Source organism: Bacillus shivajii, from assembly GCF_020519665.1.
Lineage (GTDB): Bacteria > Bacillota > Bacilli > Bacillales > Salisediminibacteriaceae > Bacillus_CA > Bacillus_CA shivajii.
In genome coordinates this window covers 4,210,026-4,325,368 of record NZ_CP084703.1, presented here as the reverse complement: position 1 = coordinate 4,325,368, position 115,343 = coordinate 4,210,026, and the positions used below count along the sequence as shown (strand labels likewise).

Annotated in this window: 109 protein-coding genes, 1 pseudogene and 2 riboswitches (1 of these 112 only partly in view); of the genes and pseudogenes, 67 read left to right on the top strand and 43 right to left on the bottom strand. The window is 38.6% G+C overall.

The window, feature by feature from the left end; all coding sequences use genetic code 11:
* Positions 1–219 precede the first annotated feature (219 nt).
* The gene (gene cudC / locus LGQ02_RS20715; protein ID WP_226516166.1) at positions 220–774 is read right to left on the bottom strand and encodes a choline uptake/conversion transcriptional regulator CudC; all 555 of its coding nucleotides are present in this window, start codon (positions 772–774) and stop codon (positions 220–222) included.
* Between the two features lie 301 nt (positions 775–1,075).
* Between cudC and LGQ02_RS20710 the strand changes: the two are divergent.
* Positions 1,076–1,431 (top strand): annotated as a pseudogene (locus LGQ02_RS20710) (aldehyde dehydrogenase family protein); the annotation flags it as partial.
* A gap of 386 nt (positions 1,432–1,817) precedes the next feature.
* Here LGQ02_RS20710 and LGQ02_RS20705 read toward each other — a convergent pair.
* Positions 1,818–2,192, bottom strand: a complete 375-nt coding sequence (locus tag LGQ02_RS20705; RefSeq protein ID WP_226516165.1) for a hypothetical protein — start codon at positions 2,190–2,192, stop codon at positions 1,818–1,820.
* 104 nt (positions 2,193–2,296) lie between these two features.
* Between LGQ02_RS20705 and LGQ02_RS21565 the strand changes: the two genes are divergently transcribed.
* Positions 2,297–2,473, top strand: a complete 177-nt coding sequence (locus LGQ02_RS21565; RefSeq protein WP_404802371.1) for a Spo0E family sporulation regulatory protein-aspartic acid phosphatase — start codon at positions 2,297–2,299, stop codon at positions 2,471–2,473.
* Positions 2,474–2,647: 174 nt separating this feature from the next.
* Here the strand turns inward: LGQ02_RS21565 and LGQ02_RS20695 are convergent, their stop codons facing one another.
* Both LGQ02_RS20695 and LGQ02_RS20690 read right to left on the bottom strand, forming a co-directional pair.
* Entirely contained in the window at positions 2,648–3,178 is a 531-nt protein-coding gene (locus tag LGQ02_RS20695) for a tubby C-terminal domain-like protein (RefSeq protein WP_226516164.1), read from the bottom strand.
* A gap of 802 nt (positions 3,179–3,980) precedes the next feature.
* The gene (locus tag LGQ02_RS20690; protein ID WP_226516163.1) at positions 3,981–4,199 is read right to left on the bottom strand and encodes a hypothetical protein; all 219 of its coding nucleotides are present in this window, start codon (positions 4,197–4,199) and stop codon (positions 3,981–3,983) included.
* A gap of 943 nt (positions 4,200–5,142) precedes the next feature.
* Here LGQ02_RS20690 and LGQ02_RS20685 point away from each other — a divergent pair.
* Genes LGQ02_RS20685 through LGQ02_RS20675 form a run of 3 tightly spaced genes read left to right on the top strand, consistent with a single transcriptional unit; the run spans position 5,143 to position 7,325 of the window.
* Entirely contained in the window at positions 5,143–5,916 is a 774-nt protein-coding gene (locus tag LGQ02_RS20685; RefSeq protein ID WP_226516162.1) for a transporter substrate-binding domain-containing protein, read from the top strand.
* Positions 5,917–5,950: 34 nt separating this feature from the next.
* Complete coding sequence (locus LGQ02_RS20680; protein WP_226516161.1) at positions 5,951–6,610, top strand: amino acid ABC transporter permease; 660 nt, start codon at positions 5,951–5,953, stop codon at positions 6,608–6,610.
* The gene (locus tag LGQ02_RS20675; RefSeq protein WP_226516160.1) at positions 6,603–7,325 is read left to right on the top strand and encodes an amino acid ABC transporter ATP-binding protein; all 723 of its coding nucleotides are present in this window, start codon (positions 6,603–6,605) and stop codon (positions 7,323–7,325) included. The genes LGQ02_RS20680 and LGQ02_RS20675 overlap by 8 nt, the downstream gene beginning before the upstream one ends.
* A 375-nt stretch (positions 7,326–7,700) precedes the next feature.
* Here the strand turns inward: LGQ02_RS20675 and hmpA are convergent, their stop codons facing one another.
* Positions 7,701–8,933 carry an NO-inducible flavohemoprotein gene (gene hmpA, locus LGQ02_RS20670; RefSeq protein ID WP_226516159.1) on the bottom strand — a complete coding sequence of 411 codons (1,233 nt, stop codon included), beginning with the start codon at positions 8,931–8,933 and terminating at the stop codon, positions 7,701–7,703.
* Positions 8,934–9,159: 226 nt separating this feature from the next.
* Between hmpA and LGQ02_RS20665 the strand changes: the two genes are divergently transcribed.
* From LGQ02_RS20665 to aceA, 4 genes are all read left to right on the top strand, one after another.
* Positions 9,160–9,594 carry an Rrf2 family transcriptional regulator gene (locus LGQ02_RS20665; RefSeq protein ID WP_226516158.1) on the top strand — a complete coding sequence of 145 codons (435 nt, stop codon included), beginning with the start codon at positions 9,160–9,162 and terminating at the stop codon, positions 9,592–9,594.
* Positions 9,595–9,791: 197 nt separating this feature from the next.
* A complete protein-coding gene (locus tag LGQ02_RS20660) occupies positions 9,792–11,981 on the top strand; it encodes a malate synthase G (protein ID WP_226516157.1) in 2,190 nt (729 codons plus the stop codon).
* A gap of 19 nt (positions 11,982–12,000) precedes the next feature.
* A complete protein-coding gene (locus LGQ02_RS20655; RefSeq protein WP_226516156.1) occupies positions 12,001–12,297 on the top strand; it encodes a hypothetical protein in 297 nt (98 codons plus the stop codon).
* A gap of 70 nt (positions 12,298–12,367) precedes the next feature.
* On the top strand, positions 12,368–13,654 hold the full coding sequence (gene aceA, locus LGQ02_RS20650; protein WP_226516155.1) for an isocitrate lyase: 1,287 nt from the start codon (positions 12,368–12,370) through the stop codon (positions 13,652–13,654).
* A gap of 47 nt (positions 13,655–13,701) precedes the next feature.
* Here aceA and LGQ02_RS20645 read toward each other — a convergent pair whose 3' ends face one another.
* Positions 13,702–14,910 carry a class I SAM-dependent rRNA methyltransferase gene (locus tag LGQ02_RS20645; protein WP_226516154.1) on the bottom strand — a complete coding sequence of 403 codons (1,209 nt, stop codon included), beginning with the start codon at positions 14,908–14,910 and terminating at the stop codon, positions 13,702–13,704.
* A gap of 792 nt (positions 14,911–15,702) precedes the next feature.
* On the bottom strand, positions 15,703–16,428 hold the full coding sequence (locus tag LGQ02_RS20640; RefSeq protein ID WP_226516153.1) for a DUF421 domain-containing protein: 726 nt from the start codon (positions 16,426–16,428) through the stop codon (positions 15,703–15,705).
* Positions 16,429–16,870: 442 nt separating this feature from the next.
* A riboswitch (cyclic di-GMP riboswitch) is annotated at positions 16,871–16,957 on the top strand.
* Between the two features lie 158 nt (positions 16,958–17,115).
* Here LGQ02_RS20640 and LGQ02_RS20635 point away from each other — a divergent pair.
* The 13 genes from LGQ02_RS20635 to LGQ02_RS20575 are packed head-to-tail and all read left to right on the top strand — an operon-like array spanning position 17,116 to position 25,122.
* Positions 17,116–17,460: a DUF192 domain-containing protein gene (locus tag LGQ02_RS20635; RefSeq protein ID WP_226516152.1), complete on the top strand. Its 345-nt coding sequence runs from the start codon at positions 17,116–17,118 to the stop codon at positions 17,458–17,460.
* Between the two features lie 22 nt (positions 17,461–17,482).
* Positions 17,483–17,665: a Flp family type IVb pilin gene (locus tag LGQ02_RS20630; protein ID WP_226516151.1), complete on the top strand. Its 183-nt coding sequence runs from the start codon at positions 17,483–17,485 to the stop codon at positions 17,663–17,665.
* 32 nt (positions 17,666–17,697) lie between these two features.
* A complete protein-coding gene (locus tag LGQ02_RS20625) occupies positions 17,698–17,880 on the top strand; it encodes a Flp family type IVb pilin (protein ID WP_226516151.1) in 183 nt (60 codons plus the stop codon).
* A gap of 32 nt (positions 17,881–17,912) precedes the next feature.
* Positions 17,913–18,095, top strand: a complete 183-nt coding sequence (locus LGQ02_RS20620; protein ID WP_226516151.1) for a Flp family type IVb pilin — start codon at positions 17,913–17,915, stop codon at positions 18,093–18,095.
* Positions 18,096–18,127: 32 nt separating this feature from the next.
* On the top strand, positions 18,128–18,310 hold the full coding sequence (locus LGQ02_RS20615) for a Flp family type IVb pilin (protein WP_226516151.1): 183 nt from the start codon (positions 18,128–18,130) through the stop codon (positions 18,308–18,310).
* Between the two features lie 32 nt (positions 18,311–18,342).
* Positions 18,343–18,858, top strand: a complete 516-nt coding sequence (locus LGQ02_RS20610; protein WP_226516150.1) for an A24 family peptidase — start codon at positions 18,343–18,345, stop codon at positions 18,856–18,858.
* Positions 18,858–19,241 (top strand): TadE/TadG family type IV pilus assembly protein, encoded by a 384-nt coding sequence (locus LGQ02_RS20605; RefSeq protein WP_226516149.1) that lies wholly within the window; start codon positions 18,858–18,860, stop codon positions 19,239–19,241. Before LGQ02_RS20610 ends, LGQ02_RS20605 begins: the two co-directional genes overlap by 1 nt.
* Positions 19,242–19,251: 10 nt before the next feature.
* On the top strand, positions 19,252–20,172 hold the full coding sequence (locus tag LGQ02_RS20600; RefSeq protein ID WP_226516148.1) for a pilus assembly protein TadG-related protein: 921 nt from the start codon (positions 19,252–19,254) through the stop codon (positions 20,170–20,172).
* 9 nt (positions 20,173–20,181) lie between these two features.
* On the top strand, positions 20,182–20,898 hold the full coding sequence (gene cpaB / locus LGQ02_RS20595; RefSeq protein WP_226516147.1) for a Flp pilus assembly protein CpaB: 717 nt from the start codon (positions 20,182–20,184) through the stop codon (positions 20,896–20,898).
* Between the two features lie 28 nt (positions 20,899–20,926).
* A complete protein-coding gene (locus LGQ02_RS20590; RefSeq protein ID WP_226516146.1) occupies positions 20,927–21,745 on the top strand; it encodes a CpaE/TadZ family protein in 819 nt (272 codons plus the stop codon).
* A 15-nt stretch (positions 21,746–21,760) separates the two neighbouring features.
* Entirely contained in the window at positions 21,761–23,218 is a 1,458-nt protein-coding gene (locus tag LGQ02_RS20585; RefSeq protein ID WP_226516145.1) for a TadA family conjugal transfer-associated ATPase, read from the top strand.
* 5 nt (positions 23,219–23,223) lie between these two features.
* Positions 23,224–24,192: a type II secretion system F family protein gene (locus LGQ02_RS20580; RefSeq protein ID WP_226516144.1), complete on the top strand. Its 969-nt coding sequence runs from the start codon at positions 23,224–23,226 to the stop codon at positions 24,190–24,192.
* A 3-nt stretch (positions 24,193–24,195) separates the two neighbouring features.
* Positions 24,196–25,122, top strand: coding sequence for a type II secretion system F family protein (locus LGQ02_RS20575; protein WP_226516143.1), 927 nt, complete (start codon positions 24,196–24,198; stop codon positions 25,120–25,122).
* Positions 25,123–25,157: 35 nt separating this feature from the next.
* On the opposite strand, the gene LGQ02_RS20570 is transcribed toward LGQ02_RS20575, so the two are convergent.
* From LGQ02_RS20570 to LGQ02_RS20535, 8 genes are all read right to left on the bottom strand, one after another.
* Positions 25,158–26,327 carry a quaternary amine ABC transporter ATP-binding protein gene (locus tag LGQ02_RS20570; RefSeq protein ID WP_226516142.1) on the bottom strand — a complete coding sequence of 390 codons (1,170 nt, stop codon included), beginning with the start codon at positions 26,325–26,327 and terminating at the stop codon, positions 25,158–25,160.
* Positions 26,328–26,359: 32 nt separating this feature from the next.
* The gene (locus LGQ02_RS20565; protein WP_226516141.1) at positions 26,360–27,211 is read right to left on the bottom strand and encodes an ABC transporter permease; all 852 of its coding nucleotides are present in this window, start codon (positions 27,209–27,211) and stop codon (positions 26,360–26,362) included.
* Positions 27,212–27,366: 155 nt separating this feature from the next.
* Positions 27,367–28,395, bottom strand: coding sequence for an ABC transporter substrate-binding protein (locus tag LGQ02_RS20560; RefSeq protein ID WP_226516140.1), 1,029 nt, complete (start codon positions 28,393–28,395; stop codon positions 27,367–27,369).
* A gap of 163 nt (positions 28,396–28,558) precedes the next feature.
* A complete protein-coding gene (locus LGQ02_RS20555; protein ID WP_226516139.1) occupies positions 28,559–29,299 on the bottom strand; it encodes a class II aldolase/adducin family protein in 741 nt (246 codons plus the stop codon).
* Positions 29,300–29,317: 18 nt separating this feature from the next.
* Positions 29,318–30,268, bottom strand: coding sequence for a D-2-hydroxyacid dehydrogenase (locus tag LGQ02_RS20550; RefSeq protein ID WP_226516138.1), 951 nt, complete (start codon positions 30,266–30,268; stop codon positions 29,318–29,320).
* 264 nt (positions 30,269–30,532) lie between these two features.
* The gene (gene queF, locus LGQ02_RS20545) at positions 30,533–31,021 is read right to left on the bottom strand and encodes a preQ(1) synthase (RefSeq protein ID WP_226516137.1); all 489 of its coding nucleotides are present in this window, start codon (positions 31,019–31,021) and stop codon (positions 30,533–30,535) included.
* The gene (locus tag LGQ02_RS20540; protein ID WP_226516136.1) at positions 31,011–31,688 is read right to left on the bottom strand and encodes a queuosine precursor transporter; all 678 of its coding nucleotides are present in this window, start codon (positions 31,686–31,688) and stop codon (positions 31,011–31,013) included. Before LGQ02_RS20540 ends, queF begins: the two co-directional genes overlap by 11 nt.
* A gap of 142 nt (positions 31,689–31,830) precedes the next feature.
* Positions 31,831–33,780 carry an electron transport protein gene (locus LGQ02_RS20535; protein WP_226516135.1) on the bottom strand — a complete coding sequence of 650 codons (1,950 nt, stop codon included), beginning with the start codon at positions 33,778–33,780 and terminating at the stop codon, positions 31,831–31,833.
* A gap of 238 nt (positions 33,781–34,018) precedes the next feature.
* Between LGQ02_RS20535 and LGQ02_RS20530 the strand changes: the two genes are divergently transcribed.
* The 6 genes from LGQ02_RS20530 (at position 34,019) to LGQ02_RS20505 (ending at position 39,440) form a co-directional block, all read left to right on the top strand.
* Positions 34,019–34,297: a thiamine-binding protein gene (locus LGQ02_RS20530; protein WP_226516134.1), complete on the top strand. Its 279-nt coding sequence runs from the start codon at positions 34,019–34,021 to the stop codon at positions 34,295–34,297.
* Between the two features lie 218 nt (positions 34,298–34,515).
* Positions 34,516–34,869: a hypothetical protein gene (locus tag LGQ02_RS20525; RefSeq protein ID WP_226516133.1), complete on the top strand. Its 354-nt coding sequence runs from the start codon at positions 34,516–34,518 to the stop codon at positions 34,867–34,869.
* Positions 34,821–35,633 carry a membrane protein insertase YidC gene (gene yidC / locus LGQ02_RS20520; protein WP_226516132.1) on the top strand — a complete coding sequence of 271 codons (813 nt, stop codon included), beginning with the start codon at positions 34,821–34,823 and terminating at the stop codon, positions 35,631–35,633. The genes LGQ02_RS20525 and yidC overlap by 49 nt, the downstream gene beginning before the upstream one ends.
* 213 nt (positions 35,634–35,846) lie before the next feature.
* On the top strand, positions 35,847–38,198 hold the full coding sequence (locus LGQ02_RS20515; protein WP_226516131.1) for an FdhF/YdeP family oxidoreductase: 2,352 nt from the start codon (positions 35,847–35,849) through the stop codon (positions 38,196–38,198).
* 12 nt (positions 38,199–38,210) lie between these two features.
* Positions 38,211–39,002, top strand: a complete 792-nt coding sequence (gene fdhD / locus LGQ02_RS20510; protein WP_226516130.1) for a formate dehydrogenase accessory sulfurtransferase FdhD — start codon at positions 38,211–38,213, stop codon at positions 39,000–39,002.
* 59 nt (positions 39,003–39,061) lie between these two features.
* Positions 39,062–39,172: riboswitch (SAM riboswitch) on the top strand.
* A 127-nt stretch (positions 39,173–39,299) separates the two neighbouring features.
* On the top strand, positions 39,300–39,440 hold the full coding sequence (locus tag LGQ02_RS20505; RefSeq protein WP_226516129.1) for a Fur-regulated basic protein FbpA: 141 nt from the start codon (positions 39,300–39,302) through the stop codon (positions 39,438–39,440).
* Between the two features lie 88 nt (positions 39,441–39,528).
* Here the strand turns inward: LGQ02_RS20505 and LGQ02_RS20500 are convergent, their stop codons facing one another.
* On the bottom strand, positions 39,529–40,329 hold the full coding sequence (locus LGQ02_RS20500) for a DUF2935 domain-containing protein (RefSeq protein ID WP_226516128.1): 801 nt from the start codon (positions 40,327–40,329) through the stop codon (positions 39,529–39,531).
* A gap of 259 nt (positions 40,330–40,588) precedes the next feature.
* Between LGQ02_RS20500 and LGQ02_RS20495 the strand changes: the two genes are divergently transcribed.
* A complete protein-coding gene (locus LGQ02_RS20495) occupies positions 40,589–42,235 on the top strand; it encodes a glutamine--tRNA ligase/YqeY domain fusion protein (RefSeq protein WP_226518395.1) in 1,647 nt (548 codons plus the stop codon).
* A gap of 366 nt (positions 42,236–42,601) precedes the next feature.
* Here the strand turns inward: LGQ02_RS20495 and LGQ02_RS20490 are convergent, their stop codons facing one another.
* The 6 genes from LGQ02_RS20490 to LGQ02_RS20465 form a co-directional block, all read right to left on the bottom strand.
* Positions 42,602–43,264, bottom strand: coding sequence for a type 1 glutamine amidotransferase domain-containing protein (locus tag LGQ02_RS20490; protein ID WP_226516127.1), 663 nt, complete (start codon positions 43,262–43,264; stop codon positions 42,602–42,604).
* A gap of 140 nt (positions 43,265–43,404) precedes the next feature.
* On the bottom strand, positions 43,405–44,529 hold the full coding sequence (locus LGQ02_RS20485; protein ID WP_319003499.1) for an NAD(P)/FAD-dependent oxidoreductase: 1,125 nt from the start codon (positions 44,527–44,529) through the stop codon (positions 43,405–43,407).
* Between the two features lie 117 nt (positions 44,530–44,646).
* On the bottom strand, positions 44,647–45,009 hold the full coding sequence (locus LGQ02_RS20480; RefSeq protein ID WP_226516125.1) for a PilZ domain-containing protein: 363 nt from the start codon (positions 45,007–45,009) through the stop codon (positions 44,647–44,649).
* Complete coding sequence (locus LGQ02_RS20475) at positions 44,999–45,625, bottom strand: hypothetical protein (protein ID WP_226516124.1); 627 nt, start codon at positions 45,623–45,625, stop codon at positions 44,999–45,001. The genes LGQ02_RS20480 and LGQ02_RS20475 overlap by 11 nt, the downstream gene beginning before the upstream one ends.
* A 171-nt stretch (positions 45,626–45,796) precedes the next feature.
* A complete protein-coding gene (locus tag LGQ02_RS20470; RefSeq protein ID WP_226516123.1) occupies positions 45,797–46,969 on the bottom strand; it encodes a M20 family metallopeptidase in 1,173 nt (390 codons plus the stop codon).
* Between the two features lie 112 nt (positions 46,970–47,081).
* Positions 47,082–48,623 (bottom strand): FAD-dependent oxidoreductase, encoded by a 1,542-nt coding sequence (locus LGQ02_RS20465; RefSeq protein ID WP_226518394.1) that lies wholly within the window; start codon positions 48,621–48,623, stop codon positions 47,082–47,084.
* A 159-nt stretch (positions 48,624–48,782) separates the two neighbouring features.
* On the opposite strand from LGQ02_RS20465, the gene mscL reads away from it, so the two are divergent.
* The 5 genes from mscL (at position 48,783) to LGQ02_RS20440 (ending at position 57,574) form a co-directional block, all read left to right on the top strand.
* Positions 48,783–49,271 carry a large conductance mechanosensitive channel protein MscL gene (mscL, locus tag LGQ02_RS20460; protein WP_226516122.1) on the top strand — a complete coding sequence of 163 codons (489 nt, stop codon included), beginning with the start codon at positions 48,783–48,785 and terminating at the stop codon, positions 49,269–49,271.
* A 579-nt stretch (positions 49,272–49,850) separates the two neighbouring features.
* Complete coding sequence (locus LGQ02_RS20455) at positions 49,851–50,873, top strand: permease (RefSeq protein WP_226516121.1); 1,023 nt, start codon at positions 49,851–49,853, stop codon at positions 50,871–50,873.
* Positions 50,874–50,885: 12 nt separating this feature from the next.
* Positions 50,886–51,758 (top strand): TIGR03943 family putative permease subunit, encoded by an 873-nt coding sequence (locus tag LGQ02_RS20450; protein ID WP_226516120.1) that lies wholly within the window; start codon positions 50,886–50,888, stop codon positions 51,756–51,758.
* Positions 51,759–51,790: 32 nt separating this feature from the next.
* Positions 51,791–55,930: a DUF6359 domain-containing protein gene (locus tag LGQ02_RS20445; protein WP_226516119.1), complete on the top strand. Its 4,140-nt coding sequence runs from the start codon at positions 51,791–51,793 to the stop codon at positions 55,928–55,930.
* Positions 55,931–56,425: 495 nt separating this feature from the next.
* Positions 56,426–57,574, top strand: a complete 1,149-nt coding sequence (locus LGQ02_RS20440; protein ID WP_226516118.1) for a thiolase family protein — start codon at positions 56,426–56,428, stop codon at positions 57,572–57,574.
* Positions 57,575–57,843: 269 nt separating this feature from the next.
* Here the strand turns inward: LGQ02_RS20440 and nikC are convergent, their stop codons facing one another.
* From nikC to LGQ02_RS20415, 5 genes are all read right to left on the bottom strand, one after another.
* On the bottom strand, positions 57,844–58,734 hold the full coding sequence (gene nikC / locus LGQ02_RS20435) for a nickel transporter permease (protein ID WP_226518393.1): 891 nt from the start codon (positions 58,732–58,734) through the stop codon (positions 57,844–57,846).
* Between the two features lie 57 nt (positions 58,735–58,791).
* Entirely contained in the window at positions 58,792–59,793 is a 1,002-nt protein-coding gene (locus LGQ02_RS20430) for an ABC transporter permease (protein ID WP_226516117.1), read from the bottom strand.
* Between the two features lie 115 nt (positions 59,794–59,908).
* Positions 59,909–61,609, bottom strand: a complete 1,701-nt coding sequence (locus tag LGQ02_RS20425) for an ABC transporter substrate-binding protein (RefSeq protein WP_226516116.1) — start codon at positions 61,607–61,609, stop codon at positions 59,909–59,911.
* Between the two features lie 48 nt (positions 61,610–61,657).
* Entirely contained in the window at positions 61,658–62,641 is a 984-nt protein-coding gene (locus tag LGQ02_RS20420; RefSeq protein WP_226516115.1) for an ABC transporter ATP-binding protein, read from the bottom strand.
* On the bottom strand, positions 62,634–63,650 hold the full coding sequence (locus tag LGQ02_RS20415) for an ABC transporter ATP-binding protein (RefSeq protein WP_226516114.1): 1,017 nt from the start codon (positions 63,648–63,650) through the stop codon (positions 62,634–62,636). Before LGQ02_RS20415 ends, LGQ02_RS20420 begins: the two co-directional genes overlap by 8 nt.
* A 592-nt stretch (positions 63,651–64,242) precedes the next feature.
* Between LGQ02_RS20415 and LGQ02_RS20410 the strand changes: the two genes are divergently transcribed.
* The 5 genes from LGQ02_RS20410 to LGQ02_RS20390 all read left to right on the top strand — a co-directional run bounded on the left by LGQ02_RS20410 (position 64,243) and on the right by LGQ02_RS20390 (position 68,311).
* Positions 64,243–65,280 (top strand): ArsR/SmtB family transcription factor, encoded by a 1,038-nt coding sequence (locus LGQ02_RS20410; protein ID WP_226516113.1) that lies wholly within the window; start codon positions 64,243–64,245, stop codon positions 65,278–65,280.
* A 177-nt stretch (positions 65,281–65,457) separates the two neighbouring features.
* Positions 65,458–66,195: a 5-oxoprolinase subunit PxpB gene (pxpB, locus tag LGQ02_RS20405; protein WP_226516112.1), complete on the top strand. Its 738-nt coding sequence runs from the start codon at positions 65,458–65,460 to the stop codon at positions 66,193–66,195.
* Entirely contained in the window at positions 66,196–66,963 is a 768-nt protein-coding gene (locus tag LGQ02_RS20400) for a LamB/YcsF family protein (protein ID WP_226516111.1), read from the top strand.
* On the top strand, positions 66,963–67,913 hold the full coding sequence (locus tag LGQ02_RS20395) for a 5-oxoprolinase subunit C family protein (protein ID WP_226516110.1): 951 nt from the start codon (positions 66,963–66,965) through the stop codon (positions 67,911–67,913). The genes LGQ02_RS20400 and LGQ02_RS20395 overlap by 1 nt, the downstream gene beginning before the upstream one ends.
* Before the next feature lie 17 nt (positions 67,914–67,930).
* A complete protein-coding gene (locus tag LGQ02_RS20390) occupies positions 67,931–68,311 on the top strand; it encodes a RidA family protein (protein WP_226516109.1) in 381 nt (126 codons plus the stop codon).
* A gap of 643 nt (positions 68,312–68,954) precedes the next feature.
* On the opposite strand, the gene LGQ02_RS20385 is transcribed toward LGQ02_RS20390, so the two are convergent.
* Positions 68,955–70,313, bottom strand: coding sequence for a YjiH family protein (locus tag LGQ02_RS20385; protein WP_226516108.1), 1,359 nt, complete (start codon positions 70,311–70,313; stop codon positions 68,955–68,957).
* A gap of 275 nt (positions 70,314–70,588) precedes the next feature.
* Positions 70,589–71,821 carry an aminopeptidase gene (locus tag LGQ02_RS20380; RefSeq protein WP_226516107.1) on the bottom strand — a complete coding sequence of 411 codons (1,233 nt, stop codon included), beginning with the start codon at positions 71,819–71,821 and terminating at the stop codon, positions 70,589–70,591.
* 265 nt (positions 71,822–72,086) lie between these two features.
* Here LGQ02_RS20380 and LGQ02_RS20375 point away from each other — a divergent pair, with 265 nt between their 5' ends.
* Together LGQ02_RS20375 and LGQ02_RS20370 are read left to right on the top strand one after the other, a co-directional pair.
* Positions 72,087–73,934 carry an LTA synthase family protein gene (locus tag LGQ02_RS20375; RefSeq protein ID WP_226516106.1) on the top strand — a complete coding sequence of 616 codons (1,848 nt, stop codon included), beginning with the start codon at positions 72,087–72,089 and terminating at the stop codon, positions 73,932–73,934.
* Positions 73,935–74,135: 201 nt separating this feature from the next.
* Complete coding sequence (locus LGQ02_RS20370; RefSeq protein ID WP_226516105.1) at positions 74,136–74,648, top strand: hypothetical protein; 513 nt, start codon at positions 74,136–74,138, stop codon at positions 74,646–74,648.
* A gap of 248 nt (positions 74,649–74,896) precedes the next feature.
* Here the strand turns inward: LGQ02_RS20370 and bshB2 are convergent, their stop codons facing one another.
* The 3 genes from bshB2 to LGQ02_RS20355 form a co-directional block, all read right to left on the bottom strand.
* Complete coding sequence (gene bshB2 / locus LGQ02_RS20365; protein ID WP_226516104.1) at positions 74,897–75,562, bottom strand: bacillithiol biosynthesis deacetylase BshB2; 666 nt, start codon at positions 75,560–75,562, stop codon at positions 74,897–74,899.
* Between the two features lie 440 nt (positions 75,563–76,002).
* The gene (locus LGQ02_RS20360; protein WP_226516103.1) at positions 76,003–76,353 is read right to left on the bottom strand and encodes a YojF family protein; all 351 of its coding nucleotides are present in this window, start codon (positions 76,351–76,353) and stop codon (positions 76,003–76,005) included.
* A gap of 84 nt (positions 76,354–76,437) precedes the next feature.
* A complete protein-coding gene (locus tag LGQ02_RS20355) occupies positions 76,438–77,376 on the bottom strand; it encodes an ATP-grasp domain-containing protein (RefSeq protein WP_226518392.1) in 939 nt (312 codons plus the stop codon).
* A gap of 1,106 nt (positions 77,377–78,482) precedes the next feature.
* Here LGQ02_RS20355 and LGQ02_RS20350 point away from each other — a divergent pair.
* The 10 genes from LGQ02_RS20350 to LGQ02_RS20305 all read left to right on the top strand — a co-directional run bounded on the left by LGQ02_RS20350 (position 78,483) and on the right by LGQ02_RS20305 (position 90,133).
* Entirely contained in the window at positions 78,483–79,436 is a 954-nt protein-coding gene (locus tag LGQ02_RS20350) for a carbohydrate kinase family protein (protein ID WP_226516102.1), read from the top strand.
* Between the two features lie 22 nt (positions 79,437–79,458).
* Positions 79,459–80,919 carry a glycoside hydrolase family 32 protein gene (locus tag LGQ02_RS20345; protein WP_226516101.1) on the top strand — a complete coding sequence of 487 codons (1,461 nt, stop codon included), beginning with the start codon at positions 79,459–79,461 and terminating at the stop codon, positions 80,917–80,919.
* Between the two features lie 112 nt (positions 80,920–81,031).
* A complete protein-coding gene (locus LGQ02_RS20340) occupies positions 81,032–81,721 on the top strand; it encodes a DNA alkylation repair protein (RefSeq protein ID WP_226516100.1) in 690 nt (229 codons plus the stop codon).
* A 119-nt stretch (positions 81,722–81,840) separates the two neighbouring features.
* Entirely contained in the window at positions 81,841–82,551 is a 711-nt protein-coding gene (locus tag LGQ02_RS20335) for a uracil-DNA glycosylase (protein ID WP_226516099.1), read from the top strand.
* A complete protein-coding gene (locus LGQ02_RS20330; protein WP_226516098.1) occupies positions 82,548–83,375 on the top strand; it encodes an aldo/keto reductase in 828 nt (275 codons plus the stop codon). The genes LGQ02_RS20335 and LGQ02_RS20330 overlap by 4 nt, the downstream gene beginning before the upstream one ends.
* 20 nt (positions 83,376–83,395) lie before the next feature.
* Complete coding sequence (locus LGQ02_RS20325; protein WP_226516097.1) at positions 83,396–84,268, top strand: NAD(P)-dependent oxidoreductase; 873 nt, start codon at positions 83,396–83,398, stop codon at positions 84,266–84,268.
* Between the two features lie 266 nt (positions 84,269–84,534).
* Positions 84,535–86,685: a PAS domain-containing sensor histidine kinase gene (locus LGQ02_RS20320; RefSeq protein ID WP_226516096.1), complete on the top strand. Its 2,151-nt coding sequence runs from the start codon at positions 84,535–84,537 to the stop codon at positions 86,683–86,685.
* 628 nt (positions 86,686–87,313) lie between these two features.
* Positions 87,314–87,988 (top strand): NAD(P)H-binding protein, encoded by a 675-nt coding sequence (locus LGQ02_RS20315; RefSeq protein ID WP_226516095.1) that lies wholly within the window; start codon positions 87,314–87,316, stop codon positions 87,986–87,988.
* A 20-nt stretch (positions 87,989–88,008) separates the two neighbouring features.
* A complete protein-coding gene (locus LGQ02_RS20310; protein WP_226516094.1) occupies positions 88,009–89,793 on the top strand; it encodes a M3 family oligoendopeptidase in 1,785 nt (594 codons plus the stop codon).
* Positions 89,794–89,821: 28 nt separating this feature from the next.
* Positions 89,822–90,133, top strand: a complete 312-nt coding sequence (locus tag LGQ02_RS20305; protein ID WP_226516093.1) for a YwdI family protein — start codon at positions 89,822–89,824, stop codon at positions 90,131–90,133.
* Between the two features lie 24 nt (positions 90,134–90,157).
* On the opposite strand, the gene LGQ02_RS20300 is transcribed toward LGQ02_RS20305, so the two are convergent.
* Positions 90,158–90,562 carry a GNAT family N-acetyltransferase gene (locus LGQ02_RS20300; RefSeq protein WP_226516092.1) on the bottom strand — a complete coding sequence of 135 codons (405 nt, stop codon included), beginning with the start codon at positions 90,560–90,562 and terminating at the stop codon, positions 90,158–90,160.
* A complete protein-coding gene (locus tag LGQ02_RS20295; protein WP_226516091.1) occupies positions 90,519–90,779 on the bottom strand; it encodes a hypothetical protein in 261 nt (86 codons plus the stop codon). The genes LGQ02_RS20300 and LGQ02_RS20295 overlap by 44 nt, the downstream gene beginning before the upstream one ends.
* 124 nt (positions 90,780–90,903) lie before the next feature.
* On the opposite strand from LGQ02_RS20295, the gene LGQ02_RS20290 reads away from it, so the two are divergent.
* The 4 genes from LGQ02_RS20290 to gerQ (LGQ02_RS20275) all read left to right on the top strand — a co-directional run bounded on the left by LGQ02_RS20290 (position 90,904) and on the right by gerQ (LGQ02_RS20275) (position 93,589).
* Positions 90,904–91,206: a hypothetical protein gene (locus LGQ02_RS20290; protein WP_226516090.1), complete on the top strand. Its 303-nt coding sequence runs from the start codon at positions 90,904–90,906 to the stop codon at positions 91,204–91,206.
* Between the two features lie 70 nt (positions 91,207–91,276).
* Entirely contained in the window at positions 91,277–91,648 is a 372-nt protein-coding gene (locus tag LGQ02_RS20285) for a DUF423 domain-containing protein (RefSeq protein WP_226516089.1), read from the top strand.
* Positions 91,649–92,483: 835 nt separating this feature from the next.
* Positions 92,484–92,915 (top strand): cell wall hydrolase, encoded by a 432-nt coding sequence (locus LGQ02_RS20280; protein WP_226516088.1) that lies wholly within the window; start codon positions 92,484–92,486, stop codon positions 92,913–92,915.
* 50 nt (positions 92,916–92,965) lie between these two features.
* Complete coding sequence (gene gerQ, locus LGQ02_RS20275) at positions 92,966–93,589, top strand: spore coat protein GerQ (protein WP_226516087.1); 624 nt, start codon at positions 92,966–92,968, stop codon at positions 93,587–93,589.
* 390 nt (positions 93,590–93,979) lie between these two features.
* Here the strand turns inward: gerQ (LGQ02_RS20275) and gerQ (LGQ02_RS20270) are convergent, their stop codons facing one another.
* The 5 genes from gerQ (LGQ02_RS20270) to LGQ02_RS20250 all read right to left on the bottom strand — a co-directional run bounded on the left by gerQ (LGQ02_RS20270) (position 93,980) and on the right by LGQ02_RS20250 (position 98,645).
* Positions 93,980–94,459 (bottom strand): spore coat protein GerQ, encoded by a 480-nt coding sequence (gene gerQ, locus LGQ02_RS20270; RefSeq protein ID WP_226516086.1) that lies wholly within the window; start codon positions 94,457–94,459, stop codon positions 93,980–93,982.
* Between the two features lie 37 nt (positions 94,460–94,496).
* Positions 94,497–94,928: a cell wall hydrolase gene (locus LGQ02_RS20265; RefSeq protein WP_226516085.1), complete on the bottom strand. Its 432-nt coding sequence runs from the start codon at positions 94,926–94,928 to the stop codon at positions 94,497–94,499.
* Between the two features lie 146 nt (positions 94,929–95,074).
* Positions 95,075–95,818: a hydrogen peroxide-dependent heme synthase gene (gene hemQ / locus LGQ02_RS20260; RefSeq protein WP_226516084.1), complete on the bottom strand. Its 744-nt coding sequence runs from the start codon at positions 95,816–95,818 to the stop codon at positions 95,075–95,077.
* A gap of 133 nt (positions 95,819–95,951) precedes the next feature.
* Entirely contained in the window at positions 95,952–96,704 is a 753-nt protein-coding gene (locus tag LGQ02_RS20255; protein ID WP_226516083.1) for an enoyl-CoA hydratase/isomerase family protein, read from the bottom strand.
* 12 nt (positions 96,705–96,716) lie between these two features.
* Positions 96,717–98,645, bottom strand: coding sequence for an oxidoreductase (locus LGQ02_RS20250; RefSeq protein WP_226516082.1), 1,929 nt, complete (start codon positions 98,643–98,645; stop codon positions 96,717–96,719).
* Between the two features lie 337 nt (positions 98,646–98,982).
* On the opposite strand from LGQ02_RS20250, the gene pta reads away from it, so the two are divergent.
* From pta to LGQ02_RS20235, 4 genes are all read left to right on the top strand, one after another.
* Positions 98,983–99,960, top strand: coding sequence for a phosphate acetyltransferase (pta, locus tag LGQ02_RS20245; RefSeq protein ID WP_226516081.1), 978 nt, complete (start codon positions 98,983–98,985; stop codon positions 99,958–99,960).
* A gap of 165 nt (positions 99,961–100,125) precedes the next feature.
* Positions 100,126–100,287, top strand: coding sequence for an RAxF-45 family protein (locus LGQ02_RS21560; protein ID WP_404802370.1), 162 nt, complete (start codon positions 100,126–100,128; stop codon positions 100,285–100,287).
* A gap of 297 nt (positions 100,288–100,584) precedes the next feature.
* Positions 100,585–102,492, top strand: a complete 1,908-nt coding sequence (gene abc-f / locus LGQ02_RS20240; protein ID WP_226516080.1) for a ribosomal protection-like ABC-F family protein — start codon at positions 100,585–100,587, stop codon at positions 102,490–102,492.
* Between the two features lie 20 nt (positions 102,493–102,512).
* A complete protein-coding gene (locus tag LGQ02_RS20235) occupies positions 102,513–103,313 on the top strand; it encodes an AAC(3) family N-acetyltransferase (RefSeq protein ID WP_226516079.1) in 801 nt (266 codons plus the stop codon).
* Positions 103,314–103,360: 47 nt separating this feature from the next.
* Here the strand turns inward: LGQ02_RS20235 and LGQ02_RS20230 are convergent, their stop codons facing one another.
* Positions 103,361–104,197 carry an octanoyl-[GcvH]:protein N-octanoyltransferase gene (locus LGQ02_RS20230; protein WP_226516078.1) on the bottom strand — a complete coding sequence of 279 codons (837 nt, stop codon included), beginning with the start codon at positions 104,195–104,197 and terminating at the stop codon, positions 103,361–103,363.
* 178 nt (positions 104,198–104,375) lie between these two features.
* Here LGQ02_RS20230 and LGQ02_RS20225 point away from each other — a divergent pair, with 178 nt between their 5' ends.
* From LGQ02_RS20225 to LGQ02_RS20215, 3 genes are all read left to right on the top strand, one after another.
* A complete protein-coding gene (locus LGQ02_RS20225; RefSeq protein ID WP_226516077.1) occupies positions 104,376–104,597 on the top strand; it encodes a YuzB family protein in 222 nt (73 codons plus the stop codon).
* Between the two features lie 401 nt (positions 104,598–104,998).
* Positions 104,999–106,303: an HD domain-containing protein gene (locus LGQ02_RS20220; protein ID WP_226516076.1), complete on the top strand. Its 1,305-nt coding sequence runs from the start codon at positions 104,999–105,001 to the stop codon at positions 106,301–106,303.
* Between the two features lie 2 nt (positions 106,304–106,305).
* The gene (locus LGQ02_RS20215) at positions 106,306–106,806 is read left to right on the top strand and encodes a YwgA family protein (protein ID WP_226516075.1); all 501 of its coding nucleotides are present in this window, start codon (positions 106,306–106,308) and stop codon (positions 106,804–106,806) included.
* 398 nt (positions 106,807–107,204) lie between these two features.
* On the opposite strand, the gene LGQ02_RS20210 is transcribed toward LGQ02_RS20215, so the two are convergent.
* Both LGQ02_RS20210 and LGQ02_RS20205 read right to left on the bottom strand, forming a co-directional pair.
* On the bottom strand, positions 107,205–108,608 hold the full coding sequence (locus LGQ02_RS20210; protein ID WP_226515085.1) for an IS110 family RNA-guided transposase: 1,404 nt from the start codon (positions 108,606–108,608) through the stop codon (positions 107,205–107,207).
* 262 nt (positions 108,609–108,870) lie between these two features.
* A complete protein-coding gene (locus tag LGQ02_RS20205; protein ID WP_226516074.1) occupies positions 108,871–109,056 on the bottom strand; it encodes a 2-hydroxymuconate tautomerase in 186 nt (61 codons plus the stop codon).
* Positions 109,057–109,284: 228 nt separating this feature from the next.
* On the opposite strand from LGQ02_RS20205, the gene LGQ02_RS20200 reads away from it, so the two are divergent.
* The gene (locus LGQ02_RS20200) at positions 109,285–109,809 is read left to right on the top strand and encodes a YwhD family protein (protein ID WP_226516073.1); all 525 of its coding nucleotides are present in this window, start codon (positions 109,285–109,287) and stop codon (positions 109,807–109,809) included.
* A gap of 216 nt (positions 109,810–110,025) precedes the next feature.
* On the opposite strand, the gene LGQ02_RS20195 is transcribed toward LGQ02_RS20200, so the two are convergent.
* Entirely contained in the window at positions 110,026–112,110 is a 2,085-nt protein-coding gene (locus LGQ02_RS20195; RefSeq protein WP_226516072.1) for a transglycosylase domain-containing protein, read from the bottom strand.
* A gap of 204 nt (positions 112,111–112,314) precedes the next feature.
* Here LGQ02_RS20195 and speE point away from each other — a divergent pair, with 204 nt between their 5' ends.
* The 4 genes from speE to argS form a co-directional block, all read left to right on the top strand.
* On the top strand, positions 112,315–113,142 hold the full coding sequence (gene speE, locus LGQ02_RS20190; protein WP_226516071.1) for a spermidine synthase: 828 nt from the start codon (positions 112,315–112,317) through the stop codon (positions 113,140–113,142).
* 13 nt (positions 113,143–113,155) lie between these two features.
* Positions 113,156–114,028 (top strand): agmatinase, encoded by an 873-nt coding sequence (speB, locus tag LGQ02_RS20185; protein WP_226516070.1) that lies wholly within the window; start codon positions 113,156–113,158, stop codon positions 114,026–114,028.
* A 445-nt stretch (positions 114,029–114,473) separates the two neighbouring features.
* Positions 114,474–114,923, top strand: a complete 450-nt coding sequence (locus LGQ02_RS20180; RefSeq protein ID WP_226516069.1) for a YwiB family protein — start codon at positions 114,474–114,476, stop codon at positions 114,921–114,923.
* Positions 114,920–115,343, top strand: partial view of an arginine--tRNA ligase gene (argS, locus tag LGQ02_RS20175; RefSeq protein WP_226516068.1) — the beginning only. Its footprint extends 1,247 nt past the window's final position; the window shows 424 of its 1,671 coding nt (coding positions 1–424); the start codon lies at positions 114,920–114,922; its stop codon lies beyond the right edge, outside the window. The genes LGQ02_RS20180 and argS overlap by 4 nt, the downstream gene beginning before the upstream one ends.

Here is a 115,343-nt window from a genome sequence, read left to right as displayed (position 1 = left end):
TATCATTATTTGAAAGGGCTAAAAAATAAACAGCCCTGCAAAAATCGCGATAAAACCAATTACTCTGTACGAATTCCTCTGTGCTTCTGTCATTCATGTCACTCTCAGTATGGTCAGAACATTCCTTATATTCAGTCTTTTATTTCTACAAACACGCCTTTTTAGAACAACATAAAGATTTTATGCTGAACAGTCCAACGTGTTTTTTTAAAATCGTTGTTATTCTTTATCTGTTTCAATTGGAAAGGCTTCAAAAATCTCTCCATTGCGAATCCCATTAACGAGCTTATTTAACCAAAGATAGTAAGGCTTAGAAACTTCCAGTTGCTCATATATTATTTCAGCTTCTTTTCTTAGCTCTTCCGAGGTATCGTCTGATTGCATGACTTCATCGAGTTCCGTTTGAGCGCGTTCAATAGCTTCGAGATTAAGCTTTACTTCACGCTCCCATTTTTTTGTGAAAAATTTATTGAAGAAACGAAAGAAGTCCTTTTCAGCAGCGTATGTATGCTTACGGCTGCCCCTTCTAAAAGTCTTCTTTACAATATCAAACTCCTGAAGCTTTTTGACACCAGTACTCATGCTTGGCTTACTCATTTCAAGCTCTTCACGCATTTCATCTAATGTCATATCTTCTTCAAAGTACATCGTGCCATACAAGTTTCCGACACTTCTTGTTACCCCGTATAAGTCCATGGTTTCGGCAATTGATTCAATAACGAGATCCTTAGCATGATCAATAGATTGTTTCGCTAGATCATCTTTTGGATTCATATAACAACCCCCTTCACGAAGTATTAAATTAGTTAAATATTTTTCATACAATCTTTATGTTAACGGAACTAAAAAAAAAGTCAAAACATAAAATTTATTAAAAAAGCTGTTCGCCTCGTCATACCAATTGATAAAAAATTTTTACTTTTTTTAGTGTGTACATTTTTTTGACAGACAATTTTGACTATGTTATTTTAATAAAATTAACAACGTTAAATAAAAATTTAATGATATTAATAGATAATATTTACAAAGAAGATTCCAAAAAGAGGGAGATCTCTTTGACATTTAAAAATGTATAGATGGTTTTTTCTATGACCGACGATTTTTACAAACTGTACATCTGATTTGAAAATTATTCAGGAAGAAGTATTTGGGCCTGTACTAACGGTAGACATTCCCTACTGCCGATGAGACTGTTGAAAAGGCGAATGATACAATCTATGGCTTTGCTGGAGCGGTATGGTCAAATGATATTGCGAAAGCAGAAGGTGTGTATTTCGATTTCCATTCATACTTTGCACAAGCACCGTGGGGGTGGATTTAAAACAATCTGGAATCGGCCGTGAGTTAGGGAGTATCGGTCTTGAAGAATATACAGAAGTAAAGCAAGTTTTCAGAAATAAAGAGCCAGAGCTAATCGGCTGGTTAAAATAAAGGAATTCAAGTCAATAGCATTTTTTCATAGTTCAAAGTTTACTTACGAGAACTACTAGTACGTAATGTCGGCGATGGGCTTAAGTATTTAAGAGAAGGTCGTAACGCCAAAAATAGTATAGTTATTGAAGATGAAAAGAGCTTACTTTAACTATAACGGGTTCCATTATGAGGTGCAAAACGGAAAATCACATACAAATTCACACGCAATATCACGAAAATTTCACACTAAAATCACAGTATAAATAGAATTGGAAAAAGGACGAAGAATATGCTCTTCGTCCTTTGGGTTAACACGTTCGCTTGTTCAACTAACGCTCTTCGTTTCTTTAAGTACATCACTTCACAAAATTTAACCACTTAGGAGTAATTACCTCGCATCATCTTTAAGTTCTTCCTAAAATTTTTTTTATGAATTGCAAGTCTTCCTCAATTGTGTCAAAAATAATTTTTCCATGTTCATTAAGGTATAAAATGTCTGAGGAGAGTCTTGATAATAAAGTAATTAAGACGGCTTCGTCAGTCGTTAAATCAGCACTAAGACCTTGATCATGTTCGCTATAATATTCATCTAAATCTTGTAAGGGTTCGGTGTCAAGTTCTTCATTATTTTCATAAAAATTAATAATCGAATCGGTTGCTTTGTTGGATATTATCCATGCTTCATCACCGATCGTTTCGGGCTGTTGTGAATTACACGCCATTAATAAAGGAAATATGAATAATACCGTGATGAGAGTAATTTTAATATGTATTTTCACGTTATATCCACACCTCCTCAGAATTAAAATATAGTTAAATATTACCAAAAAATTTAATTAATTTCTATAATATTGAAAATAAAATTGATACACTACGAATTCGTATGATCTCTACAGCTCATACAAAAGGTTTCAATCACCCTGATACTATTAAATACAGTCAAGAACTAGACGAAATTATTTTTAAATACCAAACACATGAAACTAACAGAAAACCAACCCTAATAAAGACCATTAAATCTTTTTTTACGCATAATACGACTACTATGTATTTAAGGTAATGGTGACTTTCTTATTTACTGCTTCGTTCGTCTAATAAAGGATAACTCCTTATCGAAGGAACGCCCCATCAGTTTAACATCATTTTCCAGATTATTGCCACAAAAAATGAGCTGCAACGCTGCAACTCAAAATTTTACTAACGCTCTTCGTTTGTTGAACAAGAGCATCAACAACTACATGACCAAGTAAACGGTATAAAATAAGCAAATAAGTGCCTCATAGTTTAAATTCTCATCTTCAGATAGTTCCAGCGAAGCCTTGCGCGGGACAGAGGCTGACAAGTTCATGACCCCCATCTGATTATCGCTTTTATATAAATGGACATTAGTAACACCCATGTTTCCTGTCATTATGTACTTCACGTCACTAATAATAAATTCGAATTTCCAGTTCGTCCTTATTTTATTAGTTTCTTTCACTTCATACTCTAGCTCATACCTGGAATCAGCAACCTTCCATTTGTACCTTGAAAATATAGATTTAAGCGGCTGATTTTTTGAGGATACTACTACTTGGTTGTTAACCTTAAAAACTGTTCCAACATCGACCTCAGCGATTTTACCTAACATCCATAGAAAATAGTTTTGGTATTTTCTTTGTATTACACCAAATAATAAACCTTCTTCATCAAAAACATCTATTTCTTTACTGGACGTTTTTAAGATTGGAATAGTTAAATCAAAGCGTTTTATATTCGTATCCATTGAAATCCCCTTCTATATGATGATGGTTAGTTTTTAGTTTTAATCAATAAATTTATATTTTCACGCAAAGTATTCATTATTTTCCTAAAGCATACTCCATAATATAAATACAAAGAATAGAAAAATCTGAGGAATGCCCATGAGCATAGTAAATATACTGACTTTTTCATTTTTGGAAATGAAATAAAACTTATCTTGAATCTGCTTTGGAAGTTTTGGAATTGTTTTCCCATAGATGGTTGGACTGGGTACCTTAGAAGTGAGCAAGCTCATTGAAATAATCGGGAGAAATGAGAGAACTCCCGATATTAACATTATGTATATAAAAGCCAGTGTGTTATTTAATATAAAAATAGAAACTAAAATATAGATGATTATTAAAGTACACCCCGTTGCAACTGCTGCAAAGTAAAAGATATTAATCAACCTTTCTAAGCATTTTAGGAAGTATTCGGCATGTTTTTATTATTTCTTATTAAAACAGCCAAATAATAGTACTAATATTAAATATCACTAAGTCTAATGTCATTCGATACTTAGCATTAATATTATTACGCATACTCCCTAAAAGGAGTTCCCTTTTTTGTATACCACCATTTAGTTTGTTGTGATTTTCCAATTTATGGGTGGAAAAGGAGCTGAAAAATGGCAACTCGAAATTTTACTAAGGCTACACGTTGGCGACATAAAGGGCAGTGAGAAATTTTCACTAAAAGTAAGTTTAGTTCTGTAACAAATGTTATAGCGGCTTCAATGCTTCCTCACTGTTAAAATGCAGGACATTTTAGATATAGTGAAATGATTAGTTGTTTTCTTCATCAAGTTCTGTTTTAGTTTTAAAATTCATTGACTTAAAAAGTGATAAATTTATTAAAATAGCTAAACCAACTGGTATAAAAGTAATAGAAGTTAATGTAAATTCACCTTTAGCCAAGTCAATTACTAAACGTGTAAAGCCAGTTATAATAAGGGATGAACCAATTAGAACGTTTATTTTTCCAAATTTAGTTAGAGTACCCATAACTGTCTCCTTTAAATATTTACTAAACTGCCAATAAGCACTAAAACAGAGGAACCTGCCTGTTAACTCTTCCCCGTTTCTTTAAGTACATTACTTCACAAAGTGCATACATTCCTTTCAATAATTTTAACATAAATATCCAAATGCTTTTCATTCCCAGCTATTTTCTCACTATAAATCGCAAAGAAATCACAAAACAGAAATATTTATTATTTACCATATGAATATCAGTGTGAATTACTATGGTTTTTCCCAACCATTTGATGATAGAACATTGATATATCAATAAAAAACGCATGTGATTTCCTGTGTGAAAATCAATGCGTTTTCCTTCGTGATTAAGTTGTTTGCCCCCCTAAACAGAACCCGTTACTTTAACTAGTAGGCTCTTTTACTTTCCGTATCGATATTTCCTTTTAAAATAGTATCCCTTAGAGATCATCTCTTATTAAAGAAGATCTAGTTTCTTCTATATTATAATAGTTAAATGATTTGTTAGTTTTTATAAGGTTATGAACCAATTCCCACGTGTGTAATAAATCCCTCTTTATTGCCCTTATATCTTTTTTAACCTCTCTTTATTTGTTTAAATACATTAAATTAAATCAATCTATCGTTTTAATTCTCATAATATGCACACTTTATACAATTCGAGTGAATGGAATTACAGTTAGTGCATATTGTGTGATGATTCATTTTTATGCATAGGGAAAAGGTTCTGTAAGTCGCGAGATTTATCTTTATCGTTCTGAAAAAAGCGTGATAAAACCTGCTATAAACTAAATATAACTCTATATTGGCAGCGTTTTCTATAAACAGAATATTCAAACATTTAACTAGAGGGTTGAAAAAATATTCATGCATGATAGAATGCTTAATATGAATAAAAATTAATCTTTAATAATAAAAATCCAATAATAAAAAATAGGGAGAGGGAATTAAAATGAAAAAACTTGTATATTTAATGGCATCATTCTTATCTTTTTCACTACTTGCAGCTTGTGGTGGCGAGGCTCAAGGTGATAACAAATTAATCATGGGGACTTCGGCTGATTATCCACCATATGAATTTATAGAAACCGAAGTGAGTGATGAAATTATTGGTTTTGATGTTGATCTAGCAAAAGCGATAACAGAAGAATTAGGTTATGAATTGGAAATTGTTGATATTGATTTTAACGGTCTGATTCCAGCACTGAATGCGGAAAGAATTGATTTCATTCAAGCGGGCATGACACCGACAGAAGAACGTAAAGAAAACGCTGATTTCTCAGATATTTACTATGTAGGTGCACACATGATTGTTACATCAGAAGAAAGTGGAATTGAAACGATGGAAGACCTTGAAGGGAAGACGTTAGGTGTTCAATTAGGTTCCATTCAAGAAGGCCAAGCAGAGAATATTGCTGAGATAGTAAGCGATGTATCAATTGACTCAAGAAATCGAATTCCAGAGCTTATTCAAGAGATCCATACAAACCGATTTGATGCAGCGATCATTGCCGAGACGGTTGCGCTTAATCATATCGCAGAGAATCCAGGGTTAACTGGCTTTGTCCTTGAAGGTGTCACAGAAGAAGATGGTAATGCAATTGCCTTTAGAAAGGGTAGTGGACTTGTAGAAGAATTTAATGAAGTGATTCAAGAAATGAAAGAAAATGGTGAGCTCGAAGAATTAATTTTGAAATGGTTTGATGCTGAGCTTCCACAATCATAATAGAAGTTTATAAAAGAGAGGATGAATTGTGGGCATGGGTTTGAATTTCTCACAAATCGTGCCCTCAATCCCCTATATTTTACAGGGGATATGGGTAACGTTACAAATTGTTGCCGTTTCAGCGGTATTAGGGTTTATTATCGGTATATTTCTTAGTTTATTGAAGATAGGAAAAATAAAAACGTTACGATGGTTAGCAGATGCATATACTTCTGTTTTTCGCGGGACACCACTTGTTTTACAATTAATGATTATTTATTACGGAATGCCCCAAGTACTAGGGATTGATATACCAGCTTTTGCTGCAGCTGTCATCGCATTTGGACTGAACTCCGGAGCCTATGTTTCAGAAATTATTCGTGCCGGAATTGAAGCGATTGATAAAGGGCAAAAAGAAGCTGCGGTTGCACTTGGTGTTCCTTACAGCCAGATGATGAAAGATATTATTCTTCCGCAAGCGATGAAAAACATTTTACCAGCATTAATGAATGAGTTTATTACATTAACAAAAGAATCTGCGATCGTGACAGTCATTGGTGTTATGGATATTATGCGTAGATCATATATCGTTGGTGGTCAAACATATGCCTTCTTTGAACCATTAATTATTGCAGGGATTATTTATTACTTAATGGTGATGGGATTAACTCTTCTAGGGAAAGTGCTGGAGAGGAGATTGAAGCAAAGTGATTAAGGTAGAAAATCTATGTAAATCATTTGGAAATACAGAAGTCTTAAAGGATCTGTCTACGACGGTTCATGATGGGGAAGTCGTGACGATTGTTGGTCCTTCTGGCTCAGGTAAATCTACGTTTCTTCGTTGTTTAAACTTATTAGAAGAGCCAACGAAAGGTCATATTTGGATTTCGGATAAAGAACTAACGAATCCGAAAACAGACATGATGAAAATTCGAGAAGAGATCGGAATGGTTTTTCAACATTTTTATTTGTTTCCTCATATGAGTGTGCTTGATAACTTAACATATGCACCGATGAAGGTAAGAGGAAAATCGAAAAAAGAAGCAGAGGAAAAGGCACTTCAGTTGTTACAGAAGGTAGGCCTTGAAAATAAGGCTTGTGAATATCCAAGCCGCCTTTCAGGGGGGCAAAAGCAGCGTGTAGCGATTGCTCGTGCATTAGCGATGGAACCAAAAGCAATGCTCTTCGACGAACCAACATCTGCTTTAGACCCTGAGATGGTTAAAGAAGTATTGGATGTTATGAAGTCATTAGCTCACTCGGGGATGACGATGATTATTGTGACACATGAAATGGGATTTGCCCGTGAAGTTGCTGACAGACTCCTCTTTTTAGATGAAGGGCGACTTGTTGAAGAAGCAACCCCCCAACAGTTTTTCAGTGAACCGAAGACAGATCGTGCAAAAGACTTTTTAGAAAAAATATTATAAAGAAAACTCGGCTATGCCTAAGTAGTTCCGTTATAGTGGAGAAAATACGAAATAACAAGCAAAACAGAGTGCTAAATCGCAAGGGTTTTAGCACTCTGTTTTTTATTGATATAACAGTGTTCCCTTTGAATTTTGGGTCAATTTAATATAATAAATTGCACTCCAATTCGCACAGTGACAATAACCATTGACCCTATTAATTTTAGTTCTGCTATTTAGCTTCCAATTTATTGAAAAATATTGATAGATCACATCAAACAGCATACCAATTGATATGCTGTTTGATGAGGTCGAGATACATAATTGCTAAATTTTTACAACTTCTTAATGTGTAAAAAAACGAGGTGGGAATGTTCTCACCTCGTTTTTAAATGTTTAGTTTAACTCATCTGCAGGTCCAAAAAATTCAAAATGGATTTTTGCTTCAGGAACGTCCATTTCTTTTAATGCGCTGTTGACTACTTTCATAAATGGCACAGGTCCGCAGAAGTAAAAGTCACCTTTATTTTCACCAACAATGGATTGCAGCCAGTCGACATCTACATATCCTTCTTTATTAAATCGTTTTTCAGAGTGGTCTTCTTCTGTTGGTTTTTCGTAACAAACGTAATAGTCGACATGGTCATTTTTGCTAGATATTTCTTTAACATGATCATGCATTGCGTGCGTCTTGCTGTTAATCGCAGCATGTATAAATGTAACTTTACGTTCGGGCTGTTTTTCGACGATGGTGTTCAGCATACTGATCATTGGAGTTAAGCCCACACCTCCGCTAATTAAGGTGACAGGTTCAGATTGATCCATATTTAACACGAAATCCCCTGCAGGAGCGGTTACTTCGAGAACATCTCCTTCTTTTACGTGATCATGTAGATAATTTGATACAACGCCATCAGGAACCTGCTCATTCTCTTCACGTTTTACACTAATACGGTAGTAGTTTTTGCTAGGAGAGTCAGACAAGCTATATTGGCGGATGTGTGTATATTGTTCCCCCTCTATATGAGCTCTTACACTGATGTATTGTCCTGGTGTGAAGTCAGAAATGGGCTCTCCATCTTTTGCTTTTAAATAGAAAGATGTAATGACATCACTTTCTGGAACTTTTTCCACGACGACAAACTCTCTAAAGTCATTCCAGCCACCTTTTTTTGCAGCTGTTTCTTCATACATTTCGCGTTCGACTTGAATGAAGACATCAGCGATGACGCCGTATGCTTTTCCCCAAGCTTCAATAATATCATCCGTTGCAGCTTCCCCTAGTACATCCTTAATTGCAAGAAGTAAATGCTCGCCAACAATTGGGTAATGCTCTGCCTTGATTTCTAAGCTTCGGTGTTTATGAGCGATTTGTTTTACAACAGGTAAAATCGCTTCTAAATTATCGATATATTGTGCTGCGGCATAAACCGTATTTGCCAATGCTTTCGGCTGTTTTCCTTGTTTTTGATTCGCATGGTTAAAAATATTTAGTAGTTCAGGATGATTTGCAAACATCATTTCATAAAAACGTTTCGTAATTGCCTCACCGTGTTCTGCTAAAACTGGGACCGTTGATTTTACAATATCGATCGTTTGTTGATCTAACTGTGCCGTACTCGTTGTCATTTATATCCCTCTCCTTTAAAACTATTTACACTATGTAAAAGATGTATTTAAAATATATGTTTAATTATAGGGGTGCTCTCGTGAGAAAAGCAATATTTTAAATACATGTTTACAAAATGTTCACATTTATTATTGAGGGCGCAGTGAGGCAAGTTCGTATATTTTTATGTTATAGTGTAAGAAATATTTCACTTTCGTTTTTTAAAAATGAAGGAAGGTGATGATCATGCAGTTAACGATTTATACAGATTATACGTTGCGGGTTCTTATATATTTAGGGATTCAGCCTGAGGACCAGCGATCAAATATTAAAGAAATTGCAAACTTCTATAACATATCTAACAATCACTTAAGCAAAGTTGTTTATGAGCTCGGGAAACTAGGTCTTATAGAAACTGTCAGAGGGCGTAATGGTGGTATTAGGTTGGCTGTAGCTCCTGCTGAAATTAATTTAGGTGAAGTTGTTCGGCATACTGAGCGTCCGATCAACCTTGTCGAGTGTTTTGACCCTGAGAAAAATACTTGTAGAATTAGTCCTGCTTGTAACTTAAAAGGAGTCTTAAATGAAGCACTAAACGCTTATTTAAGCGTACTTGATTCTTATACATTGAAAGACTTACTCATCAATAAAGACGAACTAAAACAGATTCTTAATAAGTAAAAGAGGTTGATTCATGAGTGCTAGGCACTGATAAGTCAACCTCTTTTCTAATGGAAGATTTTTCGACAAGTCCCTGGTACAAAAATAATTTTTCAGAATTTTTTATTAAAGTGGTTGCATTATCCATTTGTTGTTATATAATAAAACGAGATAAAGAAACACTGTTATAAAACAAAGGTTTTTCGAAAGGAGTTTGTATGATGGGATTTGTAAAAATTGGGAGGCTAAAAGTCGATCACGTATTTTGTGATTTTATTGAAAAAGAAGTTCTCCCGGGCACGAATGTTAGCCCAAATGCTTTTTGGGAAGGAGTACAGCAGCTCATATTTGATTTTGCTCCTGAAAATGAACGGCTACTTGAAAAGAGGGAACTGTTACAGTCTAAGTTAAACAAGTGGAACAAAGAAAGAGAAGGAACAGAAGAGTTAGTAGAATACCAACGTTATCTTGAGGAAATTGGTTATTTAGAGGAGAAAGTAGATGACTTTGAGATTCAAACAGATGGCATCGATGACGAGTTGAAGGTGCAAGCTGGGCCACAACTGGTTGTTCCAGTAAACAATGCAAGATATGCACTCAATGCAGCAAATGCTAGGTGGGGGAGCTTATATGATGCTCTTTATGGAACAGATGTCATAGATGAAGATGATGGTGCAATTCGCACTTCTGATAAATATAATCCGATTCGTGGAGAAAAGGTTGTAACAAAGGCGAAAGAATATTTAGATGAATTTGTGCCTTTAAAATCTTCTAGTCATAAGCACGTATTGAAATATGTCATTGAAGGCGAAGACTTAAAAGTGATGTTACGAAATGGTAGAAAAGATGTTTTACGCGACCGACAACAATTCAAAGGTTATCGAGGAATAATGGTAGAGCCAACCAACATTTTGTTTAGTAACCACGGCTTACACATTGAGATTCAAATTGATCGCCACAATCCAGTAGGAGCAGCTGATGGTGCTGGGGTAAAGGACGTTGTTGTTGAAGCAGCATTAACGACTATTATGGACTTTGAAGACTCTGTTGCGGCGGTAGATACGGAAGATAAAGTGCATGTGTATCGAAATTTGCTAGGGCTTATGAAAGGGACGTTGTCTGCTTCATTGCATAAAGGCAAGGAAAAAATCACAAGAACGTTAAACGATAATAAAGAATTTATTTCAAAGGAAGGGGATCTTCTTACTTTACCGGGGCGCTCCTTAATGCTTGTAAGAAATGTTGGGCATTTAATGAAGACAGAAATGGTTTTAGATGAAAATGGATCTCCTGTACCAGAAGGAATCATCGATACTATTGTCACTGGTGTCATTGCAATGCACGATTTGACAGGAAACAGTCTTTACAAAAACTCAAGACAAGGTTCTGTCTACATCGTTAAGCCGAAAATGCACGGCTCAGAAGAGGTCGCGTTTGCTAACAAGTTATTTAATAAAGTTGAGGATTTATTACAGGTACAGCGACACACATTGAAAATCGGGGTGATGGATGAAGAACGACGAACATCCCTTAACTTAAAACAATGTATTCGTGAAGTGCAAGACAGGATTTTCTTTATTAATACAGGTTTTTTAGATCGCACGGGAGATGAAATTCATAGCTCGTTTTACGCAGGTCCGATGATTCGTAAAAAGGATATGAAAAAAGCGACATGGCTTCATGCATATGAGAAATCTAACGTACAAGTCGGATTATCAGTTCGTTTAGATAAACAAGGACAAATTGGAAAAGGCATGTGGCCAATGCCAGATGAAATGCAAGCGATGGTTGAACAGAAAGAGGAACATTTAATTGCAGGAGGGAATACGTCTTGGGTGCCGTCGCCGACTGCAGCAACACTGCACGCACTGCATTATCACAAAATAAAAGTAGATTCGATTCAAGAAAACTTGAGGAAAGGATTTACAAACTTAACAGGAAATCTATTGCGCGTCCCTATACAACATAAAGTTAACTGGTCAAAGATAGAGATTCAAGAAGAGCTAGAAAATAATGCACAAAGTATTCTAGGTTATGTTGTTCGTTGGGTTGAACACGGTGTTGGTTGTTCGAAGGTACCTGATATTCATCACGTCGGACTTATGGAAGATAGGGCCACACTTCGAATATCGAGTCAACATATGTCAAATTGGCTTTATCACGGTATTTGTACAGTGGATGAAGTCATTGAAACAATGAAAAAGATGGCGTGTGTTGTTGATGAGCAAAATGCGGAAGATCCTGCCTATACGCCAATGTCAGATGACTACGATAAATCTGTTGCTTTTCATGCCGCTTTACAGTTAGTTCTTGAGGGCGAAAACCAACCGAATGGTTACACTGAACCGATTCTTCATCGAAAAAGGAAAGAATATAAGGAATCATTAGGGAAGCAAGTTTATCAATAAAAATGAAAGGATGAAATCGATGGAATTAAAGCAAATGAGAAGTGCTGAAAAAATGATTGATCGCTGGGTGGAACAACAACTTCATTTCGGGAAATCTGTTGAAGATTTCAATGAGACGATGTTCGTATTTGGTAATCAAATTTTCCAATTGAGTACTGATGGATATGGAGGATTTCAAACAAATAAGAAGGAAGCAAATAATGTCGTTGTTTTTCGTCTGCCAGAAGAAAAAGAGTTAGGTTATGTTTGTAGATCGTGTGGTTTGGACCATGACGATGAGAAAGCTGTACTAGAATGCTGTGCATTTCTTGATTAATTTTTTTGGCGATTCTGTTATACAACAAATAAAAAATATATGAATTGTATTTTAACAAGGAGGGTGTTTTATGTTAACAAGAAAAGAGCAAGCGAGAGAAGTTGAACAATCTTGGGAGAATGACAGGTGGGATGGTGTGAAAAGACCATATCAAGCAGATGAAGTTGTTAAATTAAGAGGATCAATTGTTATTGAACAAACGTTAGCAAAAATGGGGGCAGAAAGGCTTTGGAATTTAATGCAAGATGATGACTATGTCGCAGCTTTAGGAGCATTAACCGGCAATCAAGCCATGCAACAAGTGAAAGCGGGATTAAAGGCCATTTATTTAAGTGGTTGGCAAGTAGCAGCGGATGCGAACTTAGCTGGCCAGATGTATCCTGACCAAAGTTTATATCCGGCAAACAGTGTACCCCAAGTTGTAAGAAGAATTAATCAAACATTTCAACGAGCAGACCAAATTCAACAAGCGGAAGGTGAAGGAGATACGTATTGGTTTGCGCCAATTGTTGCTGACATGGAAGCAGGGTTTGGTGGACAGTTAAATGTGTTTGAATTAACAAAAGCTATGATTGAAGCTGGTGCAGCCGGTGTTCATTTAGAGGATCAATTGTCATCAGAAAAGAAATGTGGCCACTTAGGAGGGAAAGTGCTATTACCTACTCAAACAGCAGTCAAAAATTTAATAGCAGCACGATTAGCTGCCGATGTAATGGAAGTGTCCACCGTAATTATCGCTCGAACAGATGCAAATGCAGCAAACTTAATTACAAGTGATGTTGATCCTTATGATCATGAATTTTTAACTGGTGAGAGAACAGCTGAAGGTTTTTATCGTACAAAGGCAGGGCTTGATCAAGCAATTGCTCGAGGGCTTGCTTATGCACCTTATGCGGATCTCATTTGGTGTGAGACGAGTGAACCGGATTTAGATGAAGCACGCAGGTTTGCTAATGCGATCCATGAAAAGTACCCTGGAAAACTATTAGCTTATAACTGTTCACCTTCTTTTAATTGGAAGAAGAAGCTTGATGATACGACGATTGAGCAGTTCCAAAAAGAGTTAGGGGAAATGGGGTATAAATTGCAGTTTGTCACATTAGCAGGTTTCCATGCATTGAATCATAGTATGTTTGAACTTGCATACGATTATAAAGAGCGGGGAATGGCAGCATATTCAGAGCTCCAACAAGCTGAATTCGCATCAGAAGAAGCGGGGTACACAGCGACAAGACACCAGAGAGAAGTTGGAACAGGATACTTTGATGAAGTATCTCAAGCCATTACAGGAGGAGCATCTTCAACATTAGCTTTAAAAAATTCAACAGAAGAAGAGCAGTTTGAGGGTGTAAAATAAGTGCAAACTTAAAAAGGCTAAGGTTCGCCACCTTAGCCTTTTTAAAATTATCGATTTTTCGACAAGTCCCCGGTACGAATAAACAACACTTTTAAGTAACTGCCCTCGGGGAATTGAGGGACAACTTGAAAGTCGCTTGGGAGAGAATGTTCCTCTAGAATACTATATTTCTGACCTTTTTCATTAAAAGCTTCATCAATAAATGCTTTGAATTTTTTCATTGGTACTTTGGCAGCGTTGGTTGATGCAACAATAACGCCACCTTTTTCTGTAATATCAATCGTTTGTTTTAAAAGGTGCTTATAATCTTTTTCGGCACTGAATGTTCGTTTCTTTGAGCGGGCAAAGCTCGGCGGGTCAAGAATGACTAAGTCGAAAGAAAGCCCCTTTTTTACCGCATAGTTATAATAGTCAAAAACGTCTTGGACGATGATGTCATGTGCTTCATAATCAAGGCTGTTCATACTAAACTGTTCGATCGTTTTTTCATAGCTTCGATTAGCAAGATCGACACTCGTTGTTTTTTCAGCACCACCGATCGCTGCGAAAACTGAAAAAGCTCCTGTATAGGAGAAAGTGTTCAAAACACGTTTTCCGTTCGCGTATTTATCACGAATCGATTGCCTTACTTCTCTTTGGTCGAGAAATACGCCAACCATCGCACCTTCATTTAAATAGACGGCAAAGTTTACACCGTTTTCTTTCACGACGAGCGGGAATTCACCTCGCTCCCCCGTAACAAAGTCATCGTCGTCAATATATTTTCCACCTGTTTTGAAGCGCTTTTTTTCATAAATTCCTTTAAAATCACTTACTGAATGTATAGCTTCGATGATCGTATCTTTAAATGTATACATTCCTTCACTATACCAGTTGAAAAGGAGATAACCATCGAAGTAATCAATTGTCAGTCCACCAATTCCATCTCCTTCTCCGTTGAACAAGCGAAAAGCAGTCGTGTTAGGATCTTCATAAAAGGAAGCGCGTTTTGCGAGAGCTTTAGCTAGTTTTTTTTCAAAAAACATTTGGTCAATCTTCTCATTTGGCTTTTGTGTAAGTACCCAGCCGTACCCCTTATTTTGTCTTCCGTAATAACCGCGGCCGAGAAACGAACCTTTTTCATCCTCAAAGTAAAGTAAGGAGCCTTCACTTTTCAGCGAATCAAGGTTTGTTATTGCTTCCTTGAAAAGTAACGGGTAACCTGACTTATATTTATTTGCATGTCGTTGTTTAATTTTTATTCGAATTTCATTCATATTCCATTCATCCTTTTCTTAAAGCTTATCCATATTCTTTCACGAAATGGCTGATAAAACAAACGAGACTAGATTTTTGAGCAGTTAATACGTTCCACTTCACTTAATTGAATCAATTTCCATCATTTCATTTTTTGCGCAGTGAAACGAATGATATTATAAATATTTCATTAAATGTACGTTTTATTTGGAAGTGAACGTAACAAAAGACGGCGACTCTCGGAGGATCAGCGACGAGTAACCGCAAGAGCAAGGAGCTGAAGATCCACTTAGGCGAAGATTGTTGAGCCTAAGTTAGCTGAAGACAAGCCCTCGGGAAAGCGTCCCTCTGAAGTGAAGTTCACACTCATCATACGGAATTTCGCATAATATTTTGAGTTATGAAATTAATTCAATTATGTTAAAATATGGATGGGAAAAGGGGGTGGTTATAATCGAACATCATAAAAATCCTATTATTTCGATAAAAGGGTTAACAAAACGTTTTGGAAGTAAAATGATCTTAAATGATATAGACCTTGAAGTAGAGGAAGGGAAATTTTTGGTTATATTGGGCTGAATCGAGCAGGGGAAAGTATGACAGTAAAGATTATGCTGAGCTAATCCAAAATTATAGAGGATCAGTGAAAATTTTTGGTGAAGAGTTAAAAGAAGATGAAGTTGCATATAAAAGACGAATTAATAAAAGTCTTTTAGTGATAGTCAGAAATGATATATTTCATCACAAATTTAGCGCTCTAATGAACACCCAAATAATTCCATGTGCCTGGCAACTGGAATTATTTGGGTGAATTAATGATATATAATTGGGGCTTGGTTTGGATTTTCGTCTTTTAACGAAATGTGTAGGTCATGTTCATAATTAATGGATGCATAAAAGATTTTTTGTAGGTCTCGTATTCCACGGGCATGCAACTGTTCAAACAACCACGATTCAGTAAGTGACAAATCTTTAAGTACGGACGAATAAATGTTTCCTTCCACAATGACCGGGTAAGCAATATCCATTTTTTTATTCTTGATTTGCAAGTCTTCTCTCGTGACGGTTTCTTTATCCCCTTTTTTTAATACACTTAAACCACCACTTGCTTCTAGGACCGCTAGATGTACATCATTAACATCAAATACATTCTTTTCTCGAAGCATTTGTAATAAATTATCAATCGAATAACGATTCTTTCTTAGGTTTTCTCTTAAAATCTTTCCATTATAGACAATAATGGTTGGTTCAAATGTAAGTAATCTACCTATTTTCCGGTTGGATAATTTTAATTTTGCAACGAGTCGTTGAAGCAAGGCAGTTGTTACAATCGCAAATGCTGTAGGGATGTGTTGAATTTCTGGGTCGGCAATGTCTGCACCAACAACATTTGCAATTGTAATAATAACGAGAAAATCGAATACGGGTATTTCACCAATGGCTCTTTTCCCCATAAAAAGTGCAAAAGCCAATAATAATGGAAAGATCGTGACGACTCGTCCTAAAACAACGGCAGAGTCCGATAATGTTTGAAGCATGTTTTCCATTCCCCTTTATGTTCCACTTTTTTCTAGCTTTCTACAATTAGCAACAATTATGAATGAATGGATTCAATTTCTAAAATAATTTATCAGAACTATTATTTAATGCAATAAGGAGTGGAAAAGTCCATATAACAGTATTGTCGAAAACTATCTAGCACTGGAGAAATAATATTCAGAAAATTACTTCATAAATAAGCTAAATGAAATAGGCTTGATAGCATACGGTTATGGGAAAATTTATGAAGGATTAAACTTTTACTCATTTATTTTACATTAATTTGGGTTTTGGTAGTCCGTTTATACTACAAAAAGGAGATTGGGGTTTATCGAGATACAATGAAAATGTCGAAAGATAGACCTTCAGATGGATATTTATTTTTTGTCTAGTCCATTATGATGAGTTTAAGAGATCTGATACGTGAATAACCATTCTCGATCTCGATAAAGGCAAAACTAGTGAAAACTAGTGACGCAAAGCTTTAGGGGCTTCTGTGCGAAAGCGCAATGCCAGCCAGCTACCGAAAGATTTGGGGCAGTTTTGTATATTTAATATGGAGTAAGATGATGGGAATAGTTCGTTTTTGATCTATTTCTATCCTATTCTATATGAATGTACAACTGCATGACAGATACCCCACCTTTCGGTAAAGGTGGGGTATTTTCATTTTGGAGGTGAAGAAAGTGAAGGTTGTAAACCTGAGCAATGAAAATGTGCTCGCAAGTGATGTAAAACAAGCCTACAGTTTTTTGAAACGCTTGAAAGGATTAATGTTTACAAAAGAGCTTGGCTCAGGAAAAGCAATCCATTTAAAACCCTGTCGATCCGTTCATACGTTTTTTATGAACTACGCCATTGATGTCATTTATTTAGGTGAAGGAAATAAAGTTGTCGCTATAAATGAGAACTTACAGCCTAATAAAGCAGGAAAGCATTATAAATATGCAAGGTCAGTGGTAGAACTTCCTGTTGGTACTGTATCTCACTCGCAAACGAAAGTTGGAGACGTGTTATCTATAAATGAATAAAAAATATGAGGAGCGTGTGAACATGAAAAAGTTTATTAAAGGATTATTTTTAGAAGAAGAAGGACAAGGAATGGCCGAGTACGCGTTAGTATTAGGAGTTATTGCAGTAGGAGTCGTAGCGATCTTAGGAATTTTCGGAAACACAATCATGGATATCTTCAAAGACGTAACAGAAAGAATCGGTGGAGACACAAGCGGAGTTTAATCAAAAAATAAAAAGAGCGGAGCGTGTAAAACATGAAAAAGTTCATTAAAGGATTATTTTTAGAAGAAGAAGGGCAAGGAATGGCGGAATACGCGTTAGTATTAGGAGTTATTGCAGTAGGAGTCGTAGCGATCTTAGGAATTTTCGGAAACACAATCATGGATATCTTCAAAGACGTAACAGAAAGAATCGGCGGAGACACAAGCGGAGTTTAATCAAAAAATAAAAAGAGCGGAGCGTGTAAAACATGAAAAAGTTCATTAAAGGATTATTTTTAGAAGAAGAAGGCCAAGGAATGGCGGAATACGCGTTAGTATTAGGAGTTATTGCAGTAGGAGTCGTAGCGATCTTAGGAATTTTCGGAAACACAATCATGGATATCTTCAAAGACGTAACAGAAAGAATCGGCGGAGACACAAGCGGAGTTTAATAAAAAAATAAAAAGAGCGGAGCGTGTAAAACATGAAAAAGTTTATTAAAGGATTATTTTTAGAAGAAGAAGGACAAGGAATGGCCGAGTACGCGTTAGTATTAGGAGTTATTGCAGTAGGAGTCGTAGCAATCTTAGGGATTTTCGGAAACACAATCATGGATATTTTCAAAGATGTAACAGAAAGAATTGGCGGAGACACAAGCGGAGTTTAATCATAAAAGATAGAAAATGGAGGAGAGTGTGAATGACTTTATTAAACAGTTTATTAGTGGTTGTTCTTATCATTTGTATTATTACCGATATTAAAAGCAGAAAAATTTATAATAAAGTCCTTTATCCAGCACTTGTTGCGGCTTTCCTCCTAAATGCTTTATTCTTTGGATGGGAAGGATTGTTAAGCAGTCTACTTGGATTTTTGGTTGGACTCTTGATCCTACTCATTCCATATTTGATGGGCGGCATGGGAGCTGGAGATGTCAAGCTATTAGCAGTGATCGGTGCAGTAAAAGGAGCGGCATTTGTTTTTACTACAGCAATATATATGGCTGTTTTTGGTGGCTTGATTGCGCTTGGCGTACTTCTATTTAGAAAAGGGTTATTAGGAAGATTGAAGTCAGCTTTTTACTCGTTGTGTGGCATGAAATATGGAATGAAATTTTCCTTTATTGATCAAGAAGCGATGAAGAAGACATATCCTTATGGTGTGGCAATTGTTGCTGGTGCGTTTGTAGCATTTTTGTCTGATGGGGTGATGCTATAATGCTTCGTAACGAAAAAGGGCAATCACTTGTTGAAATGGCTCTAATTGTCCCGATTTTGCTTATTCTGATTGTCGGAATATTCGATATTGGCCGTATGCTTTATTCGTATAGCACTTTGCACTTTACAGCACAAGAGACCGTCAGATTAGGGGGATTCGGTAGAGCAGATGCAGATATTATTCAATTTGCTAAAAACAATTATCATGCAGGCAACAGCTCTCAATTAACAGTGAGCGTTTCACCGTCACAAGAACTTCGTAGGTCAGGAGATTATGTGACGGTAACTTTGCAATATCCAGTTGAACCGTTTACCCCTTTTGTGAACATTTTGTTTTCAGAGCCCATTCACTTAAAGGCTGAATCGACAATTCGGGTTGAATGAGGGATATAACATGCAATTATTAATGGGATTTTTAAAAAAATTCTTATATAAAAAAGAAGATGGTCATGCACTGGTCCTCGCATCAATGGTATTTACCGGCCTTGTCGGTATAACAGGTCTTGTCATTGATGGGGGGATGCTTTATATGCAACAAACTCACTTACAAAAGACTGCCAATGCTGCAGTCCTTTCTGGTGCTCAAGAATTAATGGCTCCTAATGATAAAAAGGCGAAGTCTGTCGTTGATGACATTCTTCGTTCACATGGTGAAACAGACTCTTTTTATGATCTTCATGTAGCCATGGGAGACCGTCTTTCCATTCGACTTGAAAAACCAGTTCCATTAACGTTTGCATCATTATTTGGTGTGGAAGAGGTAAACGTACAGGCATCAGCTATAGCGAGAGTAGGAGTAATGGGAAATGCAGTCGGTGCTGCACCTTTAGGAATAGAAGAATCGGTTGAATTAGAATATGGCGTTGAGTATAAATTAAGAGTTGACGAAACAGAAGTTGACACTGGTAATTTTGGGGTTCTCGCGCTTGAGGGACCAGGTGCACGGACGTATAAGGATAACTTATTATATGGCTATCAAGAGGCAATATCTGTCGGTGATGTTTTAAATACACAAACAGGAAATATTGCTGGCCCGACGAGAGAGGCTGTAAATGAGCTTGTTAACTCATGCAGTGATATGAATCAACGAGACTGCAGACGTATTTTATTAGTGCCGGTTTATAAGCCTTATAACCATGACCAAAATCAGCTCAAGCAAGTAAAGGTAACGGGCTTTGCTTATTTCTATATTTCAGAACCGATGTCACGTAATGATACGGTCGTTCGTGGCGTGTTTATTGAACGAACAGGAACAGGCTTCGAAAGCGAACTTGCTAAAGAACGTGGAGCATTTGTTGTTAGATTAACAGAGTAGGTGAAAAACATGAGATCAAGAACAATATTCCTTTTGGCAGCTGTCATGGGAGTGATAACCACTCTTCTTTTTTTCTTAAACTTGCAAGAGGGTACAAAAACTGAAGAGGTAGAGGTTCAAAAAGTAGAAGTTGTCGCTGCAACTGAAACGATTGAATTAAACCAAACCATTACGAGAGAAATGATTGAAATACGTGAAGTGCCGGAAGATCAAGTGCACCCAGCAGCTTATAGACAAATTGGTGAAGTGGAAGGCAAGTTTGCAACGACCTTTATTGATCAAGGAGAAATCATACTTTCTCATCGGTTAAGGTCAGAAAGGGATGAAACGGAGTTCGTTTCTCGTAAAGTCCAAGAGGGCTTCCGAGCAGTTGCTCTAGGTGTCGATTTTGTTAAATCTGTCTCAAATTTAATTGAGCCTGAAGACTATGTCGATGTAATATACACAGCTCCAACAGGAGAAGACGCTGAAATTGAAACTGAAATCATTCTTTCCAATGTACGTGTTTTAGCTGTAGGGAGAAAAATGGTTGAAGTGTCTGAAGGAGAGCCTTATGTGGAATATAGTTCGATTACATTAGAACTAGCACCTGAAGATACGATAACTGCAGTACATGCATTTGAAACTGGAAGCATTCATATGACTCTGCGGTCCAGGCTGCGGACTGAAAATGTAGAAGATCTTACGGATGATATTGCAGAAACTACAGAAAATGAAGAAGAGTGAACATTTACGGTAAAGGAGGTCACTCTACATGGCTGAAAAAGAAAGCTCCATTAGAGTGAATCAAGGGAAAGTGATCACCGTTTGCAGTGCTAAAGGAGGCATCGGACAAACCCTCCTTTCGGTAAACCTTGCATTAGCTCTAAAAAAGAAAAATTTAAATATATGTTTGATTGATGGTGATTTACAGTTTGGTGACGTCAGTTTGGCAATGGACTTAAAGCCATCATTTACGATAAAAGACTTAATTGATGAATCAGGAAGCCTTGATGAAGGAAGTGTCACTAGTTATTTAACGGATCATTCATCAGGAGTACAAGTGCTTCCAGCACCTGAGAGTCCAGAGTTTGCAGAGCTCATTACTAGTGATCACCTCATCAGTATCGTTAACGTACTAAGACAAGCGTTTGATTTTATCGTTATTGATGCAGGTCATGGATTAAAAAGTGAGACCGTCGATTTGATGGATATATCTGATGAATTATTAGTTGTAACAAGTTTAGAAATGACTGCGTTAAAAAACACGAAACTGATGATCGGAACCCTTGAACAACTTGAGATGAAAGAAAAAGTGAGACTTGTGATGAACCGGTACAATATGGAGAGTTTATTAAAGCCAGAAGAAGTACCAAATATGATGAATGTAATACGAGTAGAATATATGCCTAACAACTTTCAAATTGCTGCCCAATCATTAAACTTAGGCATACCAGTTGTATCTAGCCGAAGTAAATCGGATCTTTCGAAGAGTATTTTTAAAATGGCAGAGAATATAATATCAAATCGTGAAACAGATAGACCAATCCAAAAAAAATCTTTATTCGGAAAAGTCTTTCCAAAGAAAAAATAAGGGAGGGCGAGCAAGATGAGTTTGTTAAATCGTTTACAAAATAAACAAAATCCAAAATCTACAGAGACTCCGGCTAAGTCCTCTCCTATAAAGGAAAAGGAAAATGACAACGTTGAAAAACAGCCAATAGCAAAAGATATAAAGGAAACGGAAGAAAAAAAAGATCCGAAACCAAATGTAGAATTACCGAAAGCAATCCAAACACAGCCAACAAAAAATAAGAAGCACGATGAATTAAAAAGTTTAATTCATAAACAAATCTTACAAGAAATGAAAAAGGTTAATGATGTAGAAGAGATTGTTCCAAAGATTGATGAGATAGCTGTAGAACTTATTAAAGAGAATGATAGCCTAAAAAAACATGTCGATCGTAAAAAAGTAGTAGAGGAACTTATCAATGATTTAACGGGGTTTGGTCCAATTAATCCATTATTAATGGACGATGATGTATCAGAAGTAATGGTAAATGGACCAAATCAGGTGTATTGCGAGCGAAAAGGAAAGCTCGTCCTGACGGATATTAAATTCCGTGATAATGAGCATGTTCTTCATGTGATTGAACGAATCGTTGCGCCAATTGGAAGAAGAATTGATGAGAGCAGTCCAATGGTAGATGCACGACTACCAGACGGCTCTCGTGTAAATGCCATTATTCCACCACTTGCGCTAAATGGTCCAACGATTACGATTCGAAAATTTGCAAAAGATCCGTTTACAATTAACGATTTAGTTTCCTTCGGTACATTATCAGAAGAGATGGCAACGTTTCTTGATGCGTGTGTTAAGGCAAGGCTGAACATGTTTGTTAGTGGCGGGACAGGTTCAGGGAAGACAACGACATTAAATGTGTTATCCAGTTTTATACCTAACGATGAACGGATTGTAACAATTGAAGATGCCGCAGAAATTCAACTTGGGCAAGACCATGTTGTGACATTGGAATCACGCCCGCCAAATATTGAAGGGAGCGGAGCAATTACGATCCGTGACCTTGTTCGGAACTCACTTCGTATGCGCCCTGATCGTATTGTTATTGGCGAGGTACGTGGAGCTGAAGCTTTAGATATGCTGCAAGCGATGAATACAGGACATGACGGATCACTTGCAACAGGCCACTCAAACAGCCCACGAGATATGCTCTCAAGGCTTGAAACGATGGTTCTTCTAGCTGGGGTTGACCTCCCAGTAAAGGCAATTCGTGAGCAAATTGCTGGAGCGATTGATGTCATTATTCAACAGACACGTTTAAAAGATGGCTCGCGAAAAATTGTAAAGGTTACAGAGGTCCAAGGATTAGAAGGCGATGTCATCGTTTTACAAGATATTTTTACATTTGAACAAAAAGGTATTGACGAGTTTGGAAAAGTAAAAGGTAAACTCGTTCCAACGGGCGTTCGTCCAAAGTTTTATGAACAGCTTGAAACGTCCGGGATTCATATCCCACCAAATGTATTCTTAGAAAGAGAGGAGTGAAGGGAATGGATTGGTTAATATGGATCATGGTTCTCTTTACAACCTCTCTATTTTTTTTAGCACTCTTACAAAAACTATTTTACAAAGATACACAAGTTAAACGTAGGGTTGAACAATATTTACAAGGCGGAGCACCTGAGGAAAATATTAAAGAGAAGAAAACCTTTCAGCTTAGCTTAGAATTTAGCTTAACGAAAGAGCGAATTCGTAAAAGGTTAAAGAAAAAGGACAAAAGTACGCAAATAGAAATGAGACTTCACCAGGCCGGATTACCACTTACGCCTGAGGAGTTTGTTATGTTTCAATGGATTTCGATTGCACTTGGTGGAGGGATTCTTTATTTAATTGTTGATCATTTTATCATTTTGCCAATTGGAGCGGCGGTCGGTTATGCGATCCCAGAGCTCGTTTTAAATATGCGCAAGAAAGATCGAATGAGAAAATTTAATGATCATTTACCAGAAATGATATCAACAATTGTTAGTGCATTACGAGCTGGATTTAGTTTCCCGCAAGCATTAAAGACGGTTATGGAAGAGTCACCATCACCTATGAAAGAAGAAATTGCCGTTGTTATAAAAGAGATGCAATATGGCACACCGCTTGAAGAGGCTCTAGGGCGTTTGAAAGAACGAATGCCTAGTGAAGATTTAGATTTAATGATTCAAGCAATTGTCATTCAGCGTCAAGTTGGTGGAAATTTAGCGATTGTATTAGAAAAAATAGTGGAAACCATTCGTGATCGAATTAAAATCCAAGGGCAAATTCGTACGTTGACAGCCCAAGGAAAGATGTCTGGTTTAGTTGTCGGTCTATTGCCAGTTATACTTGGCGCAATTTTATTTGTTGTAAATCCTGAATACATGTTAGTTCTTTTCACACATCCTATCGGTTTAATGCTATTAGTTATTGCGACTGTTTCTTCGATTCTAGGACTGATCTTTATTCGCAAAGTTACAACGATTGAGGTGTAAATAATGTTGATATTGTTATATGTAATAACGGTTGTTTTACTCCTTGTCGGTTTGTGGAGCTGGCGGAAGGAACGCCAGAAAGCTATTTCCAAGAGGATTTCGCTTCTCACTGGAGAAGGAGAGCTTATACAAGGTACCAATAACACCATTGGCCGTGATGATGAAACTAAGCAATCATTTTTCAAACGGATGATTGAACCATTTTGGAAGCAATTTAAACGAAGTTTCCAAAGAAATGTCGAGCAGAAGAAGCAAGAAAAAATTGAGCAAAAGCTTTTGAAAGCTGGAAAGCCATTTGGCATGACACCGTTTGAGTTTCGTCTCGTCCAAGTGCTATTTCTTTTAATTTTCCCTTTAACAGCGACAGGTCTTAGTATTTTACTAGGTCTGTCAGGTGGACGGATGGTTCTTGTCGTCTTGCTAAGTTTTGTTGCGGGTTTATATTTTCCCGTATTTTATTTAAAGTCAAAAACAGAAGAACGAAATAAAAAGGCCATTCGTGAGTTACCAGATTTCATTGATTTAGTGACGGTAAGCATTGAGGCTGGTTTAGGATTTGATTCCGCGTTAAGTAAAGTCGTTGCGAAAAAAGAAGGCGTTCTTTCATCTGAATTTCAACGCTGTCTTGAAGAAATGCGGTTAGGGAAAACAAGAAAAGAAGCTCTTTCTGGTGTGCGCGAAAGACTTGAAGTTGATGATGTGAAACTTTTGATAGGGAGTATCATTCAAGCTGAGCAATTAGGTGTAGGGATGGTACAAATATTAAGAGTACAATCAAATGAAATTCGTGAAAGAAGAAAGCAGCGAGCGGAAGAAGCCGCTATGAAAGCACCGATTAAAATGCTTTTTCCATTAGTGCTTTTTATCTTCCCTTGTATATTTATTGTTCTGTTAGGACCTGCAATCATTCAAATTTTTGAGACGTTTTAAACTTCATACAAAAAAGCTGCCAATTGGCAGCTTTTTTATACTAATGCGGAGAGAACAGAAACTCTGGAAACAATTCCTTGGAATTTTCCGCTTTCATCAACAACAGCGAGTGGATATTTGGACTCTGTTGCTTTTGGTATAAGATCTTGTATATAGTCATCAGGGTCAATCGTATGGTATTCATCACGTAAGATATCACTTATCTTCTTATTATCTTTAATTGCTTGAATCGTATCGTCAATAGTAATCAGTCCTTGCAACTTCCGGTTGGAATCGAGAACAAAGATACTTGATATCCCATTCGAGCGCATTTCATTAACTGCATTTTTTAAGCCTTCTTTTTGTAAAACTGTTACAGGCTTAAACATAATATTTGATGCTTGTAATACTTTTGATCGGTCAATATCTTGAACGAAATCACGAATATATTCGCTTTGTGGAGAGTCTAAAATTTCCTCAGGTGTTCCAATCTGTTCAACGAGACCATCTTTCATAACAGCTACACGGTCACCGATCTTAAATGCCTCGTTAATATCATGTGTGATAAAGATGATCGTTTTTTGTAGTCGTGATTGAATGTCTAACAATTCCATCTGCATATCGCGGCGAATGAGTGGGTCCAATGCACTGAACGGTTCATCCATTAATAAAATATCCGGGTCGTTTGTTAGTGCTCTTGCAAGACCTACACGCTGTTGCATACCACCACTTAACTCGCTTGGAAGTTTATTCTCCCAACCTGCAAGACCAACTGTTTGTATCACTTCATTGGCCTTTTCATAACGTTCCTCTTTTGAAATGCCTTTAACCTCTAAACCGTAAGCAACATTATCTAAAACTGTTCGGTGAGTAAATAACCCGAAATGTTGGAAGACCATTGCAATTTTCTTTTGTCTAAATTCCATTAATTTAGTTTTATTAAACTGAACAATATCTTCGTCATCTACAATGATTTTTCCATCGGTAGGTTTGTTTAATAAATTTAAACAGCGGATGAGTGTTGATTTTCCACTTCCGGAAAGTCCCATAATAACAAAGATTTCACCTTCGTTAACATCGAAAGATACGTCATATATTCCTAATGTGTTTCCTGTTTTTTCAAGAATTTCATTTCTGGTAAGGCCTTTGTTGGCTAACTTTAAAGCAGCTTTAGGCTTACTACCAAAAACTTTCGATAAATGTTCAACCTTTACTTTTACTGCCATCGTTTACGCCCACTTTCTATTAAGTTCCCTTATTATTCGGCATATTTATAGCGTTCAGCGATGCCTTGAGATAGTCTATCAATAATAATTGCTAAAATTACAATGGAAATACCCGCTTCAAACCCTTGCGCAATATCCAATTGGTTAATTGCAATTAATACTTCCATTCCAAGTCCTCGTGCTCCAACCATTGAAGCAATAACGACCATTGCTAATGCCATCATTGTTGTCTGGTTAATACCGGTCATAATTGTCGGTAAAGCTTGAGGGAGCTGGACTTTCTTGAGAGTTTGCCATGAAGAAGAACCGAAAGAATGAGAAGCTTCGATCATGTCTTTTGATACTCTACGTATTGCTAGGTTTGTCAACCTAATTACAGGAGGAATTGCATAAATAACGGTCGCGAAAACTCCAGGAACAAGACCTAAGCTAAATAACATAACCGCTGGAATTAAGTAAACAAAACTTGGCATTGTCTGCATTAAGTCAAGTATTGGCTTAACGAATCTTTCAACTGTATCGTTATAGGCCATCCAAATACCTACTGGTACACCAAAGATTAACGAAATGACAACAGCTGTTAATACGATCGCTAATGTTGACATCATCAATTCCCAATAACCAAAGCTTCCAATAAGCATTAATAATAGACCAAAGATAATTCCGGTCATCGGATTTAGAATTCTCCATGATATAAAAATGACAAAAGCGATAATAATAAACCATGGAATCCAAACGAGTATATTTTCCATTCCAAGCATAAACCACAAAATGACGGATCCTAAGCCGTCAAAAAATCCGGCGAATGTATCGGTGATCCAGTTGATAAAGTGGTCAACATAAATCCCTAAATCTAATCTTAACGTTTCGGGAAATTCAAACATTTTTCTCTGGTTACTTATATATGTTTATGGTAACCAGATTCACCTCGCTTCCTTATTTTCATGGTGTGATCTGATAAGGAAAAGGAGGGTTGATTATTGCAATAACCAACCCATCCCTTAACCAATCATAGACGAAGTATTACAGAATTTTACTGTTATTTCAGTGCATCTAAAACACGTTCTGCAACATCTTCTGGCACCCAATCAATCCATAGGTCTTGATGTTCTTCAAGGAACCAGCGAGCAGCTTCGTGTTGGTCTGCATCATTTTCTTCCATATAACTTAAACCTTCAGAAGTAAGGTCAGAACTAGTTTCATAGTTACTTAAGAATTCAACGATTTCTGGAGCTTTTTCTTCCATACCTTCATTAACAATGACAGTTACTGTATTGGAAGGGAAAGCTGTAGAATAATCTTCATTGAATTGCTCTTCATCGTACTCATCCTCTTCAAGTAAAACAAGGTCGTACATGCCTGTTACCCAAGTAGGATCCCAGTAGTATCCAACCCAAGCTTCTCCGCGGTCATAAGCACGAATAATTGAAGAATCTAATGCTGTTTGAGAACCAGGTGAGAAATAGTTATAGTACTCATTTAAACCGTATGTTTCCATTTTTATTTGCATTGTTTGGTCAACTTCCCATCCAGGAATAGCCCCGTGGATACGGCCTTTATTAGGGTCTTCTGGGTCTTCAAATACTTCCCAATACTCGTGAAGCTGATCTACTCTTTCTAAACCTGGTGCAAGTGGTTCGATGTCGCGCTCAGGATCACCTTCAATTACAAAACGTGGAACGTAGAATCCTTGTGCGTTATCATCGAAGTTTATCGCAAGCTCAATGACATCACCAGAATTAATCATATCGTCATACTCTTCTTGAATGTTTTCCACCCAAACTTCCATCATAACGTCACTATCGCCACCACGAATACCTACAAGGTTATTCGGTGTAGAGCCCATTAGTACATCTGTTGGGTATCCATACCCTTCTTCAATAATCAATTGCGCAACTGCATTGTGGAATCTAAAACTTCCCCAGTCACCTTCTGCTAAGACAATCTCTGGCTTGTCTCCATCGCCATTACCATTGGCGCCATTACATGCTGCTAAAGAGACAAGAAGTAATAGAGCTAAAAATGTAATAGAATACTTACTAATCATGTTATTTTTTAAAAAGTTCATTTTAATACTCCTCCTTAATTTTTTTAGACCAGTGTTAACTTGGCTTCTCAAGTTAACAAGCTTTTATGAAAACAAATACTTTTTGACTACATTAGCTATACTCAGTGAAAGTATCTTGTTTTTAATGAAAATCATTACTTAAATATTGCTGATTGTTCTAATACTATTTCATAAAATCGGGCTGTTCTTTAACAATACGATCATACAAAGGTTTAAAGTCTTCCTTTGCAGACTCTGGTGTGCCGACTTGTGTATGTGTATGTTTTGCATACTTTGGATCGATTGATATTGGAGACCCAGCACTTTCGGCTAGCATTTGCACTTGGCATGAACGTTCCATTGAGATAAACCACCACACAGCTTCATCAATTGTGCCTCCTACTGTTAAAAGCCCGTGATTACGAAGAATGACAGCTTTACTTTTACCAAGAGCTTCAGCAATGCGTTGGCCCTCTGACTTTTCATAGACGACTCCTGTATAGTCGTTAAATAGTGAGTGGTCTTCATAAAACGCACACGCATCTTGAGTGATTGGGTCTAACAACTTTCCTAATGTAGAAAAGGCTTTTCCATATAAAGAGTGCGAATGGGCAGCTGCATGGACGTCCGGCCTGGCTTTATGGATTTCAGAGTGAATAGCAAATGCAGCGCCATTTACTTCTCCTTCGCCGTGCTGTATTTCTCCGTCTTCGTTTAATAACAAAAGATCAGAAGCTTTAATTTGGCTAAAGTGGATGCCATATGGATTTACCCAGAAACAATCATGATACTCTGGGTCCCTTACTGTTATATGACCAGCAGAGCCATCATCGAAGCCACATTTAGAGAAAAGACGGAATGACGCAGCTAAACGTTGTTTTAGTTCAATTCGTTTATTGTCAATAGAATGAGTTAAGTCTTTCACAGCTTATTTCCCCCTTTTCTAATAACCTGAGTGAAGGTCAACTTTAAATTGTAATGGTTCGTTGTTTACATATGCGCGGTATTGATTTTCAAAAATATTCAGGCATCTACTTATATAATGAGGAGACTTCGCAGCGACGTGAGGGGTGATAAATAAGTTCTTGATCCCCCAAAGTTCACTTTGCGAATGTAGTGGCTCTTGATGAAAGACATCAAGAACTGCTCCACCAATTTTATTTGACAAGAGCACCGTTTTTAATGCTTGTTCATCAATAAGTGGTGCGCGCCCTAAATTTATGAAAAGTGCATTTTCTTTCATCAGATCAAACTCTTTTGTTGCAAAACATTTTTTTGTGTTTGTGGTAACCGGCATAGTAAGGATAATGAAATCACTTTCTGGAATGACGGTATCTCGCTCAGAAAGTGTAACCATTCGGTTAAAATGAGGCCGTAGCTTTCCAGAACGATTAACGCCAATCACGTTCATCCCCATTAAATGACATTTTTCTGCTATGGCCGATCCGACTTCACCTGCACCAAAAATAGTAACTGTTTTTTGGTATATTTCATCGATCATTGCAGAAGAATCCCAATACTTATCAAGTTGATTTTGATTTAGTCTCTCGAGTTGCAACGTATGCCGCAGCATCATGCCCAGTGCATATTCAGACATAGGTACTGCATGAATCGTTTTCATATTTGTAAGAGTGATGTGCTGGTCCTTTAAGGCTTGAAACGGTAGCCTTTCAGTACCAGATTGAAATAGTTGGATCCACCTAAGGTTAGGCATTTTTGCAATAAGATTAGAGGAAAGCTCTTCACCATATGTGATGATAATCTCGATTTGTGAAAAGGCTTTTTGTGGTACTTCCTCGAGAGAAGTGACATATAGTAGTTTTTTTGGGTGGCAAATGTTATTTAGTTTCTCTAGCTCTGTCTTCTTGATGTCATCTAGTGTAACTAATATCAATTTTTCAACTCCATTCGACTTGTTTCGAGCACCTTCATCAAACGCTAATAATTGTAACGAAAATTATGTATTCCTGCAAAATTGAAACGATTATAAAATACAGTGTATCTTACGGTTATCGTGTATTAGCACAGGTTATCTCTATATATTACTTATTTAGTCAGATATCGTAGTGAATACTATAGGATTGGATTTTTTTAGAAAAAAGAAAAGGCGCCGTATAAGAGGTGTTTGTCCCCTGTATACTGCGCCTTTATAGACCTTTTAACGATTATCTACTTTTTCTGGATATAAGTCGTGTTGGAGAAGTCGTTGTTCGGCAAATTTCTCCCATTTCGTCCCTGGTTTCCCATAGTTTGTGTATGGATCAATTGAAATGCCACCACGTGGGGTGAATTTCCCCCATACTTCAATATAACGAGGATCCATGAGTTTAACAAGGTCATTTAAAATGATATTCATGCAGTCCTCATGGAAATCGCCGTGATTTCTAAAGCTGAATAAATAAAGTTTTAAGGACTTGCTTTCTACCATTTTTTTATCAGGAATATAGCTAATGTAAATGGTTGCGAAGTCCGGCTGATTTGTTTTTGGACATAGACTTGTAAACTCAGGGCAATTGAATTTTACAAAGTAATCACGATATGCATGAAGGTTATCAAATGATTCTAATACAGATGGATCGTAGTTAAAGTTATATTGTGTTCCAGCTTCTCCTAATGCTTGAACTTCTTTGCTTCTATCATGAGACATGAGAAACAGCCTCCTTTTTATTTGTTAATGATGATTTATTTAACCACTTTACTGTTAAGTAAATAAATGGTGTATCTGCAATAGCAAATAGCAGCTTAACGATATATTGTGTCCCAATCATCACAAGGATTGTGGAAAACGGCATCGTTCCATAAAAGGCGACGACAACAAAAACAATGGAGTCGAGCATTTGACTAGCCAATGTACTGACATTGTTACGTAGCCATAAGTGCTTCCCTTTCGTTTTTTCCTTTAGCTTGTGAAATAGGTGCACATCGAATAGCTGTGAAATACTGTAAGCTAACAGTGAAGCGATGACAATTCGAGGAACAGCGCCTAAGATCATTTCAAATTCTTCTTGCATAGGCCAATAACCTGCTGGTGGCAGCATAATGGCAAGATAGAAAAAGCCGATCATGAGCACGTTTGTAAGTAGTCCGATCAAGACAACTTTTCTTGCAATCACTTTCCCATATACTTCTGAAATGGAATCTGTGATTAAAAAAGTAAGCGGATATGTGATAATTCCTGCTGTTAAAACGACCCCACCAATCGTGAAAAGCTTAGCAGAGATCACATTCGAAACAAATAAAGCCGTGAAGAAAATCGCTACAAGAAAGATGAGCTTTCCCTGCTTCTCCGCATCAAAACCTATTGAGTTATTCATATAATCATCCCCCTAGTTTTTGTTTATATAGCGAAGGAGGTTTTCGAACTCCGCTAACTAATCTACTTTACCATAAATATTTTTAAATTCAATAAGTATACGGAAATTGTGCGGGACCAGGTCCCGCACAATTTTGTGAACGTTAGTCTTCTATGGTTGTTAGTGACATTAAGTAGTCAATTAAGGCTTCTCGCTCTTCTTCGGTAAAGCCTGCTTTCTCATCAACCCAGTGTTCGTGTCCTTCTCCTGTTGTATGCACGTGCTTTAATGATGGATCACTTTTGTTTACTTCGATGACTTTTTCACGAAGGTCTCGATCAAGGAGAGCTCTTAAGCTGTTCCGCGCGTCAGGATCTATCCCTTTTCTAAGCGTTCCTGGAACACCGAGATCGGTTGATTCATCTGGACCAACCGAAACACCGCCATCATGTAAGTATGGAGGTGACCATGCTAATCCGATCAAACCTTTGACTTTATAACCACCTTCATTTCCTTGTGCTAATGTAATTTTTAGTTGCTCTGGATCTAACTTATCTGTTGGGACCTTGATTCTTTTCGCGTTTTCCGGTATCGGAACAGGTGTATCAAACGAATAGATCCATGGTTCATCCATTATTTTTACAGTGTCTCGAAACGCTTTTGCTCGAGAGCCTTCAGTTTTTACATCTTCTACAGGAATGACGCGGTTGTTTGTATACCCTTTTCCTGCATGGCATGACGTACATCCTGCTTCGCTAAACACTCGTTCTCCTTCTAAGCTATTTTCCGTCGCTCCTTTAACGGTTGAAGGAGGCCTTAACGAATTTTGATAAGCCGACATCGCATTTATCTGTTCAGCAAAATTGAAGCCGGGAGAACTGATAACAGTTCCATTTGGTGAAAATAACGATAATTTTGGAAAGTGCGGAGGTTTCACCATCTCATTGACCCCTGGCACTTCCGGGCTGTCATCTAGCTTAGCAAAAAATGTCGAGGGTTTAACTCCTGACCCAGGTTGATATCGATATTCATCATTAGCCGCATTTTGCAAAATCGTACCGATATACACTTCTTTATCAATATCAAACAGTTCGTTACTTTGTTCAAACTGGGCGAGTAAATCGGAATTTTGTGCATGAACGTTGTTATTTAAAGAGCTCAATCCATTAAATGGTCCAATTGATGCAAATCCATTCCAACCATATGGATGATCTCCAAGCGTAAAAGAGTCAGGAATTTGTGCAGGGTTGCTTTCTAAATCAATCGTCGAATCAAAACTTCCTTTTGGCCAACTCGCTAATGTTTGATCGACAGCTGCTTCAATTTTTTCTGGATCTGGCAGCACTCCTTTGCTATCTCCTTCTGTTTTAACCGTACGATTTTGGTCATTTATATACGCCTCTAAAATTTCAACTTCTGTATTTGGAAAAAAAGCTGTTGAGTTAGGTGCTAAAGCTAGGAGCATTCCGGCATCAAAATTGTTATTTGGTGCACCTTCAACAACCATTCCAGTATCTCTATCAACGGTTGCATGGCATGATGCACAGCTAGCACCGACGCGAATTCGCCCCTTAGAGTAACTCACAGGCATACCAAGCGGAGCAAAAGCGCCCTTCGGTACATCTAAACCGGTATCGATTAACTCCCCTTTTTTATACGTTTTATCGCCAATCGTCACATCTTTTGCAAGTTCTACTTGTAAGTTGTTCGTCCCTTCACCGCGAAGTTTAACAAGAGCTTTCATCATTTTCGGTAGTGTGATTCCCCCGTCAAGAACACCGAGAATATCAGTTAAATACTCTTCATTATTAAACGTTTCAGCATAAAACTGTTCGCGCCCAAACTGAATAAACTCTTCATTCAGACGGACAGCACCATTCTCTGGTGATAGTTGATGAGTTTCCATGTTTGAGTGAGCAAGGCCAGTAGCCAAATCTCCATCTATAGCGATACGCTCTCCCCACAAATCATAACCGTCAAAATCGCCATATTGGTCATTTAATATTTTGTCTCCATCTGGTATGTAAGCATATTCAAATTCAAGCTCGGAAGCGACTCCAACAGCAATAATCGCCACTAAAAGAGCCCCAATTGCCCACCAACGCTTCTTCATTTAACAAAACTCCTTCCTCACATAGCGAAAATAAAAAAATCCACTAACGTTAATTTCAACCAAATGCCACAAAATATTCGGGGACCAGGTCCCCGAACTTTTTGCTGAAAGGGTTGACATTATGGAAGTAGGCGTTCAAAAAGTATAGCGTTTGTAAAAGGTTTCTGTTGGTCAGGCATGTTTAATTTATTTTCAAAAAAGGTACGGGAATAGAAATCGTATTAATGGAGGGTGAGAAATGGCAACAGTAATGGCAGGATTTCAAGTGTTACCTAATGGAAAAGATATGGATACAAATGGGATTTTACCGAACGTCGTTAAAGTCGTGGAAAACTCCGGTTTAAAACATGAGGTCGGACCGATGGAAACGGTTGTGGAAGGCTCGACAGCTGATGTGTTCACACTCCTTGAAAAAGTTCAACAAGTAGCGGTAGAGGAAGGGGCTTCCGAGGTTATTACAAATGTAAAGATGCATTACTGTCCTGAAGGGTTAAAAATTGAAGATAAGAAGCAATAAAAGATAAGCAACTCAAAATAGTGAATCGACACTCGTGAAAAAAAGCTGTCCTAACAAGCAAAACACTTGTCAGGGCAGTTTTTTTATTTAGTTTAATATTGGACCTTATATACACCTTTTCTTCCCTTTGACCTAATAAAAAAATTACAAAATTTGACTTTCGGTTTTAAATAAACGATGATAGATCTACAAATTCAAATGAAAGGTGGTGAATACAGATGTTATTTGAGATATTCCAAGACATGCTTCCGCTATTGTTTACGATGAGTATCCTTTTTACAATCGCAGGCCTAAAAATCGCCGAATACATCACGGTTTCTGACTTTTTGAAGCACCGCATGTTAACAAGGCAGAGAGTGCAAATTGTCAAAGCTAAGCTTCAAGTAAATACGACTGTACTAAGTGTTGTCAATCGTAGGCAAACGTGGATTACTTGTATGACAAAGCGAAAAGAAGCACCAGAAGACGATGGAGATTTTCACCCCTTCTTGTTTAAAAGCGAATTAAAACAAGGAGGATCTCAATGGAAAAATCATCTGTATTCACACACTTTAAAACATACGGACTGTTAATTGTTACAACGGCTCTATTATTTTTAAGCGGATGCCAAGCATCTTCTGAGCCAATTGATGCGAATACGACAGGCGTTTTTAACCATTACGTTATTTACCCTTTTTCATATTTACTGAAGTTTTTTGCTTCCATGTTTGATGGAAATTATGGTCTTTCGATTATTTTAATGACACTTATGCTTCGAGTTTCTCTCATGCCACTAATGATGAAGCAATATAAAAATCAAATGCATATGAGGGAAAAGATGAGTGTTATTCAGCCAGAAGTTAATAAGGTGAAAGAGAAATATAAAGAGAAAAAAGATCGAGAAAGCCAGCAAAAGATGCAAAAGGAAATGATGGAGCTATACCAAAAGCACAATTTCAATCCGCTAACTTCGATGGGGTGCTTACCAATGATGATCCAATTTCCGATTCTCATTGGCTTCTATTACGCCATCATGAGAACACCGGAAATTGCTGAACATTCATTTCTTTGGTTTAGCTTAGGAGAAACAGACAGTGTGTTACCATTTATTGCAGCTCTCGTGTATCTAGTCCAGTTTAAAATATCGCAAATAGGTATGGACCCGCAACAACAAAAACAATTGGCTGCGTTCGGCTATATTACGCCAATCATTATGGGGGTGTTTTCCTTTAGTGTTCCTGCAGCGCTTCCATTATATTGGAGTGTCGGTGGCCTATTTTTAATCTTTCAAACGCTTGTTTCCAAATCTGTCTACAAGCAAAACTCACCTGTTGGAGAAACATTGTCGCAAAAATAAACGTAAGAAGACCGGTTCCAAATGTGGGACCGGTTTTTTTCGCATCAAAACTCCCCCTTTTTGAAAGATGTCAGCCGCACAATTCAAGCTTTCAAACACGCATCTTTTGAAATAGATGTTATAATGAAACTAACATTTACACAGTGCTTATCTATAATATTAGCGAAAAATGAAAGCGCTTTATTTTTTAGAAGGTTAGAGGAGGAATATGTAATGGGGAAATCAGAGCACCAAGGACCAATGAAACTTCCGAAAAAACCAGAGCCGAAGCATTGGGCAAGTTGGGTTCCTTTTGGGCTTGGAAAAGTGAAGCCGAAACATATAAGAGATACGGCAAAAGTCGTTTGGGAAAATAAAGATAACCTTCCATATGCCACAAGAATATTAACGCAAGGTGTATGTGACGGCTGTGCATTAGGCGTAGCTGGTTTAAAAGACCAAACGTTAGCTGGTCCTCACATCTGTACGACAAGGCTTAATGTGCTCAGGTTAAATACGATGCCAGAGATAAAAGAGGAAATTCTTCATCAAGATATTGATGAACTACGTAAGCTAAACAGTTCAGAGCTTCGAGAATTAGGACGCATCCCTTATCCACTATCAAGAAAGCCTGGCGAAAAGAAGTTTACGAGAATTTCATGGGACGATGCTTTAGATCGTGTCGCAAGTAAAGTGAAAGCGATTGATCCAAAACAACTTGCCTTCTTTTTAACAGCAAGAGGAATTACGAATGAATCTTACTATGTTGCTGGGAAAGTTGCGCGCTTTCTTGGAACAAACAATATTGATAATGCTTCACGCATTTGTCACTCACCAAGTAAAACAGCTTTAAAGCGATCGCTTGGAATCGGTGCATCAAGTTGTAATTACCAAGACTGGATTGGCACAGATGTCCTTGTTTTCTGGGGATCAGTAGCAGCAAACAACCAACCAGTTTCCACCAAGTATATGTATGCTGCCAAGCGAAAAGGGACAAAAATTATCGTTATTAATCCTTATCATGAGCCATCGATGGATAAATATTGGATTCCATCTGTACCAGAAAGTGCGTTGTTCGGTACAAAAATGGCAGATGACGTCTACCAAGTGAATATAGGTGGCGACATTGCCTTTATGAACGGCGTTATCAAACATTGGTTTGACATGGAAAAACAAGAACGTGGATCCGCCATTGACCATCAATTTGTAAATGAGCATACGAAAGGCTATCAAGAGTTAAAAGAACATGTAAGAAAACAAGATTGGGAAACACTTGAGAAATCATCCGGGCTTTCAAAAGAAAGAATGCTAGAATTCGCAAAGCTTCTCGCCAAGTCGAAAAGTGGTGTTTTCGTCTGGTCAATGGGGTTAACCCAACACAGGTTTGGAACAGATAACATTTCTCAAGTTGCCAACCTAGCCATGCTTCGTGGATTTCTTGGTCGCAAGTACTGTGGTGTCATGCCAATTCGCGGTCACTCAGGCGTACAAGGTTCTGGAGAAATGGGGGCAGATCCATTTGTTCTACCTGGCGGTGATTTTGAGCCGAGAAACAAAGAGCGTGTAGAGAAGGTTTGGAACTTCGATATACCTGACTGGCAAGGTGACATCGTTGGTGTGTCTTTAGAAAATGCGGTACTTCCGGAAGATCATGAGCGAAAACTTAAAGTGTTTTATACATCCGGAGGAAACTTCTTGGAAACAATGCCAAACCCTGACTTCATTAAAGGCTGCCTTGAGAATGTCGACATTCGTGTTCATCAAGACATTATTTTAAATACGTCGACACTTGTGGATGCAAAAGAAGAAGTCATTGTTCTTCCTGCAATGACACGTTACGAACAACCTGGTGGAGGAACGTCAACATCGACGGAAAGAATGGTTTATTTTTCACCAGAAATTAAAGGACCACGGATCGGTGAAGCAAGGCCTGAATGGGAGATTTACGTCGATCTGGCTAAACGTGTTAAACCAGAGGGAAGTAGTGTCATAGATTACAAGACAGCGCAAGAAATTCGTGATGAAATAGCAATTGCACATCCGAAATACGACGGGGTTCAGCATTTAAAGAATAAAGGAGATGTCTTCCAATGGGGAGGCGCTTGGTTATGTGAAGGTGGGGAATGTCCAACAGAAGACGGGAAAGGCCAATTGCTCCCGATTGAGCTTCCAGAACTGCGTAAACCAGAGGGTCATTTCTATGTGACAACGAGACGTGGCAAGCAGTTTAACTCGATGATTTACAGTGATAGAGATCCAAATAACAATGCCGATCGTTTCGATGTGCTAATCAATCAAAGTGATGCAAAAGGCCTTGGGATTAACGAAGGAGAAGCTATCGTCGTATACAATAAATATGGAACGTTTCACGGTCGAGCAAAATACGACCGCACAAAACAAGGAAACATCTCTGTTTACTGGCCAGAAGGGAATGTTCTGATTCCAAAAGGGGTTTACGAACAATTTGCCGGTATCCCTGAATATAATACGGCTGTCATTGTTGAAAAAGCGGAAACGTACCATGCCCATAAAGATACGAAATATGTTGAACGAAGAATTGAAGAACTCGAAACAGAAATCAGTTAAAAGGAGTACGCTATGAATCATGACGTGATGAAGGATCAGCCGATCATTGCATATAATAATGGGGCAGTTTCAGAAATAAATGATACCATTGCGCTTGAAGTACCAATAACGATCCTTGTAAACGGTATTGAATTTGGAACGATGATGTGTACCCCAACTCACATCGAAGAAATGACGATTGGTATTTTAGCCTCAGAAGGTGTGATCCTCACACCTTCAGATATTGATTCTTTATCAATACTAAAAGAAAAAGGGTATGTTTATGTGCAGTTAAAAAAAGAAGATGTACCGATTGATTCGTATGCAACGAAGCGATATATCGGGTCATGTTGTGGAAAAAGCAGAAAGTTTTACTTCCAAAACGACGTACGGACGGCAAAGACGGTGATGACAAAGCATGATATTCATGCTGAACAAATCATTAACTTAATGGAAGAAATGCAAGAAAACGCAATTAATTTTCAACAAACGGGAGGTTTGCATAATACGGCGTTATGCACAACCGCCGAATTGATTGTAAACCGTTCAGATATCGGGCGTCATAATGCCCTTGATAAAGTGTATGGCTACTGTCTAAAAAATAAAGTCCCACTAAAGGATAAGGTGATTGTTTTTAGCGGAAGAATTTCATCAGAAGTGCTGTTGAAAGTTTCAAAGATGGGAGTTGGAATCATGCTATCAAAATCGGCTCCGACGACTTTAGCCATAGATTTAGCAAAAGACTTAGGAATTACAACAGTGGGATTTATTCGCGGGGGGCGTTTTAATGTTTATACGCACCCAGATCGTGTATCATTCGACTGATTGACATGATCATAAGATTGATGTATGGTATATTATACCAAATGTAACAAACAGAGAACTTCTTATGTAGAGAGGTGGAGGGACTGGCCCATCGAAGCCTCGGCAACGGATTTTTCATTTAGGAGAACACCGTGCTAATTCCTGCGGCAATATTCGCCGAAAAATGAGAAGAGGTATTGAAACGTTGTTCAAAGTAACACGATGTTTTTGAACGTTATCAAGATTCGCCCTCTTCTTTTTAGAAGGGGGTTTTTTGCCCCTTTAGGAGTACGAAGACTAAGGGAGGAGACATACACGATGACCGAAAAATCGCAACAAAAAGAACAGATGATTGAAGAGCTACTAGCATTAGGGATCTACAAAATTGGAGATGTACAACTGTATGAAGTGCCGCTTGAAGACTTAGAACATGAATATAATGAGCATCTACGCAAATAGCTTCTTATGCATAAAATGCTAGGCACACACCGCTACGTTTTCATTTCTAAAGTAGGAGTGGCCTAGCATTTCTTCACTAAGGAGATGCTTAGTCTTCTGTTCGAGGTTTCGTTGGATCGCAATCAGGCATTTGCACGACCTCTGTCGTTTCAGCTAACTTCATTAAGTAATAGCACTCTTCTCTTGCCATATGGTCAGCCATTAGTGGTGATAGAACACCGAGAGATTCTTTCGTTAGCTGCATTTCCTCTAACTCTCTTAAAAAAGCTTTGAAAACTTCCATCTCTAGTTCAATATCGCGATGGAATCTCTTTAGAGCGGGAAATTGAGAAACATTTGCTCGGAGGAACCCAGCCATCTCGACCGCTTTAATATAAAATTCCTCCCATTCCTCTTTAAAGTAATCACTTTTTTCACGAATATCGTATTCGACATGATCCATATTACTACTAATTGCTGCCGCATGTCCTGCAGCGTCCAAAAGCCAAATGAGGTCGTGGTGAAGTGGGTGAACCTTCGGTGGCCGCTCACCTTTTAAGAAATAAGAGAAGATCCTCAATGCTTCATCTAGTTCATTTACCATATGGTTTAAAAAAGAAGGAGGTAATGTAATTGCAATATCACCTTCTAAATGTTCACGGATGATCGCTAACTTTAATTCACGTAATTTTTCTGTTTCTTCATTAGCCTGTCTTAATAACGTCATTAATGCTTGCTCATTTGGAAACCTTCTCGCCTCACCTAAAAGCTCGTCAAACGAATCAATAAATCCTTCAGCTCGAGCGACATAATTCCTTTCACCAGGAGATAGTGATTCATAAATAAACCTGCTGTGGTCACCAAGAACTTGTAACCAAAATTCCAGTTCAAACAATAATTCATCACGCATTGTTTTTACCCTCCCACCGTAAAAATAACAGCCATTAAAAAACATATGATGAAAATGATCCTTTGATGAATGATGAACGATAGATTTACTTATAATGGAGAATGTGCGTAATAAAGGCAAAGCGTGTTATAATAATGGGATGGAAAGATTTACTCAAAAATCCCCTCATGCATGGATATATGTATTCATTTATGATATAACTTCAAGTATGAGTTCACTATGAACGTGAGAAAATTGCCGGTCAGAAAGGTGAGTAATGATGACAGAAAACAATCAAACATCATCTAACTTTATAAAGCACATTGTAAAAAAAGATTTAGAATCAGGAAAACATAATGAAATTATGACAAGATTTCCTCCAGAACCAAACGGCTATTTACATATTGGGCATGCGAAGTCGATCGTTTTGAACTTCGAATTAGCCGATGAATTTGGTGGGAAAACAAACCTACGTTTTGACGACACGAATCCATTAAAGGAAGATAAAGAATACGTTGATTCGATTAAAGATAATATTGAATGGCTTGGTTATGAGTGGGATGAGCTTCGCTTCGCCTCTAACTACTTCGGCGAAATGTATGACCGAGCAGTCCTACTAATTAAAAATGGTCTTGCATATGTCGAGGACTTATCACAAGAGGAAATTCGTCAGTACCGTGGTACATTAACAGAGCCAGGAAAAGAAAGTCCGGCAAGAAGCCGTTCTGTCGAGGAAAACTTAGAACTCTTCGAACGTATGAAAAACGGTGAATTTGCTGATGGAGAGAAAGTTCTCCGTGCAAAAATTGATATGAGCTCTCCGAACATTAATATGCGTGATCCTGTAATTTATCGTATTTCACATACAACACATCACAACACAGGGGATGAATGGTGTATTTATCCGATGTATTCTTTTGCACACCCACTCGAAGACGCGATCGAAGGTATTACACACTCCATATGTACGCTAGAGTTTGAAGATCAGCGCCCACTGTATAACTGGGTCGTAGAAAACTGTGAAATGGAAGCACAACCACAGCAAATTGAATTTGCTCGCTTAAACTTAACGAATACGGTGATGAGTAAGCGTAAGTTGAAGCAGCTCGTTGACGAGAACTTTGTTGATGGTTGGGACGATCCACGTATGCCAACGATTTCAGGATTGCGCCGCCGCGGTTACACACCTGAGGCAATTAAGCAGTTCTGTCGTGAAATTGGTGTTGCAAAGTCTGATAATATCGTGGATGTACGCATGCTTGAACACTTCATTCGTGAAGACTTGAAATTAAAAGCACCACGTACAATGTCTGTATTGCATCCATTAAAAGTCGTCATCACAAACTACCCTGAAGGGGAAGTTGAGTGGCTTGATGCGGATATTAACCCTGAAAATGAAGAAATGGGTAAAAGACAAATTCCTTTCTCTCGTGAAATTTACATTGAGCAAAGTGACTTTATGGAAAACCCACCGAAGAAGTATTTCAGACTGTTCCCAGGTAATGAGGTACGCTTAAAACATGCATATTTCATTAAATGTGAGGATGTCATTAAGGATGACGAAGGGAATGTCGTTGAAATCCATTGTACGTATGACCCAGAAACGAAGTCTGGCACTGGTTTTACAGGTCGTAAAGTAAAAGGGACGCTTCATTGGGTGGAAGCAACACACGCGAAAGAAGCAGAATTCCGTCTATATGATTCGTTGATTCTAGATGACCAAGGTGACGACTTCATGGATCAAGTGAATCCAAACTCACTTGAAATAGCTAATGGTTTCGTTGAGCCAAATATGGTTGACGCAAAACCAGAAGATAAGTTCCAATTCTTCCGTCACGGTTACTTTAACGTAGACCCTGCTGCGACAACAGACGAGGAACTCGTCTTTAACCGTATTGTGGAGTTGAAAAGTTCTTTTAAGCTGTAATGTTATAGTTGATGGTAAGCACTTTGATGAGCACATGATGCTCGTTGAAGTGCTTTTTTTTGTTTATTCATTATGGTGCCGGTCGGAAGTAGGCGGGAGGACCGGAGAATGGTTGTTGGACTTGTTGTAGGAGGTACGACCTGGTTTTATCTATTGTTTTCTTTGTTTCTCTTTGGTTTTGAGTCCTACAAAAATGAGTCCGGGTCAGCTGAGTCAGACTCATTTTTGTAGGACTCAATAAATGGATAATAGTGAGAAAAAACGAATAAATTTTGTATATATTATCTCGGGATAACAAACACCACACATTTAGTGGAAATAACAAAAAAAGAAGCCAGGCGTACTCTCCTGGCTTCTAAAACACTGTTATCCTTCAAGTGCTTCGATCACTTTTTTTGCTGTGCTTTCACTCGACATCGGATTTTGGCCTGTGACAAAATGGCCATCCTTAACTGAGTAGTCCTTCCATGCTTCTCCTGAGGCGAAGTCTGCGCCCCTTTCCCGTAACGTCGTTTCTAATAAGAATGGCATGTCTGAATCTAACCCCATTTCCTTTTCCTCTGCATCTGTGAAGCTGTTCATTTGGTGCCCTTTTACGATGGGGGTACCATCCTTATATGTGACATTAACGAAAGCACTAGGACCGTGGCAAACGGCTCCAATAATCTTCTCTCTTTCAGCAGCAGATTGGATGACAGATTGTAGTACTTCATTATTAGGGAAATCAAACATCGTACCGTGTCCCCCTGGTAAAAAGATGGCGTCAATGCCATTCGCATATTCAACCTTTAGCTTTTTTGTCTCCTTCAAGGCTTGTTCAGCTTCTCGCCAATTTTGGTTATTCTCTTCGGGTATGCTGTTAGGATCAAGAGGAACAGGCCCGCCTTGGACACTTGTGACTTCTACTTCAAAACCATGTTGTTTAAAAAGCATGTATGGCGTTGCAAATTCTTCAAGCCATAAGCCCGTTTTTTGCTGATTATTGATTGTCGAATGGCTTGTACAGACCATGAGTATGCGTTTAGACATAAATAAGCCTCCTTATTTTATAAAGCTACATACAACAAATTCCCGAAGTATATAAATTAAAACGTGACACGGGTTGTAATGCTTAAAAAGACCACAAAAAAACCTGCTCTTAAAAAATGAGCAGGCGTAAAAGAACTGATTTAGGCATCGGTCTTCAAAGCTTCTTCAATATCATAATTCGCAAGGTCAAGTTCTAATGGCTCACCAAGTGCAAGCTTTGCAAGTTGAGCGCCTAAATAAGGTCCAGCAGTTAATCCAGAGGCTCCTAAGCCGTTTGCAACAAGAATACCATCATAGCTAGGTAAAGGGCCAATAACAGGTAAGAAACCAGGAGTAAAAGGTCTGAAGCCGACTTTTGTTTCGAGCACCGTACATTCTGCTAATCCAGGTGCCACATCCATTGCCTTTCCAATGATCTCATGCAAACCACCAACAGTTACTCGTCGGTCAAATCCTTTCTCATCTTCATGGGTTGCACCGATAATAATTTTTCCTCCACTAAAAGAAAGGAGGTACTGATTATTTGGTGGCATGACAACAGGCCAGTGGGACGTTTCTATTTCTGGCATTTCAAGATGTACAATTTGTGCTTTTTGTGGTCGGACTAAAAACTCAACATTTAGCGGTTCAAGGAGTGTTTTTGCCCAAGCCCCTCCAGTTACAAGTACTTGATCAGCAGTCAAAACTTCATTTCCGACATTTACACCTGTTACATGATGATCAGTAAACGTTAAAGTTGCATCGCCGTCAATGACAGTTGCTCCGTGTTTTTCAGCAGCTCGTATTAATGCCTTTCGCAATGCTTTTCCGTTTACTCGAGCACCACCGCTTACATGAACCGCACCAAATTCCTCTGAAACGGGAGGAAAGAGTGCTTTTGTCTCATCCGGGGATAGCTTTTTAATATCGCCAATTTCCGGCGCATCTTCTCGCCGTTTTTCAGCGCGTTCGATCATTTTATCTAATTTACCATCGTCGGTATGTAAGCTGATGGCTCCGACTTTAGCATACCCTGTATTCGTTTCGCCATCTTCTTCTAGCTGTTCGATTAAATGCTGATAATATTTCGCGCCATTTTTGGCTAAGAAATACCACGCTTTATTTCGGCGTTGTGTTAACCAAGGGCAGATGATTCCAGCTGCGGCTTCGGTTGCTTGTCCGTCATCATAACGATCCACGATGGTCACTTGTGCACCAGACTTGGCAAGGTGATAACTAGCGGAAGCACCTAATATTCCAGCACCAACAACAATATATTTTTTCAAAGTAAACACCTTTTCTGTTATACGTTTATATTTTTACTATGGTTCGTCTTTAACGATAGAGATGTAATAAGTGTATCAAAAGTTCTTTTTCAAACTCAAATTAGCAGTGGTTGTGTTTTACGATCGTTCAGAATTGGCAATACCTTTTATTGCTTCTATAATTCTTGCTTCGCTGTCTTCTGTTAAAAATTCCGCGCCATACTGATATAACTGATCTCGAAAATCTTTTTTCCATTTCACAACGCCTTTTTCCTCAAAGCTTTCTTCACCCATTTGAAATGTGAAGGTGAACTCAACATCATCACGAATAGGAAGCTCTAAAATACTTTCGAACTTCAATCCACCAGGACTAAGGTCAAGAATTTTCCCTTCGCCGTTGGATGAGTCTTTTTCAATCCCTTCAACTTTCGTAATGGAAAAAGTAAGTGGAATTGGTTTAGCAAATTGATATCGTAGCGGTTCTTCGCGTTTATAGCGCATATAACCCCTCCTTTACATATGTTTTATACAGTAAGTAATAATTTAAACCTTTTACTTTGTGTAGAGCAGCTTGTGCATGCTCACGCGCTTTTAATGGTTCATTGTGCGATTGGTACCACTCGGTATAGAGTGCATCTTTCATCCATCCATTAGGAACAGATTCAATCGCTGCATGAGCGTCGTTTTTATCGCCTGTGTGAATAATGATCAATACTTCGTAATAAGTTCGGTACAATTTATGGTTTATTTGCTTGACAGTTTGTTCGGCTCTTGAAAAATCCTTTTTATAAACATAATAAAGGGTTTCGTAAATAGCCGTATTTTGTTTGTTTTGACGATGGATGAGTGTGTCGAGTGCTTCTTCGATCCCTATGTCATCATTGTTTGCAAGAGAGTATAAAAGTTTAAAAGATGGTGAATGCTGACGCTTTAATAAAAATTGGTTGATCTTGTCTACATCTCTAGAAAAATATACGTAATAGAGTGTTGGCAAGTAAAGGCTGATTAATAGAAGAATAAACGTGAGAATCATGATGTGAATCGGTCTTAAACCAATCAATGATAATATGAAAATAAATAAAAATGAGAAGAAAATTAACGTTATAAAACGGGCCATTGTAACCCCTTCCTTCGTTGGCGTAGTATTACTTTTATTTTAATATGAAAAAATGAAATAGAGTAGAAAAAAGAGGAACTCATTCTATTTTACGGAATATTCTGCAAGTAATTATTTTAATACGTATTAAAAACCACCGTATGTACAATTCATACGGTGGTGATCAAATCTTTAAGTCAATGATTGATTTGCTTCAAATTCCTTTTTGATTTTTGCGAGGACATCGTCATTCGTTAATATTTCATACCCTGTTAAAGCAAGTGCTTTTGCTGCAACAATCATTCCTTCAAAGCCTCTTTGCCTTAGTGCTGCTTCGCGGAATTCATGCGTGTGAGCAGTAATTGGTTGGTCACTAATTTGGATATACGGGTGGATGGAAGGAACGCGTTGACTGACGTTCCCCATATCGAGTGATCCACCGCCACGCGCTTCAAGGACATCTTCATTAGGAATACCGACTTCTAGCAGTTTTTCTGTAAAGCAGTCGGAAAGTTCTTCGTTTGTAATCATGTCGTCATAAGAATACTCGTAATTTGATATTTCAAGGCGGGCACCTGTTGCTAGTGCCGCTCCTTCAGCACAATTTTTCACTTTGTTTACGACATCGTTTAACGATGAGCGCTTTTCGGCACGAACGTAAAACTGGGCAACGGCATAGTCAGGAACGATATTTGCAGCTTGGCCGCCTTCTGGAATAATGCCATGAATGCGAACATCAGAGGTAACGTGCTGTCTTAATGCATTAATCGAATGGAACGTTTGTAATACCGCGTCTAACGCATTGATTCCATCTTCAGGTGATGCTGCAGCATGTGCAGCTTTACCGTAAAAAGCAAATTGCAAAGCATCCATCGCGAGAGAACTGCCACTTTTTCGATAACCACCGCTTGGATGGGCCATTAAGGCAACATCTAAATGATCGAGGACGCCTTCTTCTGACATCGTTACTTTTGCCCCGCGTGTTTCTTCAGCAGGTGTACCGTACAAAAACACTTTTCCTCCTGTTTCACTTACGACTTTACTTAAGGCGATGCCTGCTGCAATACCCATTGTTCCAATTAAGTTATGTCCACAAGCGTGTCCGATTTCAGGAAGTGCATCATATTCTGCCATAAAACCAATGTGAGGACCAGGCTTACCACTGTCATAAACGGCTTCAAATGCAGTTGGTACGTTTACGACGTTTGTTGTGACTTGAAAATGATGTTCTTCTAATGTTTCGGTCAGTATTTTACAAGCTTTATACTCCTCATTACCGAGTTCAGGATTTTGACCAATATATTGGCTAACGTTATAAAAGTCATTTTTTAGTTGATCGATCGTTTCTATAATCATATTTTTCAACGTCTGTTCCTCCTTGATTTTGTTAATATTAATACGAATTATAACATAAAAATACAAAAACAAACGTAAAAAAGAAGCCATTTTATAAAAGTGGCTTCTTTAGATTGTGTTGTTATTCTTCGCCTTTTCTTAATCCTTCTTTCGCAGGGCCTTCGATTACTTCACCGTCAAACGAGTAGCGAGAGCCGTGACAAGGGCAGTCCCATGTGTTATCACCTGAGTTCCATTCCACTTCACAGCCCATATGTTTACAGGTCGTATCTACGAGGTGCACTTCACCGTCATCGTCTCGGTAGCAGCCAAATCGATTACCGTTAAAGTCAACAACGGCACCTTCACCTTTTTCCACGTCATCAATTTTCTTTTTTATAGGCATGAGTTTACCTTTAGTAAATTGTTTTGTCACGTCCCAGCCTTGTTGTATAAAGTGTTTAATGCTCGGATCTGCGTGAAAGCGTTCTGGTGAGTATAGTTCCATTGCAGGGGTATCTTTTTGTAAAACTGAGTCTTTTAAAACATGGGCTGCAGCAGTACCATGTGTCATCCCCCACTTACGGAACCCGGTTGCAACAAATATGTTTGAGTGGTCATTCGATACTGGTCCGACATAAGGGACATTATCAAGGGTTGTTAAATCTTGTGCTGACCACCTATAAGGAATTTCATTTATGTCGAAAATGTCCATTCCGTATTGTTGTAAAGCCTCATAATGTTTAATTGTAGAGATGCCTTGACCGGTTTTATGATTTTCGCCGCTTAAGAGCAAATGAGTTTCTCCGTTTATTTGTACGGTTCGAACGGAGCGTTTTGGTTCATCTACACTTAAATACATCCCTGGAAGGTCGTCAACATTTCCTTTTGCAGCGACGATATATGATCGGTCTGCCTTTAAACGTGCAAAATATCCGCCTTCATGATCAAAGAACGGAAAGTGAGTACATTGTACGACAAAACTGCAAGTAATATGATGACCATCACGTGTTTCGACACTGAGGTGTTGTCCTGTCGCAGATTCACCCATAATCTCGACAGCAGTTGTTTGTTCATAAATTTCTCCACCATTTGCAATGAATTCCTCAACTAACCTCGTTAAATATTTTAAAGGGTGAAATTGTGCTTGGTCTTTCATTGCAATCGCTTTTGTTATCTCAACAGGAAACGGAAGTGAATCTAGCTCTTCAGCAGGAATACCAAGCTTCCGATAAGCTTTATATTCTTTTTCTAGCTTTCTTTTGTATTGATCTGTTGTGGCATAGAGGACAGCATCCTTCTCTTCATACCCACAATCGATGTCATATCGATCAATTGTTTCCTTAATAAATGATTTTGCATGCGTTGTTGTTTCATAGTATGTTTTTGCAAAATTTTCTCCGAAATGATGGATGAGTTCATCATAAATAAGGTCATGTTGTGACGTGATTTTTGCAGTTGTATGACCCGTTGTACCATTGAATAGAGTTGTCGCATCGATAAGGGTGACTTTAACTCCTTCCTTCGATAGCAAGTAAGCTGTCGTAATTCCAGTGATTCCCCCACCGACAATTAACACATCTGATTCTATATTGTCCTTCATTTTTTCAAAGGACGGGATTTTTACAGAGTCTAACCAGTATGATTCAGGATATTGAGGCAGCCCACCAAAAGGTCCGGACATTCCTGGCATAATCGTTCCTCCTTTAGTTGAAAAAATACGTTCTACTTCCTATTTATTCTCAAAGGAAATCTTTTCTATTCAATGATTGAAAACATCGTCATGTTACACGGATCGAAATCATACATGTAAACGAGACAAGCTTTAGTTGGGGGAGAGAACATGTCTTTTTTTCAAGGATTTAAAGAGTTTGCTGTAAGAGGGAATGTCGTTGATATGGGTATTGGGGTTATTATTGGGGCTGCATTTGGAAAAATTGTAACCTCGTTTGTGTCAGATGTACTTATGCCACCTCTCGGGCTTATATTAGGAAAAGTGAACTTCTCAAATATGTATATTAATTTATCAGGTGGAAATTATCGTAGTCTAGCGGAAGCAGAAGAGGCAGGGGCTGCAACGATTAATTACGGGATGTTCATTGAAACGGTCCTTCATTTTGTAATTATCGCCTTTGCGGCTTACCTTGTGATCATTCAAATGAATAAGTTACGTCGGGTCCCAATGGCCGCAACAAAGCAAAAAACATGTCCGCACTGTTTTTCAGATATTCCATTGCGGGCGGTGAGGTGCCCAAGATGTACGTCTATATTAGATGAGCCACCAGTTAAACGTTCGGTACGCAACACGAACATTCGGATTCAATCGCGGTGAGAAGATGGTGATAGTATTTATACAATAGGGAGAGGGAGATTTATAAAAAGTTATCGGTAATTTAAGGGTGAGTTTAACGTGTGGAGGGGTGGTTGGATGACAGACCTCCCTTTTTTCGTGTATTATCTATATTTTTCTTGAATATTGAGTCCTACAAGATTGAGTCTGTCTCACGTGAGTCAGACTCGTTTTTGTAGGACTCAATTCATGAATAAAGAAGAGGGAAAACGAATATAAGTAAGTGGTTTTTGTATAAAAATACAACCCGAAAATTAGCGGATTTTCCCTCCTACAACAACATCCATTCCAATTCATTACCAGGTGCCAGGCACCTGGTAATAATGTGGGAAAATTTTTGGGGTGTTTTATATGCTTTATTACCTATGATAACTGTCGATTAATAGACGAAATATGTCTAAATATGTCCTACTTATAGGGCTAATGATTCGAAACTGTATATAATATATACATTTCTTTTGCATACTTTTACAATAGTTTTACAGTATCTTTATGTTGAATTCATACTTCATTGATACCCTTAAAGAACGTGTAAGAGATGCTTGTGGAAGTGAGGTGGTTATGTTGAGGGAGAAGGAAACGATTCGATCATATAGTACGGATTTTAATCTTATTATCTTAGGAGTCATGGTTCTACTATTTCTTAGCTACAACTTTTTTAAAGGGGACAACCCTTTCTTAACGGTTCCAGCAGAATGGGTAAATGCAAATACAATTTTTTTAAGTATTGTCATTGAAGCGATCCCATTTATTTTGCTCGGAGTTTTTGTTTCGGCACTTATTCAAGTTTATGTAAAAGAAGAAGTGATTCAAAAATATTTACCGAAAAACGCGTTTGCTGCACTTATACCAGCTACGGCATTAGCGGCACTTTTCCCTATATGTGAGTGTGCCATTGTTCTCGTTGTCAGAAGATTAATAAAAAAGGGGATGCCTTTACATATTGGTGTGATCTTCCTCGTTGCAGCTCCAATCCTTAACCCGATTGTTGCTTTATCTACCTTTTATGCATTTCGTACCGACTTAACGGTGCTGTATTTAAGGATGTCTTTAGCGTTTGGACTTGCAGTGATTATCGGAGGAATTTTCTACATCATTTTTAAAAACTCCAAGCAGTTAAAAGAAGAGTCAACTGTTCCGGTTGTACATACTCATCATTCGCATAAAGAAGCAAAGCAGTCAAAATTTAAACAAACATTTTTCCATGCAGCTGATGAATTTTTTGACATGGGTAAGTTCCTGATCATCGGTGCGTTTTTTGCTGCGATTTTTCAGACGTTTATGGACAGGCAGTTACTCTTAGATATTGGCTCCAACGAGTATTCATCAACGATCGTCATGATGGCATTTGCTTACGTTCTCTCATTATGTTCAGAGGCTGATGCATTTGTTGCTTCATCGTTTGGAAGTACGTTTTCCGTAGGATCAATTATTGCGTTTCTCGTATATGGGCCAATGATTGATTTAAAAAATACGATTATGCTTTTTGCCGTTTTTAAAGCGCGGTTTGTAATTACGTTTATTTCTGTCGTAACGGTTGTTGTATTTTTAGCCGTACTTATCGTTCAATTTACAGTGATTTAGGAGGGGTGACCTGTGAACAAGAAGGCAAAACAAAAGACTCAAAAGAAGCAATGGGATTTCCATGTATTTTTAAGAGGGACGATTTTTCTTGGGTTCTCTCTATTAATGATTAGCATGATTGTGAACAATTCGATTCATTTATATATCGCTCCGAGAATGATGATTTTCGTTTACTTTGCATTAGCGATGTTTCTATTTTTGTCGGGGATTCAATATTGGCGAAGTACGCCGAGAGGACAAGCTGCAGATGATGGTTGCCACTGTGAGCATAACCATCAAATGAAAGGATCATTGTTGAAAAAAACGCTAGTTTATTCCATTTTTCTTACGCCACTTTTATTAGGGTTTGTTCTTCCAGAGGCTGGGTTGAACAGTAGTTTTGCAGAAAATCGAGGGGTAAATATCGGTGGCGTCTCAACGTACCAGCTTGCAAATGAGTATGAAGAGGATGCAAATGTTCGGAGAAGTTCGATGGAAGATTTATATATTGAAAGGTTTGCTCAAAGTTTAGCGATGGATGAACGAATTGTTATTGATGATGAAAGTTATATCGATATTTTAAATGCGTTACAAGCTTATCCAGATGAGTTGATTGGCCAAGAAGTTGAGATTACTGGATTCATGTTTCATGATGCTCACTTTGAAGACGAGGGGCTAGGCTTTCTATCGAGGTTTGCAATGATTTGCTGTACAGCAGATTCTTCACTATATGGATTACCAGTTAAAGGGGGCGATATTTTAAGCTATGAAAACGATGATTGGTTGAGGGTCACAGGCGAAATTGTGATGAACAACGTAAATGGCTGGGACATTCCAGTTGTTGTTGTCACAGACATCACTGAAGTTTCAGCACCTAGTAACCCGTATGTTTATCCTAGTTTTTAGCATCTAACATTCTATGAAATGGAGGGAGAAACATGTTTTTAAATGCAGCTTATTTAAAAAAACGTTTGATTATGTTTATGGCTGTGCTATTACTTGTCTCACCGATTTCGCTCAACACGGGCGCGGTCATGGCAGGTCCGACCGAAGACACGTATGAATTACGAATTCTTCATACGAATGACTTACACTCGTACATTGAAGACTTCGGAAAAATTGGAGCATACATCGCAGCAGAACGCGAAAAGTCAGATTATGCATTGTACTTAGATGGTGGGGATATTTTTAGCGGAAACCCGATCGTCGACTTTCAAGACGGTGAGCCGATGATTGATTTATTAAATGATATCGGCCTTGATGCATTAGCTTTTGGAAATCATGAGTTTGATTACGGTCAGGAGATTTTTGCTGAGCGTAGTGAGCAGTCTGAGTTTCCTTGGTTAGGTGCAAATGTTACTGTCGTTGATAAAGATATTGCAATTAGTGATGACGATCATTTCGATGGCCATATTGTTCTTGAACTAGGTGACGATCTAGAGGTTGGAATTGTCGGACTAACCCAAGCACCACCATCGACATCTCCATCTAATGTGGAAGGAATTGATTTTGACCATCCAGTAGAGGTTGCTGCTTCATATGATTGGTTAAGAGATGAAGTAGATGTTTTGATTGCTCTAACACATATTGGTCATGAACAAGATCAACGAATTGCTGAAGAAGTTGGTTTTTATGATTTGATTGTTGGAGGGCATAGTCATCGTACGTATACAGCAAATGATGACGAGCATACGCCATATGTTCAAGCTGGTTCATACGGAAGCCATGTCGGGAATTTAACACTCGAGATTGGGAAAGAAACAGGCAACGTACGCCTTACGAGTAGTGAACTACAAAACGTTAATGATATTGAAGAGGTCGATGAAGAGATTGATGCAAAAGTACAGGATTACATTGCTGAAGTAGAAGAAGAAATTATGGAAGTGATCGGGTCTACGAACACTGGCCTGACCCGAGATGGAAGGTACAACGGCGATGCTCCGTTAGGGAATTTCTACACAGATGCGATGCGCCATTTTAGCGAAGCCGACATGGCCTTTGCAAACAATGGGGGACTTCGAGCAAATATTCCTGCTGGAGTCATTCGTGTTTTCGATATTCATATGCTTGAACCGTTCCGTAACGAAATGATGGTTTATGAGATGACAGGGCAAGCGATTCGTGATGTCATTGAGTACTCTTACTCACGTCGTAACCAAATTGATTTACAGTCTTCAGGCCTACATTATACAGTCATAACAGACACGACTGGAAGTTTTTACGACGTAGAGCTCACTCTTGGTGGTGAAGAGCTAGACATGGATGAAACATATCGTGTTGCTGTCGGAGATTACATTGGAACGGGCGGTAGTGGTTATAACTTCGTCGGTGAAGTCGTCGACGAAGATGAGCAAATGCTACTTACAGACGCGATGATCGAATACGCACAGTCTTATGGAGATGACCCAATCGATTACGAATCTGAAGGGCGTGTCACGACAGAAATTGATCCTGATGCACCGCCAGCAGGAGAAATTATCGGAACAACTGAAAGCGGTTTATATTCAAATAATAAGGCAGAAAGTGATGTAGGACTTGGGAATTTGTATACAGATGCGATTGTTTCTGAAACAGAAGCAGACATTTCGTTATTGAACAGTTCATCTGTGAATGGAGAGGTCCCGCCTGGTTTTATTACAGATGAGCAAGTTGAAGCATTAGATCGATTCGGCAATGAAATAGTTGTCGTGAACGCTAGTGGTGAGGATATTGCTGATGTGTTATTATCGCAAGCAAATTTCCACCGTGGTGTTGATTTGCAAGTAGCAGGGCTTCATTACTCATTAATTGAGGACCCTGACAGTGAGGACCTTTTTGGTGATATTGAAATTACCTTGCCAGACGGCTCTGATTTTAGTTTAGACGATGATTACGCCGTCGGTTATAACGACTATATGCATGGGCATTTTGCTTATAACTTAGGTGAGAATGTTATTGCGGAGCTCGGCACTGTAACGCAAGCAACGTTAGAATATATTGAAAAAGTATCAGATCCAGAAGGCGGCGCACCTATTGATTACACAGAAGGGGAACGGATTTCTATTCAAGAAGCTGAGCGAGATCCAATTGATCTTCCTGAAGGTGTGATTAGTGTTCAAGAAGCAATCGATAATAACGATGGCGAAGCAACCGTACAAGGGTATATTGTAGGGACGATATCTGGAATGAATTCCTTTCAATTTGAAGGGGAATTCACAACGAGAACGAACATCGTCCTAGCAGACAGTCCTTATGAACGTGACTACGATAAGTTGTTGCCTGTAGAGCTACCAACAGGTGATGTTCGTAGCGCATTGAACCTTATAGATAACCCAGAAAAATTAGGAGAAGCCGTTCGTGTCAGCGGTAATCTTGAAACCTATTTCAGTAGGTCTGGTCTTAAAGGTCCGGATGATTATGAATTTGTAGATGGAGACGGCGACGTTATTTCTATTTCAGAAGCTAGAGATGCAACTGATGGAACAGAAGTTACGGTTGAAGGTATCGTCACGTCTACACCTGGTGCTTGGGGTGCAGAAGGATTTTATATGCAAGATGACACAGCTGGTATTTATGTGTACCAGTTAGAAGCAGATTTAGTTGAAAAAGGTGACGTCGTAAAAATAACGGCTAAGCGTGATTCGTTTAATGGTGAAAAACAGCTTAGTTCTGTCGGCTCGTTAGAAGTAGTTGGATCAGTAGATGTTCCAGACGCACAAGTTCTTACACCAGCTCATGTAAATGAAGAAAATGAAGGTCAGCTTCTAAAGTTATCCGAAGTAACGATTGAAAATCTTGAAGCAGTCGGTGGTTATGGCACGTTTGAATTTGATGCTGTATCAGGGGATGAGTCGGTACTCATTCGTGTTGATAACCGAACAGGTCTTTCTTACGTTGACTTTGCATTTGAAAATGGCGATGTTGTAAACATCACAGGTGTTTCAAGCCAATACGAAGGAACACCGCAATTAAAGCCACGTGGTGAACTAGATATTATTGAGTTTACCGAAGAAGAGCCAAGTGACCCTAGTGGTGTGATGACAGTTGAGGAAGCAATTGCAAACCAAGGGCAAGACGGAACGGTAGCGGGGTACATTGTTGGGCATGTTGTTTCTGGCTCAAATGTAAACTTTGAAGCACCGTTTACAAATGATTTTAATATGGCAATTGCTGATGATCCGAAGGAAAGAGATTTAGATAAAATGTTGTACGTCCAAATCCCAGCTGAGTACCGCAGTGATTTCGGTCTTGAAACAAATCCTATAATTATTGGAGAAAAAGTCGAGGTCAATGGGAGCTTGGAAGCATACTTTAATCATCCAGGACTGCAATCGCCAAGTGCAATGACCTTTATTGATGTAGAGTCACCTGCTGAGCCTGAACCTCAAAAAGTTTCGCTTGCAGAAGCACGTAGCCTTGCTGAAGGCGAGCTTGTTACAGTTACAGGAGTAACAACTTCAAACTCAGGTGCTTGGGGTGCACAAGGGTTTTATATGCAAGATGAAGAAGCAGGAATATATGTTTTCCAACATGACATTGAAGTTTCAGCTGGACAAGAAGTTAAAGTAACTGGGGTGACTGGGAGCTTTAACGATGAAAAACAGCTGGTTGATGTCACAGATGTTGAAGTTCTAGGTGATGCAGAAGTACCGCAGCCATTGAGCCTTTCACCGAGTCAGCTAGGTGAAAACAACGAAGGAATGCTAGTTGAATTAGAATACGTTCAAATTGAAAACTTAGCTTCCGTAAACAACTTCGGTACGTTTGAATTTGATGCCGTATCATTATTAGATGGAACTAGTGTGCTCGTAAGAGTCGATAATCGCACAGGGTTATCATATGATGACTTTTCTTACGAAAACGGTGACGTCATTAAAGTAACGGGAGTGTCAGGTAAATTTGGTGAGACAATTCAATTGAAGCCTAGAGGTGAGAATGACATTGAATATGGCTTTAATGAAAAACAAGCACATTTTTACAATGTAAAAAAACAGCTTATTAGTAACTTTGAAAATATTCGCAATGAATCAGTAAGAGAGCGTCAAATTGAGGAAACTCGCGAGCGATTTTGGGAGAAAATCTTCAATAAAGCATCATAAATAAGTCAATAAAAGCAGTACCTCATAAGTGTAGAGCACTTGTGAGGTACTTTTGCTTTATTCTCGACTGCATATTCCAAGTTTTTTCCCAGTGCCAGGCACCTGGAAAAGGTTTGGAAACATTTATATCATCACTAATTGGATGAGGCTCTTTTTCTGTAATTATACATATGGAATAGAGGCATATTTAGCAGATGGAGGTTAATTGATAGAGTGTTGAGGGGATGTGGGTGTGGTTAGACAACAGACCTCGTCATTTCAAGTATTTCCTCAATTATACTAGCTTTTTGAACCCTACAAATTTGAACCTGCTTTACTCGAACCTGCTTCGTTTTTGTAGGGTTCAATTCGTGAATAAACAAAAGAAAAGACGAATAAATCAAACCGGAAATTGTATAAAAATGCACTAAAAAATTCCTCCAAAATCAGGCAGGATTTTTCGCCACAAAACATAATAACTTAGATTAAGAACGTCTTTATAAATGGGGGAGTAACATGCGCGAAACAGTTATTGTAGAAGCAGTACGAACGCCAATTGGCAGAAGAAAAGGGAAATTAAGTGGGATTCGTCCAGATGAATTACTAGCGGAAACATTAAAAGGCTTAGCAAATAGAGGAAATCTTGACTCAGCACTTATTGAAGATGTTATTGCAGGGTGTGTGACACAGGCAGGTGAGCAAGCACCAGATATTGCTCGCACAGCAGCATTAATGGCAGGGTACCCAGAAACGGTCCCAGGCGTGACAATCGATAGGCAATGTGGTTCAAGTCAACAAGCCGTTCATTTCGCTTCACAAGCAATTGAAAGCGGGGATATGGATATCGTTGTAGCTGCGGGAATTGAGAGTATGTCACGTGTACCAATGTTTTCTGCGATGCAAGGAACAGAACATAGTCCTATTTTAACGGAAAAATATGAAATCATTAACCAAGGGTTATCGGCAGAACGAATAGCAGAGAAGTGGAGCATGACGCGCCAGAAACTCGATCAATTTTCGTACGAAAGCCACCAAAAAGCAGTAAAGGCGATAAAAGATGGTGCCTTCAAAAATGAAATTCTACCAATTGAAGTGACGCTAGAAGATGGACAGAAAGAATGGATGGATGAAGATGAGGGACCGCGTGGAAATTCGTCTGTCAAACAGCTTGGGGAATTAAAAACGGTTTTCAAAGAAGATGGTGTTATTACAGCGGGGAATGCATCTCAAATTAGCGATGGCGCATCCGCAATCTTACTCATGGACCGTAATAAAGCAGAAGAACTAGGATTTAAACCGAAGTTTCGTATAAAAGCAAGAAGCGTCGTTGGCTCAGACCCAACACTGATGCTGACAGGGCCTATTCCAGCAACAGAAAAAGTGTTGCAGAAAGCAAACCTCTCAATTGATGACATCGATTTATATGAAGTAAACGAAGCGTTCGCACCTGTACCACTTGTTTGGCAACGGGAAATGAAAGCCAATATCGAAAAGTTAAATATTCATGGTGGAGCGATCGCATTAGGACACCCACTTGGAGCAAGTGGGGCAAGAGTGATGACAACGCTCGTCCATGCTCTAGAGCGAACAGGTGGCCGTTATGGACTACAGGCTATATGCGAAGGCTTTGGGATGGCAAATGCGACGATCATCGAGCGGTTGTAAAACTTAATCGGTTACTATGAAAAACATAATGGTCATGCTGACTATTATGTTTTTTATAATTAATTTAAGTTACGGATAAATTGATATTTTCGCGGACAAACCAAAAAACTTACGGATAAACTAGAATTTTCGCGGGCAAATCGAAAAAGTTACGGATAAACTAGAATTATCACGGACAAACCCAAAAACTTACGGACAAACAGAATTTCTACGGTGCAAGCTACCACCTTCAAAAGAAATAAAAAAAGAACTAGGTACACTGGAGTTACCTAGTTCTTCATTTTTGGATCGAGTGCATCACGTAATCCGTCACCAATCATATTAAACCCGAGTACTACAAGCATGATAGACAAACCTGGGAATAGTACAGTCCAAGGAGCACTCTGGATATATTGCCTTGCATCAGAGAGCATTCGCCCCCATTCAGGAGTAGGAGCTTGAGCACCTAAGCCTAAAAATCCAAGAGCAGCAGCTTCTAAAATAGCTGTACCAAATCCGAGAGTTGCTTGAACAATAATCGGGCCTATACTGTTTGGCAGTACATGGTGAAACAATATGCGGCCGTTTTTCATCCCTTGAGCCTTTGCAGCCATAATATACTCTTCTTGACTAATTGAGATAACCTTTGAACGAACAAGGCGTCCGAATATCGGAATGTTAATAATAGCAATCGCTATTAAAGCATTTTGTAGAGATGGTCCAAGAATAGCAACAATAGCAATGGCCAATAGAATACTAGGGAAGGCTAGCATGATATCAAAAATTCGTGAGATTAACATATCGACCCAACGGCGATAATAACCTGCAAGCACACCTAGCAAAGTTCCGAAAACAAGGGCTCCAGTTACTGCAAAAAAGCCGACCATTAATGATATTCTTGCCCCGTAAACAATACGTGTGAAGATATCTCTTCCTAAATCATCTGTGCCAAACCAATATTGAGATGACGGGGGCTGGAGCCGGTCAGCTGCATTCATTGACGAGTATGTATAACTCGTTAAAAATGGCGCAGTAATGGCTACGATAATAAAAGATAAAATGATAATAAAACCGATGATGGCAAGTTTATTCTTTCTAAGCTGCCAATATGCCTCTTTCCAAGGCGATACCGCTTCTTCATCTTTCACTTTTTCTGGATCTTGGTGTTCTGGACCTGGCATTGGTTGTTTTTTTGTTGGAACAGTTTCCATTTCGTTGCTCCTCCTTTCATCCCCAAATTAGTATTTAATACGAGGATCAATGTAGCTGTATAAAAGGTCCACGATTAAGTTGATGAAAACGAACATCGTTGCGATCACCAAAATACCAGATTGAATAACGGGATAATCACGGTTTCCGATAGCTTCAAACACATAACGTCCGATTCCAGGCCAGCTAAAGATCGTTTCTGTTAAAATTGCTCCGCCTAGAAGTGTTCCTGTTTGCAGGCCGACAACAGTAAGTACTGGAATGACGGCATTTTTAAAACCGTGCCGGTAAATAACAGCAACCGTTTTAGATCCTTTTGCTTCGATTGTACGGATGTAATCAGAACGTAGCACTTCTAGCATGCTTGAACGTGTCATCCTTGCGATAATTGCCATTGGGATCGTACCTAGTGCTATTCCTGGTAGAACTAAGTGCTTAAAGGATGTCCACCACTGGTCAGGTCGACCGTTCAAAACGGCATCTAGTAAATATAGATGGGTGATCGAATTGACTGGATCTCGTGGATTCTCTCTCCCAAATGCCGGTAGCCATCCAAGTTCCTGGGCGAAGATCCACTGTTGCATAAGCCCCAGCCAGAAAATAGGCATTGAAACTCCAATAAGTGCAATGAGCATGCTTGTATAATCAAACAAAGAATTTTGTTTCCAAGCACTGATGATTCCTGCATTCACACCTATAATGACAGCAAAAATCATAGCAAATATGGTTAATTCAATTGTTGCCGCTAAGTAAGGCCACATTTCTTCGGCGATCGCACTGTTTGTCCGAAGTGAGGTGCCTAAATCTCCTTGAATGAGGCCATACATATATTTTCCGTATTGAACGAAGTATGGTTCGTTTAATCCTAATCGTTCCTCTAAGTCGGCAATGGCCTGCGGAGATGCTTGCTCTCCTAAAATGGTCTGAGCAGGGTTACCTGGGATGAGGTGGACGATTGAAAAGGTGATTATGGACATTCCGATTAGTACAGGAATCAGCATGAGCAATCTTCGTATTGTATATGAAATCATATCCTTCACCTCTAGTTTCAATGAGGGTACATATTTTGATTATGCAATAAGCGAAAACTCAAAATATGAATAAAGAGGAGGGGCTGCTTACTGCACCCCCAGCTCTCTATTATTTCTACTCAGTCAAATATACGTTCTTTAGTGATTCACTTGTCGATGGGTGAGGAACATAGTCATGAACGCGCTCACTTCCAGCTAATGTTGGAATTGAGTGTACTAGTGGGATATGTGGCGCATCTTCATGAATTAAGCGTTGAGCTTCCATGTAAAGCTCTGCTCGAACATCATCATCAACATTTCGTTTTGCTTCATCAATTAATCGGTTTACTTCATCGTTAGAGTAATATTTACGGTTACCTCCAGGAATTGCATCACCGTGTAATAGGTTCGCTAAGAAGTAATCAGGGTCACCATTTACACCTGACCAGCCAAGCATAAAGAGGTCATGCTCTCCTTGTTCAGTTAGTTCAAGGTATGTCGCCCACTCATGTGTAACGATATTTGCTGTAACCCCAACCTCTGCTAAGTTTGCTTGCATAACTTCAGCTGCACGTTGTGGGTCTGGCATATATGGACGAGCAACCGGCATTGTCCATAGGTCAAGCTCTAACCCATCTTCAAAACCAGCTTCTGCAAGCATCTCCATTGCCTTTTCAGGGTTATACTCATAAGGGTCAATTTCATCGTTATAGCCTAAATAACCTGGTGGTACTGCGTTTTTCGCTGGTTCAGCCATTCCAGCATATAACACAGCGATTAATGATTCTTTATCGATTGCGTGGTTTAAGGCTTGACGCACTAATGGATCATCAAATGGTTCTTTTTCCACATGGAAACCAAGATAACCAATGTTATTTGTTGCACGTTCAAATACTTGTAATCCATCTTCAGCATTGATTATTTCAACATCGTCCGGGTTCAAACCATCCATAACATCGATCTGACCAGAACGTAAGGCTGTTAATCGTGCAGAGTTATCCGGAATTACTTGGAAGATGACTTGGTCAAGCTTTGGAAGTCCTTCTTGCCAATAATCATCGAATTTTTCTAAAACAATGCTATCGTCACGGTTCCAACTAACAAACTTAAACGGACCAGTTCCTACAGGGTTTTCATTAATTGTACTTCCGTATTCCTCAAATGCCGCAGGTGAAGTCATCGCGAAATAACTCATCCCCATGTTTTGTAGGAACGACCCTAAAGGCTCATTCAAAATAAATTCAACTTCGTGGTCATTAATGACATTAATTTCTTCAATCACGTGTCCGTCATCACCAGCGAATCCACCAAATTGCATGCCGTAAACACTGTACGTATAACCTTCATCTCCAAAGTTGTACTCATGGTTTGGATCAGCCCAACGTTCAAAGTTCACTTTTACAGCTTCAGCATTGAAGTCTGTTCCATCATGGAACTTAACACCTTCTCTTAAGTGGAAGACGAAACGAAGTCCATCGTCATCAACTTCCCAATCGTGAGCAAGACCAGGACCAATCTCAAATGAGTCCTCATCAAACTCAATTAATGTTTCATAAATTTGCTTTGTGACACGAGATGACTCTCCATCTGTAACACTTGCGTAGTCCAGGCTTACAGAGTCCCCGCCTCGAGCAAAGATTAGCGTCTGGTCACCAGAAGCTTCACTAGTAGCATCATCGGCACCATCATCAGCACCATCATCTACTGAACTATCGTCTTCTGTTTCTTCATCACTAGGATCCTCTGCATCAGCAGGTTCGTCGCTGTCTCCACCACAAGCTGCTAATGCAATGATTAGAACAAGAGATAACAGCAACATCCAAAGACTTTTCTTCATTTCTTTTCCCCCTTAAATTGTTTTCATATTTTAATAAACTTGTAGTTGTCAACTTTGCCCTTCATCGTTGTATAAATGACAAGCTACAAAGTGTTTATCCTTAACCTCTTGAAACTTAGGTCGTACTGATTTACAAATATCCATGACCTCAGGACATCTCGTATGAAATGCGCATCCTGCAGGTGGATTTGAAGGGCTGGGAACATCGCCTTCTAAAATCATTTGTTCTCTTTTAAAATCCGGGTCCGGATCTGGAATTGCTGATAAAAGCGATTTCGTATAAGGGTGTAGCGGGTTCTCGTATAGTTCCTCATTATCTGTTAACTCGACCAATCTACCTAAGTACATCACACCTATTCGGTGGCTAATATGCCTTACTACACTGAGGTCATGTGCGATAAAGATATATGTCAAACCAAACTTCTCTAGCAAGTCTTCCATTAAGTTTAGAATTTGCGATTGAATGGAAACATCTAAAGCAGAAACGGGTTCATCACAAATAATTAATTTTGGATTTACAATTAATGCTCGTGCAATACCGATTCTTTGCCGTTGACCGCCACTAAATTGATGGGGGTAACGCTTGGCGTGTTCTTTTGTTAAGCCAACAACCTCTAAAATTTCGTGTACTTTTTTCAAGCGCTCTTTTGCATCACCAATACCGTGGACTATTAAGGGTTCACTAAGTATTTTCTCAACTTTATGTCTTGGGTTTAAGGAAGCGTATGGATCTTGGAAAATGATTTGCATATCCCGTCTCATTTTTCGCATCTCTTCTTCAGTTAGCTCAGTAATATCACTGCCGTTATAAACAACTTCACCTTCGGTAGGTTCTAAAAGTCTTAATAACGTTTTTCCTGTTGTAGACTTTCCGCATCCCGACTCCCCTACAATTCCTAATACTTCTTTTTCATATACATCAAATGAAACGTCATCAACGGCTTTTACTTCTCCAACTTTTTTTGAGAAAATACCGCCGGTAACATCGAAATATTTCTTTAAATGTTTTACTTCTAATAGCGGTTTAGACATGAGTAACCTCCTCTTCCTGTGCATAGAGGAAGCAGCGACACTGATGACCATTTGATAATTGTAAAAGCTCAGGATCTTCCTTCCAACAGCGATCAAATACTTCCCCACACCTAGCGGCAAAACGGCAACCTTGTTTAATCGAGCCAGGTTTAGGCACATTGCCAGGGATAGAATATAATCTTTTTTCTCGTTTACTCATCTTTGGTAATGAACGAATGAGTCCTTTTGTGTATGGATGTTTGGGATTTTTCAGGATCGTTCGAACATCGCCTTCTTCAACGACTTTTCCTGCATACATAACCACAACTCGATTACACATTTCAGCTACAACACCGAGGTCATGGGTAATGAGCATGATTGCTGTTCCTTTTTCTTTATTAAGCTTTTTCATCAGAGCAAGGATCTGTGCTTGAATGGTAACATCAAGTGCTGTCGTTGGTTCATCAGCAATAAGAACTTCAGGGTCACATGCCATAGCAATGGCTATCATGACGCGTTGGCGCATTCCACCAGACAATTGATGAGGATATTCATCAACGATTTCCTCAGATCTTGGAATACCTACAAGTTTAAGCAAATCTATTGCCTTTTGACGCGCTTCTTTTTTTGATAGTTTATAATGATTTTTCAATGCTTCAATGATTTGAAAGCCGATCGTATATAAGGGATCTAAAGACGTCATAGGCTCTTGAAAAATCATCGCAATTTGATTTCCGCGAATGCTTCTCATTCTCTTTTTACTTATATGAACGAGGTCTTCTTCTTTTGCCTTGGCAGCTTGTTTTTGCCGAAAAAGAATTTCCCCTCCAACAATTTTCCCTGGAGGGCTAGGAACAAGCCCCATGACTGATAAAGATGTAACGCTCTTTCCACACCCAGATTCACCAACAATACCTAAAACTTCTCCATCGTGAATCTCGAAGCTGATATTATCCACTGCGGGAACCTCACCTCGATCGGTGAAAAAGTGGGTTTCTAAATTGCGGACTTCTAAAACGGGCTTAGACATTTCCTTATCACTCCATCTTTTATATATATGTAAAAAAATAATAGTGAAAATCTATCATGACAAGAGTGTATATACTGTTGTTAAAAAGCTTTGTTAATTAATACATGATGTTTTGCTTTTCTTCATAGGTGTGAAAAACGTACGAGGATGTAAATCTCAGAAGTAGTGTGAATCTCTATAGATGTTTGGAAAAAGATATGTTTGTTTTTTATTCATATAGTGTTTTATCGTCATTTCAAATCTTTTATAGGAAATCGAAATGGATGGGTTATATAGTAAAATACTATACTAACCGCAATTAATCAACAAAAGATTATAAATTTTAAGAAAACTTAGACAAGGAAAGTGAACTTGCTAAACATTTTATTAAGAAATTGAATTTTTAGAAGGCCTTTTATTAAAATCTGCTTTAATTCCAACATTACTTCTTCATTTTTTTATTAGGAATGGAAACTCAATCCTTTATTTAGTGTGAAAAATCCAATTGTGAATATTTTGAAAGTATGATTGACATTTGATTGACGTCGAATGCCTCTTTTTATAGAATTTGAATATGGTGAATAGAATTTAATTAATCTGAAGGGTGTAGAAAATGGAACATCAAATAAACTATGAGGTATCTCCCGTTATAGAATTGTTATCAAGTATGCATAGGATTGGGGCGTATGATGCGATAACTAAGGGTGAAAGGCATCTTCATCATTCATCAAGTGAAGTGGATGCTTGGGTGAAAAAAACGAAAGAGAGTATGCCTGAAGAACTGTTTCATGAATTACTTATTTTCTTCAATCGTGAAAATTCTTTGGGTCTTACGTTGGTGCCTTGTGTAATAACGCAGGATGGGCGTCAAGATATCCATTCTTTTATAAGTATGTTGTATCAGATGAGTTTGAGTGAGTTGTTTTATTATTTTACTCATGCAGGCACTAACGAACTAGAGGAAGTTTCTGATTATAATGACCCACAACAAGTGGTACGTTTTTTGGAAAAACTAAATTTACCAGAACGTGAAAAATGGAAATTGAGTTATTTAATTTTCGGTGGTGAAAAAACGAAGAAGCGATTTATTCAACTGGTAGAAAGATTTTATTATCAATATTTCCAGCCGTTTGAAAAGGAAGTTGTAGAGACTCAAGAAAGATTAATTGATGAATTAAAGAGTGCTAACCAAATAGGGGAACCTTCTTATTTAAAAGAAATATTACCTGATTCTGAGTGTGGAGGAGGTTCAGATAAGCCCTTGTTTATTTTCGCCTCCAATTTTATAGACACTGAATACTTAGTTTTTAAATCAGTAGTACCTTCAGTGACGACTCTGATTATTGGTACGAGATATATGGAAGCACTATTTAAAAGTAAAGTAGAAAAAGACGTATTAAATACTATTCGTATCATGGCTGATGTGCGGCGTTATAACATTCTTATTACTTTAAAGGGGCAGCCTCGGTATGGAGATGAACTTGCAAAGGAATTAGGTGTGTCAAATTCGACGATGTCTCATCATCTCAGTTCGCTTGTATCACAAAGACTAATTAAATCAATAAGAAGAGAGAATAGAGTCTACTATGAATTAAACAAGGAAGAAGTTCAAAGTGTACTAAGAGGGTTTAAAAGGTTGTTAGCGGAGTAGTCCTATTTGTGATTGTCGATTCCATAAAACAAATATTGTTCGATATATATGGAATTTATATTTCGATTATCATGATATAACCAAGCGATTAAGCAGAGTACATTCTTGGGAAAGGAAAGAATCAACCATTGTTGTTATAATGTAAGAAATATCGTCTTTACGAAGAGGAGGGTTTTTGTGAAAGAAATAAAGCTGTCTCCTTTAGGGGACGGAGCTGTTCGAATAGAGTTTGAACAAACCGTCTCTTTACAAGTCAATGAACGTGTTCAAGCTTTAGCAAGGTCTATTCAAATTTCACCTTTTCAAGGTTTTATAGAATTAGTTCCTGCATACACAACAGTGACGGTTTACTATGATCCTTTAAGAATAAATTATGAAAAGGTCGTAAATGAACTACGTAGTCGAATAAAAACGTGTGGCGATTCATTCACTAATAAACAACGGGTCATTACAATTCCGGTGTTATATGGGGGGGACGCTGGACCTGATTTAAGTAGAGTTGCTGATGTTCATGGATTATCGGTAGATGAAGTCATCAAACAACATTCACATCCGACCTACTATGTGTATATGTTAGGTTTTTCTCCTGGATTTCCTTATTTAGGTGGACTGTCTAACACACTTGCGACACCAAGAAGAGATGAACCGAGAGCCAAGGTTAAAGCTGGTTCTATTGGTATTGCAGGAAAACAAACAGGAATATATTCAGTAACAAGCCCGGGTGGGTGGCAAATTATTGGCCATACCCCAGTAAAGTTATTCGACACTACAAGTGACCCTCTTTTCTTGATCGAAGCAGGTGATAAAATTAAATTTATACCGATTGAAGAAGAAAGGTATAAAGAAATTCTGGCTGAAGTAAAAGATGGTACCTATAAACCTGAAATAACCATAAAAGAAGGGAGGAGTTCTTAATTGAAACATGTGATTGATTTAAATTGTGATCTTGGTGAAAGCTTTGGTCATTATAAGTTAGGTGAAGATGAACAAGTGTTAAATGACATTACATCTGCAAATATTGCATGTGGTTTTCATGCAGGAGATTATAATGTGATGCACCGAACGGTTAAACTCGCATTGGAAAAAGAGGTTGCAATTGGAGCTCACCCAGGACTTCCTGACTTAGCCGGATTCGGACGACGCTATATGGAATTCTCTCCCCAAGAAGTATTTAATATGGTTGTATATCAAATGAATGCATTAAATGGATTTACAAGCCTATATGGAGTTCCTATACACCATATAAAGCCTCATGGAGCTCTATATAATATTGCCGCCAGTAATTATTCAATCGCTGAAGCGGTCGCCAAAGCTGTTATAAAAACAGATAAACAGTTAATTTTATACGGATTAGCTAATAGTGAACTCATTAAGGCTGGGAAGGAAGTAGGGTTAAAGACTGCTGAAGAAGTTTTCGCCGATCGTACTTACAAGGAAGATGGAACACTAACTCCGAGAACGAAAGAAAATGCACTCATTCATGACACCGATCAAGCGGTTGCTCAAGTGTTACAAATGGTAAAACAGGGAACAGTCACTTCAACAAATGGCACAGAGGTGGCGATTCAAGCAGACACATTATGTGTGCATGGAGATAGTCCTCAAGCTCTTCAGTTTGTGAAGACGATTCGCGAGCTTTTTAAGAATGAAGGAATTGAAGCTAAAGCGATAGGTAATTATTAATGAAAGCATTTGATGTAATAGAGCCTGGACTACATACGACTATTCAAGATAGGGGTAGATATGGCTACCAACAATATGGTGTAGGACCTTCAGGAGCAATGGATGAAGATGCGCTTGTTCTTGGAAACTTATTAGTGAAAAATCGTCGTGATGCTGCTGCTCTAGAGATGATCATGATTGGTCCTAGCTTGAGAGCCGAGCACGATTTTCTTATTGCCATTACTGGAGCAAATATCATGCCCACTATTGATGGAAATACGATTCCAATGTGGTCAACCGTTTTGATAAAAAAGGGACAAACACTACGTTTCGGAAAGCCAGTCGCTGGAGCAAGAGCTTACTTAACTGTCGCAGGCGGATTTGATGGAGATGAGATTATGGGAAGCAAGTCAACCTATATCCCTGGCCAATTTGGAGGGAAGGAAGGGCGAATTTTGGAAGCCGGGGATAAGCTAACGGTGCGAGAAAGTTCTCATAAGCACCACGTAAGGAACGTTCGTCTGCACAGCACTCTCATCCCTACATATGAATCACATCAGACGGTGCGTGTTATAGAAGGTCCCCAAGAAGAGATGTTTACAGAAGAAGCTAAAGAGGCGTTTTATCGTGTACAATATAAAATAACGCCACAATCGAATCGAATGGGGTATCGTTTAGAAGGAAAACAGCTATCACATATCGAAGAAAGTGGGATCATTACTGACGCTGTTGTAAAAGGTTCTGTTCAAGTGCCAGGGAATGGACAGCCAATTGTTCTCATGGCAGATCGGCAAACGACTGGCGGATATCCAAAGATTGCTACGATTATCTCGGTTGATTTATGGAAGATCGCTCAACTGTTACCTGGACAAACAATATCTTTTCAAAAAACAACCGTCAAAAGCGCTCATGAATTACTTCGTGAGCGAGAAAACAAATGGAAACAAATTGAAATCTTACATGGAAAATAATCGAGGAGGATGGAAACATGGAGAAAAAAATTGTACAAACAAATGAAGCGCCTAGCGCAATTGGCCCGTACTCACAAGCGGTCATTTCAGGAGATTTAGTGTATTCATCAGGACAACTCGGGCTAGACCCAGAAACAGGGGAAATGCGAGAAGGTCTTGAAGCACAAACGAAACAAGTATTTGCAAATGTGCGTGCTGTTTTAGAAGCAGCAGGTGTGACAATGAATGATGTCATTAAAGTAATGGTCTTTATGAAAGATATGAACGACTTTGCACAAGTGAATGAATGGTATGCAGAGCAATTCGAGGAACCTTATCCAGCCAGAAGTGCTGTTGAGGTTGCTCGTCTACCGAAGGATGCATTAGTAGAAGTAGAAGTAATCGCAAGAAAAGCATAATACTGGTTTGGATGATGCAAATGCTGCTTCGCTTTCCACGGGCACGGCACGGGCTTTTCAAAACTCACCACGTTTGTTGGAGCCACTGAAAAATTCATTATGTCCGTTCAAAAATTCCTTCGCTTTCCGCGGGCAATGCCTCAGCTAAACAGGGCTATAGCCCTGTTGGATCTTCGCCTATTGCTTTTCCCGCTGGAGTCTTCGGATTTTTGACGGACATCCTTTTATCAAATATTTTTCAATGGCCTCAGTTCGTTTAAGGTGATTGTTTATGTTCTAAAGTAAAGGTCGTCAATGTTCATTAACAGAAACTAACCATTTCACATCAAAAAGGGATCAAGCAAACATGAGCTTGATCCCTTACCTACTTTTATGATTAGACTATGTTAATTTTCATTGTTGATTTTCAAAATAACGAGACGCCTGCGACGAGCATCAGCTTCACGAATAAGCTTCGAGTTGTCTCGACGGATACGGCTTCAAAGCATAGCTTGTAGAGGAAGAGACAGGAAGCTCCCCAATTAGCTGAAGCCTTGCCCGCGGCAAAGAAGACACCGTGAAAGCAAACGAAGTGAAGCTTGAACGGATGTCGCACTTGTGCCTAGAGGTGCAAGCGAATTTGAAAATCAACAATAGCTTTTAATTAAAAAATCATATGTGCAATTAACGTAATGATTGGTAACGTAATAATTGTACGTTCAATGAAAATAATTAGTAAGTCTTTAAAGCTAATAGGAATTTTTGAACCTAACAGAACCCCCCCAACTTCAGACAAGTAAATGAGCTGTGTAACAGAGACACAAGCAATAATAAACCTTGTCATTTCACTTTCAATACCAGATGCAAAAATGGCAGGTAAGAACATGTCAGCAAAACCGACGACTAATGTCTCAGCAGCAGCAGTAGCTTCAGGGACTTGCATTAGTTGTAGGATCGGTACAAACGGTGCACCAAGCCATGTAAAGATTGGAGTGAACTCAGCAATAATGACTGCGATTGTACCGAAAGCCATAACGATTGGTGCAACCCCGACTAGCATATCTAATACGTTTTTTGATCCATCTTTAAAGAAATCAACAACACTCGTATTTTTATCCGCTCGTTCTTTCGCCTTTTTAAATCCCCAACTGATTGATGTATACCCACTAGGCACCGACTCGTCAAGCTGACCATCTTTGCCGTGAATGTATTCCATTTTTTTACGAGAAAGCGGTGGAATTCTCGGCATAATAACCGCCGCGATAAAACCGGATATAAATACTGTTAAATAAAAGGGCACAAACATATGCTCAAGGCCAACTTCAAAAATGACAACGAGAGAAAACGTAATCGATACGACAGAGAACGTTGTACCAATAACTGCAGCTTCTCGCTTCGTGTAATAGCCTTCTTCATACTGTTTATTTGTAAGAAGTACCCCGATTGTTCCGTCACCTAACCAAGAGGTTAAGGAGTCAATCGAAGAGCGACCAGGTAATGTAAATAAAGGACGCATTAGCTTTGTCAATAAGGAGCCGAAAAACTCTAATAAACCGAAGTTTAAAAGTAGCGGTAAAAAGAGTCCAGCAAACAAAAATACAGCAAATAAAGTAGGAAGAAGACTGTTAAGTAAAAGCCCCCCCGTATAATCATCATGTACCCATTCAGGTCCAATTTGATAAAGCGTCATAAATGCTAATATAGCCGCAGTAATACGTGTAATAAACCAAAAAGGGTGAATGTCAAACAACGCTTTAAAAAATGTACTGTTTTCCATACCTTTTGGTCGGATTGTTTTCTGGACGATGACTCCAATAACGCTAATTAAAATAATATAAGTCATAATTGCAGGTAATGCAGTGCTTAGAAGGTCTTGTAATCCTCCAGAAAGAATTGCGACAGGAATTGTAATTCCTTCTTCTGTTGGGATGGGCATCATGAATAACCCGATACCTAGTAGGGAAGGAATGATAAACTTCCATAATGCCGATGAACTTATTTGTTCGTTATATTTTGAATCCATTATTATCACCTATTCTAAATAATTATTCACAGTCTGTTATTTTAATGCATGTAAACGCAATGATCAAGTATAATATTCGTTTCTTTAATGAAAAATATCCGTATTTTAACGAAAATAGTTGAATTGACTTGTATAAATTCGCATAAATAATCGTTCTATAATCAAAAAATGATTTATATTTTTATGTATATTAAGGTTCATTGTCCATTTCAGGATAAAAAAAGCTGACACATTAGGTCTCACTTGTGTCAGCTTTCTTTGATAATACTATCTGGTTAAACTGCCCATTCACCTTGACGGAATACTGGTTCAGTCGTGCCATCTTCTTTTACACCATCAATATCCATCTCAGCCGAGCCGATCATGAAGTCGACGTGTGTAAGGCTCTGGTTTAAACCAACCTTTTCTAATTCTTCTTTGGACAATTTTGTTGCACCTTCTACGCAAAATGTGTATGCACTTCCTAATGCAATATGGTTTGATGCATTCTCATCGTATAGCGTGTTGTAGAAAAGGATACCGGATTGAGAAATTGGTGAGCTATGTGGAACTAATGCTACTTCCCCTAAGAATTTCGCACCTTCATCGGTATCAAGCAAATGCTTTAACGTATCTTCGCCAACTTCTGCTTTATAATCGACGACTTTTCCGTTCTCAAACGTTAATGTAAAGTTATCGATTAAGTTACCACCGTAGTTTAGTGGCTTTGTGTTTGTCACATAACCGTTTACACCTTCTTTTTTCGGTGCAGTAAAGACTTCTTCTGTTGGCATATTGGCAACGAAATGAACGCCATCTTCATTTTTGCCTCCGCCACCTTTCCAAATGTGGCCTTCAGGAAGTTCGATTGTTAAATCTGTTCCTGGTGCGCGGTAATGAAGTTGTTTATATTTTTTCTCATTTAAAAATTGTGCTTTCGTTTGTAACGTTTGATCATGCTCTTTCCAAGCAGCAACCGGATCAGCTGTGTTTACACGAACCGCATCAAACATTGCTTCCCAAAGCTTTTCTTCTTGTTCTTCTTCTGAAGCTTCAGGGAATACTTTTGCTGCCCAAGCCTTTGATGGTGCTGCGACGACGAGCCAGCTCAACTTGTCTGACTGTATGTATTTACGGAACGTATCCATTGCTTGGCCTGCTGTTTTATTTGCTGTTGCGATACGTTCTGGGTCGATACCTTTTAATAAATCTGGATCAGTTGACTTGACCGTCATAAAAGCTGCTCCATCTTCCGCCATCTCTTCAAACCCTTTAGCTTTCCAAGTCGGGTATTCCTTAAAAGCATCGAATGGTGCCTTATCAAATTTCATACGTGTTAATTCATCATCATTCCACTCAACGTGAACATTTTTTGCTCCTGTATCATACGCTTTTTCTGCAATTTTTCTTACAAGATCAGCAGAAGTAACGGGGGCAGACACGACTAATGTTTGTCCTTTTTGAATGTTTACACCGATCTTCACTGCTAATTCTGCGTATTTTTCTAATTTCTGTTCAAATTGTCCCATGTACATCTCCCTTTTTTATGTAGTCATCATATTACATTGTATCAGCTTCCAGAGAATTATGAAACTTTCGGGATAGCTATGTACGGCATGGTTGTAAGCGATTACAAACGAGTGGGTTAAAAATGATTAAAATGTGGGAAGATGATCTTATAAATCTATAAAAAAATGTAATTGTGAAACAATTATTGTTGCATGATCGTTCAATTTCGTAGAATAGATTAGATACGATTTCCTATATTTTGAAAAAGTGAAAGGGATGGCACATATGAAAGCTTTTGTCCGTGACCATATGTTTATGATCATGTGTCTTGTTATCATTTGGCTTAAGACGTTTGTTGTTTCTATTACAACATTTCAATTAACGATAAACCAGTTTATCGAAGGAGTCACTTTTGCACTAAACCCATTAGCATTTTTGCTCGTGATTTTTAGTATCGGGTTATTAATGATACCGAGTGTTCAGCGAAAATACTACTTTATCGTAAGTTTATTATTAACAGTTGTATTATATTCGAACGCTGTTTATTATAGAGAGTTTAGTGATATTATTACACTTCCGATGCTTGTAATGAGTGCGAACATGGGAGATTTAAGTACTAGTATTGTAGAGTTGGTCCAGTGGTATGATGTGTTTTTCTTCCTCGATTTGACCTTAGTCGTGTTTTTCCTTCTAAAAAAGCCTGAATTCTTAACCGTTCATCAAGCACCATTTAAACAAAGTAAGCATAAATATGCGATTATTGCAGTTGTTGCTTTAACCATTGTAGGGACAAGTCAAGCTGATCGTATTGGAGGTTCAGAAAACCGAGCTCACTCCTTTAATAGGGATCATCTCGTTCAATCGATTGGATTATACAACTTTTATGTTTATGATGCTTTTGTACACTTATCGACGAGTACACAGACTGTATTTGCAAATGAAAATGATTGGGTGTCAATAGAAGAGCATTTAGACCTTTATCGGGTCGGATCAAATGATAAATATTTTGGAGCTGCACAAGATATGAACGTTGTCGTGGTCTCCATGGAGTCTGTTGAAAGCTTTGTCATTGGAGAAGAGGTTAATGGAGAAGAGATTACACCGTTTTTAAATGAGCTCATTGATGACAGCTTCTATTTCGAAAACTTCTATTATCAGACGGGGCAAGGGAAAACATCAGATGCAGAGTTTTTAATTAATAACTCTCTTTATCCTCTAGGGCGAGGAGCTGTGTTTCATACACATGATGAAAATGAATATGATGCATTGCCTAAAACGTTGAGAGACAATAGCTATTACACAGCTTCATTTCATGCCAATGATGAAACGTTCTACAATCGCGATGTGATGTATAACAATTTAGGGTATGACGAGTACTTCGCGTTTGATGACTACGAAATAAATCATGAGAATACGGTTGGCTGGGGAATGAAAGATATTGATTGGATTGAGCAATCAATGAAATATGTCGAGGAACTGCCTGAACCTTTTTATGGGACATTTTTAACCCTAACCAACCATTTTCCATATGAGTTAGATGAACAAGACCACTTTATTGAGCCCTTTGATTCAGAAAGTGAAATTGTGAATCGATATTTTCCAACAGTTCGTTATACAGATGAAGCAATGAAAGTGCTAGTCGATGAGTTAAAAGAGGCCGATCTCTATGAAAATACAATTCTCGTCATGTATGGTGATCATTACGGAATTGCAGAAAGCCACTATGATGAATTAAGCAAATTTTTAGGAGAAGATATAGGCCCTTATGAATCTGTCAAACTAGAACGTGTACCTCTCATTATTCATGTGCCAGGAGTGGAAGGGGAGACTTTCGATACGGTGTCAGGTCAGGTCGATGTAATGCCAACCTTAATGAATTTACTAGGTATTCCAGCAGATGAACATGTCATGTTTGGATCAGATTTATTAAATGAAAACCGCGATGACTTTGCAGTTTTGCGTAACGGTACAGTGATTACCGATGAAGTGATTTATACTTCAGAAACATGTTATGAAAATAAAACCGGAGACGCAATTTCAATGGACCATTGCATTCAAGCAAGAGATAGAGGAGAATGGGAGCTTTTTTACTCAGATAAAATTATATATGGAGATTTATTGAGGTTTAAATAGAAATAAGCTGTCTCTTAAGTCCAACTATGTTGGTGGTGGAGGCAGCTTTGTTTTAAATTATTTTCTTCGGGTATATACCAACTTTAAAGGTTTACGACACCACTGTTAGAAAAATTAGAAAAATCAGTTTAATAATTAGTCACATTGTGGTATATTATTTAACTATATATAAATATGTACTTATAAAGGAGGTGAAAGAAAATGTATGGGCTGGCAGGACCGTTTACAGATAAATATTTTAGGTATCTCGTTAGTTGGCTATTGTTTGGTTTGTTTGGGACGATCTACCTCAGTCAATGGGGAGTTATTTATGGTTTGTTCAGCTTAGTTGCTGCACTAACTTTGTCGCTTGGAATAGATTTTATTATTTCTATTATCGTGAAATGGAAAGTAAAAGCTATTGTTAAAGAAGAACCGACTCTTATTGTTGATGCGGTAAGACATAGCTTAGAAAGAAGAGGTTATTTAGTAGTCACAAAAAACTATTGTTTATTTGTCCCTTTGTTTGCTAAAGTCAAAACAATTTTAGAACTGGAAAACGTCGTCAGGTATCAATTTGATGGACGGATGGTTGAGTTAATTGCAAAGTTCCCAAATAGATATCGAACGTTTGCATTCTCGATTATATCTTCGAAAAAACTTTCTGATGAATTAGAAAAAAGAACGGAGCAGTCTGTTCCATATCAATTTGAAAGTCGTAAAGTACAAAGTTAGTCTTTCAAACCTCATTTGAACCCTTCAAGTTATGATCATGCTTTTGATGTAACCATCTTGAATCGTTACTGCAAATCCTTCCAACCGCTCTATAGCGTTTAACTTACATGATTGCTCCACATTGAATGTATCAGGTACTTTGTATGCTAATAGGTAGATCATAAAAGGCTGCCAACTTCTTATGATTCCTTATTCTATTGTAAAGGAAAAAAAGAATTGGCAGCCTTATATTGTAATATGTCATTTGTTCAATTGTCTAAAGGATATGTCCAAAAACGTTCTGTAGTAAGTCTGTCCATAACCGTTTCTTCTTTATCTGAAAAACGTTGTTTCATACCTTCAATAACTCCAGCTGTTTGTGATTCATGAGCTGCAATGACTTTTAATTTTTGTTCTGCATGCTGAGCGATTTCGTTGATAATATCTGGAGGTCCGATCACATCTTCGCATCCTTCTGAGAATGCAATGGTATGAACGGTTGGGCGCTCTTGTTTTGGTAGACGCTGGACGGCTTGAATCACAGCTGCTCCAGTAGCATCATGATCAGGGTGTACGGCATAACCTGGATAAAACGTAATGATTAATGATGGATTTGTCTCATGAATTAAATCTGAAAAGCGTTGGATTAAGACTTCTTGGTCCATAAACTCAACTGTTTTATCACGTAAGCCAAACATTCTTAAATCATCAATGCCGAGTAAACGGCAAGCATTTTGTAGTTCAGATTTACGGATCTCAGGTAACGTTTCTCGGTTTGCAATAAGCGGTCGGCCCATATTTCTTCCCATCTCACCGAGCGTTAAACAGGCATATGTTACAGGAGTTCCTTTTGTTGTATGTGATAAAATCGTTCCAGCAACTCCGAAAGCTTCATCATCTGGATGGGGGAAAACGACGAGCACATGTCGCTCCATTCAATCACTTCCTTCATTAGACTTAATAACAGGTGTCTTTATTTCTTGGCTTTGTTAAAGTTGGTTGCCCCTTCCTCAACTAGCAATGCATAGTAGTGAATGCGTCGGGGCAGCTCGAAGCTGTTCGAAGAAGTGTTGCTTGTTGTTGATTTTGTGATCCGCTCTCGGTGGACGCTTTCACCTCTAGGCACAAGTGCGACAACCGTTCATGCTTCACTTCGTTTGCATTCACGGTGTCTTCTTTGCCGCAGGCACGGCTTCAGCTCACCTTGGAAGTTCCTGTCTCTTCCTCTACAAGCAATGCTTTGAAGTGCATCCGTCGAGACAACTCGCAGCTTATTCATGATGCTACGCTCGTCGCTGGAGTCGCCACCTTCGCTTCTCACAAATGAAACAATTGTAAAATAATACTGCATATCAACACTGAACTTTAACAGAGCCTATTTCTTAAAAGGGATTTCACTAAGTTCGAGGGCAATCGCTAATTTGCCGTCGGCATCATGGCCAGCAAAAAGTAACCGTCCTTCTTTATCGACTTCTATGTCTGTCAATCCTTCAGCATAAAGCCAGCCGTTCTCTGTTTCAAGACCAATACGGTAAGGGCCATCTCCTTTAATCTTTCCTTGTATAAATGACAGCTGAACGTTTCGGATAAATGCACCAGCTGAAAAAAAGGACTGGTCACGATGGGAGGCGTATGCCCCGTTTGTTGTTTCTAAATGAATATATAATTTTCTCCCTGCTAAAGCTGTAAGTTTTTCTTGAGCTTGTTGCGGATCAATTGGTTTCATAAATGGATGACCTCCTGACACATTAAAACAACTTCTACGTTCAATCATACTAAAAATAACGAGTTATGTCTCAAAACTTGCTAGTCAAATGCGAGACAACTCCTTCTTTAACTTACGAGCAACTTCTTGCATCCCATAAATCCCAGCCTCTTGTTCAGCTTGGGGGTTGTAATTCGTATTTGTGTTCACGTCATACGTATACGTGTTTCCGTTTGCGTCAGTAATATGCTCGATTCCGGCAAAATAAATGCCTTCAGCTTGCAAAAACTGTTCGTATTTTTGAATTAATGGGGAGTTAAAGTCTTTTAGAATTTCAAATTTTGGCCGCATAGTCTCTGGAGATGTGCCATCAGTTGGGCAAAACTGATCGCCAATTTCACATGCTTCCGCAGGGCAAAGTTCGAATCCTTCTGACGTATCAACTCTTACAGCATACATGAATTTCCCTCCAACAAATTCACAGCGTGTAATGGTTTGTTCTGGAGAATAAATGTATTCTTGTAAAAGCATCACACCGTCCACAGATGGCACTAATTGTCCAGTCTCAACAAATTGTTGTAGTGCTTCGACTGATTGGAATTGGTGAACCCCTAATCCTTTACCCGCGCGATTATGTTTCGTAATAAACGGCTTTGGAAACGACTCGGCTGCTTGAAGTAACTGGTCTGTTCCAACGACAGCAGTTGTTTTAGGAATAGTGATGTCATGCTTTTTTAATGCCTCATATTGTGCAACTTTACTCAGTTCAAGCCCTAATGCATTTCGACCATTTAAAACTTTTCTGCCGTGTGCCTCAAGCCATGTTAACATCGCATGTGTAAGCTCGGGAGCATAACGGTGGCCTCTCGAGTGAGAGGAAGCACTCATTCGATTATAAAAAACACCATGTGGTGGAATATCATCTAAGGGAACGATACCTTCATGCAAATGCCAGTTTTCATAAGGCACCCCTTCATTTTCTAACGCTGAAAATAATGGAGCACACCATTCTTCATTTTCGTGAATTACGTAAACTTTAGCCATCATTTAACCGCCTTTCATATATATCCGACAAAATTAATCGGCATTGTTTCTTTTATTGTAACAGTAAATAACAAAAGCACAAGATAACGAAAGTTTGTATTTGTTTTGAAAGTAGATGCTAGTCGCTGGAGTCTCTTAGCCTACTTTTACTATTTATACCATGTATCATTTGTTTGGGAAGCACTTGTTGCTTCTTCCTCTACTAGCTTTTGCTACGTAGCTGGATGCGTCGGCGCAGCTCTCAGTGGTTCGACGAAGCTGTGTTTGTTGCTTCGCTTTCCACGGGCAATGCCTCAGCTAAATATGACTATCGTCATATTGGATCTTCGGCTATTGCTTATCCCGTTGGAGTCTCGCAACTTGCTCCCAAACGTACCTATATAAATTTAATGCCATTTTCATGTGCCATGGTGCGAAAATAGCTTCGCATGATGTCTACATGAACATCGTTTTTTATTTGAATGAGTTTCAAAAATCCGAGCCTTTGAGGCTCAACGGTTTTATGACATGAAAAAAGAAGTACCTTCCCAATGATCGAATTTATTAATTGAAAAGCAATCAATTTGAACGGAGGAAGACTCATATATACGAATGAACAAGATAATAGATGCTAGAAGCAGTAGAAATATACGTAGACTGTCTCTTCCTCTACTAGCTTTGCTCTGATGTTTTATCCGTAGAGACAAATCGATGCACCTCGGAGAAGTAACCCTCTTTCCTGCGGGAACAGCACCGAGCATTACTTCTTCGAACTGCTTCGAGCTGCGACGAGTAACCGCAGGAGCAACGAGGTGAAGATCCACTTTGGAAAGAAATGTGTACTCTTTCCAAAGTTAGCTGAAGCCGTGCCCGCGGAAAGCGAAGTGTATTTCTACTGCTTTCAAAAATAGAAGGTGTACAAATTTAAAAAATCAAAAAACACATTCTGAGACTGTCATCATTTTTAAGAAAATGAATTAAGAAATGGATTCATTTAGATCAAGGTATGAATAATAAAAAAGAGAAACATGAATATACAAGCTAAGATTGTTCTTTCCTTCACAAATACGTATAATAAGAAATTAATTATGTTTACTAGTGGATTTTACATAAGGAGTGAGTAAGGGTTGCAAAAAGGAGTTATTAGTTTAGGTGAAGCTTTAATCGATTTTATTCCTCTTGATAATCAAAATGAGACATTTCAAAAGAGTCCAGGAGGTGCCCCTGCAAATGTTGCTGTTGGACTAGCAAGATTAGGAGCAAAAAGCAGCTTTTTAGGAAAAGTCGGTGACGATGTTTTAGGAACGTTTTTAAAGGAAACGTTGCAAAGCTATGGGGTAAATACAGATCATATGCACTTTACGAAAGACGTGCGAACAGGTGTCGTTTTCGTCACATTAGGTGAAGGTGGAGAAAGAAGCTTCGAATTTTATATTGATCCGAGTGCCGATCGCTTTTTGGGTGAAGCAGAAATAACTGAGGATTTATTTACAGATCATCAGTTATTACATTTCGGTTCGATTAGTTTAATTAGTGAGCCATCGAAGTCTGCGACGAAAAAAGCTGTCCAATTAGCAAAAGAAAATGGACTGCTCGTTTCATATGACCCTAATTTAAGGCTAGGCTTATGGGAAAATGAAGACGTAGCACGTGAAAACATCGTTTCTATGTTAAATAAAGCGGATATATTAAAAATATCAGAAGAAGAATTAGAGTTTATAACTGGTGAGAAGAATATAGAAGCCGGTGTTGAAAAGTTAAAGGATAATCATATTTCAATAATTCTTGTCACATTAGGTGCAGAAGGAAGTTATGTATTTTTACATGGCAAAGAATCTGTACATGTACCACCGATGAAGGTTGATGCGGTTGATACAACAGGAGCAGGGGATGCTTTTGTATCCGGTATGTTATATCAATTACATTTATTAGACAAGCCTCTATCTGAACTATCAAGTGATGAAGCTGCTCAACTCGCTCGTTTTGCATCGGTATCAGGTGGATTAGCTGCATCTACAAAAGGAGCAATGACTGCTCTTCCGACTTTAGAGGAAGTAGAACGAATTCTTCGTAATAGATAAGTGTTTAAAGGAGTTCTAAGTGATGACTGAAAAAGAGAGAGAGTTACAAAGGAAGGCAATGGAAGAAATCAAAAAGCATGAAGATACGGTAAAGAGTGATCCTTTTCGTTTGACGTATCATTTAATGCCGCCTGTTGGACTTCTAAATGATCCCAATGGTTGGATAAAATGGAATGGCACATACCATATGTTTTTCCAATGGAACCCGTTTAAAACCGCTCACGGGGCGAAATTTTGGGGGCACTATACGTCAACCGACCTCGTTCATTGGAAAGAAGAGCCCATCGCTCTTGCACCGAGTGAATGGTATGAAAAAAATGGTTGCTATTCAGGAAGTGCCGTAGATCATGAAGGTACACTTAAACTGATTTATACTGGGAATGTAAAAGGTGAGCAAGGTGAACGCGAATCATACCAATGTATTGCTACGTCAACAGACGGTGTCACCTTTACAAAAGAAGGCCCTGTTATTGATACGTTACCTGAAGGGTATACTGCTCATTTCCGCGATCCAAAAGTATGGCATGACGGAAATGAATGGCTTCTAGTTATCGGTGCTCAAACAGAAGACGAAAAAGGACTTGTATTGTTGTACCGTTCTCAAGATATGAAAACGTGGGAATTTGCGGGACCAGTAGCTGGAGCTGGTATTGGCTCGATTGATGAATTTGGCTACATGTGGGAATGCCCTGACCTTTTTCATTTAGAAGGAAAAGACGTCTTAGTCGTGTCACCGCAAGGACTCGAACCTGAAGGGATGAAGTATCATAATACGTATCAAGCTGGTTATTTAATCGGTGAGTTAGACAGTAAGACACCAATCTTCCATCATGGATTATTTGAAGAACTGGATCGAGGGTTTGAATTTTATGCTCCACAAACGACAGAAGATGATCAAGGGCGAAGAATTCTTGTAGGCTGGATGGGAGTGCCCGATCAAGATGAACATTTGCACCCGACAAGAGAAAATGAATGGATTCATAGTTTGACACTCCCACGTGAACTGCATATTCGCGCGGATCGAGTGATTCAAAAGCCCGTTGAAGAACTAAAGGCATTACGAAAAAATGAAGTCTCTCATCGAAACGTTGTCGTCAATAAAGATGAAACGGCATATGAAGGTGTTTTCGGCAAATCACTGGAATTACAATTGTCAAATTTCGAGAATCTTGAAGGGACGTTTGAAGTGTCTCTAAGAGGTAGTGCTAGAATGGTTTATGACACCGAAGCACAAGTGTTTACGTTTGAGCGAATTAGTTTTGCGACGAGGCTTGTGGAAAAAAGACAGTGTCATTTAGAATCATTAAATTCGGTACGCACCTATGTCGATTCTTCCTCAGTAGAAATTTTTATTAATGATGGACAAGAGGTATTTACATCACGCTTTTTCCCTTCACCTGAAAATGAAGAAATAACATTTAGAGCTTCAACAGATACAACAGTTACAATTCAGAAATGGGATATGAAACAAGTTACAGAATAAAAGATGACAAAACTTCTGCTTTGTAAAAAGGCAGGAGTTTTTCATTTGATGAGGAATGTTTACGAATAGAGGAGTTGAGAGAAGTGAGGCAGACGATGCAGGAGGGGATTTCATGTATGTAAAAAAGCTCAAGGAAAGATTAGAACCACATGCTAATAAAGAAAATGCACGACCTATGGAAAAATATATGAAAAATCACTTTCCGTTTTTAGGGATTAAATCTCCTGAATTAAAGCAGCATTTGAAAGCATTCTTTCATGAAACGGGTATTTTAAAAGAAAAGGAAATCAAGATAGAAGTCATTGAAGAATTATGGAACCTACCGGAAAGAGAGTATCAATATGCGGCACTAAATATCCTTTATCGAAAGAGAAAGCTATTACATGACAATCATGTTCCACTTCTTCAGACACTCGTCACGACAAAATCTTGGTGGGATACAGTCGATACGATTGCCTCAAATATTATTGGATCGTTATTTCTTAAAGAAAGTGAACTCAATGACATGTATGTTCCATTATGGTCAAGTCACGAAAACTTGTGGCTTAGACGAACGGCCATTTTGTATCAATTAAAATATAAAGAACAAACAGATGCGAAACGACTCTTTCAAGTTATTCAGTTAAATAGTCATTCTGACGAGTTTTTTATCCAAAAAGCAATTGGCTGGGCATTGCGGGAGTATTCAAAAACCGCCCCTGAAACCGTCGAATCTTTTATTGAAAAAGAACAGTTATCAAAATTAAGTGTACGTGAGGGATTGAAGCATATAAAACGTGAGAATATAAAAAGTTGCAAGTAAACAAGACAAATCACCAGTAATATTACGCGAACCATCTCCTTGGACAACCGTTGTCTTTAACAATCCGTCTTATTGCGTGTTAAAATATAGAAAAAAATAAAGCAAGAAGGTGGACATCATTGTCAGTATTAACAAACGATTGGGCAGAACAACTTGAAGAGGAATTTAATAAACCTTACTACCAAAAGCTGCGTGAGTTTTTGAAGACTGAATACGAAAAAAAGACGATTTATCCAGGCATGAACGATATTTTTCACGCATTACTTACGACATCCTACGAAAATACGAAAGCGGTCATTTTAGGCCAGGATCCTTATCACGGAGCAAACCAAGCACACGGCTTAAGTTTCTCGGTAAAGCCAGGTGTCAAAACGCCACCATCACTAAAGAATATTTATAAAGAATTGCAACAAGATTTAGGGTGTCCGATTCCAAGCCATGGTTATTTACAAAAATGGGCGGAAGAAGGTGTACTCCTTCTTAATACAGTCCTTACAGTTCAAGAAGGTGAACCTAACTCCCATAAAGGAAAAGGCTGGGAATTATTTACTGATCAAGTGATTCGGTCATTAAATGAACGGGAAAAACCAGTCGTTTTTATCCTCTGGGGAAAACACGCTCAACAAAAAGAGAAGTTGATTACGAACGACCGACATTACATAATCAAGTCCCCACACCCGAGCCCATTTTCAGCAAATCGAGGTTTTTTTGGAAGTAGACCATTTTCAACAACGAATGTATTTTTACGAGAGATCGGTTCAAAAGAAATCGATTGGTCATTACCGACCGAAATTACAACAAATCAAGCAGCAGAGGAGTGTAGCGAATGACAAAACATATTCATTCGACTGTAACGTTAAATAATGGGGTTGAGATGCCTTGGTTAGGTCTTGGTGTTTACAAAGCCGATGGTGGAAACGAAGTAGAGGAAGCTGTAAAAGAAGCTTTAAAGATAGGCTATCGAAGCATTGATACAGCAGCGTTTTATTATAATGAACAAGGTGTAGGAGAAGCGATTCGCCAATCCGGAGTTCCTCGAGAAGAGATATTTGTTACGACAAAAGTATGGAATGACGATCAAGGGTATGAAGAAACATTAAAAGCATTTGAAGAAAGTCGTCAAAAGCTCGGGCTAGATGTGATTGACCTATACTTAGTTCACTGGCCTGTCAAAGGAAAGTATAAAGAGACTTGGAGAGCAATGGAAAAGCTCTACAAAGAAGGGAAAGTTCGAGCAATTGGTGTTAGTAATTTTAACATTCATCATTTAGAAGACTTGTTAAGAGATGCAAACGTCGTCCCAGTAGTTAACCAAGTTGAATATCATCCACTACTAACTCAAGAAGAACTTCATGACTACTGTAAAAAGCATAATATCCAACTAGAGGCGTGGAGTCCGCTTACACGAGGTAGAATGTTTGGTGCCCCAGTTTTAGTTGAGCTCGGTAACAAATATGGCAAATCAGAAGCACAAATCATTTTACGTTGGGATTTACAAAATGAAGTTGTGACCATTCCAAAGTCGGTAACACCTGCTAGAATTAAGGAGAATGCTAATATCTTTGATTTTGCATTAAGTGATGAAGATATAGAAAAATTGAATGCATGCAATGAAAATAAACGGTTTGGACCAGATCCAGACGAATTTGTCTAATAGTGATAGGGGGAAAAGAGATGAACAAAGAAAAGGTCATAGGATTTATCGGTACGGGTGTGATGGGAAAAAGTATGGCAAGTCACCTTCTAAAAGGGGGATATACAGTAAATGTATATAATCGTACAAAATCAAAAACAGATGAACTTGTTAAAGAAGGAGCTGTATGGTGCAGGACGGTGAAGGAACTTGCTACAAACTCTGATATCATTATCACGATTGTTGGTTATCCAAAGGACGTTGAAGCCGTTTATTTAAGTGAAGATGGTATTATTAATCATGCAAAACAAGGAACTCACCTTATCGATATGACAACGTCCACACCAACGCTTGCTAAACAGATAGACAAAACAGCGAAAGAAAAAGGAATGTTTGCCTTTGATGCCCCGGTATCGGGCGGTGATATAGGAGCAAAAGAGGCAAAGCTGGCTATTATGGTGGGCGGGGATGAAGAGGCATTTCAACATATTCTTCCGATCCTTACACTCATGGGAACAAATATCCAACATCAAGGCGAAGCTGGAGCTGGACAATACACGAAGATGGCTAATCAAATTGCGATAGCTAGTAATATGATGGGTGTTAGTGAAGCAATGGTTTACGCTAAAGAAGCAGGTCTTGACCAAGAAAAAGTACTTAAAAGCATTGAAACAGGTGCAGCAGGTAGCTTTTCATTAAGTAAATTAGCACCGAGGATGATTAAAGGAGACTTTGAACCTGGCTTTTATATTAAGCACTTTATTAAAGATATGAAGATTGCGATTGATTCCGCAGATGAGATGGGTATACAAACCCCTGGGTTAAAACTAGCGAAGCAGTTATATGAAGAGCTAGTAGAAAAAGGGGAAGAAAATGCAGGAACACAAGCTCTTTATAAATATTATATGAAATAATTGTCAAAAGCGATCAGTATATTACCTTTAGCCTATGAATGATTCAACTGGATGAGAGGATAGGACGTTCTTTAACGTTTCTATCCTTTTTACTTAGGAAAAATGGATTACTCCTTCTGTCGATAAAAAGAAAAGGATGTCGATTTATTCGACAAACAGCTTGAATTTTATACTATAATACTTGAATGTACATATTAATAAAACGAAGGTTACATATTTACATTTGATGTATTTAAATAAATGAGCGATCACAAAGGGGTATCAAGATGTTTCAGACATTAAGGTCGAAGTTGCTCGTCTTTTTTCTTATCATTACATTTATACCAATGACTGTAGTAGGAATGATGAGTTATCATACACAGAAAAATGATTTGACAGAGAATGTGGAGCTATCTTTATCTCTGCATAGTACAAGCTTATCAGCAGGAATAAAGAGCTTTATTCAAGAACGTTTGAACGATGTTCGTTATAAAGCGAGAAATCCAGTATTAAGAGATGAGGAACGATCGAATCTAGAAATTCGTGAGCAGTTTCATCAATTTCTGGATATTCATCAAATTTACTCAGGTGGTATTTTTGTTGACCCTGATGGTCTTATCGTTGCTGATTCCGATTTAGACTTACTTGGTATTGATGTGACAAAGCGTCCGTGGTTTTCAAAAGTATTAGAAGGGCAAGTATATATGTCAGATATTTATCATTCAGAATACCTTTTTCAAGAACTGTTTGTTGTTGCCGCACCTGTATATAACTATGAAGAAGAAATTATTGGAATCATAGCGCCGACTTTCGATATTGATGCCTTGTATAAGACGATAAGAGAATATAATGAACAACAGCGGGTTGTCGATTCTGAAGGTTATGCATTTTTAGTCAACGCGAAAGGAGAAATTTTATCACATCCAGATCAAGAAAGAGTATTTAATATTAACTATTTTGATGAATATGGACTTCAAAAACAAACCATCAATGAAGTAGCAACAAACCAAGACATACTAACGGTCGAAGCTGATAACGAAGTGCATGCGTTTTCGAAAATAGAAAGGGTACCGGGTTTCCAACAAGAGTGGTATATAGGAGTTGCTGTAAATAAAGATGAGCTATATGAGCCTCTATCAAGGCTGTTAATGCAATATCTATTAGTCTTTGGTTTAGCCCTTGTTATTACGACAATTGCTGTCATTCGGTTATCTAACTATCTAGTGCGTCCAATTCAGCAACTTGTTGAATCAACGAATAACTTTGCACTTGGTAAACAGTTGCCAAAGAACGAGGTTCATTCATATGAAGAAGTTAACCAATTGAATCGTACATTTCATCATATGGTACAAAAGCTTAGCGAACGAGAGAAGAGCCATAAAAAATCAACATTAATCATTGAAACGACCGATAATGGTGTTTTCGCAATTGATCGGAAAACGAAGAAAGTAACGATGTTTAACCGAACGTGTGAGGAAATATTTTCCTTATGCAGGGGGAATGTAATAGAGAATCCATTGCAGGTTGCAACTGAACAATCTGATCAATTTAAACAATTTATGAAGCAACTAAATTTAATTGATGAGCTTGATGGAGATAAATTTAAGAAGGCCTTTGAAATTGAGTTTACAAGTGAAGATGAGCGGAGATCCTTTTTTGTAAGTGTGACTACTTTACCAAATTTAGAAAATCCAATGATTCATGATGAAATGCTTGTTGTTTTCTCCGACTTAACAGAGAAGCGAATCATGGAAAGGGAACTGCTCCGTTCTGAAAAATTAAAAGTCGCAGGTGAAATGTCAGCTGGACTCGCTCATGAAATCAAAAATCCATTAACGACAATTAGAGGTATGGTTCAATTAATGGATAAACAGGCAGAGGATAAAGACAATAAATATAATCAAATAATCATTACTGAAATTGACCGTGTTAATTCAATTATTAACGACCTCTTAAATATAGCAAACCCGTCACCTTCAGTAGAACGGAAGGAGACAAACATTGAAACGTTGCTCGATGACTTATTAACTCTTTATGTAACCCAACTAAAGCATCGAAGGATTGACGTTGAAAAGGTTTTCTCAGGTAAAGTGCCGATTGGGTTATACGATGAGAACAAATTAAAACAAGTCTTTATTAATTTAATCCAAAATGCCATTGATGCAATGGACGATGATGGCAAACTAACAATTAAAACGAATTATGTTCGCCAATCGCAACAAGTGGTCATTTCTATCCAAGACACAGGGGCCGGAATGGACGAAAAAACGTTAGACAAATTGGGGACACCATTTTATACGACGAAAGAAAGTGGAACAGGCCTTGGCCTTACAGTTAGCTATAGAATAATAAATGAAATGAATGGATCAATTTCTGTATCATCACAACAAGGACAAGGTACGACATTTACAGTTCGGTTACCTTTACTAAGAAAGTAACGATAAGAGAGGCTGATCATAAGGTAAGTAGTTCCGTTTAAAATTGAAATATCAGCTCATTTTGGAGGTAATTCGCACCTGAATTATCTCCTTTGTTTATGTTGATATATGAGCTATTTTCATAATTCACCTCTTTAAAATTGGTCGCAGGTCGAAGAAGACTCAGAGCTGTAAGGATGTGTGCTCATGCGCCGCTATGCTAACTCGTAGCTGGAAAAGAGTGCTTCTGTTTTTAAATCTATTATTGAAACACCTTGCGAGACTCCCTGCGGGAACAGCACTAACTGAAAATCACCTAAAACGAGCAGAGCCTTTAAAAACCATATGATAAAAGGATATCCGTCAAAAATCCGAAGACTCCAGCGGGAAAAGCAATAGGCGAAGATCCAACAGGGCTTTAGCCCTGTTTAGCTGAGGCATTGCCCGCGGAACGCGAAGGAATTTTTGAACGGATATAATGACTTATTCATTGGCTCCAACGAAGATGGTGTGTGTTATGCCACATTTGTACCTAGAGGTGAAAGCGTCCGGGTTCATATTTTCAGAAAAAAGCGACAGATTCTTTTATTTTTACATCTATTCGTGATACATTGTTATTAATAAAATGTAGGAGATGGAGGGTAGACGGTTGAAAAAAGCCTTAATTGCCGGAGCAACAGGACTTATCGGTAAACACGTCGTTCAGCAGCTAATTGAAAGGGAAGAGTACGATGAAATCCGCTTAATAACAAGAAAGAAGACCCCATTTAAACATGAAAAGGTTACTGAATATATTATTGATTTTAAAGAACTAGATCAATATGCACACCTTTTTGCTGGTATTAATGACGTTTTTGTATGTCTAGGAACGACAATGAAAAAGGCAAAAACAAAAAAACAGTTTATGAAAGTCGACTTTACATATCCATTAAAGATCGCAACACTCTCTGAAGAAAGGGGAGTCAATAAGATGTTGACTGTTACCGCAATTGGTTCAGATCGTGAATCGCGATTATTTTACAACCGCGTCAAAGGCAAATTAGAAGAGGCTTTAGTCAAAGTAAATATTCCATCACTCCACATTTTTCGACCGTCGCTTTTAACAGGTGAGAGAGAAGAGTTCCGACCAGGAGAAAAGATGGCTTCGTATGTTAGTGCTCCAATCTCACTTTTTCTCGCTGGCCCTTTTGAAAAATATAAGCCTGTTAAAGCTCACTATGTAGCAGCGGTCATGTGCGCAATTGCTAAAGAAGATAGTAAAGGTGTCCACATTTACGAATCAGACAAGATCCGACAGCTCGGCCAAGTATTATTTCACGATTAAAATTGAGGAGGAGAACGGAGATGGGTAATAAATTTAGTGAAGTATGGGATTTAGATACAATTTTCCCTGGGGGAAGCAGTTCAAAAGAATATCAGCAATTTTTAACAGAGCTAGAAAAAGAGTTAGTTTCATTTCAACAAAAATTAGATCAGTTGAAAGGTGAAACAAATGTTGAAACGTGGGCTGAAATGATCGTAGAAACACAAGAAATTGGTAAGAAAGTCCGTGAAGGTGGAGCATTTGTAAGCTGTCTCACTGCTCAAAATGTAAAAGATGATGACGCAAAGCTATTAACAGGGAGAATTAAACAATTGTCTTCTCTTTACTCTGCCGTTTTAACATCAATTGATGAGCAATTGTTGGCGTTTTCCGACGAACAATGGGAGCATTTCATCGAATTAGATGATATGAAACCTCTTATTTACAATTTAAATGAACGTCGAGAAAATGCGAAAGATAAGCTACCTGGTGATAAGGAAAAACTTATTCAAGCCCTTTCTGTAGACGGATACCATGCATGGGGAGACTTTTACAACACGATTGTTGGCCGAATGACAGTTGACATTGAAGAAGATGGTCAAACAAAAACGTTATCTGTTGGACAAGCGCAAAATAAAATGGGTGATAAAAACCGAGCGGTAAGAACACACGTGTTTGAACAAAATGAAAAGGCATGGGCAAAAGAATCAGAGCTGTTTGCAAATACATTAAACCACTTAGCTGGATTCAGACTGCAAACTTACGAAGCGAGAGGCTGGGAAGATGTATTAAAAGAGCCGCTGCAAATTAATCGTATGCAAAAGGAAACTCTCGAAGTGATGTGGGATACGATTACCGAAAATAAGCCTGCATTTACGAAATATTTAGAGCGTAAAGCTGAACTTCTTGGTCTTGAGCGCCTTGATATGGTTGATATTAGTGCGCCATTATCAGAAAATGTAGAAGAAGTTAGTTATGATCAGGCAGCTGATATGATTTCAGAGCAGTTTCACTCGTTCAGTCCGAAAATGGCTGATTTTGCGAAAATGGCGTTTGAAAAAAGTTGGATTGAAGCTGAAAGTCGTCCAGGTAAACGTCCAGGAGGTTTTTGTACGAGCTTCCCAGTTTCCGAGGAATCCCGTATATTTATGACGTATGATGGTTCGGCTTCTAATGTTGCTACATTGGCTCACGAATTAGGACATGCTTATCATCAGCACGTAATGAATGATCTTCCGCAAATGGCGCAAAGATATGCAATGAACGTAGCAGAAACGGCCTCTACTTTTGCAGAAATGATCGTTGCTGATGCAACAGTGAAGAATGCGAAAACGAAAGAGGCAAAAATACAGCTGCTAGATGACAAACTAAATCGAAGTATTGCTTTCTTTATGAACATTCATGCACGTTTCTTGTTTGAAACAAGATTTTATGAAGAGCGTAAAAAAGGACTTGTGAGTGTTCACCGTTTAAATGAGTTGATGCTAGAAGCGCAAAAAGAGGCATATTGTGATTCACTTGGCAAATATTCACCACACTTCTGGGCTTCAAAGCTTCATTTCCATATTACTGGTGTACCGTTCTATAACTTCCCGTATACTTTCGGTTACTTATTTAGTATGGGGATATATGCTAAAGCTGCTGAAGGTGGAGAAGACTTCGAGGATCGTTATATTTCCTTACTACGGGATACAGGACGTATGGAGGTAGAAGACCTAGCACAGAAACATTTAGATGTAGACATCACAAACCCAGAATTTTGGCAGAAAGCAATTGATTTAATTAAGGAAGATTTAGACACATTTATGGAATTAACAGAACAATAATTGTTTCATTGAAAGGAGTGAAGGTCGGATGAATATTCCAGCGGAGATTGTCATCGAAAAAATGGAGGAAGAGTTACAACGGTTGAAAGCTGTTATTGAAGAACAGCCCTCCTCACCGACCTACCGTGAACATGCAGCAACGATGAAATCGTATTGTGAGTTGTTGTTATCTTCAGAAGGTGTTCGTACTCAAGAGGTTCCGAAAGTACAACATGCTTCTGTAGCGGATGTACGAGGGAAAGATGAAGCTGCACGTGTTGAGAAACAGCCAGCGAAGAGAAAGCAAAGTATTTATGACGATGGTGACGAACCACAAAGTGACAGTCTATTTGATTTTTAAACGTAACGAAGAACCCAAACCTTTTTAGCTAAGGTTTGGGTTTTTCCATTCTACGATGACACCGTAATCGTGTGATTCTTCGTCTTCTAAATAGTTAGGAATGATCTGTTTGACGCGTAAACCTTGTTTTATTATAAAGCTTAGAACAAGGTCTTCAATTTCACCTGCAACCACTTTTTCCACATAGTCATCTACAGGCATTGATTGAGCATGTTCATGAAAATTAGGTATACGACAACCAGCGACAAAACGTTTTAAGCCATGATGTACGACATACTCTTTCCTTGCTTCGTAAAGAGCTTTTGCTACCCCTTCTCCACGAAACTTTGGCCGAACACATACATCAATCCCGTATAAAGTATCTCCATCTGGCTGGTGACTCTTTTTAATGAAACCATTGTCTGCGACTTCTTCCCAAGTATGAACCACCAAAATTAATACGAAGAGACGTTGCCGATCCTGCAGTCATTCCATCAATTTCAGCTAGGAGACCACCATTAGGGAAAGACTCAACATGTGCTTGAATATGTTCTTTTGTCCACCAAAGCTCTTCTGGGAAAGGAGGCGGGAAGGCTTCCTTTTGAATCGTTAGTAAGGAATCGAAATCCTCAACGGAATATGACCGTACGTTTACTCTCTTTAACATTCTAAGACCGCTCCTTTCCTACTGAGGTTAAATTGATTATAATCGAAGTTTTTTTAGGTGAGCAATGGAATATGTACATTTATTTTCACAAACTGGAAATGACTAAAATGAAAGGAGTGGTCATGTGCTTGGAAATACAGGGAATGTTGGTTTTCCAATATTTTTTCGTTTCGGTGTAGATGGCGATGAGTCGGCAAAACTAAATGATGACCGTTATGAGCTATATGTAAATCATCATTATGTCGGTGATCATACGATGTTTGCTGAAAAAGAAGATGCTCATGCAATTTCTGACTTTTTGCATCAACAAGGATTTAAGCACGTTAATTTAGAAGTAAATGGTGATCACATTGTTGTTCATAGTCCAACAAAAGAAGAAGCGGACCGAATGGAGCAAGCTTTAAAGGTCTTTGTCAATAATCGCTAATTTGTTGGATCGCTCATGAAGTTATGATATTCTTTGTTCAGTTAGTAAATTGGACAAAGGAGTGTTCCAAGTGAAATTATTTTTAATGATTGGCAGTCTCATGGCATTTTTATTTGTTGCTTTAGGTGCTTTTGGAGCCCATGCTTTAAAGCCTAAACTAGAGGCGACAGGACACCTTGAAACATGGAATACAGGTGTGCAGTACCATATGATCCATTCAGTCGCGATCATTGCTGTTGCTATTTTAATACAGCAGCTAGGAGCATCTGGCCTTTTATATGGCGCAGGCTGGGCGTTCTTTATCGGAATATTGATTTTCTCAGGAAGTTTGTACGTGTTAAGTTTAACAGGGATTAGTGTATTAGGCGCGATTACCCCAATCGGAGGACTCGCATTTTTAGCGGGCTGGGTCATGCTTTTTATTGCTGCTTTATCACTATAATTCAAACAGTTAAATATCATTTTAGGAATTGGGCTTAGATTTTTTCTAAGTCCTTTTTTGCGTTTTTTAAGAATGAATTAATTTCATAACTCAAAATATGATGCCAAATTACGAATGATGAGCGTGAACTTCACTTCAGACGGACGCTTTCCCGAGGGCTTGTCTTCAGCTAACTTAGGCTCGATTACTCTTCACCTAAGTGGATCTTCAGACTGCGCTGATCCTCTGGGAGTCGCCGCCTTTCGTTACTATCACTTCAAAATAAAACGTACATTTAATGATAAATTTATAATATCATTCGCTTCATTGCGCAAAAAAACGGAATTATGAAATTGATACGAATGTATAAAATTTAGAACTGTGGATTACTCGGCGTAGCTAAAATTTTAATGTGTAAAGTAAGGCTTATCGGCTAAAGACTCGACGTCCTGTCGGAACGCCGGTGCTAGCACATCCTGTGCGTCTCAACTACGCCTCGGTTTCCGCCATAAAGACTCGCCAATCGGCCAGCTTTCTTTATGTTTGATTTGTAAAAATAGGTGTTTATCCAAACCCATATTTGTTTCGCCCATATACTTAAAGGGGAGTGCTATCGTAATACGTGAGGAATGGCGATCGCACGTGAGAAGGATTGACCGCACGTGAGCCAGGATAATAGCACGTGAAACGGAGTAAGCGCACGCGGGCGTGTTTGCCCAGCTCGCATAAGAGTTCGCCCTAATTAAGCAACGACCTAGGCAGAAGTCTATATTTGTAATTTTTTCTAAACGCTTGCACCAATGAATACGTCCAATAATATGTTATTAATGTATTTTCCCAATAAAGGGGTGAAGAAATGGCGGTTATTAAGGCGAATCAAGAAGAGGTAAAAATGATGGCTCGATTGATGCGTGCTGAGGCTGAAGGTGATGGTGAAATGGGAATGCTTACATCCGGGAATGTCATGGTCAATCGTGTCAGAGCTGACTGTTTAGATTTTGAAAACATTAAGACGGTTCCACAAATGGTTTATCAAGAACCAGGTGGATTTGAAGCGACGCTTTTTGGATATTTCTATCAAAGGGCTCGTGAAAAGGATATTCGTTTAGCCCGCAAAGTGATTAGAGGGAATCGGTATGCTCCAGCGGATTTTTCTTTATGGTTTTTCCGACCTGATGGTCCGTGCCCTGAACAATGGTTTGGGCAGTGGAACACGGGGAGATATAAATCCCATTGTTTCTTTAGCCCAACCCAATCAGATTGCCCAAGTGTATACTCAACTTTTTAAACCACCTTTTCAAAAGAGGGGTAAAAGAAAAAAATAGAGGAGAGTGTCTCATGTATTATTACAACCAACCTTATTTTCCATATGCAAATTATGCAGGTTATCCAACACCACATCAATATGCACAGCAGCCTTCACAAGGTCAATTTCAACAACCGAAAGTCCAAGAAAATGTGAATTTTGACCAAGGTGATCAACGATTTGATACAGGAGGTTTTAATACCTCCCAAGAAATCGAGGAAACGGAGCAAAAAGCATTACAAGAAGATAGTGAACAAAAAGCTAAGAAACTGAAAATCCCTTGCGGTAGTAAAAGACAAATGCCAGTTCAGCCAGGTCAACAACAACCAACGATGCCAGGTCAACAATTTACGTTGCCACAAGTACCTACAAACGGTATGCTTCCGCTAGAGCTATCTTTCATTGAAAACATCTTACGTTTAAATAGAGGAAAGAATGTACGTGTTTATATGACTTTTGAAGGCAGACCAGATGATGCTGTTCGAGTTTTTGAGGGGTTAGTAGAAGAAGCAGGGCGAGACCATATTATTATTAGTGATCCGCAAACAGGAGAATGGTTCCTGCTATTAATGGTTTATTTAGATTACATTGAGTTTGATGAGGAAATTGAGTACGACTATCCTTTTAATGACGTTGACCCTGCTGATGTATTGTAAATTTAATTGATAATAATGAACGTAAGTTATGGTAATTTGTCTAACCAAACGAACGTTAAACAGCCTTACTTCAACATATAAATGGAGTAAGGCTGTGTTCCATGTTACTCGTCGCAGGTCGAAGAAGGCTCTTGGATGTAGAGCTTTGTGCTCCTGCGCCGCTACGTTTGCTCGTCGCAACTCGTAGTTTAATCAATGGAGTTATGCTTGTCGTAACTAAGGCTTACTTCCACAGGATGTGGTGGCTTCGGCGTTGATCACACGACGTGATCGAAATTATATCGAGTTCATACTTGCACTAAAGCATAAGAGCTTCTATGTAAGCACACTTCGCTTACGAAGAATCTCTTTAACGTCAAGCCAAGTTTTGTTTATTGAAGAATACGCTTATTAACGAGGTGGATATGTTGCAAGTGCTTCAGCAGGATCGATATCATTGAACGGGTATTCGTATTCCAGCTCCTCATCGAACGTTACATAGTCTAAGTTGACCATGAGTAATAAATATCTTTTTCCAGTCTGGGGGTCACTTAAGATGATATGGTCACGACCAGCGGCCTCAACAACCCCTTTAAAAACTTTGGCATTCCATTTTTCATTTTGTTCATACGTCATATAAAACGTACCCACTTTTCCTCGGTTTAGGCGCAGAATATTTTCGATGTAGGATTGTTCAACTGGTAACATGCCAGGCATATCAAAAAATGGTTGTTGACGTTGCTGTTGCATAAGCTGATGCTGTTGCGGAACGACTGCACCAGGTGGGAATCCTCCTGGGTACTGCCCTTGGAAATTTTGTCCTGATTGCTGCTGGAATTGATTAGCGCCATACGCTCCTGTGTAAGGTGAATATTGTCCTCCTGAATACATGTGACCCTCTCCTTTTTATTAATAAGAATATGAAGCTCTAATAAGTACCAAATGCTTCTGGACAATCAGCATAGATAGGTTGATAAAAGCAGTGAGCTTTATATTGACCAACAAGCGGCTGCCCAAACCACTCTTCTGGACAAGGGGCATCTGGACGGAAAAACCAAAGTGCAAATTCAGCTCGCCCATATCGATTTCCTTGCACAAGTTTTCTCGCAAGTCTTTTTTCCCTTTCTCTAGCGCGTTGATAAAAGTAACCCTTTTGGGTAGCTTCAAATCCTCCGGGTGACTGATAGACCATTCTTTCAACATCATTGATATCTTCAAAGTCGAGGCATCTTACTCTTACACGGTTGACCATAACGTTTCCAGCTTTTAGCATGCCTAACTCGCCTTCACCTTCAGCTTCAGCACGCATTAAACGAGCAAGTAATTTTATATCATTTTCATTTGTTTTAATAACGGCCACACGAACACCTCCTTTACGTCGTTACCAAGGTGACTTTATGAGTTCGTAATCCGCTATTTTCATATGTATGTTTCATTAGATAAGGTATGCCTTTTACTAGAAAAAAAGAGTACCTCAAATTTTTATTGAGATACTCATACGTTTAGTTAAACGTGTAAAAATGATTTGATTTTTTCTTGTTCAAGGATCGTCCCCACATAGAATGAACCGAATTCGCCGTAGCGGGCACTAACTTCGTCAAAACGCATTTCGTAGACAAGCTTTTTAAATTGTAAAACGTCGTGCGCAAATAATGTTACGCCCCATTCCCAATCATCAAAACCAACAGAACCAGTAATGATTTGACGGACCTTTCCAGCATATTGACGACCAATCATGCCGTGGCTTCTCATTAATGAGCGGCGATCATCCATGGATAACATATACCAGTTATCGTTTCCTTCACGACGCTTATCCATCGGATAAAAGCAAACGTATTGCCATTTCGGTAATGTTGGCTTCAGTCGTGCTTGAATTTCTGGATCTTCGTTAGGATCTTTGTCTGAAGGTAAGTAGTTACTTAGTTCAACGACAGAAACATAAGAATAAGCTGGAACCGTAAATTCAGCAAAACGAGTTTTGTTAAATGCGTTTTCAAGTTCATTTAACTCATCCATTGTTGGACGTAATAACATAACCATGAAGTCAGCTTTTTGTCCTAAAATCGAATAAAGCGCATGGCTTCCTTCACGTTTTTCTTCTGTTACGTTCCATTTTTCTAAAAGGCCTAAAAATTCACCAATGATTTGTTCGCGCTCTTCAGTATCTAGCTTCTTCCATTCTGCCCAGTTTACAGTACGAAAATCATGAAGGCAGTACCATCCATCTAACGTTTTTGCTGCTTCACTCATTGAAAAGTCACTCCATTTCTTGTATGTATCATTTCCATTGAAACATTCAACGCTTGTACAAATCTATTATACAATTACTATTTATAAAAACCAAACGGGACGTCTAAAGAACGTCCCGATTAAAAAGGCAAATTTATTTTTGGCCACTGACAAACTGCATGACTGCTTTTCGGTGAAAGTTCGACATACCCGAAGCACGTTGTCCTTCTACTTCTAGGTCAAGCACTTCTCTTAAGGAGAGGTGCATCCCTGCTTTCATATTATGCTTCATCCATGAGTATGCAGTAAGGGGCACACTCGTTAACTTTTTAATGAATTCATCTGGTACCCCGATTTGGTTAATAAGTCCAATACGTAATGCTTCCTCTGCCGTAATCGTCTCACCAAGTGATAACTCAAGGGCTTTACCTAAGCCAATTAATCGAGGTAAGAAATATGAGGATCCAGCATCCGGGGTTAATCCGATTTGGATAAAGCTTAAGGCGATTTTGGCATCATGCTCTGCATATCGAAAGTCACAAGCGAGAGCTAAACTTAATCCTGCACCGACAGCTGTACCATTGATGTAGGCTACAATCGGCTTTTCAATTTCGTCGATTAATAATAGAAGTTGGTTATAAGTTTCTTCTAAGTAGTCTCCGTGATCAAATGAATCCAGCTCTTGAATGGGGATGCTCTTAATATCTGCACCGCTAGAAAATGAACCATCAGTTCCAGTCAAAATGATGACGCGAACACTTTGATCATGGCGGGCAGCTTGAAAGGCTTCGTAAAGTTCTTCGTGCATCTCTTTATTAATCGCATTTTTTACTTCAGGTCTATTCATTGTAATCCTAGCAACAGAATTTTCAACCTGATATAAAACAGTTTTATTTTTGAGCGTCATAGTAATCCTCCTTTATAGTTCACGTGCGACAACGGCACCTTCATAAATGGCACGTTTAGCATCTAATCCGTGAGCGTGTTTTGCGCCGCCGATAATACGTACATGGTGGCCGTTTCCTTCAAGCTCAGACAATAATTGATTATTTACGAGCTGACCTGCAGCAAGTATTACAGTGTTAGCTTTTAGGGTTTGTTTTTCTCCATTTACGTTAAACGTGACTGTCGTATCGTTTATTTCTTCGTAATGGTCAATCCCACCGATCATTTTTACCCCTTTTTGGCGAACTTCCATAATAGTAGCCCAACGCGTCGTTTTTCCGATTCCTCGTGCAAAAGACTTGCTACGTTGGAGTAAAGTAATTTCTTTCACTCCTTTTTCTTTTAAAAACAAAGCTAAGTCACAAGCGATGCCGCCTCCACCGATGATCGTCACTTTTTCTCCAACGTTTGCTTTCTCTTCGAAAACGTCTCGGTATGAAACAGTATTAGACGACTCAATCCCTTTAATTTCAGGTGTGCGAGGGACAATTCCAGTCGCTAAAATGATTTCATCTGCTTCTTGAACGAGAGGGTCGTTTGCGTCGATACGTTTATTTAATCGCACCGTAACTCCAAGAAGTTCGAGTTGAACGTTATAATAACGAAGCGTCTCATAAAATTCTTGCTTACCTGGGATTCTCTTTGAGTAATTTAGTTGTCCACCGATTTCCTCTTTTTCATCGACAAGCGTCACGTCATGGCCTCGTTCTGCAGCGACCCTTGCCACTTCTAATCCAGCAGGACCAGCCCCAACGATAAGAATTTTTTTCTTTTGAGTAGTAGGGATTACTTTCAATTCTGTCTCTCTTCCTGCCACGGGATTGACAAGACAAGAGGCAGGTTGCCCTTCAAATACGTGATCGAGGCAAGCTTGATTACAAGCGATACACGTATTTATTTCGTCATACCGATCTTCGAAAGCTTTTGACAAGATTTTTTCATCTGCTAAGAATGGGCGAGCCATTGAAACGAAGTCAACGGTTCCTTTTTGTAAGATTTTATTAGCATCACGTGGATCGTTAATTCGGTTACTAGCTACGACTGGAATCGAAACGTTTTGTCTAATGTTTTCAGCGATAGGAACGAATTTCATTCTTGGGACTTTCATAGATATCGTCGGTACACGTGATTCGTGCCAGCCGATCCCGACATTTAGCACATCTGCACCAGCATGTTCGAGTGCTTGTGCCCATTTAATCGTTTCTTCTTCAGTCGTACTATTTTCAATTAAGTCTAGCCCTGACATTCGGAAGAAGACAGGATAATCAGGCCCTACAGCTCCACGTACAGCTTCTGTAATTTTTAGTGAAAAAGAAATCCTGTTTTCGAAGCTGCCTCCCCATTGATCGGAGCGTTTATTTGTGACAGGGGAAGTGAATTGATTAATTAAGTATCCTTCAGACCCCATGATTTCTACTGCATCAAATCCAGCCTCTTTCGCTCTTCTTGCCCCTTCAGCAAACTCATGAATGGTGCGTACGATATCTTCCTCTGTCATTTCAACTGGTTGGTCTGGGTTAATAGGTGATTGAATAGGAGAAGGGGCGACTGGATCGTACTTCGTCAATGCTTTGTATGCATATCTTCCTGCGTGAAAAAGTTGTAGTGCAATCGCTCCGCCTTCCTCATGAACACCGTCTGTCAACGGTTTCCAACGTTTGACATCTTCCTCTTCATAAATGGTCATAAAGTCTAAGCCACCGCTGCCTTCTGGATTAACGGCAGCACCCCCTGTAACAATAAGCCCCACGTGGTGCCGGGCACGCGCTTTATAAAACTCCGTTAACTTCTCTATGCCATTGTCCAGTCCCTCTAAGCCAACATGCATAGAACCCATGATTACACGGCTTCTCATCGATAAAGATTTCACTTGCGTCTCTTGAAAAACTGCTTCACAACCCATAATTATCCCCCTTCTTGTCTTAAGGAAAAATACAAAAACATCAAAATACTCTGACAAAATGACTGATTATTCATTCATTATAAGTCGGGAATGCTAAGGATGCAATAACAACCCTCCTAACGGTTGCCAAAAATACCCAAGTGCCAGATGCTTGAGTATTTTTGGTAATTGTCTAAATACTCTTTAATAGTGAGGGTTTAAGTATGTTTGTGAAGGAGTGTACATTCAGAAAATTTAAACTTTGACCATAACGTACTCGTTCGATTTATTTTTATTTCAAGAAGGAGTATCCTTGTTAGTAGTAGAGGGTATTGATTAAATAAAGGAGGAATTTTACATGAGTGATATGTTTAAAGCAATCGCTGATAAAGTACAACAAACACAGCCTTCCATCGTATTTCCGGAAGGAACGGATGAACGAATTTTAGAAGCAACGGTTCGCTTAAAAAGTGAAGGGGTTTTAAATCCGATTGTTGTCGGTAATGAGGATGAAATTAAATCAAAGGCAGCCGACTTACAACTAGATGTATCTGCATTAGAAATTTACGACCCAGAAACATACGGTGACTTTGAGGAGCTTGTGAAGGCATTTGTTGAGCGTCGAAAAGGAAAAGCGACGGAAGAGGATGCACGTAAAATCTTACAAACTCCAAACTATTTTGGAACAATGCTCGTTCACGTTGGGAAAGCTGCTGGACTTGTAAGTGGTGCCGCACATTCAACAGGTGATACGGTGCGACCAGCACTACAAATTATTAAGACAAAAGAAGGCGTAAAGAAAACGTCAGGTGTCTTTGTGATGGTAAAAGATAATGAGCGTTATATTTTCGGGGATTGTGCGATCAACATTTCACCAAATAGCACAGACTTAGCTGAAACAGCAATCGAAGCGGCAAAAACTGCAAAAGTATTCGATATCGATCCGAAAGTTGCGATGTTAAGCTTCTCAACAAAAGGGTCAGCTGTTAGCCCAGAAACAGAAAAAGTCGTTGAAGCAACACAAATTGCTACAGAAAAAGCACCTGAGCTTGTATTAGATGGAGAATTCCAATTTGATGCAGCGTTCGTTCCATCTGTGGCAGCGAAAAAAGCGCCAGATTCTCCATTAAAAGGGGAAGCAAACGTCTTTATCTTCCCAAGTCTAGAAGCAGGAAACATTGGCTACAAAATTGCGCAACGTTTAGGAAATTTTGAAGCAATTGGACCAATTCTTCAAGGGTTAAATAAACCAGTTAATGATTTATCACGTGGCTGTAATGCAGAAGATGTATACAAGCTAGCATTAATTACTGCAATGCAAGGGCTTGAAGGTTAAGCTAATTAAAGGAACACGAGTTACAAAAATATCCAGGTGCCAGGCACCTGGTTATTTTGTTTGTTGCCTCTTAGCCTCATTTAAATTAACGCAATTTTCTGTTGACTGAATGGTGAAGGTTGGATATGATAAAAGGTAACAAATGTAGAACGGAGGTGGATAGAGATGAATAAAGCTGTTTTTAAACTGGCACGTCAACGATTTATTACGTTTTTATATATTGTTCGTGCTGTTTTTTATGGTGTTGCTGTCCAAGGGACAAGTATGTCCTTTTTTAGCAATTTCATAAGATTAAATTCAGCAAGGACATCTCTATCCCATTCATAAAACGTAATTTTAGGGGGGAGCTTCTTAGCTCGCCCTTTTTGTTAGCGTAAAATGATATGACATATTAGAAATTTTGGGACCATGAGGAGTTTCTTCCTTATGGTCTTTTTTATTTTTAGGCGCTGTTAAAGTTCAGTGTTGATAAGAAGTGTTATTTTACAATTGTTTCATTTATGAGAAACGGATGTCGCACTTGTGCCTGGAGGTGAAAGTGCCCACCGGGAGCGGAGCACAAGGCATTCGCTTCTCCGAAACCAACTGTAACAAACCCTATTTTTAAAGGAGGTTCGTTCTACAATGATTGCATGTAGTGGAAATCATATAAATATCAAGTATAGCGGTGAGGCGATTCTTGAAAACGTCACATTTGAAGTATCTGAAAAAGATCGTATCGGAATTGTCGGTCGTAACGGAAGTGGCAAAACAACGCTATTAAATATGTTATCAAAGCGTGAATCGCCTCATTCAGGTGAAATTCATTGGAAAAAAGGGTTGTCAATCAGCTACTTAACGCAACTACCTAACTTCCCTGCAGGAATGAAAGTAGCTGAAGTATTAAAAACAGCGTTTAATGATTTGGTAGACCTTGAAAGAGAGATGAATGAGATTGAACTAGAAATTAGTCTCGAACGTAACGAAAAGAAACTGAGTAAGTTAGTCGAACGATACGGAAATAAGCAAGAGCAATTTACATTGAAAAATGGTTATGAGATGAGTGCCAATATTGATCGGGTAGCGCATGGGTTAAATATGACGAATCTTCTTGAAAAGCCGTTTGATACCTTAAGCGGAGGGGAAAAAACGAAGGTCAGTCTTGGTATCTTATTATTACAAAATCGAAACTTATTACTACTTGATGAACCGACAAATCATTTAGACATACAGGCAGTAGAATGGCTTGGGAGATTTTTAAATGAATTTCATGGAACAGTCATCATCATTTCACATGACCGATACTTTCTAGATGAAGTCGTCACGAAAGTTTTTGACATAGAAGGTGGGGAGTTAAACGTCTACCATACGAACTTTTCAAACTACGTCGTCGAAAAAGAGAAGAATCTCTTAAATGAGTTTCAAAAATATGAAGAACAGCAAAAGAAAATTAAGAAAATGAAAGAAGCTATTAAACGGTTGCGAGAGTGGGCGAATCAGGCCACCCCTCCAAATGAAAGCTTGCATAAACGAGCGCGGAGTATGGAGAAGGCACTTGAACGAATGGAAAAGCGTCCACGCCCCATCTTAAACAGAAAGAAAATGAATATCGATTTACAATCTTCTGGGAGGAGCGGGACGGACGCCATTGTTGTAAACGACGTTTCCAAATCATTTCGTGAAAAGGTCCTATTCAAAAATGTTGATATGCATATTCGTTATCAGGACCGTGCTGTACTCATCGGTGATAACGGTACAGGCAAATCGACCTTTTTAAAAATATTGTTGGGAGAGGAGTTGCCCGATCATGGGTTAGTCAAACTTGGAAGTCAAGTCAATGTTGGCTATCTCGCACAACATGTTTTCAGCTCTCAAGATGAAACGAAAACGATTATTGAAGCATTCCGTGAAGAAGTAGACGTATCAGAAGCAGAATCTAGGCACCTATTAGCCAAGTTTTTATTTTATGGCCATGCTGTCTATAAAAAGCTTCGCCATTTGAGTGGTGGTGAACGGATGAGGCTTAGACTAGCTCAGTTGATGCATCAAGAAGTGAATCTTTTAGTCATTGATGAACCGACAAACCATTTAGATATTGAATCTAGAGAAGTGTTAGAAGACACGTTAAAAGATCACGAAGGAACGATTTTAGCGGTATCTCACGACCGATATTTTATAAATAAACTTTTTGAGCAAGTGTATTGGATTAGTGAGGAACAGATGCATTTTTTCAAAGGTAATTATGATTACGCGAGGCAAAAGTTTATTGAGAAAAAAGAAACTAGTCAACCTCCAGCAGATGAAGAGAAAAACCTCAAAAATGAGCAGAAAAATAAGGGAAAGAGAAATCCAAAAAAGAAACAAAAGACGATTATTGAAGTAGAAACTGACTTAGAAAGGATTGAGACAAAAATCGAAGAACTTGATCGTCAACTCATGCAAGAAAATGATGTCGAAACATTGCAACAGTGGTATGAAGAAAAGGAAGCTCTTGAAAAAGAACGAGAAGATCTATATTCAAATTTGGAAAGATTATTAGACTGTGAAAAATAAAGATTTATGGAGGAGAAACAATGAGTGATGTGATAAAAAATACCGAAACGCCAATGACAGTCAGTACCCTCGCGTCAGATTTTGGGAAAATTGGCTTAAAACCGGGAATGACAGTTCTTGTTCATTCTTCATTATCTTCAATAGGCTGGACAGTAGGAGGATCCGTATCTGTCGTGCAGGCATTAATGGATATCATTACGGAAGAAGGGACAATCGTTATGCCTACTCATAGCGGGGATTTAAGTGATCCTGCTAAATGGGAAAACCCTCCAGTACCAGATAGCTGGTGGCAGACGATTCGTGACACGATGCCAGCATTTGACCCTGCGTATACACCAACGAACGGTATGGGGGCAATTGTTGATGTTTTTCGGTCATTCCCTAAAGTAGAACGAAGCAATCATCCGTCCGTATCCTTTGCTGCATGGGGAAAATATAAAGAGCGTGTTGTATCGAACCATAGTCTTGATTTTGGGTTAGGCGAACAATCCCCCTTAGCGAAGCTTTATGACCTTGATGCGAAAGTCCTTTTTATTGGAACAACATACGATACGAATACGTGTTTTCATTTAGGAGAATACCGAGCAGGGAATAGAAACGTAGTCACGGAATGTGCTCCTGTCATAGATCGCGGGGAGCGTACGTGGAAAAGTTATCAAGAGATCGAATATGATGATGAAATGTTTGAAAAAGTTGGCGAAAAGTTTGAATCGAAACACCTAGTGTGTATAGGCAAGGTTGGCATGGCAAACGCTCGTTTATTTTCAATCGTTGATGCGGTTGATTTTTCAACAGAGTGGTTTAGAGATTTTAAGAAATAGAAAAATAAAAAGAGGCTGATCCAAATTTTGGTTCAGCCCTTTCTCATTTAATCAGTTATCAACTTTTCATTTCGCTTTAACATACGTTCATAATTTTCTTCATATATTTTCCAATGTTCATTTTTGACTTGGAATGTATCTAGTTTTTCACTTAATGATTGAAGTGTGAGTAACAATTGATGGGTAAGTTCATTTACTGTATATTTTCTTCCTGTTATTTCAGATATCGAAGCCATTTTTTCAGGAATGATTTGAGGATAAGTGTACTTTGTTGGAACTCCTTGAACGGCGTGGTCATAAAACTTCCGGATGAGTTCAGCACGATCTGAACCACTTCCTGAAACCGCTAAGTATATTTGCACAGCGACACCACCGCGGATTCGTCGTTGCGAGATGCCAGCAAATTTTTGACCATGTACACTTAAATCATAACGGCCTGGACAATAAGATTCCGCAATTTCACCATCAACAATGTCTTCTTTAAATTCAGAGAGTAACCCCTTCATAAGCTCAACCATTAATTCATATCCGCGGTCGATCGACATATCCTTTCCATCCTTAAACAAAAGAGAAATGTTTAATACACCAGGGTCAAGAACGACTGCAAGTCCACCTGAGTTACGAACAATGACTTCATAACCGTGTTCTTTAAGGAATTTTATCCCATCCTGAACATGCGGTAGTCGACTATCTTGAATGCCTAACACGATGGTTTTATCATGTACCCACGTGCGCGCGATCCCTATGTCATCTTCATTAGCAACGAGTCGACAAAGCGTATCATCGTATGCAAATGATTGCATCGGGTTCATCGCAAGACCTGTATTGGATTGATCGAGAATAGACCATGTTTTTCGAAAAAGTGGGGAGTGAACAGTTTTCATCACTCATGTCTCCTCATCATAAAAGTAATATCTGTCATTTTTCCTACATGAGTATACCATAATGATAGAAAAAATGGACAACCTTACCGTTGAATCTTAGGCGAATACGTTGTAAAATGTTCGTTAGTGTAAAAAACAAACAAAAGCGCAAAGCTTATCATAAAGGGTGTGGTGAACAATGGCAAATGAATTTCGAATTTGTGATGATTGCCAGGCCACAAATATAAAAACATTAGTTCCCCGTTTAAAGAAACTCGATCCAGAAGCAGATGTAAAAATTGGTTGTCAGTCTTATTGTGGACCAGGACGTAAGAAGGTATTTACTTTCGTCAATGACCGACCTGTCGCAGCATTAGACGAAGAACAGCTAATGGAAAAAGTGACAAAGCGAATGAAATAATGTGGCCAATCAAAGAGGTTGTTCTTATTTAAAAATAAGTCAGCCTCTTTTCCTTATGTGGAAGGCTTCGCACGTGAGCCGGAATGATCGCACGTGAGCCGGGGTCATCGCACGTGAGGCAACGTCATAGCACGCGAGACAGGACCATCGTACGCAAGACGGCCCCGCCTGCACGTGATAACAAACCCATACTCGCAATAATGACTCACTTTCCAAATTAACTCATGTCGAATTTTTTTTAGTCAGTGTTCATGCTTTCTCTGTCAATAATTGAAATTTTTTGTGGAAAGTTCTCTTTTTTTCGTATTGGATTTTAGTATAATGAAATCAATAGAGTGTACGACAACTTAGGAAATCACACGAACGAATAGATAGAAAGTAGAGTAGGGAGGAGCCTCGTCATGGCGAGCCGTTTCAAAAAGTTAGATGAAGAAAAAGTATTTAAAGATCCAGTACATCGTTATATTCATGTTCGTGATGAACTCATTTGGAAGTTAATTGGAGCGAGCGAATTTCAAAGGCTGCGTCGGATTCGTCAATTAGGAACAACATACTTAACGTTTCATGGAGCAGAACATACTCGTTTCAACCATTCACTTGGTGTATACGAAATTATGAAACGTATGGTCGAGATTATCGAAGAGAAAGAAACGTTAGATGAAGAAGAGCGTCTCGTCTGCTTGTCTGCGGCTTTACTTCATGATGTTGGTCACGGACCATTCTCTCACTCATTTGAAAAAGTCTTTCATATGGATCATGAACAATGGACCAAAGAAATTATCTTAGGGGATACGGAAATTAATGACGTTTTAAGAACAGTCAGTAATGAATTCCCGAAAAAAGTAGCTGATGTTATTGCGAAAACGTACCCGAACAAGCTAGTAGTTAGTTTAATTTCTAGCCAGATTGATGCCGACAGAATGGATTACCTACAACGAGATGCATTTTATACAGGTGTAAGCTACGGTCATTTTGACATGGAAAGAATTTTACGTGTCATGCGTCCGACAGAAGACCAAGCTGTGTTTAAACAAAGTGGGATGCACGCTGTCGAAGATTACATTATGAGCCGATATCAAATGTATTGGCAAGTGTACTTTCACCCTGTAACAAGAAGTGCTGAGGTCATTTTAAGCAAAATATTACACAGAGCGAAAGATTTGTACGAAAAAGGGTATACGTTTAAGGACGAGCCAAAACATTTTTACTCGCTCTTTTCCGGAAGCATCACATTAAGAGATTATTTAAGACTTGATGAATCTGTTATTTTATACTATTTCCAAGAGTGGCAAGACGAAGAAGATGAAATTTTACGAGATCTATGTGTTCGTTATATGAATCGCAGGTTATTTAAGTATGTGGAATGTGACCCAAGTCAACAAATGAAAATATGGCCAGAGCTCATGCAACTTTTTTCAAAAGTCGGCTTAGACCCTGCGTATTACTTAGTCATTGATTCTTCATCAGATCTTCCATACGATTTTTATCGTCCTGGAGAAGAGGAAGAGCGTCTGCCAATCCATCTACTAAAACCGAGTGGAGAGCTTCGTGAATTGTCACGTGAATCAGATGTCGTTGAAGCCATTTCCGGCAAAAAAAGAACGGATCATAAATTATATTTTCCAAAAGACTTGTTAGAAGACTTTCGTACATTTGAAGATGAGAAAAAACAGATTTTAACTTTGTTAATGACTCAGGGGGGATAACGTTGTTACAAGAACATGCCAAGCTTTTGGCTTTATTTAAACAAACAGGTGAGGTCGTTGGACGAAAGAAACTACAGAAGCTTATTTATATAGCGAAAAAATTAAATTTTCCATTTTTCGAAAAATATCAGTTTCATATTTATGGACCCTACTCCGAAGAACTAACATTGCGTATGGAAGAGATGTGTCATTTACAGTTTGTATCAGAAATAAAGGAAAAAAAGAGTGGCTATTACCAATATCGATATGGCCTTTCTGAAAAAGGGGACGAGTTCCTAGCAATGTCTCCTTACGAATTACCGAAGCAAAGGGAAGTATTAAATCAATTAAATGAGCAAAGCTCAAGATTTCTTGAGCTCGTCTCAACGGTCTTATACTTTGAAGATTTACCAAAAGATGAAGTAAAAGAAAAGGTCTATACTTTAAAAGCAAAGTCAAATTATCGTGATGAAGAAATTGAAGAAGCGTATCAATTTATTGAATCATTACGTGAAGTGAATTAAACCAGAATAGAACGAGGTTGTCCGTAAGTGCTTGCACCTTTTATGGACAACCTCTTTTTAGCACGTTAAGCGTACTATGTCAAATACTTTTTTTAGATTTTTGTTTATACCAAATAAACCCGTCTTAATAATTGGTGATAATTGGTAATAAGAAAGCGACTGACAAAGAACCCTATGAAAGTTAACCACTACTTCTCAAGTCTGAAGTCGTTATCCTCGTGTTCAATACTGTAGGGATGCATTCTGGCATAAGTACAATCTTTTGATTTCATTAACGTACAATTCGCATTTACAGGACGAGGTGGATATTGCTTAACTTCGAGGTCTGAATGCCTCTAGAATTTTGATCCGATCTCACCTCGACCTCAGAAGCAGTGGTAACTTTATTTGTTTTTTAATTATGCAGCTGATAAAGTTTTATGACTTGTGTTAGTTGTACTTATCAGACAGTTGTATGATAGTTTTTTATTGATTTCTTCTAAGATTTCATATGGTGTTACTTTCGAAATAAATGGCCTTTTATCACGAAGCATCGCAAAGGCAATTTTAATAAACTTGTTCCCTAAGGCAATAAAAACTTTACGAGCGTGTTTTCCTTTTTCTTTTAATCTCGCTACAAATGGTTGTAGATCTTTATTGTGCATAGATAGGCAACGACCAAGGTTATAAATGATATAACGAAGGTGAGGATTTCCTTGCTTCGAAATGCGCCCAAAATACCCTTTTCCACCACCTGATTGTTTCATGATAGGATTAGTTCCAGCTTTTTTAATGATTTGTCCAGGGTTCTCGTATTGAGAAATATCACCTATTTCGCTATAAAGTTCTGCAGCGGTGACCACGCCGATACCACGAGTAGACAGAAGGAGCTTGCCCTCCGTTTGAAGAAGGAGTGTTTCAATCTCTTGTCCAAATGAACGGATATTTTTGTTTACCCTTTCTAGATCTTCCAGCTTAGTTTTAAGTACAACTAGTTCTGGTCTAAGCTCTGCAAGCGAGCGAGAAAGGGCCTGGTTTGCCACATACAAGAGCTTTTCAATTGTACTCTTACGCAATTTCAAATTGTGTTCCTTAGAAAGCCTTAGAAGCCCTACTTCTCCTAGCTCAAGGATATAAGAAGGATGTGGAAAATGACTCATGAAGAAGAGGGAAGACTTCCCCCAAAAGTCGCTAAAAACTTTAACTTTTTTCCGTTTGTTTCCTTCTTGGACGGCATAGCCTTGAAATTCACGCCAAATGTGATCCATTAACACCCGGATCTCCATTTGAAGAGAAGAGCGCTTTCTGATTTCTTGTCTCCTCACTCTTGTGAAGGTAAGAAGTTGACGCTGGATACCTTCTGCCAAAGTAAATTCAGTGCCTTTATTATTCTTAATACAGTGGGCAAGGGCTACGAGGTCTATATCATCTGTCTTACACCAATTCAGTGCGCTAGCACGCTCCTCGAAGGTAGTATAAGCATTGAATATTTTAACACCAAATCCTTTATAGCCAAGCTCACGGACAATATCCTCATAGTAATGTCCAGTAGCTTCAACACCAAGGAAAATTCTTTGAGCGTCATTGTTCGTAATCGCATTATTAATCTTTGAACATAAGTAAGATATTCCATCTGTATTGACAGAAAAGAAAAATGGTTTCTCAATAACATCGCCAAAGTAGTTGCATATCAAGGCCTTTTGATGAAGTTTCGCTGCATCAATAGAGACGATGAGTACTTTTTCTAAGTCCACTCCTCTCAATTGATCTCGAAATAAACTTCCTTTTTTGCCTTGAATATGATAACTTTTACTAGTCCCCATATGACTTCAACCTCCATTTTTGTGAGTGGGTGATGAGATTGAGTTCCTTGTCAGGTACTTTAATCTTACTTGAAGTCGCTGGGGATTTTTTATGTTTTTTATTGGTAATTACATTATTTCATACACCAGAATCTATAAAATTTTAGCGAAGAATATGTTCGACGTAGTGAAAATTTTTAAGTGTGAAGTATAAGTGCAACTACGGCTTTCCCTTCGCCAAAAGGCTCGGCAATCGCCGAGTTTTCTTTATCGTAACTTTTACTTATTGGTCACTAATACGTTTTCCAGCAACGCCGTAATGGTTTGGTGACATCTCTTCGATGATGACAGCAATCTTTTCTTTTGGCGCATCCGTTGTTTCATTAACGGCCTCAGTCACTTTTTCTACGAGTGCTTTCTTTTGCTCATCAGTACGACCTTCAATCATCTTTACAGTTACAATCGGCATCTCAATCGCTCCTTTTGTTTATGTAAAACTTCCTTCTTTATCGTACCACATCTTAAGCAAACCAACTCAAAATTCCCCATGTCTGTTTATCAGGATAGACTTTTATAGGCAAGCTTTAACTGATGGACTTATACAGATAGCAATATTACATTTCCAATGTGTGTAACATGAAAACTTCTATGATAAACTAGAAAAAAACGTTTTATAAAAGAAAGTGAGGGACCGAAAATGGATTTATTTGATAAGAAAAAAGGCGAAAAAAGAGGCCAAGGCTTTAACATATTAAGCAATGACTCAACAGACGGCCACGGAGGTTATGGAGCAGGTGTTTTAAATTTAAATAACGTAACTCCTTTATTCATCGACGTGGAAGAGGGAGAAGCGTTTGTTGATATGGGCGCGCTCCATGCAAGAAGCTCCGTTGAAAAGGGAATTAAATTTTTAAATGAAAAAGACCAAGTGCCAAACGGAAAGCCTTACTGGCTCGTTTGGGTGACAACAGATGCGAAAAATGGCGGAGCAGCCTATGTTGGAGTAACAGCATGTGAATTGACAGTCGACCGTGAAATTCGCCGTGGTTATAAGAGTCTTCCTGAGCATGTCAATAACATGGATAAATCGTTAAAAGGACGAATTATCGTTTCACAAATGGATGACAAATCTAAGGGGATTCTTAAAGAATACTTAAAATCTTTTGATGAAGGAATGTGGGAACGTTCTGATGATCAATTGAAAGAAGACTTGGACGCTTAGCATCAATTTGTTTTTGCACAAAAACAAAATGTGAACAAATTGTGAACAGACGAAAGTAATCTTGTCAAAAATGAGGAAAATGAGTAAACTTAAAAATGACACATGAAATACTAAGACAAAAAGACAGACGAAGGGAAGTTTTCCTTCGTCTGTTTTTTTATACACTTATACGTTATTTTCAGGCGGCTTATTGATTGTTTTTTCACTAAAGTTTTCTTACTCAAACCATTTAATGAGTCGGTCCAAGAACTTCTCTTTTTTCTCATCTTCTTTTTTCTGTGGATCAAACTTTTTATCCTCTTTTATTTCACTAGAATCAATATGCTCTGAACAATGCTCGGTAGGTTCTGTCCCGGCATAAAAAGCGGTTTTTCGACTGACTGGACAAGCATCTGTAGCAAGTAGGCCATTTTCAGGGTTGATGTTTACTTCAACAACATTTTGTGGCTTTTGAAAAGATAGCTTTAATTCATCTTCGAGAGCTTCTTTCATAAAATGCCCCCAGACGTTTTTCGCTACGGCTTCATCACCTGGTTGTAACCATTGACCTTCATCGTAACCAACCCAAACGCCACTCAATAGTTGAGGGGTGAAGCCAATCATCCAACTGTCTGCGTCAGTTGATCCACTTTTTCCAGCGATTGGTCGATCAAACAAGTGTGCAAGGCTTCCGCCTGTGACAGATGCGTGTGAAGCATTTAAACTCGCCTCAAACATTCCTTCCATCATATTTGTCATAATAGCTGTATAAGCAGGGTTTAATTCCTTTTTCCGATTTACATTTGCCTCATACAATACCTCACCATCCCGATCAGTAATTTTCGTTACAAAATGAGGTTCGACTAAAAAACCGCCATTAGCAAATGGACTATAGCTGTTTGTCATTTCTAAAACTCCGACATTTTGAGATCCTAAAGCTAGTGTAGGAAGTGGTGTAAATTCTCGGTCAATTCCGAAACGTTCTGCCGTTTTAATAAGCGTGTCAAATCCAAGTAGAAAGTGTGTCTTCATTGCAAAAATGTTATCGGAAATTGCTAGTGCTTGAAGCATTGTAATATAATCATCGGCAAATTTATGGTTAAAGTTTCTTGGAGAATACTCTTCTCTTCCCTCATCGTAAATAAACGTCGTTTCTTCACTTTTTAGCATTGAATTTGGACGTAGACCGTTTTCTAATGCGGCATAATAAAGAATCGGTTTGATCGTTGAACCAGGGTGCCGACTTGCTTGAGTTACTCGATTAAATTGACTTTCTTCATAATCTCTTCCACCAACGAGAGCGAGTACTTCTCCATTACGAGGGTTAAGAGCAACAAAGCCAGTTTGGAGATCTTCTTTATTCGCGAGCTGTTTTTCTATTAACTTTTCAGCCGTTTTTTGCATGTCAACATTTAAGGTAGTATGAATTTCCAAACCGCCATTATCGATGACTTCTGGTTCTAATCCTAAATCATCCACAAGCCACTTCGTTACCATCTCTTGAAAGTATGGAGCCACTTTTTTTGCTTGAATCTCTTCGTTACTTGCAAAACTAAATGAATATTCGCTCCATGTTTGCCTCTCATTGTTTGTAATAAAAGATGCTTCTTCCATCGTCATTAATACTGTTTCCTGACGAGTTTTTGCATTTTCTTCATTAATAAAAGGAGAGTATATCCTCGGCCCTTTTGGAATTCCTGCTAACATTGCTGCTTCTGCGACATTTAATTCATCTGCATTTTTTTGAAAATAAAGGTTAGCAGCAGCTTCAATACCATATGCTCCATGTCCGTAATAAATGGTATTTAAATACCCTTCCAGAATTTCTTCTTTTGTATAATGAAGCTCAAGCCTTAAGGCATACATCGCTTCATGGAACTTCCGAGTCCACGTTTTATCATGATGCAAATATAAGTTTCGTGCATATTGCTGTGTAATCGTACTAGCTCCTTGCACTTTCATTCCTGACCTTAAGTTTGTAAGCACGGCTCCACCAATTCGGAAAAAGTCAAACCCATAATGATTATAAAAGCGTCGATCTTCAACTGCTAATGTCGCTTCGATAATTTCTTCTCCCATATCTTCAATCGGGATCCAGTGACGATTTTGTCCTCTATGTAATTCACCAATGACTTCACTATCACTTGAATACATGACGGTTGTTTCAGGTACAGATAAAGATGGAGGTTCCATCTGATACGCATAGGCAATTGTTGCAGCAACAGCCCCTAAACTTAATGTTAAGAAAAGCGTTGTTGTTTTTAAAATCGTACCAATTAATCGTTTTCGTCTATGATATGCTTTGCGCGTTAATACTTCCATTGGTGCCCACCTCACGATGTGGAAAAAATTTCATCTATTTGCTTAAACAGTTTTCCACATCTGGATGGGCAATATACTCCAAGAAGAGAAAACTATTCCTATTTTTAAGTGGATGCATTATACTTTTTTTTGGAACATAAAGGTATCAATTCAATGTGTTGCATGTTTATATAAGTGGAAAGATGATAATGAGGTGAAGAAAACATGGAGTTTTGGTTTACAGAAAAGCAGACGAAAGATTTTGGTATTACAGCAAAAATTAAACGCACGTATCATAGTGAAAAAACAGAATTCCAACAGCTTGATATGGTTGAGACAGCCGAATTTGGCAATATGCTCTTGTTAGATGGAATGGTTATGACAACAGAGAAAGATGAGTTTGTTTATCACGAAATGGTTGCGCATGTTCCGCTCTTTACTCATCCAGAGCCAAAGCATGTCCTTGTCGTTGGCGGTGGCGACGGCGGTGTTATTCGCGAAATTTTAAAACACCCTGAAGTGGAAAAAGCAACGCTCGTAGAAATTGATGGTAAAGTCATTGAGTACTCGAAAAAATATTTGCCGACAATCGCAGGAAAGTTAGATGACCCTCGAGTAGAAGTGAAAGTTGATGATGGGTTTATGCACATTGCAAAAAGTGAAAATGCGTATGACGTCATCATGGTTGATTCAACAGAGCCAGTTGGACCTGCAGTGAATTTGTTTACAAAGGGGTTTTACGAAGGGATCTCCAAAGCTTTGAAAGAAGATGGCGTATTTGTTGCACAGACAGACAACCCTTGGTTCCATCAGGACCTCATTAAAGACGCATTTCGTGATGTGAAAGAAACGTTTCCGATCACACGACTTTATACAGCCAACATTCCAACATACCCGAGTGGATTATGGACGTTTACGATCGGGTCCAAAAAATATGATCCACTTGAAGTTACTGAAGATCGTTTTCATGATCTTGATACGAAATACTATACAAAAGACATTCATAAAGCAGCATTTGCACTGCCTAAATTCGTAAAAGACTTAACGGAATAGAGGAGCAAATTCGATGTATTTTGACGAAGGATATTCAGGAAAAGTATTTATAATGGGAAACCGTACGTACGAAGAAAGTGATGTAGTCATCTTCGGTATGCCGATGGATTATACGGTTAGTTTCCGACCAGGTTCACGCTTTGGGCCAAACCGCATTCGGGAAGCTTCAATTGGATTAGAAGAATATAGCCCTTATATGGACCGTCATTTAGAGGAAGTGCGCTTTCACGATGCCGGTGATATGCTCCTTCCTTTTGGGAATGCAGCAAAGAGCATCCACATGATTGAAGAGTACATGGACAAGCTTTTAGCAGATGGAAAGTTCCCAATTGGATTAGGTGGAGAACATCTAGTTAGTTGGCCAATTATTCGTTCGATGTTAAAAAAATATGAAGACCTCGCTATTATTCATATCGATGCCCATGCCGATTTACGTGAAGAGTATGAAGGGGAGCCGTTGTCTCACTCCACACCGATCCGTAAAGCATGTGAGTTAATTGGCCCAGAGAATGTTTACTCCTTTGGGATCCGTTCTGGAATGCGGGAAGAGTTCGCATATGCAAAAGAATCAGGAATGTACATGGCAAAGTATGAAGTCGCAAAACCGTTAAAGGAAGTTTTGCCAAAGCTAAAGGGACGTCGAACCTATGTCACGGTTGATATCGATGTTCTAGATCCAGCTTTTGCGCCAGGGACAGGTACGGCAGAAGCAGGTGGCATTTCTTCTAAAGAGTTACTTGATGCCATTCAAGCAATTGCTACTTCAGATATTAATGTTGTCGGCTGTGATTTAGTAGAAGTTGCCCCGCCATATGATCACTCAGAGCAAACGGCGATTGCTGCAAGTAAATTTGTACGTGAAATGCTTTTAGGATGGACGAAATAATATTTTGTGAAGGCGGGTGGGTTCCGCCTTTACATTTTATTTTTGGTGTATATTTATTCACTTTCGGTTTGTTATTATTCGTGATTTCTTCCGTTTATTCATAAATTGAACCCTACAGGTTTGAAGCAGGTTCAGCTGAAGCAGGTTCAAAAAGGTACCCTTCAATTCTCAAGAAAAAAAGAGTGGAAGAGTCAATAAGCAAGGTCAGACAACTGCCATCCAAAAACACCTCTTCAAACCTTCTCCTTCAAGTTATTAAACGAACAAAAATAAATGTATAAGTATAAAAAAGGGGCAAACAAGCCTATAACAGGAAAAAATAACTCCCTTCATTCCTTCCGAATGCTTGAACTTAGTACGGTTTTTTCGATATAATACTTAAGTTATAAGAAGAATATTTTAAAACATTATTTATTTAGTTAATTGGTTAGAATGGAGGAAAAGCATGTCTTCAATCGGACGTCCAGTCACGATCACAATGAATACGACGATTCGTGACGGAAAGGAAAAAGAAACAAATGAATTTTGTGTTGACGGACAAATCATTGAAAAAGGTTCCTCTGTTTATTTGAAATTTATCGAACCAAAACAAGATGAAGATTATGAAGCAACGACACAAACCGTTAAAATACAAGACAATGAAATGAGAGTTATTAGAAAAGGTGCGTTCTCGATGAACCAGCGCTTTATCGCTGGAACGACGACCGAGGGGGTATACAATAGCCCACTAGGTGCAATGTCGATGTTGACGAAAACAGACGAAGTTAGCTTTCATTGGGATGAAAAAGAAGCAGAAGGTGCAATCAGACTCACATACACACTTGAGATTCAAGGCGAAAACACAGGGGAATATGATTTACGCGTAAATATAAAGGAGGCAGTTGAACGACAATGAGCCAAGTAGAACAACTAAAAGAACAATTAAAACAAGAAATTGTCGCAGCAGTAACAAAAGCAGGCCTAGCAACAGAAGATGAGATGCCTGATGTTGTCATTGAATCACCGAAAGATAAAGAGCATGGTGATTTTGCAACAAATATGGCAATGCAGCTTGCTCGAATTGCGAAAAAAGCACCAAAAATGATTGCAGAAGATATCGTTAACAATTTTGATCAAGAAGCTGCAAGTGTAAAACAACTTGATATTGCAGGGCCTGGATTCATTAACTTCTTTATGAAACAAGCTTACTTGTCTGATGTTGTCGCGAGTGTTCTTACACAAGGTGATGACTACGGCAAAGTAAATGTCGGAGAAGGAAAGAAAATTCAAGTGGAGTTTGTATCTGCAAATCCGACAGGAACGTTACACTTAGGTC

Bases quoted from the DNA above. Each gene is read 5' to 3' on its own strand.
- LGQ02_RS20255 (WP_226516083.1), bottom strand. From the start codon at position 96,704: ATGACGCTCAAAAATAAAACTGTTTTATATCAGGTTGAAAATTCTGTT.
- LGQ02_RS20345 (WP_226516101.1), top strand. From the start codon at position 79,459: ATGACTGAAAAAGAGAGAGAGTTACAAAGGAAGGCAATGGAAGAAATC.
- LGQ02_RS20620 (WP_226516151.1), top strand. From the start codon at position 17,913: ATGAAAAAGTTCATTAAAGGATTATTTTTAGAAGAAGAAGGCCAAGGA.
- LGQ02_RS20280 (WP_226516088.1), top strand. From the start codon at position 92,484: ATGGCGGTTATTAAGGCGAATCAAGAAGAGGTAAAAATGATGGCTCGA.
- LGQ02_RS20425 (WP_226516116.1), bottom strand. From the start codon at position 61,609: ATGAAGAAAAGTCTTTGGATGTTGCTGTTATCTCTTGTTCTAATCATT.
- speE (WP_226516071.1), top strand. From the start codon at position 112,315: ATGGAGTTTTGGTTTACAGAAAAGCAGACGAAAGATTTTGGTATTACA.
- nikC (WP_226518393.1), bottom strand. From the start codon at position 58,734: ATGCCAGGTCCAGAACACCAAGATCCAGAAAAAGTGAAAGATGAAGAA.
- LGQ02_RS20375 (WP_226516106.1), top strand. From the start codon at position 72,087: ATGAAAGCTTTTGTCCGTGACCATATGTTTATGATCATGTGTCTTGTT.
- speB (WP_226516070.1), top strand. From the start codon at position 113,156: ATGTATTTTGACGAAGGATATTCAGGAAAAGTATTTATAATGGGAAAC.
- LGQ02_RS20605 (WP_226516149.1), top strand. From the start codon at position 18,858: ATGCTTCGTAACGAAAAAGGGCAATCACTTGTTGAAATGGCTCTAATT.
- LGQ02_RS20235 (WP_226516079.1), top strand. From the start codon at position 102,513: ATGAGTGATGTGATAAAAAATACCGAAACGCCAATGACAGTCAGTACC.
- LGQ02_RS20590 (WP_226516146.1), top strand. From the start codon at position 20,927: ATGGCTGAAAAAGAAAGCTCCATTAGAGTGAATCAAGGGAAAGTGATC.
- LGQ02_RS20355 (WP_226518392.1), bottom strand. From the start codon at position 77,376: ATGGCTAAAGTTTACGTAATTCACGAAAATGAAGAATGGTGTGCTCCA.
- LGQ02_RS20310 (WP_226516094.1), top strand. From the start codon at position 88,009: ATGGGTAATAAATTTAGTGAAGTATGGGATTTAGATACAATTTTCCCT.
- LGQ02_RS20580 (WP_226516144.1), top strand. From the start codon at position 23,224: ATGGATTGGTTAATATGGATCATGGTTCTCTTTACAACCTCTCTATTT.
- hemQ (WP_226516084.1), bottom strand. From the start codon at position 95,818: ATGAGTGAAGCAGCAAAAACGTTAGATGGATGGTACTGCCTTCATGAT.
- LGQ02_RS20530 (WP_226516134.1), top strand. From the start codon at position 34,019: ATGGCAACAGTAATGGCAGGATTTCAAGTGTTACCTAATGGAAAAGAT.
- LGQ02_RS20505 (WP_226516129.1), top strand. From the start codon at position 39,300: ATGACCGAAAAATCGCAACAAAAAGAACAGATGATTGAAGAGCTACTA.
- LGQ02_RS20680 (WP_226516161.1), top strand. From the start codon at position 5,951: ATGGGTTTGAATTTCTCACAAATCGTGCCCTCAATCCCCTATATTTTA.
- LGQ02_RS21560 (WP_404802370.1), top strand. From the start codon at position 100,126: ATGAATAAAGCTGTTTTTAAACTGGCACGTCAACGATTTATTACGTTT.
- abc-f (WP_226516080.1), top strand. From the start codon at position 100,585: ATGATTGCATGTAGTGGAAATCATATAAATATCAAGTATAGCGGTGAG.
- yidC (WP_226516132.1), top strand. From the start codon at position 34,821: ATGGAAAAATCATCTGTATTCACACACTTTAAAACATACGGACTGTTA.
- LGQ02_RS20630 (WP_226516151.1), top strand. From the start codon at position 17,483: ATGAAAAAGTTTATTAAAGGATTATTTTTAGAAGAAGAAGGACAAGGA.
- LGQ02_RS20205 (WP_226516074.1), bottom strand. From the start codon at position 109,056: ATGCCGATTGTAACTGTAAAGATGATTGAAGGTCGTACTGATGAGCAA.
- LGQ02_RS20455 (WP_226516121.1), top strand. From the start codon at position 49,851: ATGTTGAGGGAGAAGGAAACGATTCGATCATATAGTACGGATTTTAAT.
- LGQ02_RS20475 (WP_226516124.1), bottom strand. From the start codon at position 45,625: ATGGCCCGTTTTATAACGTTAATTTTCTTCTCATTTTTATTTATTTTC.
- LGQ02_RS20655 (WP_226516156.1), top strand. From the start codon at position 12,001: ATGGAATTAAAGCAAATGAGAAGTGCTGAAAAAATGATTGATCGCTGG.
- LGQ02_RS20225 (WP_226516077.1), top strand. From the start codon at position 104,376: ATGGCAAATGAATTTCGAATTTGTGATGATTGCCAGGCCACAAATATA.
- LGQ02_RS20330 (WP_226516098.1), top strand. From the start codon at position 82,548: ATGACAAAACATATTCATTCGACTGTAACGTTAAATAATGGGGTTGAG.
- LGQ02_RS20420 (WP_226516115.1), bottom strand. From the start codon at position 62,641: ATGTCTAAACCGCTATTAGAAGTAAAACATTTAAAGAAATATTTCGAT.
- LGQ02_RS20295 (WP_226516091.1), bottom strand. From the start codon at position 90,779: ATGTTAAAGAGAGTAAACGTACGGTCATATTCCGTTGAGGATTTCGAT.
- LGQ02_RS20370 (WP_226516105.1), top strand. From the start codon at position 74,136: ATGTATGGGCTGGCAGGACCGTTTACAGATAAATATTTTAGGTATCTC.
- fdhD (WP_226516130.1), top strand. From the start codon at position 38,211: ATGAATCATGACGTGATGAAGGATCAGCCGATCATTGCATATAATAAT.
- LGQ02_RS20525 (WP_226516133.1), top strand. From the start codon at position 34,516: ATGTTATTTGAGATATTCCAAGACATGCTTCCGCTATTGTTTACGATG.
- LGQ02_RS20645 (WP_226516154.1), bottom strand. From the start codon at position 14,910: ATGAATGAAATTCGAATAAAAATTAAACAACGACATGCAAATAAATAT.
- pta (WP_226516081.1), top strand. From the start codon at position 98,983: ATGAGTGATATGTTTAAAGCAATCGCTGATAAAGTACAACAAACACAG.
- LGQ02_RS20250 (WP_226516082.1), bottom strand. From the start codon at position 98,645: ATGGGTTGTGAAGCAGTTTTTCAAGAGACGCAAGTGAAATCTTTATCG.
- LGQ02_RS20305 (WP_226516093.1), top strand. From the start codon at position 89,822: ATGAATATTCCAGCGGAGATTGTCATCGAAAAAATGGAGGAAGAGTTA.
- LGQ02_RS20380 (WP_226516107.1), bottom strand. From the start codon at position 71,821: ATGGGACAATTTGAACAGAAATTAGAAAAATACGCAGAATTAGCAGTG.
- LGQ02_RS20445 (WP_226516119.1), top strand. From the start codon at position 51,791: ATGTTTTTAAATGCAGCTTATTTAAAAAAACGTTTGATTATGTTTATG.
- LGQ02_RS20685 (WP_226516162.1), top strand. From the start codon at position 5,143: ATGAAAAAACTTGTATATTTAATGGCATCATTCTTATCTTTTTCACTA.
- LGQ02_RS20395 (WP_226516110.1), top strand. From the start codon at position 66,963: ATGAAAGCATTTGATGTAATAGAGCCTGGACTACATACGACTATTCAA.
- mscL (WP_226516122.1), top strand. From the start codon at position 48,783: ATGTCTTTTTTTCAAGGATTTAAAGAGTTTGCTGTAAGAGGGAATGTC.
- LGQ02_RS20430 (WP_226516117.1), bottom strand. From the start codon at position 59,793: ATGATTTCATATACAATACGAAGATTGCTCATGCTGATTCCTGTACTA.
- LGQ02_RS20440 (WP_226516118.1), top strand. From the start codon at position 56,426: ATGCGCGAAACAGTTATTGTAGAAGCAGTACGAACGCCAATTGGCAGA.
- LGQ02_RS20695 (WP_226516164.1), bottom strand. From the start codon at position 3,178: ATGGATACGAATATAAAACGCTTTGATTTAACTATTCCAATCTTAAAA.
- LGQ02_RS20210 (WP_226515085.1), bottom strand. From the start codon at position 108,608: ATGGGGACTAGTAAAAGTTATCATATTCAAGGCAAAAAAGGAAGTTTA.
- LGQ02_RS20565 (WP_226516141.1), bottom strand. From the start codon at position 27,211: ATGTTTGAATTTCCCGAAACGTTAAGATTAGATTTAGGGATTTATGTT.
- hmpA (WP_226516159.1), bottom strand. From the start codon at position 8,933: ATGACAACGAGTACGGCACAGTTAGATCAACAAACGATCGATATTGTA.
- LGQ02_RS20600 (WP_226516148.1), top strand. From the start codon at position 19,252: ATGCAATTATTAATGGGATTTTTAAAAAAATTCTTATATAAAAAAGAA.
- cpaB (WP_226516147.1), top strand. From the start codon at position 20,182: ATGAGATCAAGAACAATATTCCTTTTGGCAGCTGTCATGGGAGTGATA.
- LGQ02_RS20585 (WP_226516145.1), top strand. From the start codon at position 21,761: ATGAGTTTGTTAAATCGTTTACAAAATAAACAAAATCCAAAATCTACA.
- LGQ02_RS20615 (WP_226516151.1), top strand. From the start codon at position 18,128: ATGAAAAAGTTTATTAAAGGATTATTTTTAGAAGAAGAAGGACAAGGA.
- LGQ02_RS20325 (WP_226516097.1), top strand. From the start codon at position 83,396: ATGAACAAAGAAAAGGTCATAGGATTTATCGGTACGGGTGTGATGGGA.
- LGQ02_RS20340 (WP_226516100.1), top strand. From the start codon at position 81,032: ATGTATGTAAAAAAGCTCAAGGAAAGATTAGAACCACATGCTAATAAA.
- LGQ02_RS20625 (WP_226516151.1), top strand. From the start codon at position 17,698: ATGAAAAAGTTCATTAAAGGATTATTTTTAGAAGAAGAAGGGCAAGGA.
- bshB2 (WP_226516104.1), bottom strand. From the start codon at position 75,562: ATGGAGCGACATGTGCTCGTCGTTTTCCCCCATCCAGATGATGAAGCT.
- LGQ02_RS20610 (WP_226516150.1), top strand. From the start codon at position 18,343: ATGACTTTATTAAACAGTTTATTAGTGGTTGTTCTTATCATTTGTATT.
- LGQ02_RS20515 (WP_226516131.1), top strand. From the start codon at position 35,847: ATGGGGAAATCAGAGCACCAAGGACCAATGAAACTTCCGAAAAAACCA.
- LGQ02_RS20660 (WP_226516157.1), top strand. From the start codon at position 9,792: ATGATGGGATTTGTAAAAATTGGGAGGCTAAAAGTCGATCACGTATTT.
- LGQ02_RS20220 (WP_226516076.1), top strand. From the start codon at position 104,999: ATGGCGAGCCGTTTCAAAAAGTTAGATGAAGAAAAAGTATTTAAAGAT.
- LGQ02_RS20500 (WP_226516128.1), bottom strand. From the start codon at position 40,329: ATGCGTGATGAATTATTGTTTGAACTGGAATTTTGGTTACAAGTTCTT.
- LGQ02_RS20490 (WP_226516127.1), bottom strand. From the start codon at position 43,264: ATGTCTAAACGCATACTCATGGTCTGTACAAGCCATTCGACAATCAAT.
- LGQ02_RS20535 (WP_226516135.1), bottom strand. From the start codon at position 33,780: ATGAAGAAGCGTTGGTGGGCAATTGGGGCTCTTTTAGTGGCGATTATT.
- LGQ02_RS20560 (WP_226516140.1), bottom strand. From the start codon at position 28,395: ATGAACTTTTTAAAAAATAACATGATTAGTAAGTATTCTATTACATTT.
- LGQ02_RS20665 (WP_226516158.1), top strand. From the start codon at position 9,160: ATGCAGTTAACGATTTATACAGATTATACGTTGCGGGTTCTTATATAT.
- LGQ02_RS20180 (WP_226516069.1), top strand. From the start codon at position 114,474: ATGTCTTCAATCGGACGTCCAGTCACGATCACAATGAATACGACGATT.
- LGQ02_RS20320 (WP_226516096.1), top strand. From the start codon at position 84,535: ATGTTTCAGACATTAAGGTCGAAGTTGCTCGTCTTTTTTCTTATCATT.
- LGQ02_RS20540 (WP_226516136.1), bottom strand. From the start codon at position 31,688: ATGAATAACTCAATAGGTTTTGATGCGGAGAAGCAGGGAAAGCTCATC.
- LGQ02_RS20495 (WP_226518395.1), top strand. From the start codon at position 40,589: ATGACAGAAAACAATCAAACATCATCTAACTTTATAAAGCACATTGTA.
- aceA (WP_226516155.1), top strand. From the start codon at position 12,368: ATGTTAACAAGAAAAGAGCAAGCGAGAGAAGTTGAACAATCTTGGGAG.
- LGQ02_RS20410 (WP_226516113.1), top strand. From the start codon at position 64,243: ATGGAACATCAAATAAACTATGAGGTATCTCCCGTTATAGAATTGTTA.
- gerQ (WP_226516087.1), top strand. From the start codon at position 92,966: ATGTATTATTACAACCAACCTTATTTTCCATATGCAAATTATGCAGGT.
- LGQ02_RS20465 (WP_226518394.1), bottom strand. From the start codon at position 48,623: ATGTCCGGACCTTTTGGTGGGCTGCCTCAATATCCTGAATCATACTGG.
- LGQ02_RS20195 (WP_226516072.1), bottom strand. From the start codon at position 112,110: ATGGAAGTATTAACGCGCAAAGCATATCATAGACGAAAACGATTAATT.
- LGQ02_RS20570 (WP_226516142.1), bottom strand. From the start codon at position 26,327: ATGGCAGTAAAAGTAAAGGTTGAACATTTATCGAAAGTTTTTGGTAGT.
- LGQ02_RS20360 (WP_226516103.1), bottom strand. From the start codon at position 76,353: ATGAAACCAATTGATCCGCAACAAGCTCAAGAAAAACTTACAGCTTTA.
- LGQ02_RS20480 (WP_226516125.1), bottom strand. From the start codon at position 45,009: ATGCGCTATAAACGCGAAGAACCGCTACGATATCAATTTGCTAAACCA.
- LGQ02_RS20690 (WP_226516163.1), bottom strand. From the start codon at position 4,199: ATGGGTACTCTAACTAAATTTGGAAAAATAAACGTTCTAATTGGTTCA.
- LGQ02_RS20415 (WP_226516114.1), bottom strand. From the start codon at position 63,650: ATGTCTAAGCCCGTTTTAGAAGTCCGCAATTTAGAAACCCACTTTTTC.
- LGQ02_RS20200 (WP_226516073.1), top strand. From the start codon at position 109,285: ATGGATTTATTTGATAAGAAAAAAGGCGAAAAAAGAGGCCAAGGCTTT.
- LGQ02_RS20390 (WP_226516109.1), top strand. From the start codon at position 67,931: ATGGAGAAAAAAATTGTACAAACAAATGAAGCGCCTAGCGCAATTGGC.
- LGQ02_RS21565 (WP_404802371.1), top strand. From the start codon at position 2,297: ATGATCTCTACAGCTCATACAAAAGGTTTCAATCACCCTGATACTATT.
- cudC (WP_226516166.1), bottom strand. From the start codon at position 774: ATGAATCCAAAAGATGATCTAGCGAAACAATCTATTGATCATGCTAAG.
- queF (WP_226516137.1), bottom strand. From the start codon at position 31,021: ATGTCTCATGATAGAAGCAAAGAAGTTCAAGCATTAGGAGAAGCTGGA.
- gerQ (WP_226516086.1), bottom strand. From the start codon at position 94,459: ATGTATTCAGGAGGACAATATTCACCTTACACAGGAGCGTATGGCGCT.
- LGQ02_RS20640 (WP_226516153.1), bottom strand. From the start codon at position 16,428: ATGCTTCAAACATTATCGGACTCTGCCGTTGTTTTAGGACGAGTCGTC.
- LGQ02_RS20230 (WP_226516078.1), bottom strand. From the start codon at position 104,197: ATGAAAACTGTTCACTCCCCACTTTTTCGAAAAACATGGTCTATTCTC.
- LGQ02_RS20575 (WP_226516143.1), top strand. From the start codon at position 24,196: ATGTTGATATTGTTATATGTAATAACGGTTGTTTTACTCCTTGTCGGT.
- LGQ02_RS20385 (WP_226516108.1), bottom strand. From the start codon at position 70,313: ATGGATTCAAAATATAACGAACAAATAAGTTCATCGGCATTATGGAAG.